Consider the following 115,343-nt stretch of genomic DNA (forward strand, 5'->3'; position numbering starts at 1 on the left):
GATTTTTATGCCACCGATGCGATTCCGAGCCTGTGGGTCGAGTTGCGCGACATCGTCGTGGGTTGGGTCGAGGAGGGCGTGAAGCTGTTCCGCGTCGATAACCCTCACACCAAACCGCTGCCGTTCTGGCAGTGGTTGATCGCCGATGTGCGGGCGCTGTACCCCGAGGTGATCTTCCTGGCCGAAGCCTTTACCACCCCGGCAATGATGGCGCGGTTGGGCAAGGTCGGTTACTCCCAGAGCTACACCTACTTCACCTGGCGCAACAACAAGTCCGAGCTGGCCACTTACTTCACCGAACTCAACGAATCACCGTGGCGCGAATGCTTCCGGCCAAACTTCTTCGTCAACACACCGGACATCAACCCGGCGTTTTTGCATGAGTCGGGGCGCGCCGGTTTTCTGATCCGCGCGGCGCTGGCCACCATGGGCTCCGGTCTGTGGGGCATGTATTCAGGCTTCGAACTGTGCGAAGCGGCACCGGTGCCGGGCAAGGAGGAGTACCTCAACTCCGAGAAATACGAAATTCGCCCACGGGACTTCAATGCACCGGGCAACATCATTGCCGAGATCGCCCAGCTCAACCGCATCCGCCGGCAGAACCCGGCGCTGCAGACGCATCTGGGCCTGAAGGTCTACAACGCCTGGAACGACAACATTTTTTACTTTGGCAAACGCAGCGCGGATGGCAGCAATTTCATTCTGGTGGCCGTCAGCCTTGATCCGCATAACGTCCAGGAAGCGAATTTCGAATTGCCACTGTGGGAAATGGGCTTGCCCGACGACGCCAGTACCCACGGCGAAGACTTGATGAACGGCCATCGCTGGACCTGGCACGGCAAGTACCAATTCATGCGGATCGACCCGGCGTATCAACCGTTCGGGATCTGGCGTATTACCGTTTAACTGATAAGCACTGATCGTTCCCACGCTCTGCGTGGGAATGCAGTCCGGGACGCTCTGCGTCCCATCCAGAGCCGAACGCGGAGCGTCCGTGGAGGCATTCCCACGCAGAGCGTGGGAACGATCTGGGACAAGGCGCTTTCCAGTTTTCAACAGGAGTTTCAAATGGCGAAGAAACCCAAGGCTGCCACCTTTATCAAGGACCCGCTCTGGTACAAGGATGCGGTGATCTACCAGGTTCACGTTAAGTCTTATTTCGACTCCAACAATGACGGGATCGGCGACTTTCCCGGTCTTATCGCCAAACTCGACTACATTGCCGATCTGGGCGTCAACACCATCTGGCTGTTGCCGTTCTATCCTTCGCCACGGCGTGATGACGGCTACGACATTGCCGAATACCGTGGCGTGCATTCCGACTACGGCACCATGGCCGACGCCAAGCGTTTCATTTCTGAAGCCCACAAACGTGGCTTGCGGGTGATTACCGAACTGGTCATCAACCACACCTCGGACCAGCACGCCTGGTTTCAGCGTGCGCGCAAGGCCAAGAAAGGCTCGGCGGCACGGGATTTCTACGTCTGGTCCGATGACGATCATAAGTACGACGGCACCCGCATCATCTTTCTCGACACCGAGAAGTCCAACTGGACCTGGGACCCGGTGGCCGGCCAGTACTTCTGGCATCGCTTCTATTCCCACCAGCCAGACCTGAACTTCGATAACCCGCAAGTCATGAAAGCCGTGCTGTCGGTGATGCGCTACTGGCTGGACATGGGCATCGATGGCTTGCGTCTGGATGCGATTCCGTACCTGATCGAACGCGACGGCACCAACAACGAAAACCTGCCCGAGACCCACGACGTCCTCAAGCAGATCCGTGCCGAAATTGACGCCAACTACCCGGACCGCATGCTGCTGGCCGAGGCCAACCAATGGCCGGAGGACACGCAACTGTACTTCGGCGACACCGACGCCAAAGGCCTGAACGGTGACGAATGCCACATGGCGTTCCACTTCCCGCTGATGCCGCGCATGTACATGGCGCTGGCCCAGGAAGACCGTTTTCCGATCACCGATATCCTTCGTCAGACTCCGGAGATCCCGGCCAACTGCCAGTGGGCGATTTTCTTGCGTAACCACGATGAGCTGACGCTGGAAATGGTCACCGACAAGGAACGCGATTACCTGTGGAATTACTACGCGGCCGACCGTCGGGCGCGGATCAACCTGGGGATTCGCCGCCGCTTGGCGCCGTTGATGGAGCGCGATCGTCGTCGCGTGGAACTGCTCAACAGTTTGCTGCTGTCGATGCCCGGCACGCCGACCCTGTATTACGGCGATGAAATCGGCATGGGCGACAACATCTACCTCGGCGACCGTGACGGCGTGCGCACGCCGATGCAGTGGTCGATTGACCGTAACGGCGGTTTCTCCCGCGCCGACCCGGCCAGCCTGGTGCTGCCGCCGATCATGGACCCGCAATATGGTTACTTGTCGGTCAACGTCGAAACCCAGGCCGGCGACCCGCATTCGTTGCTCAACTGGACCCGGCGCATGCTCGCCGTGCGCAAGCAGTCCAAGGCCTTCGGTCGCGGCACCCTGAAGATGCTTTCGCCGACTAACCGGCGAATCCTGGCCTACACCCGGGAATTCACCGGACCGGACGGCAAGCACGAAATCATCTTGTGCGTCGCCAACGTGTCCCGCAGCGCGCAAGCAGCGGAGCTGGACCTGTCGGCCTACGTCGGCATGGTGCCGGTGGAGATGCTCGGCGGTAACGCCTTCCCGCCTATTGGCCAGTTGAATTTCCTGCTGACCCTGGCGCCTTACGGCTTCTATTGGTTTGTATTGGCGGCGGAAAACCAGATGCCGAGCTGGCACGTGGAACCGGCGCAAAGCCTGCCGGACTTCACCACGCTGGTGCTGAAGAAACGCATGGAAGAACTGCTCGAAGCGCCGTCTCGCGACACGCTGGAGCAGGGCATCTTGCCGAGCTGGCTGCAGAACCGCCGCTGGTTTGCCGGCAAGGACGCGGCCATCGAACAGGTCAACATCGCTTACGGCGTGCGCTTCGGCGATCCGCTGCATCCCGTATTGCTGAGTGAAATCGATGTCACCAGCGGCGGCCAGACCAGCCGCTATCAGTTACCGTTCGGTTTTATCTCTGAAGATCAGGTGGGCGCCGCGTTGCCTCAGCAACTGGCCTTGTCGCGGGTCCGGCGCGTGCGTCAGGTCGGCTTGATCACCGATGCCTTCAGCCTCGATACCTTCGTGCATGCGGTGTTGCAGGGCATGCAAAGTAATACCGTAGTGCCATCCAGTGCGGGCGATATCTGCTTTGAGCCGACGTGGGAGCTGGCGAAACTCGGCCTGACCGGGGAATCCGAGGTGCGTTACCTGTCCGCCGAACAGTCCAACAGTTCGGTGGTGATCGGCAACAGCCTGGTGCTGAAGCTGATTCGCAAGATCGCGTCCGGCGTGCACCCGGAACTGGAAATGAGCGCGTACCTGACTCATGCCGGTTTCCGCAATATCTCGCCGCTGCTGGGTTCAGTGGTTCGCCGTGATCCGGCGGGCGAGGAAACGTTGCTGATGATTGCCCAAGGCTACTTGAGCAATCAGGGCGACGCCTGGGAATGGACCCAGAACAACCTCGAACGGGCACTGCGCGACGAGTTGGCCGACGCCATGTCCGAGCAGGAGCAACATTACAACGCCTTGGGCGAACTGAGAGACTTCGCCGGCATGCTCGGTCAGCGCCTGGGTGAAATGCATCAGGTGCTGGCGGCGCCCAGCGACAACCCGGACTTCACCCCACAGGTGACCACCCAGAAAGATGCCCTGGCCTCGGCCAAGGACGTGGCGGGGCAACTGGAGTACGCGCTGAAGTTGCTCAAGCAGCATCAAATCGAATTGAACCCGGCAGATAAAGCCTTGGTCACTCATTTACTGGACAACAAAAAAGCCATCCTCAGCCATGTTCAGGAGCTGGGCAAAAAAGCCGTTGGTGGTCTGCGCATTCGCGTCCACGGCGACTTGCACCTGGGCCAGGTGCTGGTGATCAAGGGTGACGCCTACCTGATCGACTTCGAAGGCGAGCCGGCGCGGCCGCTGCATGAACGACGGGGCAAACACAGCCCGTACAAAGACGTCAGTGGGGTGTTGCGCTCCTTTGACTACGCTGCGGCGATGGCGATCAATGTGCACAACGTCGATAACACGGCCGATGCCCATGCCGCACGTCAACGTGTCGCCGATCGCTATTTGAATGAAGCAAAACAAGCATTTGTCGACGCTTATCGGCTGGCGGCAGCTAGTCTTGCTCATGCATGGCAAGATCCGGAAGGCGAGGACGCCGCTTTGGCGTTGTTCGGCCTGGAGAAGGCAGCGTATGAAGTGGCCTATGAGGCGGAAAATCGCCCCACATGGTTGCCCGTGCCGTTGCACGGTTTGTATGGGTTATTGAGTGGGCTTAAACCCTTTTCCGATCTTGGTGGAGAGTAGTCATGAGTTTCTCGAACAAGGAACAGGGTCACGCTAAAGAAGCGTTGCTGCCCAGATCGCGGGACATCGACGCGCTGGTACGCGCCGAACATCACGACCCCTTTGCAATTCTTGGTCCCCACGGCGATGGTGCCGGCGGGCAATTCATTCGGGCCTATTTGCCGGACGCCTTGAGCGTGCAGGTCCTGGCCAAGGACTCCGGGGAAGAACTCGGCAACCTTGAGGCCACCCAGACGCCGGGCCTGTTCGTCGGGCACTTCGATCGGGCGCAGCCGTATCTGCTGCGAACCCGCTGGGCCGGCGGCGAACAGGTTTGCGAAGACCCTTACAGCTTTGGCCCGTTGCTCGGCGAGATGGACTTGTACCTGTTCGCCGAAGGCAATCACCGCGATCTGAGTGCTTGCCTGGGCGCGCAGCTGAAAACCGTCGACGGTGTCGATGGCGTGCGGTTTGCCGTGTGGGCACCGAATGCAAAACGGGTGTCGGTGGTCGGGGACTTCAACAACTGGGACGGTCGTCGGCACCCGATGCGCCTGCGCCATCCTACCGGCGTATGGGAAATTTTCGTCCCGCGCATGCAAGCGGGGGAAACGTACAAATACGAGATCCTTGGCACCCACGGTATTCTGCCGCTCAAGGCCGACCCGATGGCGCTGGCCACTTCGCTGCCGCCGGATACCGCGTCAAAAGTCGCATCGCCGCTGAACATCGATTGGCAGGATCACGAGTGGATGCAAGCGCGGGGCGACCGTCATCGTCCGAGTGCGCCGCTGTCGATCTACGAATTGCATGCAGGCTCGTGGCAATGTGAGCTGGATGATCTGGGTGAGGTCGCCCGGCAGTACACCTGGCATGAGTTGGCAGAACGGCTGATTCCCTACGTGAAGGAGTTGGGTTTTACCCACATCGAGCTGATGCCGATCATGGAGCACCCGTTCGGCGGTTCCTGGGGTTATCAACTGCTCTCGCAATTCGCCCCGAGCGCCCGCTACGGCTCGCCGGATGACTTCGCCGCGTTCGTCAATGCCTGCCACCAGGCCGACATCGGCGTAATCCTCGACTGGGTGCCGGCACATTTCCCGACCGATACCCACGGCCTGGCGCAATTCGACGGCACTGCGCTGTACGAATACGGCAACCCGCAGGAAGGCTTCCATCAGGATTGGGACACGCTGATCTACAACCTGGGTCGCACCGAAGTGCACGGCTACATGCTGGCTTCGGCGCTGCACTGGCTCAAGCATTTCCACGTCGACGGCCTGCGGGTCGATGCCGTGGCTTCGATGCTGTATCGCGATTATTCGCGCAAGGCCGGCGAATGGGTGCCGAACCGTCACGGCGGTCGGGAAAACCTCGAAGCCATCGACTTCCTGCGCCATCTCAATGACGTGGTCGACCTCGAAGCCCCCGGCGCGCTGGTGATCGCCGAAGAGTCCACCGCATGGCCGGGTGTCAGCCAGGGTACGCAACAGGGCGGACTGGGCTTCGACTACAAGTGGAACATGGGCTGGATGCACGATTCGCTGCACTACATCCAGCAAGACCCGGTGTACCGCGCCCATCACCACAACGAGCTGAGCTTCGGTCTGGTGTATGCCTGGTCCGAGCGCTTTATCCTGCCGATTTCCCACGACGAGGTGGTACACGGCAAGCACTCGCTGATCGACAAGATGCCCGGCGACCGCTGGCAGAAATTCGCCAACCTGCGCGCCTACCTCAGTTTCATGTGGGCACATCCGGGCAAGAAGCTGTTGTTCATGGGTTGCGAGTTTGGTCAGTGGCGTGAGTGGAACCACGATCAGCAACTGGATTGGTATTTGCTGCAGTATTCGGAACACAAAGGAGTGCAGAAACTCGTCGGCGATCTGAATCGGCTGTATCGCGAAGAGCCGGCGCTGCATGATCAGGACGACGCGCCGCAAGGCTTCCAGTGGTTGATTGGCGATGACGCCACCAACAGCGTCTACGCCTTCATGCGCTGGAGCAGGGATGGGCGGCCGGTGTTGGTGGTGGCTAACTTCACACCGGTGCCACGTGAGGGTTATCGCATCGGCGTACCGTTTGCCGGGCGTTGGACCGAGGTGATCAACAGCGATGCGGCCACTTACGCCGGTTCGAACTATGGCAACAGCGGCGGGGCGTTTACCGAGGACGAGGCGAGCCACGGCCAGGCACTCTCATTGGTATTGAACCTGCCACCGCTGGCGGTGTTGATGCTGCGTCCGGAGGGTTGATCTAGAACCGAGTCGCTCCCATCGCGAGCAGGCTCGCTCCCACATGATCGTTCCCACGCTCCGCGTGGGAATGCAGCCCGGGACGCTCCGCGTTCCTACGATGTGACGCAGAGCGTCACTGGAGGCATTCCCACGCAGAGCGTGGGAACGATCATTTCACCACCGCATCCGCACACCCAGACTCCCAATCAACCCGTTCAAATCATTGTCATCCACATCACTGCTGTAGTCGGCGCTGACGTAAAGACTCACGGCAGGTGTCACTCTGGCCACCAGGCCCAAACCCACTTCGACGGTCGATGAATAACGGCTGCTGCTGATCTTCTCGACCTGATCGAGGTTCACCGTATTGCCGGTGTACACCGTGTGCCACAGGTTGGTTCGCACATAGGGTTCGACCCCCAGCCCGTTGATGTCGTAACTACCTTTCAAGCGTGCACCGACCCGCCCGCTCCAGGACGTCAGTTCGCTGGACGAGGCATTGCCAGATCCACCATACGGGGTGTCCAGGGTAATGCGTTGATTGATCAACTGCGCCTGGGGTTCAACGACCCAGTTGTCGCTCAGGCCAATGGGGAAACCACCTTCTACCGACAGCGTCACCGCGCTGCCTTCGGTCGCCAGTCGGGCGCCCTGGTCATTGCGGGTATAGCCGTTGACCCGACCGCCGCTGGCCGTCAAATCCACGTGCCAGCCCTGGGGGCCGGTCAAACTCCAGTAAGCGCCGAGGCTTTGGCCCTCGAGGCTTAGAGTGTCGTGGCTGGGGTCAGCATGGGCGCGACCGGTCAGCAGCCCGTTGCTGTTGCCTTGTAACTGAGTGGTGCCGCCAACCAGTCCGACCCGCTGGGTATGACCGCTACCGCTTTTCAGAGTCAGGATCGCCGGACCTTTGAATTCGCTACTGCCAGGGCCGGCAAACCCCTGAGCCAGAACATCGGTTTGCGCTTGCCGCGAAGCTTGTCCATATACCTGATCCCAGGCCGAAGGCGCAGCGTCCTCGATGGTCAGGCGCGAACTTCGTGTATCGGAGGCGGCGCTGAAGCGGCCGGAGTAGGGAGCGGTGAAAGTGACAGCGGGTAAGGTCATGACCGGAACATCCTGACGGTACCAAGGCGTGGCTTCGTCCGCTGCCGGCCCTGCCTGCACTTCCATGGACGAGCACAGAAGGAGTGAGCTCGATACAGTGCAAAAAGTAACTTTGATCTCTTGTTGGGTGAATGAAGTTTTCATGGAGGTCTACCTTGCAATCGCATGCGGTATCTCGCTCTGGCGTCTCTCCTACCCCGAATGAGGGGCGACCGAATGTAATGGGGCAAGCCTCTGGCCGCCCGTTTTTGCGGGTGTCTGGAGGCTTGCCCCTGGTGTATTTCCGGGGGTAGTAACGTGTAGCTAAGAAGACCCTTGATACTGCGTCAAGAAAATGGCCGATAAGTGGTACGTGTATTTTAGGGTTTGCAAGTGACTGATTTTCGCCGCACATCTAAGCTCTTGTTTGTTCGAAAAATCGTCAAGAAACCTGCGTTCCAGAGCGTTTTTTGATAGTGGGCTACCGGTCTACCAACTCACCCTGACACCGATATTTGCAGACAATGCGCGCTGCTGATTACTGTCGATATTGGGGCGTTTCAAAGATGCACTTCAACCGCCAACGGCAAGTGATCCGACAAATGCGTCCAGGGCTTGTGCCCCAGTATTCGCGGCTCATGACTGCTGGCATTGCGCAGATAGATCCGATCCAGGCGCAGCAGCGGAAAGCGTGCCGGATAGGTTTTTGCCGGGCGGCCGTGGTGGCGCTCGAAGGCTTCATGCAGATAGTCACGCCGGGCGAGGGCGGTGTTGCCTTGCAACTGCCAGTCGTTGAAGTCGCCGGCGATAATCACCGGCGCATCGTCGGGTAACGATTCGAGCAGTTGGCAGAGTAGTTGGAGCTGCAGTTGGCGATGGCTTTCCAACAGACTCAAATGCACGCAGATCGCATGCACTTCTTTGTGACCCGGCACATCCAGTACGCAATGCAGCAAGCCGCGGCGTTCGGGGCCGGTGATCGAGACGTCTAGGTTGCGGTGTTCACGGATCGGGTATTTCGATAACAGGGCATTGCCGTGGTGACCGTTGGGGTAGACCGCGTTACGACCGTAGGCGAAGTCGCTCCACATGCTGTCGGCCAGGAACTCGTACTGTGAGGTCTGTGGCCAATCGTTGTAGCGAGTGGAATGGCGGTCGTGTTCACCGACGACTTCCTGCAGGAACACCAGGTCCGCCGAGGTACTGCGTACCGCTTCACGCAATTCCGGAAGAATGAAACGTCGGTTGAGTGCGGTAAAACCCTTGTGGGTGTTGACCGTCAGCACTCTCAGTCGATGAATCGCCGGGGGCGTATTCAATGGAGATGACTCGACGGCCTGCCACTTGGAATCACTGGTCACGTTCACTCCTCTGAATCAGGACGGGTTATGCATGCGACTGATACAGCGGCAGGCAGTTCAGAGTGATTCGTCGCAAGCAGCCTTCACACCAAAATGTAGCAGCTGCCGAGCTTGCGACTGTGGCGAGGGGATTTAGCGAAACGTCGCACCGCCCCGTTCGGCGGCGAAGCCGTCGTAAGCCATTCGACGCGGTGTGGCTGGAAAAAAAGGGGCCGCTTCGCAGCCCAACGGGGATAAATCCCCTCGCCACAGTCGCAGGCTCGACAGCTGTTACAGGCTGCTGCCAGCGCTGCGTCAGACGAAGACAATTTCGTAGGGCAACCGTATCCGTTCCAGAAGCACCGGGGGCAGCAGCGGGGCGAGGCCGATGGCCGGCTCGCCGTCGAGTTGGCTGGCATAGGCGTGGGTAGCGTGGCTTTTGCGCGCGACGGTCCAGGTGTCCAGGCGAACCTTGCGCGCACGATGCCAGGGAATAAGCCCTCGATCACGCGTTGGCCAGTGCCAGGCCCAGACCGGCACTTCGTTGAGCGTCGCCCCGACCATGGCCGCGGCCTTGACGCTGGCCCGGCCGACGGCGTCATGGTCGACAATGCCATCCTCGCACCAGGTGCTGAACACCACATCCCCGGGGCGTAAATAACGGGCAATGAACTGAGTCAACTGAAACTCCCGTTCAGCCAGGGCACTGTCGGTGAAACCACCACGAATCCATTTGAGGCTGTGCATCGGTAATCCGAGCCGGCGCAAGGCTTCGAGGCTTTCCTGGGGGCGAAACACGCTCAAGCGCTTCTCCGACCATTGTTGCGAGCCCGGATGGCTGGCGCTGCCGTCGGTAATCGAGATCAATTGCAGGGGATGACCCAAGGCGCTGAGCAGCTGCAGCAGGCCGCCGCAGGTCACGACTTCATCGCCAGGGTGTGGGGCAATCACTACAGCGCGTGCGCCGGCGGGGACCAGGGTCTGAGTGCTGATGACAGGAATGTTGTCCAGCTGCGGGGCGCTGTTCCAGATTTGTACGGGGAGCCTGCTTTCACTGATGGAGACCGGTTTCATGGCTACGTCCTTGTTCTCGTTGATAGCAATGTGCGGCGCTCCAAACCCTGGATTGCCGCGAACAGAGTATTGCTCATGTCACGCTATTCGTCGCCCCGATGTTCAATCCGGTGCGGTTTTATTAGCCCGGCTGCGCCCCGATCCCGGCCAATGGATCGCTGTGGGGGGGGGCGAATAGGGCCGGAAACCTTGAAGGTTTATTTCACTCTTCTTCCTCACGCTGCAATTCGAACAGCAGCAGCGAACGGCCAGTGACTGAATATTCGTGCCCGAACTCGAAGCGTTCCTGCCCCCTGATCGACGGTTGGTTGGTGTCGATCATGCAGGTCCAGAAAGCGCCGTCGGGCACTTCCGGAAGCAGGAAATTGACGATGTCGTGATGCGCGTTGACCACCAACAGCAAGGTGGCGTCGGCGCCTTTGCGGCGGATACCGGTCTCCTGGGCGCGGCCATCCATTAGCATGCCGAGGCAGCGGCCATGGGCTTCCTCCCATTGTTCGACAGACATTTCGCTGCCATCCGGGGCGAGCCAGGTGACGTCCTTGACGCCGATGTCCTCGTTGTAATTGCCCACCAGGAACCGACCGCGACGCAGGATCGGATAAGCCAGGCGCAACTTGATCAGCCGTTTGACAAACTTGAGCAGGGCCTTGCCGTCTTCGCTCAGGTCCCAGTTGACCCAACCGATCTCGCTGTCCTGGCAATAGGCGTTGTTGTTGCCTTCCTGGGTGCGGGCGAATTCGTCGCCGGCCACCAGCATCGGTGTGCCTTGGGACAGCAGCAGCGTGGCAAAGAAATTGCGCATCTGGCGCTGACGCAGCTCATTGATTTCGGGATCGTCGGTCGGACCTTCGACGCCGTGGTTCCAGGACAGGTTGTTGTTGCTGCCGTCCTGATTGTTCTCGTCGTTGGCTTCGTTGTGTTTGTCGTTGTACGACACCAGGTCGTTCAAGGTGAAACCGTCGTGGGCGGTGACGAAATTCACCGAGGCGTACGGCCGCCGGCCACGCTGATTGAACATCTCGCCGGAAGCGGTCATGCGATTGGCGAAGTCTGCCAGTTGGCCGTCGTCGCCTTTCCAGAACGCACGCACGGTGTCGCGGAATTTGTCATTCCACTCGACCCAGCCCGGTGGAAAGTTACCGACCTGATAGCCGCCGGGGCCGCAATCCCAGGCTTCTGCAATCATCTTCACCTGACGCAGCACCGGGTCCTGACGGCAGGCCACAAGGAAGCTGTGACGTTCGTCGAAGCCATCGTGGTAGCGCCCGAGAATGGTCGCCAGGTCGAAGCGGAAACCGTCGACGTGCATTTCCGAGGCCCAGTAGCGCAGGGAGTCGGTGACCATTTGCAGCACGCACGGGTGACTCAGGTCCAGGGTGTTGCCGGTACCGGAATCGTTGATGTAGAAGCGCTTGTCGTCGGGCATCAAGCGGTAGTAAGAGGCGTTGTCGATGCCACGCATGGACAGGGTCGGGCCTTGCTCATTGCCCTCGGCGGTGTGGTTGTAGACCACGTCGAGGATCACTTCGAGATTGGCCTCGTGCAGGTGCGCGACCATCTCCTTGAACTCGTCGATCTTCCCGCTGGCCAGGTAGCGCGGGTCGGGGGCAAAGAACGCGATGCTGTTGTAGCCCCAGTAATTGGTCATGCCTTTGTGCAACAGATGCTGGTCGTTGACGAAGGCGTGAATCGGCAGCAATTCAACAGTCGACACGCCGAGCTTGCGGATGTGTTCCAGCACGTCATCGACCATCAATCCGGCGAAGGTGCCACGCAGGTTCTCGGGGACGGAAGGGTGACGCATGCTGATGCCGCGCACGTGAGTTTCATAAATGATGGTCTTGTCCCACGGCACGCTGACCCGATGGTCGCGGCCCCAGGTGTGAGCCGGGTCGATCACCTTGCACTTGGGCACGAACGGGGCGCTGTCGCGCTCATCGAAACTGAGGTCGGCGTCGGGGTGGCCGATGGTGTAGCCGAACAGAGCCTCGGACCATTTCAACTGGCCGACCAATTGTTTGGCGTAGGGGTCGATCAGCAGTTTGTTGGGGTTGAAGCGATGACCGTTCGCCGGGTCGTACGGGCCATAGACACGGTAGCCGTAGATCATCCCCGGATGCGCGTCGGGCAGGTAGCCGTGATAGATCTCGTCGGTGTATTCCGGCAGTTCGATGCGTTCCAGTTCAACCTCGCCGGCATCATCGAAGATGCACAGCTCGACCTTGGTGGCATTGGCGGAAAACAAGGCGAAGTTAACCCCCAGGCCATCCCAGGTCGCGCCCAGCGGGAAGGGCAAGCCTTCACGGATTCGCGAGGCCTCGACTTGAGGTTCTGGCGCGGCTTTCTTCGGACTGGTCATAGGTGCTCCTGCAAAGGGGGGACGGTTCTTGGCTCTGGTTTTTTTTGAGGGCGAGCGAGCCCTCGGTGGCGAGAAGGCTCGCCACGAGGTCAATCAGGACAAAGGTGAGAGGCGTCAGACCGCGGGCGGTTTACGCGCTGCTCGTGGCTTTTTCTCGCTGGCTTTTTCGCCCGGCGGGATGACCTTGGAGGCAGCGGCGGGCTTGGCTTTGGTTTTTGGCTCCGCCGCCTTGCCATTGGCTTTGCTGGCAGGAGCCTTGGTGCCGGCGGTTTTGCTGGCAGCGGCTTTTGGTGATTTGCTCGGTGCCAGCGCTTCGGCTTCAGCCAGTTTGCGGGCCATCTCCCAGTGGCGAGCGTCCTGGCCCTCGGGTTTTCCTTCCGATTCCCAGATCTGATAGGCGAATTCGCGGATGCGTTTATCGTTGATGCTCATCGCAATGCTCCTGAACTGAACTCAAGTTTGGGTAGTTTGGATAAAAAGATTGACCGGGAAATCTCCCAGCGCGTCGCTGATGTTCAGCTCCTGTTGGTGTGTGACTGTTGTGCTTGAAAAAAGTCCCTTCAAATTTTCATCAGGGGTGGTGAACGGTAATTTGACCCGTGTATCGCCCCACAGCGGCGCGCCAATCCGGGGTTCGGCACTGTTTTTCAGCAGTTCGGCGCAGCGTATAGGCACGATCACGATGGCGCGTTTTCCTTCCAGCGAGCGAGCAAATGCGAGCACCCGGTGAGCCTGGCTGCCGACGACTTCAAGGGCTTGATACGTCCCTCGCCGAAACAGCTCGGTGTGCTCGAGCCGCAGGTTCAACACGTGAGCGATCAGCGCTTGCTTAATGCGCCCGTCCCGCCATTCAGCCAACAGCTCGGGCAGTGCCAATGGCTTCTGCATCGCCTGTTGACGGCTGGCGTAATCCACCGGCCGACGGTTGTCCGGATCGACCAGCGAGAAGTCCCAGTACTCGTTGCCCTGATAAAGATCCGGCACCCCCGGCACCGTCATGCGCAGCAAGGTTTGCGCCAATCCATTGAGTGCGCCGGGGACGGCGATGCTCATGGCGGCCTTGCCGAGGGCCGCGCGTAACGGTTCACCTTCGGGACTCAGCAGCAGACGTTGCAGGAATCGGTGAACCGCTTGTTCGTAAGCCTCGTTCGGCGCGCTCCAGCTGCTTTGCAACTTGGCTTCGCGTAAAGCTTTCTGTTGCCACTGCCACAACCGTTGAGTGTAGTTCTCCAGCGCTGCTTGATCGTCACTGCGCAAATCGAGCGGCCAGCTGCCAAGGATCGCTTGATAGAGGATTAACTCATCTCCCGCAGTCGGCATCTGGTCGTCGTCGCGCAGGGGGCGGGCGAGGGCCTGCCAGAGCGGGACTTGCTCGGCGTACCAGGCGCTGCGCTCGCTCAGCACCGCCAGGCGCGCGCGGGTGTCTTCGCCGCGTTTGTGGTCGTGGGTGGCGGTGGCCAGCAAATTATCGGGGAACTCGTCGAAACGGTTGACGCAAGCCGCATGGAAATCGGCCACCGGGGCGCTGAACTGTTCGGTGCTGAAGCCCACATCATTGCGTGACAACAATGTCGCCGAGCGATAGAACGCGGTGTCCTCCACAGCCTTCGCTGCCGCCGGCGACGTCAGTTGCTGAAAACGCACACAGGCATGCTTGAGCATCTTGCGCGGCCGGCCCAACGGGCGTTTGCGCCATGATTCCCCCCCCAGCCAACGGGCCAGGCAATCGAGCACCGGCCAGTCGGCTTCGCTGAGGGCATGCCTGGCACCGGTCATGGCTTGCTGGAAAAACACATCGTCTTCAGCCGAACGCCCGCGGGGGCTGATGTAGGTGCGGTACACCGGGAAATGCACGATCAGTTCCTGCAACGCCCGACGAATCGCGCCCAGGGTCAGGTCGCGGGTCATCAGGTCATCCCGGGCCACTTGCAATAGGGCCTGTGCGACGCTTTCGAAGTCTCCGGCGAGGGAGCCGTTGAGGATCTGCTGGCGGGCCAGTTGTGCTTCCTGACGGAAATCAGCGGGCCGTTCGCTGTAGCGATTCCACAGTTCGGCCAACGTGTCGGCGCCTTCCGGAGCATGTTGCAGCAGCGACAGCTGATTCATGAACTCGTAACCCGTGGTGCCATCCACCGACCAGTCACGGTGCAGGGTTTCACCTTCGCCGAGGATCTTCTCGACGTAGATCGGCAGGTGCCGATCTGGCGACAGGCTGTCGACTCGCCGCCGCAGTTTGCGGCAGTAGCCGCGTGGGTCGGCGAGCCCGTCGATGTGGTCGATGCGCAGACCGTCAACCAGGCCTTCGGCCACCAGCTCGAAGATTTTGGCGTGGGTGGCTTCGAACACGGCGGGACGTTCGACCCGCAGGCCGCCCAGTTCGTTGACATCGAAAAAACGCCGCCAGTTGATGTCATCGGCCGCCGTACGCCAACTGGCCAGGCGATAACTTTGGCGTTCCAGCAACTGGTGCAGGCGTTGGAAACCTTCGGCCGTGAGCGAGTCGTAAGCGCTGAGGTTTTGCTGGATGGCCTGCAGAATCGCCGGATCGCTGGCCAGTTCACGCAACTCTGTTTTCAGCGGCATCGCCAGACTGTGGGCGTCAGTCTGGTAGCTCAAGGCGCTGAAACGGTCTGCCAGCGACTTGAGCGATTCGGCGCTCAGCGGGTCATCGGTCCTGAGCAGTTCGCCGTAGTTCGTCGGGCAGATCGGGAAGTGATGCTCGTAGTGCTCGACATAAAACATGCCCTTTTGCGCATTGAAGCGCAGGGGTAGGGTGCCGTCCTGCAAGGCGATGCCGTAGTCGCTGCCGAGGAAGGGCAGCAGCAACTGGCCTTCCATCAATGGGTCGGGGGAATGCCACTGGATATCGAAGAACTCACCGTAAGGACTCAGGCGCCCCCATTCCAGCAAATCCTGCCACCAGGGGTTATCGCCACCGCCGACGGCCATGTGATTGGAGACGACGTCGAGGATCAGCCCCATGTTCTGCTCGCGCAATGCGCTGACTAAACGCCGCAGCGCCGCTTCGCCGCCCAGCTCGGGGTTGACCGTGGTCGGGTCGACGACGTCGTAGCCATGCATGGAACCGGCGCGAGCACTCAGCAGCGGTGACGCATAGACGTGGCTGATACCGAGGCTGGCAAAGTACGGCACCAGTGGCACCGCATCGTCCAGCGTGAAGTCTTTATGAAACTGCAGCCGCAGGGTTGCCCGCAGCGGTTGGATAAGCGTTTTCTTCATTGGTCACGCTCGGCCGCCTGAAGCCGCGCACAGGCGAGCAGTTCCAGGCGCCGGGCGGCGTCCGGGTTATCGAGCAAGGCTTCACTGTCGCCGGGCAAGCGTCGGGACCAGTTGGGATGCGTGTCGATGGTTCCGGGCAAGTTGGCCTGCTGCTCGATGCCCAGGGCATCTTCCAGCGGCAGCAACACCAGCGGCGCACGGGTATGACCGAGGAAACGTACGGCGGCGTCGAGTACTTGATCGGTTTCATGGGACTCTTCGCGAAAGTTCTGCGGATCCTCGCTCAACACCCGGCGCAGGCCTTCACGCTCGCGTTCGCGGTGGTGGCGCCATTCGATTTCACCCGAGGCGTCGACCAGGCCCAGTCGGGCGTTCCAGTCGATATCGCGGCCATGCCACCAGCCATTGAGCGTGGGCAGGTCATGAGTGCTGGTGGTCGCCAGTGCGTTGTCTGGCCAGTCGAGAATCGGCTTGAAGTGCGCGTTGTCCTGTTCGAACAGCAGCACGCGCATGCCGAGAATCGAGCGGGCGATAAGCTTTTCTCGCAAACCGTCAGCCACGGTGCCGAGGTCTTCGCCAAGGACGATGGCCTGATGGCGATGGGACTCGAGGGTGAGCAAACGCAGCAGGTCGTCCACCGGGTAATAGAGGTAGGCGCCGTCGGCGGGTGATGCGTCATTGGGGATCACCCACAGCCGTTGCAGGCCCATGACGTGATCGATGCGCAGGCCACCGGCGTGGGCAAAATTGGCGCGGAGCATTTCGATGAAGGCCCGAAAGCCATTGCGAACCAGACCTTCGGGCGAGAACGCGGAAATTCCCCAGCCCTGACCGGTACGGTTAAGGATGTCCGGTGGTGCACCCACGGTCAGCGAGGCGAGCAATTCGTCCTGACGACTCCAGGCCTGACTGCCACCGCCATCGGCACCCACCGCCAGATCGGCGATCAGGCCAATGCTCATGCCGGCGCTGCGGGCGGCGGTTTGTGCGCGCTCCAGGCAGCGGGTGATCAGCCATTGGCAGAAGGCAAAGAAGCCAATGCGCCCGGCGTTCTCTTCGGCGAATTCGGCCAGGGCCGCGCTGCGCGGGTTTTGCCATTGCTCGGGCCAATGCCGCCAGTCGAGGCTTTCACCTTTGGCGGCGCGGGCTTCTTGAATGGCTTCAAAGCGGCAGTGGTTTTCCAGGGCTTCGCCAGCGGCGTGGCGGAAGCTGCTGAAGTCGGCATGCAGCGGGTGTTCGCCCTGGACAAAGCCTTCGTACAACGCCTGCAACAGACGATGTTTGGCTTCGGCAGCCACCGGCCAATCAATCAACGGCGAGGCTTCAAGGTGCTTGAGTTCTGCCGCCAGGCCGGTTGCATCTATCGCGGCCCGCAATGCTCGATCACCCAGGATGGCGCCGGGTGCGGCGTACAGACTGTTGAGAAACAAACGGCTGGAAGGCGAGTACGGGCTGTAGCGCTGGGTATCGCTGCCGAACATCGCATGCAGCGGACTGATCGCCAGCGCTTCGGCACCGCGTTCGCCGGCCACCCGCGCCAGGTCTTCCAGCGCCTGGGTATCGCCAAAACCGCCATCGCCCGGACGACGCAGCGAGTACAGCTGCACGCTCAGGCCCCAGGCGCGAGGGATCGGGCTGTCGACGGCATCGCCGACGCTGTAGCAGCGCGCCGGTGCCACGGCCAGCGTAAATGCCTGTCCGTCGATGCTGACGTGTTGATAACCGACCGGGACCAGGCCGGGCAATACCGCCTCGGCATCCAGTTTCAAATGAAGTCGCGAGCCATCTTCAAGGTGGATCTCGCACGGTGTATCGGGCTCAAAGTAATGCGCCAGGCTGAGGCCGACACCGAAGTCGGCGGTCAGCAGCGGTGGCAGGTGCCGGGTCTGTTGCACCTGCTGCAGTTCCTGCAGGCTGGCGTCAATTTCCTGAGCGCTGCCGGCCGGGTGGCCGAGTCCGGTGAGGACGTTGCGTAACACTGATGGCGCGACTTTCTGTGGGCGGCCGTTGGCGTCGATCCAGTCGACTGCCAGGCCAGCTCGGCTGGCCAGTATTTCCAATTGCGCATCGCTCATTGGCGCTCTCCATCCGGGGGTAGCAAAGGGGCTGCGGCCGTGAGGCTGACTAGCGCGCAATACGGGGCAAGCGTGCCCTGATCCAACAGGCCGGCTGACTGTGGCGGGTATTCGAACAACAACAACGAAGCGTCGGCCTGTGGGGAGTGGACCACAGGCGTGTCGCTGAGGTTCAGGTCAATGCGCAGCTGACTGCCGTCGCCCAGTCGCCAGCGCGCCGTCACCGCGCCTGTGGCCAGCACCTCGGCGCCCAGTGCTTGCGCACCGGGAAGACGGGGAATGATCTGCTGATGGCGGATCTGCAACAGTTGGCGATACAGATCGTGCATGGCGGATTGTCGGGTTGACGTCAGCTCGGGGCGTGAAGCCTCGAAGGTCTGGCGCGCGTTGGGGTCGGGAATCTGCTCGCGTTTGTGCGGATCAGCAAACGCGCTGAAGGCGGCGAACTCGTTGCGTCGTCCTTCGCGGACCAACTCCGCCAGCTCACCGTGATGACTGGTGAAGAACAGGAACGGTTGCTCGGCGGCGAACTCGTCACCCATGAACATCAGCGGGATCATCGGTGACAACAGCAGTAATGCGGTGGCTGCCTTGAGCGCGTCGGGATTGGCCAGTTGATGCAGCCGTTCACCCAGGGCGCGGTTGCCGATCTGGTCGTGGTTTTGCAGAAACAGCACGAAAGCCGTCGGCGGCAAATGACCGCTGGGCTCGCCTCGGGTTGTGCCGTGACGGGTGACGTGGCCCTGAAACACAAAGCCCTGGCTTAGGCAGCGCACCAGTTGTTCAGTCGGGTTTTGCGCGTAGTCGGCGTAATAGGCGTCGGTTTCGCCGGTCAACAGCACGTGCAAGGCGTTGTGGCCGTCGTCGTTCCACTGCGCGTCGAAGCCTTCTTCGAGCAGGCTGGCCTGGTTGTGTTCGTTTTCAACGGTCAGCCACACATGCCTGGCCGGATCGACTTGCTGGCGAACCTTTTGTGCCAGTTCCCGAAGAAAGTCCGGGTCTTCGATGGCGTGCACCGCGTCCAGGCGCAAACCATCGAAGCGGTATTCCAGCAACCACATCAACGCATTGTCGATGAAGAAGTCCCGCACCTCCCGGCGCCGGAAGTCGATCGCCGCACCCCACGGGGTGTGCTTGTCTTCGCGGAAGAAACCCTTGGCGTAGCGATGCAGGTAATTGCCGTCCGGGCCGAAGTGGTTGTAGACCACGTCGAGAATCACCGCCAGGCCATGGCCGTGGGCGGTGTCGATCAGGTGTTTGAGTTGTTCGGGAGTGCCATAGGAGGCTTGGGGGGCGTAGGGCAGAACCCCGTCGTAACCCCAATTGCGATCACCGGGAAACTGCGCCAGCGGCATCAATTCGATTGCGCTGATGCCCAGCTCCACGAGGCGTGCCAGGTGCTGCTCGACTTCACTGAAGCCGCCGAGCGCACCGACGTGCAATTCGTAGATCACCGCCTCGTTCCACGGCCGTCCGAGCCAGGCGCTGTGTTGCCATTGATAGGCAAGTGGATCGACCACCACGCTGTGACGGTCGATATCACCGGCCTGCGCGCGGGAGGCCGGGTCGGGCACCTCCAGCTCGCCGTCGATGTTGTAGCGATAACGCGTGCCGGCGGGGCAGCGGGTATTGATCACGAACCAGCCATCTGCCTGGGGCAGGAGCGGCAAGGATTGTCCATCTTCCAGTTCGACACTGACGTAAAACGCATCTGGCGCCCACAAGGCAAAACGCGTGTGGTCTGCGTCCAGCATGATTGCGCCGTGGGGCCAGGTCTCAAGGGTCCGTAACGGCATCTTTGAAAACCTCTTAATGTTTGCCCGATTTGCCCAGCGCTTTGGTCACCAGTTTTTCGTAGAGTTCGGCGTACGGTTCGACCGCCTTGCACCAGTTGAAAGGCGCGGCCATGGCTCGGCAGCGCATGGCATTGAGCAGGTCGGGGAAGGCAAAAACCTTGAAGGCCCGGCTCAGCGCTTCCTCATAACTTTCAGGAGTGGATTCGTCGAACAGGAAACCGGTCACGCCGTTTTCAATGGTGTCGGCCAATCCCCCGGTGTTGCGTGCCACCGGCAACGAACCGAAGCGCTGGGCGTACATCTGGCTCAGCCCGCAAGGCTCGTAACGCGAAGGCATCAGCAGGAAATCACTGCCGGCGAACATGCGCCGGGCGTCGGTCTCGTTGAAACCGATGCGCACGCCGATCTGGCCCGGAAAACGCAGGGCCAGTTCACGCATGGCTTGTTCTTCTTCCGGCTCGCCACGACCGATGATCGCGATCTGCCCGCCAGATTTGACGATGTACTCGGAGACGGCTTCGGTCAGGTCCAGGCCTTTCTGATAGACCAGTCGCGAAACCACAGCGAACAGCGGACCTTTGGAATCTTCCAGGCCGAACAGCTCACGCACGTGGGCGGCGTTGACCGCTTTGCCTTCCCAGTCGCCAATTTTGAAGGGGCAGAACAAATGGGGGTCGGTGGCCGCGTCCCAGCTTTCATCGATGCCATTGGGAATGCCACTGAGCAGGCCTTGCTGGGTCTTGGCGGCAAGGAAACCGTCGAGACCGCAGCCGAAGGCCGGGGTGGTGATTTCCTGGGCATAGGTGGCGCTGACGGTGGTGATGTGGCTCGAATAAGCCATGCCGGCCTTGAGAAACGACATCTTGCCGTAGAACTCCATGCCTTCCTGTTGCAAGGCATGCATGGGAATACCCAGTTCCGGGCACGACCCAAGACTGGTCACGCCCTGGTAGGCGAGGTTATGAATGGTGAACAGCGTCGGGGTGCGCTGTCCACGCCAGTGCATGTAAGCGGGGGCCAGACCGGCGGGCCAGTCATGGGCGTGCACCAGGTCCGGGCACCAGTGAATTTGTGCAAGGTTGGCGGCGATATCGGCGGCAGCCAGGCCCAGGCGGGCGAAACGAATGTGGTTGTCCGGCCAGTCGCGGCCGTTGTTGGCACCGTAAGGCGAACCCTCGCGCTCATAGAGCTCGGGGCAGATCAACACGTAAATGACCAGACCGTCGGGCATGTCCATGCGCCCGATCTTGCAAGGAGGCAACGCGGCGTGACCACCGAGTTCGCCAATGATATGAATCGGGTTTTCGCTGTTCAGCACTTGCGGATAACCGGGGATCAACACTCGCACATCATGCAAATGAGCCATGGCTCGCGGCAGCGCTGCTGAAACGTCGCCCAGGCCCCCGGTTTTTACCAGATCGGCGATCTCCGATGTGACGAACAGCACTTTCTTCCTGTTGGGATTCCGACTGGCCACCGGTGCCAGCGTCTTGGTGCCGGGGACGCTGATCGATTGGTGACTGGGGGCGCTCACGGCGCTCGTTTCGCCGACCTGCTGATGAGCACGTTCTCCCTGAATATCTAAAGCCGCACTGATCATATGAATCTCCCGTGTTGTTGATCTAATTCTTAGGTCTGGCACAAACGGTGTTTCGTGGCCAATTCCTGTGGCCGGGCGCAAACGCGCTACGCATCGGTGAGCAAGCGCTGCCAATACGATGAAGCAGAATGGCTGTAGAGATCGTTGCAAGGATTGCACCAGTCGCAACGCACCTCCTTTTAAGCTGACCCGTCACGACCGGCAAAAGTTTCGACTTTTTTTCCGCTTTGTGACCGACCGGTTTTGCCTGGCGGAACTGAGTCTAGGCCAGAACTTAGAGCGGGGGACGCCGGATGGCAAAATTGTTCGACAATCGGTTTAAAGAGGTACGGACGTACCGCTTGGAGGCAGAAACGCACCGACGAAGGGCATGTTTTTTTGCGGGTTTGCCACAAAAAATAGTTGGAATGTCACATGAGTGTGCGAACGCGGCAATGTTCATGCACTGTTGTGGTGCGTAGCTGGCAAGTCCTGTCTTTGGCCGAACCGCTGCCTTACCGCCGGCCATGTTGCCTTGTTATAGTCCGGGCCTCATTTTCTGCCCGGTAAAAGGATCACTGCCATGTCTCAGTACACTGCGTTCACCGTCGAACTGGCCGATAAAATCGCCCATGTGCAGATCAACCGGCCAGAAAAGATCAATGCGATGAATGCTGCGTTCTGGAGCGAGATCATCGAGATTTTCCAATGGGTCGACGACACCGACGAAGTCCGCGTGGTGGTGCTCAGTGGTGCGGGCAAGCATTTTTCCTCCGGTATCGACCTGATGATGCTGGCCGGCGTGGTCAATGAACTGGGCAAGGATGTGGGGCGCAACGCACGCCTGCTGCGTCGCAAGATCCTCGCCCTGCAAGCGTCTTTCAATGCCGTCGACAATTGCCGCAAGCCGGTACTGGCCGCGGTTCAGGGTTACTGCCTGGGCGGCGCCATTGATTTGATTTCGGCGTGCGACATGCGTTACGCCGCTGAAGACGCACAATTCTCGATCAAGGAAATCGACATCGGCATGGCGGCCGATGTTGGCACTTTGCAACGCTTGCCGCGGATCATCGGTGACGGCATGCTGCGTGAACTGGCTTACACTGGTCGCACGTTCGGCGCCGAAGAAGCGCGTGGCATGGGCCTGGTCAATCGCGTTTACAATGACACCGCCAGCCTGCTCGACGGTGTCATGGGCATCGCCCGGGAGATCGCCAGCAAGTCGCCGATTGCGATCACCGGCACCAAAGAGATGATCAGCTACATGCGCGACCATCGCATCGACGACGGCCTCGAATACGTCGCCACCTGGAACGCCGCCATGCTGCAATCCAACGATCTGCGCGTGGCCATGGCCGCCCATATGAGCAAACAGAAACCCGAATTTCTGGATTGATTGAAAATGATTTCACGCTGGACCACTGCAGTACTGGACACCGATCAGCCCGGCGGCTGGGCGGTGGCGCGCAGCCCCGAAGGCTTTCTGTTCGATGACAATGGCGCGCTGTTCCCCCGTGAATGGCTCAAGCGCCAGGACCTGTCGATCCTCGCCGAACATGGCATCGGTCATCTGGACGGCGAACCGGTCTATTTACTGGAGCTGCGCAGTCACAGCGACGTACCGGGCTGCAATTGGAAAGGCCTGCGGGCGTTCATGCTTGAAGGCGACCATACGCTCTACAAAGTGCTCGGATATGCCGCGCAAATCGGCACCTGGGCCCGCGAACACCGCTTTTGCGGTAACTGCGGACAGGCGATGACCCAGGTGATCCGGGAACGGGCGATGTATTGCGAGCCGTGTGATTTACGCAGCTATCCGCGCATTTCGCCGAGCATGATCGTACTGGTGACCCGGGGCGATGAAGTCCTGCTGGCGCGTTCGCCGCGTTTTGTCGCCGGGGTCTACAGTACGTTGGCAGGCTTTGCCGAACCGGGCGAATCGGCCGAAGACTGCCTGATTCGCGAAGTCCGCGAAGAAGTGCAGATCGACGTCAAGAACATCCAGTACATGGGCAGCCAGTGCTGGCCGTTCCCGCATTCGATGATGCTGGGTTTCCATGCCGAATACGCCGGCGGCGAGATCGTGTGTCAGGAAGACGAGATCGAAGACGCCCAGTGGTTCAACGTGCACGAGCTGCCGCCGTTGCCGGCGTCACGCTCGATTGCCCGTTACCTGATCGACGTTTATGTAGCGCGGCGCTTAGGCCACGCTGAACCAGTGTTGCCAGGCTAACCGCACGGTCAGGCCCAGTACCACGGTGATGAATACCGGGCGGATGAACTTCGCACCGCCGCTGATGGCGGTGCGAGCCCCGAAGAACGCCCCGACCATCACCGACAGGCCCATGCTCAGGCCGATGATCCAGTCCACTTGCCCGGAAAACACGAACACCGACAGTGCCGCAATGTTGCTGACGAAGTTCATGCTGCGCGCCACGCCGCTGGCTTTCACCAAATCGATGGGGTACATCAGCATCGTGCTGACGGTCCAGAACGCACCCGTGCCGGGACCGGCCACACCGTCGTAGAAGCCCAGGCCGAAGCCTTGGGTCGATTGCCACTTTTTCTTGATCGGTGCGTCGCTGTCCAGCGGCGCTTTCGGCGTGCCGCCAAACAACAGATAGACGCCGCAGGCGAACACAATTACCGGGAGCATCTTGTTCAGCCATTCCGCCGGCAGGTAGTGAGCGACCACGGCACCGGTCAGCGCGCCCACCAGCGTGCCGACAATCGCGTGCATCCACTGCCTTGGATGGAACAGCTTGCGTCGGTAGAAGGTGAAGCTGGCGGTGGCCGAGCCGAACGTCGAACTGAGTTTGTTGGTGCCCAGCACCAGATGCGGGGGCAGGCCTGCGGTCAGCAGTGCTGGAGTGGTCAACAGACCGCCGCCGCCGGCAATGGCGTCGATGAAACCGGCAATGAAAGCGACGAGGGCCAGAATGGCCAGGGTGGTGAGGTCAACACTGAGTTCGAAAGGCATGGAATCGGCTTATTCGGCGGGGTGCAGGACTAGGCTGCGGGGAAGGGCCGATATCTTACGCATATCCACCCTTTGCGGCGACCCGTCCGGCCCCTTCGCGAGCAAGCCCGCTCCCACATTTGGTTTTGTGTACGGCATCAATCCAATGTGGGAGCGGGCTTGCTCGCGAAGGCGTCCTCCCAGGCGCTACATCAGTCGGCCTTTGGCCCATTGCCGATCTGCCACACAAACGGCGGTTCGGTCCCGTTGATCGCCCAGTCCCCGACAATCCGTGCCTTGTAGATCACCGGATTGTGCGACGACACCGTCCGCGCATTGCGCCAATGCCGGTCCAGCGATTTACCCACCCGAGTATCCGAAGCCCCCAGCGCATTGAACAGCGCAGTGGTCGCTCGCTGGATCAACTCCGACACCACCACCTGCGCCTTGGCCGATTCGATTTCCGCCGCGACATTAGCTTCTTTTTCCGCGGCCTCATCACCCGAGAAACGCGCCAGATAAGCCCGCTGCGCCGGTTGTGCAGCCTTCAAGGCGCTCGCTTCGGCCGCATACACCAATGCCGCGATTTCGCCGACCACTTGCTGCACCTGCGAATCCTGGCTGACATGCTGCGCATTGCCATGGCTGTAGATGCGTTTGCGTTCACGCACCTGATGAGCCACATCGCGCAACGCCGCACGACCGATCCCGGCCAGGGTTGCCAGCAGCACCAACTGATAAAACGCGGTCTGGTATTTGAAGCGAGTGGCGAAGTCGATGATGTTCTCGGCCTCTACATCGGCATCGATAAACCGTGAAGTACCACTGCCGGTGGTGCGCTGGCCGAAGCCGTCCCAGTCGTCGCTCAGCACGATGCCCGGCTGGCGGGTCCGGACTGCGGCAATCACATCGCCGCCGGTGTCGCTGCGTTGCGCGTACACGTCGATCCAGTCGGAAAACAGGCTTCCGGTGCTGTAGAACTTCTCGCCGTTGAGCCGCCATTGGTCACCGTGGGGCGAGACTTTGGTGATGACGTCGCCAATCGCCACGTTGCCGGTTTCGGTCCAGGCGTTGCCGGCGATGTCGCCGTCGACGAAGCGCTTGAACCACAGATTCCGCGCCGACCCGGGTGGCGAGTTCAAGCGATCCTCAGCGAATGCGAAATGTCCGCGCAAGGCCTGAGGGATGTTGGAGTCGGCTTCGGCCAGTTCGATCAGCAACTCAAACAGTTGTGGCAGGGAGGCACCGCCACCGCCGTATTCAATCGGCACCCGCACCGCGCCGAAACCGGCGTCCTTGAGCCACTGAATCGGTTCGTACGGAAGACTGCGGGACTGTTCGCGCTCAACGGCACCGGTGGCGATGCGCTGGAAGATCGGCCGGAATCTTTCGGCAAGCGCTTCATAGTCGGTGCCAATGGACAGCGGATTGATTACCTGGTGTTCGGTCATGGGACAGCTCCTTGGGGCGGCAGTAGAAAGTGTTGCGTTTGCCAGGGGCAATTGCAGGGTCCATGCCGAAACTCGCGAGCCAGGATTTGCTGGAGAAACTGAATGTCGGTACGCAGTGAATTGTTGCTGTAACAACAGTGCATCAGCAATTTGCCCCAGCCACACCACACTTTGTGGCGAGGGGGTTTACCCCCGTTGGACTGCGCAGCAGTCCTGTTTTTTGGGGCCGCTTCGCAGCCCAACGGGGGTAAACCCCCTCGCCACAGTTCTCGCTCACCCCGCGATTTGTGCGCTGGCACGGTTGCTGCTCTCACCCCAGGACATCCCTAACGTCCCGAGGACATGCCAATGAGTCAGCAAGCCGTCAAATTTGCCTACTGGGTGCCGAACGTCAGCGGCGGGCTGGTGGTCAGCAAGATCGAGCAACGCACCCACTGGGGCATCGACTACAACCGCAAACTGGCGCAACTGGCCGAAGAGGCAGGGTTTGAATACGCCCTGACGCAGATCCGCTTTACCGCCGGTTACGGCGCCGAGTACCAGCACGAATCCGTCGCCTTCAGCCACGCGTTGCTGGCCGCCACCACGCGACTTAAGGTGATCGCCGCGATCCTGCCCGGCCCTTGGCAACCGGCGCTGGCGGCCAAGCAGTTGGCAACCATCGACCAGCTGACTAACGGCCGGGTGGCGGTGAACATTGTCAGTGGCTGGTTCAAGGGTGAATTCCAGGCGATTGGCGAACACTGGCTGGAACACGACGAGCGTTATCGCCGCTCCGAAGAATTCATCCGCTCGCTGAAAGGCATCTGGAGCCAGGATAACTTTAGCTTTCGTGGCGACTTCTACCGCTTCGACAACTACAGCCTCAAACCCAAACCGCTGGGTCAGCCGGAAATCTTTCAGGGTGGCAGTTCCCGCGCGGCTCGGGACATGGCGGCGCGGGTTTCGGACTGGTACTTCACTAACGGCAACACCCCGCAAGGCATCAAGGCCCAGGTCGATGACATCCGCGCCAAGGCGGCGGCGAACAATCATTCGGTGAAAGTCGGCGTGAACGCGTTTGTCATTGCCCGCGACACCGAAGAAGAAGCGCGAGCGGTGCTGGCGCAAATCATCGATCAGGCGGACCCCGAGGCGGTGAATGCGTTCGGCGATGCGGCGAAGCAGGCGGGCAGGGCGTCACCTGAGGGTGAGGGCAACTGGGCCAAGTCGACGTTCGACGATCTGGTGCAGTACAACGACGGCTTCAAGACCAACCTGATCGGCACGCCGCAGCAGATTGCCGAGCGGATCGTCGCGTTGAAAGCGGTGGGCGTGGACCTGGTATTGGCGGGGTTTCTGCACTTCCAGGAAGAAGTGGAGTATTTCGGCAAGCGGGTGTTGCCGTTGGTGCGTGAGCTGGAAGCTAATGCAGCGGCCAGGCAGCAGGCCGCGGTCGCCTGAACACCCCAAAACCCTGTGGGAGCGGGCTTGCTCGCGAAAGCGGTGTATCAGGCAACAATGATGTCGACTGACACTCCGCCTTCGCGAGCAAGCCCGCTCCCACATTGGATCAGTGTTTACAGGCCCAGGTCGGACAAGCTTGGGTGATCGTCAGGCCGGCGGCCCAGCGGCCAGTGGAACTTGCGGTCGCTTTCCTTGATCGGCATGTCGTTGATGCAGGCAAACCGATTGGCCATCAAACCGTTTTCGTCGAACTCCCAGTTTTCGTTGCCATAGGAGCGGAACCAGTTGCCCGAGTCGTCGTGCCATTCGTAGGCATAACGCACGGCGATGCGGTTGCCGGTAAAGGCCCAAAGTTCTTTGATCAGGCGGTAATCCAGTTCCTTGGCCCATTTGCGCGTCAGGAAACCTTTGGCTTCTTCGCGGTTGTAGGCGAACTCGGCGCGGTTACGCCATTGGGTGTCGAGGGTGTAGGCCAGCGATACCCGTTCCGGGTCGCGGGAGTTCCAGCCATCTTCGGCCAGGCGTACTTTTTCGATGGCCGACTCACGGGTGAACGGCGGCAATGGCGGACGAACTTCGGCATTAGACATTAATAGTCTCCCTATCAAAGTAAAGTTCTAGCAAGTTGTCGGGCTTGGTTTGAGTGTTACAGGTCCAATAACTTTCGCGCCATGCATTGCGCATTATCGGCGGCACTGTGATCACCCATGACAAGCGCCACGGTAATGGCACCGTCGATCAGGATCAGCAGCTGTTTGGCCAGCGTCTCCGGGTCTGTGGCGCCATGTTCGGTGCAGAGCTCGCGCACGTAGTCGAGCAGCTTCTGTTTATGCTCTTTGGCAACCAGGCGAACCGGGTCTTGCGGGTCGCCGGTTTCGCCACTGGTATTAATGAATGCACAGCCACGGAAACCTTCGGAGGCGAACCAGGCCTTGAGTACGGTAAACAGGTTGAGCAGGCGGTCGGCCGGCGTTTCGGCTTGGCCGACTTCACTTCGGTACCAGTGCATCCAGCGCACATCACGGCGTTGCAGCGCCGCGACGGTGAGCTCCTCCTTGTTGGCGAAGTAGCGGTAAATACTCTTTCTGGAAACGCCGGCGGTTTTCACCAGAAGATCCATGCCGGTGGCAGCGATGCCACTTTTGTAGATCAACTTTTCGGTGACATCCAGAATGATGTCGCGTGTGTCGTTGCTGGTTATTTCGTTCATGTTGCGAACAGTAGAACGATCGTTCTCCTTGGTCAAGCAATTGTTTTTGACTGTTCGTTCCCATGCGCCGCAAAGGAATGCCGCCATGGACGCTCTGCGTCCGCCGTTGATGTGACGCAGAGCGTCACGGGATGCATTCCCACGCAGAGCGTGGGAACGATCAATGTGGTGGGAAGACCCGAGCCGATCCATGGTGTAAGCTCTCGGGTTCTTCGGATTCGACCTTTTTGCGAGCCCTATGCCGTCGCTTTTCAAACGCTCTCTGCTGCCTAAACTGCGCAGTTTTCCGCTGACCGCCGATGCCGTCACCTTCCTTTCCGGCGCTGCCGAGTTTCGTCGGTGCCTGCTGGAAAAGATCGCCAGCGCCACCCGGCGCATCTATATCGTCGCGCTCTATCTGCAACAGGATGAAGCCGGCCAGGAAATTCTCGATGCCTTGCACGCGGCCAAACTGGCGCGTCCGGAACTGGACGTGGTGGTGGTGGTTGACTGGCTGCGCGCCCAGCGCGGCTTGATCGGCGCCGGCAAGCAGCCGGGCAACTCGGCCTGGTATCAGGAAACCACCCGCACTCATGCCAGTGAAGTGCCGGTGTATGGCGTTCCGGTGCAGACCCGAGAGCTGTTCGGCGTCCTGCATTTGAAGGGCTTCGTGATTGACGATTGCGTGATCTACAGCGGCGCGAGCCTGAACAACGTTTATCTGCACAAATTCGACAAATACCGCTACGACCGTTATCACCTGCTGCAGAACAGCGCCCTGGCCGATTCGATGCAGCACCTGATCCAGCACGGTCTGATCGCCTCCAAAGCGGTGCATCGTCTGGATTTGCCAAACCTGCCGACCACCCGCAGCCTGCGCAACGACATCGGCGACCTGCGCAGCCGCCTCAAGCATGCGGCGTACGACACCACGACTGGCACCACGGAAAAGGGCGGTTTGTCGGTCAGCCCATTGCTCGGTGTCGGCAAGAACAACCCGTTGAGCCGAGTGATTTGCGAGTTGATCGCCAGCGCTCAGCATCAACTGACCATCTGCACGCCGTACTTCAACCTGCCGCTGGCCGTGACCCGGGAAATCAACCGGGCACTGGCGCGCGGCGTGAAGATCGACATCATTGTCGGCGACAAGACAGCCAACGACTTCTACATCCCGCCGAGCGAGCCGTTCAAGGTGATTTCGGCGCTGCCATACCTTTACGAAATCAGCCTGCGGCGCTTCGCCAAACGTCATCATCGCAGCGTCGACAGTGGCCAGTTGAACCTGCATCTGTGGCGTGACGGCGACAACACCTATCACCTCAAGGGCATGTGGATCGACCAGCGCTACACCTTGCTGACCGGCAACAACCTCAACCCGCGGGCGTTCCGGCTCGACCTGGAAAACGCCTTGCTGATCGATGATCCGAAAGGCGAGTTGCTGGAGCCGCGTCGTAAAGAGCTGGCGGAGATTTTCGAGAACACCCGTCGCATCGAGCGTTACCAGGAACTGGAAACGCTGTTGGAATACCCGCCAGGGGTGGCCAAGTTTCTCAAGCGCGTGAGTCGGGTGCGGATCGAGCGGTTGTTGTACCGGATTCTGTAGCACGGCGGGCAAATAGGCCCACCACTTCAAACAAGAACAGGGCTTAGCTCGGTCAATGTCGGAAAAAGACACCATCTCCATTCAACTGGTGCGTGAAGCACTGTTGCAAAGTTGCGCCCCCGGGGCGACCACCGATGAGGTGTTGACCAAGGTCGGTATCGATCCGGCACTGCTCGACAGCAGCGATGCACGCGTGCCGGCCACCGCTTATGCGCGTCTGTGGCGTTTACTGGCCCGACGTGGGGACGATGAGTTTTTTGGCATGGACCCGCGCAAACTCAAATCCGGCAGTCTGGAGTTTCTCTGTCGCTGCTCCATGGTCCAGCCGAGTCTGGCCGCCGGCCTGACCTCGGGTTTGAGCTTTTTGTCGTTGATGCTCGAGCACCTGCCCGCGCAACTGGTTCGTCAGCAAAGCCTGGCGGAAATCGTCCTGCTCGAAGACGACCAGGACCCGCGCCGCGCCTTCACGTATTTCACCTACTGGATGATCGTTCACGGCGTCGCCTGCTGGCTGGCGGGGCGGCGGATTCCGATCCTGGCCATCGAGTTGCGCTGCCCGCAGCCTGACTTCTGCGATGACTATCAGGTGATGTTCTCCGAGAACCTGCGTTTCGAACGGCCGCGCACGCGGATGATTTTTTCCGCCGAGTGCCTGGACTTGCCGATCAAGCGCAGCCCGGAAGAACTCAAGCGTTTCCTGGCCCATGCGCCGGCCAATATTCTGGTCAAGTACCGCGACCCGGAGAGCCTGGCCAGCCGGATCAAGCACGATTTGCGACAACTACCCGCCGAACACTGGCCGGAAACCGAACCCCTGGCACAACAGCTGTGCATGTCGGCTTCCACCTTGCGTCGACGCCTGGCCGAAGAGGGCCAGACTTACCAGGGGCTCAAGGACAGCGTGCGCAAGGAGTTGGCGATTGTCTGGCTGGCAGAACCGACCATCAGCTTTGCCGAGATCGCCACGCGGCTGGGCTTTGCCGATACCAGCTCGTTCTACAAGGCGTTTCGCAAGTGGTCGGGGTCAAATCCCGGACATTACCGCAGCCTGATCCTCAACGAATCGAGCTAGACACCGATCATTCCCACGCTCTGCGTGGGAATGCAGCCCGGGACGCTCTGCGTCCCATCCAAAGCCGAACGCGGAGCGTCCGTGGAGGCATTCCCACGCAGAGCGTGGGAACGATCATTGAAGCCTGTGGTGTCTGGTCTGACGCTATCGCGAGCAGGCTCGCTCCCACATTTGGAATGCGTTCCCCTGTAGGAGCAAGGCTTGCCCGCGATGGCGTCCGCCCAGGCGACGCACCTCTCGGATCTTGGCCAAACCAGTCACGCAACTTGATAGCTTTGACCATTGTCCCGCGCCCCGCACAGAGCGAGTATTTCCTTGTTAATCGAGGTTCCCCAGCCTAATAAAAAAACAAAGGGATTCTGGCAATGCGCGATTACTTGTCTGCTACATCACAGTTCAATTATCAGCACACCGTCGACGCTACACTCGCAGGCGATTTGACTGCCCTCAATGCCTGCGTCGAGTGTTGCGACCGGCATGCCTTGCCGGGGCGCATCGCGCTGTTCTGGGAAGGCCGCGATGGCGCCAGCGCGACCTACACTTTCAGCGACTTGCAGGACAAAGCCGCGCGTTTCGCCAATTTCCTGCTGGCCCAGGGCGTGAAAAAAGGCGACAAGGTGGCCGGTCTCCTGCCACGTAACATCGAACTGTTGATCACCGTATTCGCCACCTGGCGCATCGGCGCGGTCTACCAGCCGCTGTTCACGGCATTCGGCCCGAAAGCCATCGAACATCGCCTCAGCACCTCGGGCGCCAAAGTGGTGGTCACCGACGCGGGCAATCGCTCCAAACTCTCTGAAGTCGCCGACTGCCCGACCATCGTCACCGTGGCCGGTCCCAAAGGCCAAGGCATCGTCCGCGGCGATTACAGCTTCTGGGCCGAACTGGCCAATTATTCTGCAGAGTGCGAACCGGTCCTGCTAACGGGTGAAGACCCGTTCCTGCTGATGTTCACCTCGGGCACCACCGGTCCGTCGAAAGCGCTGTCCGTTCCGCTCAAGGCCATCGTCGCCTTCCAGAGCTACACCCGTGACGCTGTGGACCTGCGCCCTGAAGACGCCTTCTGGAACGTCGCCGATCCGGGTTGGGCCTACGGCATCTATTTCGGGGTCACCGGGCCGATGGCCATGGGGCATCCGATCACCTTTTACGATGGCCCGTTCTCCCTCGAAAGCACCTGCCGGGTGATCAACAAATACGGGATCACCAACCTCACCGGCTCGCCGACGGCCTATCGCCTGTTGATCGCCGGTGGCGACGAGTTCGCCCGCTCGATCAAGGGCAAGCTGCGCATCGTCAGCAGCGCCGGCGAGCCACTGAACCCGGAAGTGATTCGCTGGTTCGCCGACAACCTCGGCGTGGTCATCCACGACCACTATGGCCAGACCGAACTGGGTATGGTGCTGTGCAATCACCATGGCCTGGAGCACCCGATCCACATGGGCGCCGCCGGTTTCGCCTCGCCAGGCCACCGCATCGTGGTGCTGGATGACGAGTACAAGGAACTCGGCGTTGGTCAGCCAGGCATTCTGGCCATCGATCGCACCCAGTCGCCGATGTGCTGGTTCGCCGGTTACGAAGGCGCACCGACCAAGGCCTTCGTCGGCAACTATTACCTCAGCGGCGACACCGTCGAGTGGAACCCGGATGGCAGCATCAGCTTCGTCGGTCGCAGCGACGACGTGATCACCACCTCCGGGTATCGCGTCGGTCCGTTCGACGTGGAAAGCGCGTTGATCGAACACCCGGCCGTGGTTGAAGCGGCGGTGGTCGGCAAGCCCGATCCGGAACGCACCGAACTGGTCAAGGCGTTTGTCGTGCTCAGTCCGCAATACCGCGCGGCGCCGGAACTGGCCGAAGAATTGCGCCAACACGTGCGCAAACGACTGGCCGCGCACTCGTACCCGCGCGAAATCGAATTTGTCAGCGAATTGCCGAAAACCCCAAGCGGCAAATTGCAGCGCTTTATCTTGCGCAACCAGGAAATCGCCAAGGCTCAAGAGACCGCCGCGAAGAACGTTTCAGCTTGAATCCAAGGAAACAATGATGCAGATCGAAAACAAGGTTTTTCTCGTCACCGGCGGTGCATCCGGCCTCGGTGCGGCCACGGCTGAAATGCTGGTCGCGGCCGGTGCCAAAGTGATGCTGGTGGACATGAACGCCGAAGCCGTTGCGGCCCAGGCTGAACGTCTCGGCGCGCAAAGCGTGGTGGCGGACATCAGCAACGAAGCTGCGGCCGAAGCTGCTGTGCAGGCGACGGTCAAAGCCTTCGGTGGCCTCAATGGCCTGGTCAACTGCGCCGGCATCGTGCGCGGTGAAAAGATTCTCGGCAAGAACGGCCCGCACCTGCTGGCCAATTTCAGCCAGGTGATCAACGTCAACCTGATCGGCAGTTTCAACATGCTGCGCCTGGCCGCTGCGGCGATTGCCGAAACCGAGGCCGATGCTGACGGCGAGCGCGGCGTGATCATCAACACCGCCTCGGCTGCCGCCTATGACGGCCAGATCGGTCAGGCCGCGTATGCCGCCTCCAAGGGCGCGATCGTCAGCCTGACCTTGCCCGCCGCCCGTGAACTGGCGCGCTTCGGCATCCGCGTGATGACCATCGCCCCGGGCATTTTCGAAACCCCGATGATGGCTGGCATGGCCCCGGAAGTCCGCGCATCTTTGGCGGCTGGCGTGCCGTTTCCGCCACGCTTGGGCAAACCGAGCGAGTATGCCGGGCTGGTCAGGCATATCATTGAAAACAGCATGCTCAATGGCGAGGTGATCCGTCTCGACGGCGCCTTGCGCATGGCTGCCAAATAAGGAGGATTTGTCATGACTATTTCCAACGATCCCATTGTTATCGTCAGCGCCGTCCGCACCCCGATGGGCGGTTTCCAGGGCGAACTGAAAAGCCTGACCGCACCGCAACTCGGTGCTGCGGCGATTCGCGCCGCCGTCGAACGTGCCGGTGTGGCGCCAGACTCGGTTGAAGAAGTGCTGTTCGGTTGCGTCCTGTCCGCCGGCCTTGGCCAAGCGCCAGCGCGTCAGGCTGCATTGGGCGCCGGGCTGGATAAATCGACCCGCTGCACCACCCTCAACAAGATGTGCGGCTCGGGCATGGAAGCGGCCATTCTGGCCCACGACATGCTGGTGGCCGGCAGCGCCGACGTGGTTGTCGCTGGCGGCATGGAAAGCATGTCCAACGCGCCGTATCTGCTGGACCGCGCCCGCAGCGGTTACCGCATGGGCCACGGTCGCGTCCTTGACCACATGTTCCTCGACGGTCTGGAAGACGCTTACGACAAGGGTCGCCTGATGGGCACCTACGCCGAGGATTGCGCGGAAACCAACGGTTTCACCCGTGAAGCCCAGGACGCGTTTGCCATTGCCTCTACTACCCGCGCGCAGCAGGCGATCAAGGACGGCAGCTTCAAAGACGAGATCGTGCCGCTTACCGTGACCGTCGGCAAAGAGCAGGTGCTGATCAGCAACGACGAACAACCACCGAAAGCCAAACTGGACAAGATCGCTTCCTTGAAACCGGCGTTCCGCGATGGCGGCACGGTGACGGCGGCGAACTCCAGCTCCATTTCCGATGGTGCTGCGGCACTGGTGTTGATGCGCCGTTCCGAAGCGGAAAAACGCGGCCTGAAACCGCTGGCAGTGATTCACGGCCACGCGGCGTTTGCCGACACCCCGGGCCTGTTCCCGGTGGCACCGGTGGGCGCGATCGAGAAGCTGATGAAGAAAACCGGCTGGTCCCTGGACGAAGTCGATCTGGTCGAAGTCAACGAAGCCTTCGCCGTGGTCAGTCTGGTGACCATGACCAAACTGGAAATCCCCCACGAGAAGATCAACGTTCACGGCGGCGCTTGCGCCCTCGGCCACCCGATCGGCGCATCTGGCGCGCGGATCCTCGTGACCTTGCTCTCGGCCCTGCGCCAGAAAGGCCTGAAACGCGGCGTTGCAGCGATCTGCATCGGCGGCGGCGAAGCCACGGCCATGGCCGTTGAATGCCTTTACTAAGGGCTGACGCAAATCCCTGTGGGAACGGGCTTTGTGGCGAGGGGGCTTGCCCCCGTTCGAGTGCGCAGCGCTCGCAGATTTGTGGGGCCGCTGCGCGGCCCAACGGGGGCAAGCCCCCTCGCTACAAGGCTCCCACAGGACCTGCGTCTTAACCAAATTAAGGATTTGGCATGATTCCCAATGACGAACAACTTCAGATCAGCGACGCGGCCCGGCAGTTTGCCCAGGAACGGCTGAAACCGTTCGCCGCCGAGTGGGACCGCGAGCATCGCTTCCCCAAGGAAGCCATCGGCGAAATGGCCGAACTGGGTTTCTTCGGCATGCTGGTGCCGGAAGAGTGGGGCGGTTGCGACACCGGTTACCTGGCCTACGCCATGGCCCTGGAAGAAATCGCGGCCGGCGACGGCGCCTGCTCGACCATCATGAGCGTGCACAACTCGGTGGGTTGCGTGCCGATTCTCAAGTACGGCAACGACGACCAGAAAGAACGCTTCCTCAAACCGTTGGCCAGCGGCTCGATGCTCGGGGCTTTTGCCCTGACCGAACCGCAGGCCGGCTCCGACGCCAGCGGCCTGAAAACCCGTGCCCGTCTGGAAGGCGATCATTACGTGTTGAACGGCTGCAAGCAGTTCATCACCTCCGGGCAGAACGCCGGGGTGGTGATCGTGTTCGCCGTGACCGATCCGAGTGCTGGCAAGCGTGGCATCACCGCATTGATCGTACCGACCGATTCGCCAGGCTATAAAGTCGCACGGGTCGAAGACAAACTTGGCCAGCACGCCTCCGACACCTGCCAGATCCTGTTTGAGGACGTGAAGGTGCCGGTGGCCAACCGCTTGGGCGAGGAGGGCGAAGGTTATCGAATCGCCCTGGCCAACCTCGAAGGCGGCCGTGTCGGCATCGCTTCGCAATCGGTGGGCATGGCCCGCGCTGCGTTCGAAGCGGCCCGCGACTATGCCCGCGAGCGTGAAAGTTTCGGCAAGCCGATCATCGAACATCAAGCGGTCGCGTTCCGCCTGGCGGACATGGCGACCCAGATCGCCGTCGCCCGACAGATGGTGCATTACGCGGCGGCGCTGCGTGACAGCGGCAAGCCGGCCTTGGTCGAAGCGTCCATGGCCAAGCTGTTCGCCTCGGAAATGGCCGAGAAAGTCTGCTCCTCGGCATTGCAAACCCTCGGCGGTTACGGTTACTTGAACGATTTCCCGCTGGAACGGATCTACCGCGACGTACGCGTTTGCCAGATCTACGAAGGCACCAGCGACATTCAGCGCATGGTTATTTCGCGCAATCTTTGAGAAGGAAGCTACTTGTGAACTACGAAACGATTTTGTTGGAAACCCATGGTCGCGTTGGCCTGATCACCCTGAACCGTCCGCAAGCGCTGAATGCGTTGAACGCGCAGATCGTCAGCGAGCTGAACCACGCCCTCGATGGCCTGGAAGCTGATTCGAACATCGGCTGCATCGTGCTCACGGGCTCGAAAAAAGCCTTCGCGGCCGGCGCCGACATCAAGGAAATGGCCGAGCTGACCTACCCGCAGATCTACCTCGACGACCTGTTCAGCGACAGCGATCGCGTGGCTAACCGCCGCAAGCCGATCATTGCCGCCGTCAACGGTTTCGCTTTGGGCGGTGGGTGTGAACTGGCGCTGATGTGCGACTTCATCCTGGCTGGCGACAATGCCAAGTTCGGTCAGCCGGAAATCAACCTCGGCGTACTGCCGGGCATGGGCGGCACCCAGCGCCTGACCCGCGCGGTAGGCAAGGCCAAGGCCATGGAAATGTGCCTCAGCGGTCGCTTGATCGATGCGGTGGAAGCGGAGCGTTGCGGGATTGTCGCGCGGATTGTTCCGGCTGATGAGTTGCTGGAAGAAGCGTTGAAAGTCGCGGCGCTGATTGCCAAGAAGTCGTTGCCGATTGCAATGATGATCAAGGAAAGCGTCAACCGCGCGTTTGAAGTGAGCCTGTCGGAAGGTGTGCGTTTTGAACGACGGGTGTTCCATGCGGCGTTTGCCACACAGGATCAGAAAGAAGGGATGGCGGCGTTTATTGCCAAGCGTGAGGCGGAGTTTAAGGGTAAGTAACCCGAACCGATCGTTCCCACGCTCTGCGTGGGAATGCATCCTGTGACGCTCTGCGTCACGCTTGAGAAGGGACGCGGAGCGTCCCGGGCGGCGTTCCCACGCAGAGCGTAGGAACGATCAGTTCTGTGGCGTTGATTTAGACCAGGTAGTGCTTCAACTCCCGGGCAATCACCATCCGCTGTATCTCGCTCGACCCTTCATAAATCTGCGTAATCCGCGCATCCCGGTAGTAGCGCTCCACCGGGTAATCCTCCAGATACCCGTACCCGCCGTGAATCTGCATCGCCGACGAGCACACTTTCTCGGCCATCTCCGACGCAAACAATTTGGCCTGTGAAGCCTCCGACAGACACGGCTTGCCGGCACTGCGCAACCGCGCGGCATGCAGGATCAGCAGTCGTGCTGCGTTCAACCGGGTGTGCATATCAGCCAGCATGTTGGCAATGCTCTGGTGCTCGATGATCGGCTTGTCGAACTGTACCCGATCCCGCGAATAGGCCAGCGCCGCTTCAAACGCCGCGCGGGCAATGCCCAGCGCTTGTGCCGCGATGCCGATGCGGCCGCCTTCGAGGTTCGACAGGGCAATCGCCAGTCCTTTACCGCGCTCACCCAACAGGTTGGCTTCAGGAATCGTGCAGTTGCTCAGGGTCACCGCGCAGGTATCGGACGCGCGAATGCCCATTTTGTGTTCGGTGCGATCAACGATGAAACCCGCGGTATCGGTCGGCACCAGGAACGCGGAGATGCCGCGCTTGCCCAGGTCCGGATCGGTCACCGCAAACACGATAGCCAGTTTCGCCCGTTTGCCATTGCTGACGAATTGCTTGGCGCCGTTGATCACCCACTGGCCGTCGCGCAGTTCGGCGCGGGTGCGCAGGTTGTGGGCTTCGGACCCAGCTTGGGGTTCGGTCAGGCAGAAGCAGCCGATGGCCTGACCGCTGGCCAGATCCGGCAGCCAGGTTTGTTTCTGTTCTTCAGTGCCGTAGTTGAGGACCGGACCGCAGCCCACGGAGTTGTGAATGCTCATCAGTGCGCCAGTGGCGCCGTCACCGGCCGAAATCTCTTCCACGGCCAAGGCGTAGGCGACGTAGTCGACATAGGTGCCGCCCCATTCCTCGGGCACCACCATGCCCAACAGGCCCAGTTCACCCATCTTCGCCACCAGACCGTCATCGATCCAGCCGGCCTTTTCCCAGGCCTGGGCGTGGGGGGCGATTTCGCCGCGGGCAAAGTCCCGGGCCATGTCGCGGATCATGACTTGCTCTTCGTTCAATTCGATATCGTGCATGGCTCAGCTCCCGCTTTGGTCAAAACCGCTGAAGAAACTCGCGACATGCTCGGCGTCCAGCGCCTGCAAGGTCGGCGGGTTCCAGCGCGGCTTCTTGTCTTTGTCGATCAGCAAGGCGCGCACGCCTTCGATCAGGTCGCCGCGCTCGAACCACTGACGGTCCAGGTGCAGCTCAAGGGCGAAGCAGTCTTGCAGACTCAAGTGCCGACCACGACGGAGCATTTCCAGGGTCACGCCCATGGCCAGCGGTGAACGGCTTTCCAGCAGGTCGGCGGTGGTCTTGGCCCACTCGTGGCTGTCGGCAACCGTTACTTCACGCAGTTGCTCAACAATACTCGGCACATCGGGAAGGGCGAAGAAGTGATCGATGGCCGGACGCAACGCGCTCAATGGCGCGTCGGGTAGTTGTTGCACCGCAAGTTTCGCCAGCAGACCTTGAAGGTCCTTCAAGGGTGATTCGTGCCATTCGAGCTGGTCGAGTTGCTCGTCGAGGGTTCCCAGCTTGTCGCTTTCCAGGTACCAGTCGGCCAGGCCGCAATAGAGTGCATCGGCCGCGCGGATCTGCACGCCGCTGACGCCGAGGTAAATCCCCAGTTCACCGGGAACGCGCGGCAGGAAATGGCTGCCACCGACATCCGGGAAATAACCGATCGCCACTTCCGGCATGGCCAGACGGCTTTTCTCAGTCACCACCCGCAAGTCGGCGCCTTGCACCAGGCCCATGCCGCCACCCAGGACAAAACCGTCCATCAAGGCGAGCACAGGTTTGCGGTAATGGTGAATCGAGAGGTCGAGGGCGTATTCCTCGACGAAGAAATCTTCGTGCAGCGTGTCGCCGTTTTTAAAGCTGTCGTACAGCGAACGGATGTCGCCGCCAGCACAGAACGCCTTCTCGCCAGCGCCGCGCAACACCACCGCGTGTACGTGCGGATCCAGTGCCCAGGCGTCGAGCTGACGCTGCAGGTTGCGCACCATGTTCAGGGTAATGGCGTTGAGGCCGGCGGGGCGATTGAGGGTCAGGTGACCGATGTGGTTGCGAACCTCGGCCAGCACTTCGTTTTGCGTGGCTTCCATGGACGAAGTCCGCGGAGAAGAAACCTGAGCAGTCATCACTAACTCCCTGCTTTTATTGTTCTTTATAGAGAAGCTCGCGCGCGAGCGATGCTGGATCGTAACAGTGCAAATTTGTGATGTACAACCGGCATATGTGCAGGTCTTGCCTGCATTTTTGTAATGGCAGTGGAGAATTCCTTTCTGAATACGGCCGTGGGCCGGGCTCACGACAGATTCGGCTGTCAAAACAGCCTTATCAGCGCAATCCGGGTGTCTACACCGGCCCGTACGACACCTGTACCCGCTCATCTCTTGGCATTCTGGCCTCGGGTTTGAAGCCTTCTGCCGAGGGTTTCAGGCCGGGTGCCGCTGAGTGCGGCCCACCGTGCAAAACAATAAGAACGCTGTTGCGGTGTTAGCCGCATCGACTCTCTGTTCCTGCCCATAAAGGTGGCCGGGTTAGCCTGGCCGCGATAATTCCAAATAAATCGGGATTCAAGAAGATGAAGACTAGATGGCTGAGCTTGTCGGCAATCGCATTGCTGTGCTGCACCACCGGCGCCAGTGCCAAGGAATGGAAGGAGCTGCGATTCGGCGTCAACCCGAGCTACCCGCCTTTTGAATCCTCCACCGCCGATGGCGGCGTGCAGGGCTTTGGCGTGGATTTGGGCAATGCGATCTGCGCCGAATTGAAGGTTAAATGCGTGTGGGTCAGCAATGACTTCGACGGGCTGATTCCGGCCCTCAAGGCGGGCAAGTTCGATGCCATCGAATCATCGATGACCGTGACCGATGCGCGCAAAAAACAGATCGACTTCACCGACCGCCTGTATGCCGGGCCGACCGCCATCGTCACTCGCAAGGATTCCGGGCTGTTGCCCACCGCCGAGTCGCTGCAGGGCAAGACCATCGGTTACATGCAGGGCACGATCCAGGAAACCTACGCCAAGGCCAAGTTGGGGCCGGGCGGCGTGAAACTGCGGGCCTATCAGAATCAGGATCAGGTCTACGCCGACCTGGTATTTGGCCGTCTCGACGCCTCGATCCAGGACAAGATGCAGGCGCAAATGAGCTTTTTGACTTCCCCTCAAGGTGCTGACTTCAAGAACAGTGAAGGCATCAGCGACCCGTTGGTCCCCTCCGACATCGCCATCGGCGTGCGCAAGGGCAACGAAGAACTCAAAGGCATGCTCAATGCTGCCATCAAGGCCCTGCATGACAAGGGTATCTACGCGCAGATCCAGCAGAAACACTTCGGCGATCTGGACCTCTACAACTACTGATCCCCGCGCCCCAAAGGCTGCGTCCTGGTAACAGGCGCAGCGCTTGCGCGCGGGCGCCTCAAGACAGGTGACTGACGTGAACTCCTTCCTGAATCTGATCGGGGTCGATCTCTCTGCCCTGCAAGGCTATGGCCCATTGTTGCTGCATGGCACCTGGGTCACGCTGAAATTGTCAGCGCTCTCGCTGCTGGTGAGCATGGCACTGGGCCTGCTCGGCGCGGCGGCGAAACTGTCGCCGCTGAAGCTGTTGAACCTGCCGGCAACCTTCTACACGACGCTGATTCGCGGGGTGCCGGACCTGGTGCTGATGCTGCTGATTTTCTACAGCCTGCAAGGCTGGCTGAGCAGCCTGACCGAAGCCATGGACTGGCCCTACATGGAAATCGATCCGTTCGTGGCCGGGGTCATCACCCTCGGATTTATCTACGGCGCGTATTTCACCGAGACCTTTCGCGGGGCGATTCTGAGCGTACCGCGCGGCCAGCAGGAAGCCGCCGCGTGCTTTGGCCTGAACCGCTGGCAGCGATTCCGCTTCGTGGTGTTCCCGCAGATGATGCGTTTCGCTTTGCCGAGCCTGGGCAATAACTGGCTGGTGCTGCTCAAGGCCACGGCGCTGGTGTCGATCATCGGGTTGTCGGACCTGGTCAAGGTCGCGCAAGAAGCCGGAAAAAGTACCTTCAACATGCTCGATTTCCTGCTGCTGGCAGCGGCGCTGTATTTGCTGATCACCAGCGCTTCGAACTACGTTTTGCGCGTGCTGGAACGGCGCTATAACCAGGGTGTGCGGGGGATGGCACGATGATCGAGTTGATTGCCGAATACTGGAAACCCTTTCTGTTCAGCGACGGTTACAGCCTCACCGGGTTGGCCATGACGTTGTGGCTGCTGGTGGCGAGCATTGTGATGGGGTTCTTCCTGTCGTTGCCCTTGGCGATCATGCGCACCTCGCGCTGGGGCCTGCTGCGCTAGCCGGTTCAGCTGTTCACCTACGTGTTTCGCGGTACGCCGCTGTATATCCAGTTGCTGATTTGCTACAGCGGGATCTACGGCATCGCGGTGGTGCGCTCGCAACCGTTGCTCGAAGCATTTTTCCGCGATGCGATGAACTGCACCTTGCTCGCGTTCACGCTCAACACCTGCGCCTACACCGTGGAAATTTTCGCCGGGGCGATTCGCAGCATTCCCTACGGTGAAATCGAGGCCGCCCACGCGTATGGCTTGAGCGGTTGGCGCCTGTACCTGCGGCTGATTCTGCCTTCGGCGTTGCGCCGGGCACTGCCGTATTACAGCAACGAAGTGATCCTGATGTTGCACGCGACCTCAGTGGCGTTCACCGCCACCATTCCAGACATCCTCAAAGTCGCCAGGGACGCCAATGCCGCGACCTTCATGACCTTCCAGGCCTTCGGCATTGCCGGGCTGCTGTACCTCGCGCTGTCGTTCGGCCTGGTCGGCGCCTTCCGGTTCGCAGAGAAGCGTTGGCTGGGTTTTCTCGGCCCGACTCACTAAATCCCATTTTCTGTCCAGAGCGGTGCCGCCAGGCCTGCCGCTCCAGGAGTGCTGACATGTACAAACTCACGGTTGAAAATCTGTATAAACGTTTTGGTGACAACGAAGTGCTCAAGGGCGTCTCGTTGAATGCACGGGCAGGCGATGTGGTGAGCATGATCGGCGCCAGCGGTTCGGGTAAAAGCACGATGCTGCGCTGCATCAACTTTCTGGAGCGCGCGGACGAAGGCGCCATTGAACTGGACGGCGAGCGCGTGATCACGCGCCCGGGTGCCGGTGGCATGCGCGTCGCTCATCCGGCGCAATTGCAGCGTCTGCGCACGCGCCTGGCAATGGTGTTCCAGCATTTCAATCTGTGGAGCCATCTGACGGTCCTGGAGAACATCGTGCTGGCGCCGTGCCGGGTGTTGGGGATCAGCCGCAAGGCCGCCGAAGAAAGTGCGCGGGCTTACCTGGACAAGGTCGGTCTGGCGCAACGAGTGGCCGATCAATACCCGGCGTTTCTGTCCGGTGGCCAGCAACAACGGGTGGCGATCGCACGTGCCCTGGCGGTGGAACCGGAGATTCTGTTGTTCGACGAGCCGACCTCGGCACTCGATCCGGAATTGGTGGGTGAGGTGCTGAAGGTCATTCAGGCCCTGGCCGAGGAAGGCCGTACCATGTTGATGGTGACCCACGAAATGGGGTTTGCCCGGCAGGTTTCCAGCCAGGTGTTGTTTTTGCATCAGGGAAAGGTCGAGGAGCAGGGTGATGCTACGATCCTTGACCAGCCAAAAAGTGAACGTTTGCAGCAATTCCTATCGGGTCGTTTGAAGTGAGGCAAGACGTACATGGCGGATATCCGCGATCTGTCGATCGTGCTTGATCGTATCGATCAGGCAATCATCGAAGTGTTGCGCCACGAAGGGCGCATCACTTATCAAAAGCTTTCCGAGCGCGTCCATCTCACGCCCAGGCCGTGCCTGGAACGGGTGCGCAAACTCGAACAGCTCGGGGTCATTCGTGGGTATGGCGCGATTCTCGATGAAAAGAAACTGACGCCAGGCTTGTCGTTGCTGGTGTTGGTTGCGTTGTCGAACCAGAGCGGGCGCGCGGCGCAGAAGGCGTTCGAAGCCAAGGTCCGCGCCTGCCCTCAGGTGATGGAATGTCAGTTGATCAGCGGTGCGTTCGACTACAGCTTGCGCATGCGTTGCCGGGACATGGAGCACTATCGGGTGCTGACCGAAGTCTGGTTCGATGACCCGGAATTGCACATCGACAAACTGGTCAGCCATCCGGAACTGGCGATGGTCAAGACCACGATGGAATAGGTTTGGCAGAACAAAAAATCGCAGCTTCGGGCTGCGATTTTTTTTGTGTTCAGCTCCGCCGAATCGGCTGGGCCACACACGTTTTTCAGCCGTTTCCATCACGCCGCAGACACTTATCAACCGGGTTTTCCAGCCTGCGAAACAGACAATGAGTACCTCTCAGCCCTCATTGAATCTGTGCCCATGCAAACCACCAATACCGTTTTGATGATTCGCCCGACACGTTTCTCCTTCAATCAGGACACGGCGGCGAACAACCGTTTCCAGCAGCCGGCCGCCGTCAGCGAAGACGTGCAGCAAAAGGCCTTGCAAGAGTTCGATGGCTACGTTGCTGCGCTGCGCAACCACGGTGTCGAGGTCAGGGTGCACAACGACCGCGAAGCGCCGCATACCCCGGATTCGATCTTCCCTAACAATTGGTGGAGCAGCCATCCCGACGGCACCTTGGTGCTGTACCCGATGCAGGGCCACAACCGGCGTCTGGAACGGGACAAAGGCGTGCTTGACTGGCTGCGGGACGAGTACCGGGTCGAGCAGTTGCTCGACCTTTCCAGCCTCGAACAGCAGGAAGTGTTCCTCGAAGGCACCGGCAGCATGGTGCTGGATCGTCAGCAGCGGATTTGCTACGCCGGTTACTCCACCCGCACCCATGCCCGCGCCCTGGACCAGGTGGTCAGTCATTTGGGTTACGAGCTGTGCGCCTTCAACGCGGTGGACCGCCAAGGCGTCGCGATTTACCACACCAACGTGATGATGAGTGTCGGCACGCGCCTGGCCGTGGCCTGCCTGACGTCAGTTACGCACCCGACCGAACGCCTGGCCCTGCGTAAACGCCTGGAAGACAGCGGCAAACAGGTGATTGCCCTGAGCTGGGAGCAACTGGAAGCTTTCGCCGGCAACATGCTGGAAGTCCACAACGCTGCGGGCGAACCCTTGCTGGTGATGTCGCGCACGGCCTGGCAATCGCTGGATGCCGCCCAGCGTCGTTTGATCGAAACCCACGCCACGCCGCTCCCCGTGAACATCGACACCATCGAACGCATCGGCGGCGGCAGCGCGCGCTGCATGTTGGCCGAAGTCTTTCTGTCCAAACATCGGGCTACCCAGGAGCAAATGCAATGATCGTTCGTCCAGCCACACCGGCAGACCTGCCGGCACTGTTAGCCCTGGCCCATAGCGCCGGAACCGGCTTGACCACCTTGCCGGCCGACGCGGGGCGTCTGCGCCAGCGTCTGGAATGGGCAGCGAAGACCTTCGCCGGCGAAGCCGAACGCGCCGATGCCGATTACCTGTTTGTGCTTGAGAATGACCAGCATGAAGCCATCGGCATCTGCGCACTGGCCGGGGCCGTCGGCCTGCGCGAGCCCTGGTACAACTACCGACTGGGCCTGTTTGTCGCGGCCTCGAAAAACCTCGGGATCAATCAGCAACTGCCGACGTTGTTCCTCGGTAACGACATGACCGGTCACTCAGAACTGTGTTCACTGTTTCTGCATGCCGATCACCGCAGCGGTCTGAACGGGCGGTTGCTGTCCAAGGCGCGGTTCCTGTTTCTGGCGGAATTTCGTCAGCACTTCGGTGAGAAAGTCATCGCCGAGATGCGCGGCTACTCGGACGAAGAGGGCGTTTCACCGTTCTGGGAGGGCCTGGGTCGGCACTTCTTCAAGATGGACTTTGCCGATGCCGACTATCTCACAGGGCTGGGCAACAAAACCTTCATCGCCGAGCTGATGCCCAAGTTTCCACTGCCCACCTGCCTGTTGGCTGAAGCGGCGCGAACCGTCATCGGGCGTGTTCACCCCAATACCGAACCGGCGCTGGGCATGCTCAAGGCTGAAGGATTCGAGCACCGCGACTACATCGACATCTTCGACGGCGGCCCGCTGATCGAATGCGCCACCGGGGAAATCCGTGCGGTGCGCGACAGCCAGGTGCTGCAACTGAGCATTGGCACACCGGGGGAGCAGGCGGCGACTTACCTGATTCATAACCGTCAATTTGCCGAGTGCCGGATTATCGCGGCACCGGCGCGGGTGGCCGCCGGGACGTTGATTGTCGATGCAGCAACTGCGAAGAGATTGGGATTGAGTGCCGGGTCATCGGTGCGCGCGGTGAGTCTGGCGGTGCCGGTGCGGCAACAGTCAGCAGCCTGAACAGATTTTTGGGTTGGCGCTGAACCTGTGGGAGCGAGCCTGCTCGCGATGGGGCGCTGTCAGTCAATATTGATTTGTATGACACACCGCCTTCGCGAGCAGGCTCGCTCCCACAGGGGATCTTTGTTTCTTCAGGTTCTACCGCTGAGGACTTCACCAATGCTGCGCCGTTTGGCATGCAACTCACTGGCATGGATCAATTGTTCAAGGTCTTCGGGTGTGACGTCGTAGAAGGCCTCCATGTCGGCAAGGGCCAGTTTCAGATCCGCGGCAGTGATCGCCTGGCTGTCGGTGGGCGGGCGGTCGGCCGGAACGATGGACGCCGGTTCGCTGGCGCGTTTTGGGTAACGAATACGGGTCAGGTTGTTGTAGGCCAGGGCGCTGAGCAGCATGGTCGATCCACTGAGCATCACCGGGCCGAGGGCTTTCCAGTCCAGGGCAATGGTCGCCGGGTCTGCCAATACCAACAGCAACGCCAAGGCCCCGGCCGGTGGGTGCAGGCAACGCAGCCAGCACATCAGAATCAGCGCCATGCCGGCTGCCAGGCAAGCGCTGCCGAGGGTCCGCCCGAGCACGTGAGCGACCAGCAATGAAACCACCCCGGCGCTGAGGTAGCCGCCAAGAATCGACCAGGGCTGGGCAAGTGCGCCGGAGGACACTGCGAACAGCAGCACGGCCGATGCACCCAGCGGACCGATCAGGTGTTGCGCCACTTGCATTCCAAATACCTGGCTGCAGAGCCAGACGCTGAACATCGTGCCCAAGGACATGCCAATCGCGGCGCGGCTCCATTCGGAGGGGCGGGTGTTGATGGCAGCGGGAAACCAGCGAGCAAACATGAGTCAGACGATCCGTTGAAAAAAACCGAGGCAAAAAAAAGGCTTAGCTGGGATACCCAGAAAGCCCTTGAAGTTGTTCCAACTATTGGGGGAGGAACGGGGCACAGTGTGCCGCTCATTCCCGATGCTGACAAATTCATATTAATGCAGTTTTAGTGCATTAATTTTGCTGTAAAGCCACCCGGCGACCGCTCATGAAACACAGCAAACCGCCCATCGCGGTCAATGCGCTCAGGGCATAAAACATCGTTGGCGCCGGGGTGTGCATCAGCAGGAAACCGCAAATCACCGGGCTCAGGGCACCACCGAGGGCCGCGAGGTTTTGCGCGCCGTAATAACTGCCGCGCAGCTCTTCCGGCGCCAGGGTGTCAACGAAGAGGAATTCGGCGGGGTAAATGATCATTTCACCGAGGGTGAAGATGAACATGGCCACGCACCAGCTCACAAGGCTGTCGGCCAGGCTGAAGCCGATCAAACCGACGATGAACAGGCTGGTACCGCCCGCGATCCAGTAACGCAATTGTTCGCGCTTGAGGAAACGACCGATCTGGTATTGCAGCAGGATCACGCTGATCGCATTGCAGGCGAGCAGGGCGGCCATGGTTTCCAGTGCCCGTTTGGTGTCTTGAGTCACCAACAGGTATTGCGACAGGTACAGGGTGAAACGGCCATGGACCACGGTGCTGAGCAGGCAGCCGCAGGTGAACATGATCAGCGTGCGGTCGTTTTTCAGAGTGATCAGGGTCTTGAGAAAACTCGTTGGCTGGCCAATCGCGGGAGCCTGGGCCGAATCCTTCGGTATCCCGATCATCAGGAAAATACTGAAGAACGCGATGCCGCCGGCGATCAGGAACGGTGCTATCGGATACACGCCGGCAATCACCACGCCCAGCATCGGGCCGGTGGCGTAGCCGATGTTGGTCAAGGTGTAGCGCAGGGAAAACGCCTTGGCGCGCTGGCCCACGGGCAGGTTTTCGCTGAGGATCGCCTTTGAACCGATCAGGAACAGTGCCGAGGCGGTTTCGGTGATCACCAGGGTGGCGGTGGTCAGGTAGAGGTTGTCGGCGAAAGTCAGCAGCACAAAGCCGATGGCGCTGGAGAGCATCGCCAGGATCAACAGCCGGCGCTTCTCGAGGCGGTCGATGATGTAACCGCCGTAGAGCGCGAGCAGGGTGGCGATGAAGACCGCGATGCCCAGCAGCAAGCCGACATCCTGTTGGTTGAGGCCGAGTTTGTTGCTCAGGAACAGCGTCAGCAGCGGGCTGGTAATGGCGCGGCTGACGACGATGGTCAGCGAAACGATCATCAACCGGCGGATAACGAGTGAGTAAGTGGCCACGGTGGTGCAAATATCCTTATTTAATGTTCTCTGAGTGATCGTACCCACGTCGAGGCGTCGAACCGTCTGCGTGGGAATGCCTCACCGGACGCTCTGCGTCCGCTTCGGCAGGGACGCGGAGCGTCCCGGGCTGCATTCCCACGCGGAGCGTGGGAACGATCGACAACTCAATGGATTCCAATTCTTCAATCCGCCACAACTGCTCAAGCAGTTCTGCCGCTTGCCCCCGCGGCATCACCCGCAACGCCAGGCTGAAAAACTTCTCCTCCAGCGCCGCATCACTCAACGGATTGCCCGGCGCACCCAATGGCGGGTCGACACACAGGCTCGCCTGCCGACCGTCCACGGTCCGCACGCTGACGATGGGCTCGCCATCCTCTGACAGTTGCGGATCCACTTCAAGACGGATGCGCGACATCCAGTGAGCAATCCGTGGATCGCCCCGTTGTTCATCGTCATACGCCTCCAGCCGGCAATGCCCCTGCACCAGCCGGGCTGCGAGGGCATACGGCAGGCTCATCTGCGCCGCCGCCAGCGTACCGACGTCGCGCCCGCCGCACATGTCCTGAAGAAACCCGCACAACGACACCCGGACATCCTCGACCTGATCTGTGCTGACCTGCAGTTGATCCAGCAACAGCCCCAGCGCATCGATGGCGGAATGCGTTCCGCGACATGCGGCGTAGGGTTTGATCGAACAGCGAGCGAGTTTCCATACGACGCCCAGATCGGCATCCAGCGCGTCAGGTTGTGAGCTCTCACCGGCCAGGGTTTTCAGAAACCCGCCCCAGACATCATCGAACAACTTCGTCGGCCCGGTGATGCCTCTTTGCGCAAATCGCGCCGCCAGCAATCCACCCTCGGCGGCACGGCCACTGTGAAGTTTTTTACTTTGCGAACCGTCGTGAATAAACGCCCATAACCCCCCACTGAAACTGCCGGCAATGCCCAGCGCCGAGACGGTTTGCGCGGTATCCAGTCCGAGAATTCGCGCACTGGCCGCCGCCGCACCGAACACGCCGCAGGTGGCGGTGGAGTGCCAGCCGGCGCCGTTGTGGGCTGAATAGCTGCCACAGGCTTCGAGCACCCGGCGGCCGATTTCGTAGCCGATTACCACAGCGGTGATCAGCTCCCGGCCATTCACCGATTGTCCAGACATCGACACCGCCGCCATGACTGCCGGCAGCACCACCGCGCCGGAGTGGTCGCAACCACCGGTGTCGTCCAGTTCCAGGGCATGGGCGGCGACACCATTGAGCAGGGCGGCCTGGGCCGCGCCAGTGCGTTGATCGGTGCCCCAGATCAGCGTGTTCCCGACCTCACCGTCGAAGACCTGCCGTGCCTGCTTCGCGACATCACTGCCAGCCCCGGCCAGGGTCGCGCCGAAGGTGTCGAGTATGTGTCGCTTGGCTTGTGCCACTAGTGCAGGCGGCAAGTCTTCGAATCGGCTGTCGACGCAGAACTGCGCCAAACGCTGCATCCGCTCACTCATGAAAGGTAATCCCGATAATGCCGCTCATACACGGCCGCCGGATGGTCCTCGGTCACAGGCCGCGCCGATTCGGCCCACCATTGAGCAACGTCGGCGCCTGTGGCAATCCACACGTCGTCGTGCTGTTGAATCCCCTCCAGCAACTCGCGCAACACGCCAATCCGCCCGGGTGTCGCAATGATTTCCGGGTGCAGTCGCAGCACATAACACAGGCCGAATCGGTGAAACCCGGCGAAGTCCAGTTGCAGGTTGCCCAGGGTATGGCTGTAAGAGGCGATCCGCGATTGCGCCGGCGGCACGGCCGGGCTCAGGTTGAAGGCGAAGTAGGGTTCGTCTTCCAGTTCGTAGTGCAACGGCAACTCGATGACGTCGGGCGCCGTCGGATGTGCGAATGGCAAATCATCGCCACGCCACGACGATGACCAGCGAAAGCCGTGATTCTTCAACGCTTCGATGAAGCCCGGTGCACCGTTGCCGGCCGGGATGCGAAAGCCTGTTGGACGCTGGCCAGTCAGCGAGGTCAACGCCTCGCAGCCTTTGGCAATCTCGGCGCTTTGCTCGTTGAGGCTCAGTGTGTCGTAATTCTGGTGGCGATACCCGGCGCAGGCGATCTCATGTCCACCGGCCTGGATTGCCCGAATGTGCCCGGGGTTTTCCTCGGCGACGATACCGGGCACAAACCAGCTGCTGGAAACCCCCAGTTCTTCGAATAAACCGAGCAAACGGTCGACGCCGCGTTGGGTGCCATAGCGCCAGACCGACAGCGTCTTGTCGCGCCCGGCGACCTCCGGGGCCTGGGTGAGGATGCCGTGGATGTCGTTGTAATCGACGGTCAGTACCACGGCGCAACGGTAGCCTTTTGGCCAGACAGTGGAATCAGCCATGGTGATGCTCCTTCAGCCACCAGTGGGCGACATCGCGGCAGGTGGCGAACCACACGTCATCACGCTGGCGCATGTGTTCGAAGAGTTTCTCCAGCAGTAGGATGCGACCCGGTTTGCCGGTGATCTTGGGGTGGAACAGGGTGGTCAGGCACAGTCCTTCGTTCATGGCGCCGTCGTATTCGCGGCACCAGTTATCGAGGGTCAGTGCGTAGCTGGCGGTGCGGTCCAGCCCGGAAGGAAAGTCCGGCGCGCGGGTGTAGGCGAGGGAGGCGTAGTCGTCCATTTCCCAGCGGCCGGGGATTTCCACCAGCGGCGTGTCGTGCCCCGGTACTTTCACCAGGTATGGCCGGTCATCGCCGCGCATGCTGCTGGAGTAGGTCACGCCAGCCTCCACCAGCATCGCCGGGGTTTCGGCCCGCCAGTCACCGGACGGGGTGCGAAACCCTTCGGCGCGGATGTTCAGGTGTTTCCAGAACACCTCGCGGGATTTCTTCATCACGTCCTTTTGCTGTTCCAGCGTCAGGGCGTAAAAGGATTCGTGTTTGTAGCCGTGGTAGGCCACTTCATGCCCGCGCTCGACAATCGCCTGGCATTGTTTTGGCCAGTTCTCCACGACCCAGGCCGGGACGAAAAACGTCGTTGGGATTTGGTAGGCGTCGAGCACATCGAGGATGCGGGGCAAGGCGCGGTAAGGGCCGTAACCGCCGAAACCGAAGTACTCGGGCTTGCGCCAGATCGAACCGTTGAGCATGGCATCGCCGGTCGGGCCGTCGAGGTCGAAGGCCAGGGCGAGGCAGGCTTTGTGTTGGTCGGGCCAGGTGGGTTGTGGCAAGGAGGACATGTGGTGCTCCATTTATTCATCGGTAAAACGCAACCCTGTGGGAGCGGGCTTGCTCGCGAATGCGGTGTGTCAGTCAGCAGTGATGTGAATGACACACCGCATTCGCGAGCAAGCCCGCTCCCACATTTGGTCCGGGTCACCTGCTTGATTATTTTCCGGCGTTAATGGTCACAGTCTTGATCGCACCCAGTTCCAGGTCCCACTTCTTCAGGATCGCCTGGTAGCTGCCGTCATCCACCATGCTCTGCAACGCGACCTTCACCGCCTCGCTCAGCTCAGGCTTTTTCTTGCTCACGCCCAGCCCGGTGAACTGCTTGGAGATCGGCAGGCCCACGGTTTTGTACATGTCCTTTTCCTGAGTCTTCAGGTAGGACAGGGTCTCGCTGCCCTGCATGGCCGCATCGATACGGCTCTGACGCAATTGCGCGCGGGCATCGGCCGAGCCTTCGGTGCCGATCACGTTGATCGCAGGCTTGCCGGCGGCTTCGCAATTGGCCTTGCTCCACTCGGCGATTTCCGCCGGGAAGGTGGTGCGGCGGCTGGTGCCGACTTTCTTGCCACACAGGTCGATGATCTCGTTGAAATCCTTGTTCTTCTGCAAGGTGTAGAACTGCGGACCGCTGGTGAAGTAGTCAACGAAGGTCACGCTGGCCTGACGTTCGGCGGTGTCGGTCATGCCCGACATCACCATGTCCACACGGTCGGTGGTCAGCGCATTGATCATTTGCTCGAAGCCGGTTTCCTGCCATTTGATCTTCACGCCCAGACGTTCGGCCAAGGCATTGCCCAGGTCATAGTCGAGACCGGTGAGGGTGTTGGTGGCCGGGTCCTTGAAGTCCATCGGCGGGTAGTTCGGCATGATCGCTACGACGACCTCGCCCTTGGCCTTGATGCTGGCCGGCAATTCGGCGGCGAAGGTGAAGCCGGAAGCCATAACGCCTGCGAGTACTGCTGGAATAACGAAGTTCTTCATGGTCGTTCTCTTATGAGTGTTGTGAGCGCCAAAGGACGCTTAGGTTCGAACGGCAGAAATGAAGCTTTGGGTGCGCGGGTTTTGCGGACTTATTAGTATTTCTTCGGGGCTTCCAGCCTCCACGATCTGCCCGCCGTCCATGAACACCATGCGGTTGGAAACTTCGCGAGCGAAGCCCAGTTCATGGGTGACGACGATCATGGTCATGCCGGTCTGCGCCAGATCGCGCATCACCGACAGCACCTCACCGACCAGTTCCGGGTCGAGTGCCGAAGTGGGTTCATCGAACAGCATCAGCTTGGGCCGCATGGCCAGTGCACGGGCTATGGCGACGCGTTGTTGCTGGCCACCCGAGAGTTCGATCGGGTAGCTGTTGCGCTTGTCGGCCAGGCCGACGCGAGCGAGCAATTCCACGGCTTCTTCGTGCGCCTCCTTGGGCGAACGCTTGAGCACCTGGCATGGCCCTTCGATGATGTTTTGCAGCACGGTCATGTGCGGAAACAGGTTGAAACGCTGGAACACCATGCCGGTGGCCAGGCGTTGACGGGCGATCTGCGACTCGTTGAGTTCGTGCAGCTTATTGCCGACGATGCGGTAACCCACCAGTTCGCCATCGACCCAGAGGCCGCCCTTGTCGATTTTTTCCAGCTGGTTGATGCAGCGCAGCAAGGTGCTTTTGCCGGAGCCGGACGGGCCGATGATGCACAGCACTTCGCCTTGCTCGACTTCGATGTTGACGTCCTTGAGCGCGTGGAAATGGTCGTAGTATTTGTTCAGGCTCACGGCCTTGACGATGCTTCTCATGTGGGGCTCCTCAAGAACGCTTGCCGGCGCCGCGAGCGAAACGACGCTCCAGACGACTTTGACCAAAGGACAGGACGGTGACGGTGGCCAGGTACCAGATACCGGCGACGATCAGCAGCTCCATCACGCGGGCGTTGGCGTAGTAGATGTTCTGGGCGTTGTAGAGCAGTTCCGAGTACTGGATGACGCTCGCCAGCGAGGTCATCTTCACCATGCCGATGAACTCGTTACCGACCGGCGGAATGATCACCCGCATGGCTTGCGGCAGGATGATCCGGCGCAGCGCTTGCAGGCGCGGCATGCCGATCGACTTGGCGGCTTCGTACTGGCCGGTGTCCACCGACAGCAGGCCGGCACGTACCACTTCGGCGGTGTAGGCGCCCTGGTTGATGCTCAAGCCGAGGAGGGCTGCCACGAACGGGGTCATCAGGCTCACGGTGTCCATTTCGAACAGGCCGGGGATGCCGATGGTGGGGAAGATCAGCGCCAGGTTGAACCACAACAGCAGTTGCAGGATCAGCGGCGTGCCGCGAAACAGCCAGGTGTAGGTCACCGCCACGTAGCGCAGGATCGGGTTGGCCGACATGCGCATGATCGCGGTGATCACCCCGAAAACGATGCCCAGCGCCATGGCCAGCACCGCCATGACGATGGTGTTGAGCAAGCCCCACATGATCGCCTGGGAAGTGAGGAACTGGCCGATGTAAGACCACTCGATCTTGCCTTCGGCGAAAGCTCGTACCAGGCCGATAATCGCAATGACGATCACGGTGGCGAAGAAAATCCGCCCGTAATAACGCCGTGGCACATGATGGTACTGGGTGATATCGAACTGGTTTTCCGCCAGTTTGCGCTCCGACTGGAGTCGTTCTGCCTGAGTCTGGCTCATGTTGTTTCTCCGTACGCTTGGTAATTCAGGCCAACCACAATCCCTGTGGGAGCGGGCTTGCTCGCGAATGCGGTGTGTCATTCAACATAAATGGCGACTGACACGACCCCTTCGCGAGCAAGCCCGCTCCCACAGGTTTTGTGTTCTGCTTCAGAGGCGGAAACCTTGATAGTTTTCGGTCCACGCTTGCTGCGCAGCCAAGGCCGTTTTCAGTCGACCGATCTGCTCGCGCACCTGTTGCGGCGCGGTGCCGCCCCAGCCACTGCGGGCGGCGATGGCGGCTTCGAGGGTCAGGCTCTCGCGCACTTCCGCAGTCAGGCGCGGGTCAATCTCGGCCAACAGCGCCGGGGAGGCTTCCCACAATTCGATGTCGTGTTTCTCACAGGCCTGAACCAGCGCACCGGTGATTTCGTGGGCTTCCTTGAACGGCACGCCGCGCATGGCCAGCCAGTCGGCGACTTCGGTGGCGAGGGTGAAACCCAGTGGCGCCTGACGCCGCAGTTCTTCGACGTTGACCTCCATGGTTGCGACCATCCCGGCCATGGCGGGCAGCACCAGCAACAGGGTGTCGACGCTGTCGAGCACGCCGTTTTTGTCTTCGCTCAAGTCGCGGTTGTACGACAGCGGCAGGGATTTGAGGGTGGAGAGCAGGCCGGTCAGGTTGCCGATCAGGCGACCCGCCTTGCCCCGGGCCAGTTCAGCGATGTCCGGGTTCTTCTTCTGCGGCATGATCGAGCTGCCGGTGGCGTAGGCATCGTCCAGCACGACCCAGCGAAATTGCCGCGACGACCACAGGCAGAACTCTTCGGCGAGGCGCGAGATGTTGATCCCGAGCATGCTGGCAATGAACAGGAACTCGGCAACGTGATCGCGGCTGGCTACGGCATCGATGGAGTTTTCACACACGCCGCTGTAGCCCATTTCCTTGGCCGACTGCTGCGGCAGACGGGCGATGGCGGAACCGGCCATGGCCGCCGCGCCGAGTGGCGACAGCGAAGTGCGTACGTCCCAGTCCACCAGGCGTTGCACGTCACGCAACATCGATTGGGCGTGGGCCAGCAAGTGGTGAGCGAACACGATCGGCTGGGCTTGCTGCAGGTGAGTGAACCCTGGGCAGATGCTTTCGATGTGCTGCTCGGCCTGATCCACCAGGGCTTGTTGCAGGGCCAGGACTTCAACGGCCAGGGTGCGGACGTGATCACGCAGGAACAGGCGCAGGTCGTTGGCGGTCTGGTCGTTGCGTGAACGGCCGGCGCGCAGCTTGCCGCCCAGCGCGCCGAGGCGTTCGGTCAGCAGGCGTTCGATGAAGGTGTGGACGTCTTCGTCATCCAGGGTCGGCGCGATGCTGCCGGCGCGGAAGTCATCACCGATGCGCTCCAGAGCGTCGAGCATGGTCTGGGTTTCTTGTTCGCTCAGCAGCCCGGCGCGCTGCAATTCACGGGCATGCGCCTTGGAACCGGCGAGGTCGTACGGGGTGAGGCGAAAGTAGCGCTCGGGGCAACGGGACAAGGCCGCCAGGGCTTCGGACGGACCGCTTTTGAAGCGGGCACCCCAGAGACGGTCGGTGGTTTGAGACATTGTTGTTTTCCTCGTCGGTAAAGCGAACTGAAATCGGGGTGCCGGGCCTGAAACACTCGCCGCAAATCAATTGGGCGTGGTTTGGCCTAAACATTATTCAAGGGCAGGGGGAAAGCGCAGTTGCATCGTTACGAGAGCTGATCGTAGTGTCAGCTTTTAATAGTTCGAAATCAGTGAGTTGGCACTGATGTGCGGGATTTATTAGCGGTTGCCAAGCCTGGTTTTCTGTGGTCATTATTATTTACCAGCACTATTTTTGTTGTTGGACACAGGTTGTTGAATAGGGCGCCAGAGGTAAATAGGCATTATGGAAACCCCACTTTCCAATTCCGGAAACCCGCCGCTGAAAACGGGTCATCGGGCACCGCTGACCCTCAGCGGTCTGGACTTCAAACTGCTCAAAGTATTCAAGGCAGTGGTCGAAGCCGGCGGCTTCAGTGCCGCCCAGAACGAGCTGAATGTGGGTCTGGCAGCCATCAGCAAACAGATCTCCGACCTGGAGATCCGCATCGGCATGCGCCTGTGTACCCGTGGCCGCGAAGGTTTTCACCTGACCGAAGAGGGTCGCCTGGTGTATCAGGCGTCCATTGATTTATTTGCCTCGGTCGATAACTTTCGTGATCGCCTTAGTTCAGCGCAAAATGAACTGATCGGTGACCTTGGTGTGGGGGTTATTGACAATACGATTTCCGATGTTAATTCGCCGTTAGTTGCTGCGCTTAGAACAATTAATGAAACATCGCCGAAAGTAAGATTTCAACTTCAAGCCTCGCAGCTGGATGAAGTGGAAAGAGGTGTTGTAGAGGGACGGTTAGTGGCGGGGATCGTGCCGGTTTATCAGAAGCGTGAAGAGTTTGATTACTACCCGCTTTATGAAGAACGCTCCGAAGTTTATTGCGCTGTCGGTCATCCGTTATTCACGGTGCCGGACGCAGAAATCGGCAGTCATGTGCTCAAGGATTACGAGTGCATCAACCACCGCTATGCGATTCATCGCGACAAACTGAATTTTGCCCACTACGACAGCTTTTCCGCCTCGGCCAGCCAGGTCGAAGCGGTGGCATTGCTGATCAAGACCGGGCGTTTCGTGGGTTTTCTGCCACAGCATTACGCCGCGTCGATGGTGGCGCAGGGACAGTTCCGGGCTGTGCGCCCGGACCTGATCAACATCAGCACCCCGTTCAATCTGATCCTTCGTCACAACACGGTGCGCAGTCCGCTGGTCAAGGCGTTTGCCCTGGCGTTGGGGGTCGATTTGAAGGCGCCGCTCTGATAGCGGCTGACATCGTATTCAAGCGACGACCGAAGCAGCGGGCCACTGCTGATGCGGAATCGGCAAGTTACGCGACTCGCCACGGCCCATCGGGAAGTACATGAAACCGGCGCGGGCCAGGCGATCGGCGTCGTACAGGTTGCGTCCGTCGAAGATCACCGGTGCGTTGAGTCGCTGCTGGATCAGGCTGAAATCCGGGGCCTTGAACTGCTGCCATTCGGTGCAGATGATCAGCGCGTCAGCGCCGGACAATACCGATTCCGGCGTGCCCATCAGCATCAACCGGGATTCATCGGGATACAGCTGCTGGGTTTCCTGCATGGCTTCCGGGTCGAACGCGCGGACATTGGCCCCGGCGGCCCACAGCGATTCCAGCAGCACCCGGCTCGGTGCATCGCGCATGTCGTCGGTGTTCGGTTTGAACGCCAGCCCCCACACGGCGAAGGTCCTGCCACGCAAATCACCCCGGTAGAACGCGTTGATACGCTCGAACAACTTGTGCTTCTGACGCTGGTTGATTGCTTCCACCGCTTGCAGCAAATCGCTGGAGCAATGCGCCTGTTCGGCGCTGTGGATCAGCGCGCGCATGTCCTTTGGAAAGCACGAGCCGCCATAGCCGCAGCCGGGGTAGATGAAGTGGTAACCAATGCGCGAGTCGGCGCCGATGCCCAGGCGCACCGATTCGATGTCGGCGCCCAGGTGTTCGGCCAGTTCGGCGATCTGGTTGATGAAGCTGATCTTGGTCGCCAGCATGCAGTTGGCGGCGTACTTGGTCAGCTCGGCGCTGCGCAGGTCCATGAACATGATCCGGTCATGATTGCGGTTGAAGGGCGCGTAGAGGTCGCGCATCACGTCACGCACTTCATCGCGTTCGCAGCCGATGACGATCCGGTCCGGGCGCCGGCAATCGGCCACGGCAGAGCCTTCTTTCAGAAACTCCGGGTTGGAGACAATATCGAACTGCAGCAGCCGACCGACCTTGATCAGGCACTTGTCGATGTGTGCGCGCAAGGTGTCACCCGTGCCCACCGGCACCGTGGATTTTTCCACCAGAATCACCGGCTGTTCACGATGACGCGCCACGGCTTCGCCCACCGCCAGCACATAACGCAGATCCGCCGAGCCATCGTCCCGGGACGGTGTACCAACGGCGATAAACAATACCTGCCCATGCTGCACCGCAAACTGCTCGTCAGTGGTGAACTGTAGACGATGGGCTTCCAGGCCTTCGCGCACCAGGCTGGCCAGCCCCGGTTCGAAAATGCTCACGTGGCCTTGTTGCAGCCGTTCGACTTTGCGCTCATCAATGTCCATGCAGACCACGTCGTGGCCGACTTCAGCCAGGACAGCCGCTTGCACCAGGCCAACATAACCGCTACCAAATACACTGATTTTCATGGGGCACTCCTGAGTCCGGATGCGAGAGCAGGGCGAGCGTTGAGGGCGATGACGGTCGACTCGCTGCTGTGCAGCGTCAGGATAGGCGGGGTCATATTTCAATTCGTCTATCGTGCTGGACAACGCCACGTCCGGAGGTTTCAGACTCCAAGCCACGGCCTCGCGGCGGTATTGAGCGAAACGCAATACTTGCTTTACGACGGCAGTTTCTTCATTGCCGGTACTGGAACGGGACAACGGGAAAAGCCTGGTTCCTGGACAACTTTCTGGCGTAAGCCATCCTTCAGCGTCAATGCCGAAAGAAACGTGATTTCAATGATTTAGCTAACGGCCAGACGCACACTGTATTTGACATTTACAGCCGTGGCCGGCAGGTTGGGAGCCCACCGAGGCTCACTGGATTGATTGAAGGTTATGTCTGGTTTTGTGAAAGGGGCATGAGAAAACCGGTGGGTGAACTGCTTACCTGAACGTCATACAGTCACTGTTCAGACTTCTGCCGTTCATCGAGTTTTTTAGTGGAAATTCCTACAGAAGTGTTCCGCGTTATATGAAGGATGTTTCAATCCTTAGTTGTTTAATGAACTGTTTTCCACTTAAGGCCGTTTCGTTTGATTGACTTACCCGCTACCGACTCCATTCCCTCAAAGACCAACCCGCTGACCCTGTACCTGGCACGTCTGGCGCCCTCCAGCCAGTTGACCATGCGTTATGTGTTGCAGGACGCCGCTGACCGGTTGGGCTTCGAAGACATGAACGTCGAGGAGATTCCCTGGCACAACCTGCAACCGGAAGATGTCATCGCGCTGGTCGCCACTTTGCGCACCGACGGCTATGCACCGAACACTTCTTCGCTGTACGTCAATGCAGTGCGCGGGGTGATGAACGAGGCGTGGCGCATGAGCCTGATCAGTCAGGAGCACTTGCTGAAAATGCGCTCGGTCAAGGGAATTGCCGGCACGCGATTGTCCCAGGGGCGCAACCTCAGGCGCACGCTGATCCAGGAACTGATGGCGGTCTGTGCTGCCGATCCACGGCCACAAGGGTTGCGGGATGCGGCGATCATCGGGATTTTGTATGGCTCGGGCATGCGCAAATCGGAATCGGTGAACCTGGACCTGAACCAGGTCGATTTCGCCGAGCGCAGCCTTCGTGTAACCGCCAAGGGCAACAAGCAACTGATCAAGTACGCACCGGCCTGGGCGTTCGCCAAACTCAATGACTGGCTGGAACTGCGGCGCTCGCTACTGAAGGAGGGCGAAACGGACGATTCGTTCCTGTTCAATCGCATCCGCCGCGGCAGCCACATCACCCGCGAGCGCATCACCAAACATGCGATCTATTACATCGCCCGCCAGCGGGGCGCGCAGGTTGGGGTGAAAATCATGCCGCATGATTTTCGACGTTCGTTCATTACCCGAGTGATTGAGGAGTACGACTTGTCGATCGCCCAGAAACTCGCCCATCACAGCAACATCCAGACCACGGCCAACTACGATGTGCGCGATGACAACGAGCGACGTCGTGCGGTGGACCGGTTCGATCTTTGATGGAAGAGGTTCACGTTTCGCTCAGTACGTGGGCATGGCCTATTGTCGAAACGTGAACCGCACTGCCGGCGGGTGGTGCATACAGGCCAGAACTTCGCACCATCAATGATCGCCCAGGCTGTTGCCCGGACGCCAAAGCCTCCAGCTCCACTGTCAATGTGCAGGTATTGCCGCTGAAATCCCGCTCGGTCACGACGGCGCGACACCCGCCGGCCTTGGACGGGTTGGGCTGGATGCTGACGAGTTGCAATTGTTCGGGACGCAGCATGATCTGCGCCGATTTATTGGCCCGGTGATTGTTCACCGGTATCCGGCCGAGATCGCAATGGGCCCAGCCGGCTTCGATTCTGGCGGGCATGACGATGGCATCCCCGAGAAACAGCGCGGTTTGTTCATCCTCGGGGTAGCGGTAAAGGTCCAGCGGATGGCCCGACTGCACCAGCCGACCGTCACGCATCACCGCCAGCTGATCGGCGAACGACAAGGCTTCACTCTGGTCATGGGTGACCAGAATGGTGGTCACGCCGGCGTCGGTCAGCAGCCGGGCGACCATTTTGCGCATGGCGCCACGAAGCCCGGTGTCGAGGGCCGAAAACGGCTCGTCCAGCAGCATCAAGCGCGGCTGTTGGGCCAACGCCCGCGCCAGTGCGACGCGCTGTTGCTGGCCGCCGGAGAGCTCGTGGGGCCAACGGTTGGCCATGCTCGCATCCAGCGCCACGCTGTCCATCAACTCGGCGACGCGCTCCTGTTTTGCACCGCCCCTGATCGAAAGCCCGAAACCGATGTTCGCGGCCACGGTCATGTGCGGGAACAAGGCGCCGTCCTGCGGAACATAACCGATCAGACGCTCATGCGCCGGGACTTCGTGGGTGCTGTCGACGAGCGTTTGGCCATTGAGTAAAAGACGCCCCGTGTCCGGGAATTCGAAGCCGGCGATCATCCGCAGCAAAGTGGTTTTACCTGAGCCGGACGGGCCGACGATGACCGTTCGACTGCCCGTTGGTACCGACAGATTGACGCTCTCCAGCGCTTGATGGGCGCCGTAGGACTTGGAAATGGAATGGAGTTCGAGAGCGTTCATCGGCCAGCCGTTCGTTTGGATTGGTGATAAAGAAGTCCGGTCAGGGGAAGCGACAGCAGGATCATCAACAGGGCATAGGGCGCAGCGGCGGCGTAGTCGATTTCGCTGGTCATGGCCCAGAACCCGGTGGCCAGGGTGCGCGTGCCGTTGGGGGCGAGCAGCAGGGTGGCGGTCAACTCATTGGTGATCGCCAGAAACACCAGCGCGGCGCCAGCGGCAGCGCCGGGCGCTGCTAGACGCAGGGTGATCAGCCACAATGCCCGGGCAGGCGAGCGGCCGAGGCTGCGGGCCATATTTTCCAGCTCAACCGGCGCCTGGGCGATGCCGGCGCGCAAACTCACCAGGGCCCGGGGCAAAAACATCAGCAGGTACGCCAGCAGCACCGTGACCGTCGTCTGGTAAATCGGCCGGGCAAAATGGATGGTGACGGTCACCAAGGCCAGGGCCACGACGATCCCGGGCAACGAACTGGTGATGTAGTTGCAGCTTTCCAATACGCGTTGCAACCGGCCCGGAGCGCGAATCGACAGCCAGGCAATCGGGATGGCGGCGCAGGTGGTGACGGCGGCGCCCGCAACGCCGAGCAGCAGCGTTTGTTCCAGCGCCGGCATAAGTTCGTCCATCTGCCACACCTGCGTGCCGCCGGCGATCAGCCAGTTACCTAAAGTCACCAGTGGCACGCCGAGTGTCAGCGCGCAGGTCGCAATCTGTACGGTCAGGGCGAGGAGGGTGGTTGCGGGTTTCAGGCGTACTACCCGCTGCTCGCGAGCGCTTCCCGACCCGACCCGAGCGTAACGCGCGTTACCGCGAGCGGCCGATTCTGCGGTCAGCATCACCAGGCAACACAGGGCGAGCACGCTGGCCAGCATGTGGGCAGCGGGGCCGTTGAAGGTGGACTTGAACTGATCGAAGATGGCCGTGGTGAAGGTGTCGAAACGGATCATCGCGTACAGGCCATATTCGGCCAGCAGATGCAGGCCCACCAGCAACGCGCCGCCGCAAATGGCCAGGCGCAGTTGCGGCAACACCACGCGGAAAAATATCGCCCAAGGCTTGAGCCCCAGCGATTCGGCAACGTCTTCGATGGCTGGATCGAGCCTGCGCAGGGTGGCGGCTATCGGCAAATACAAGAACGGGAAGTAAGCGATGACCGAGACCAGCACCCCGGCAAACAGCCCGTGAATCGGCGGCACCAGACTGACCCACGCATAGCTGTGCACGAACGCTGGCACTGCCAGCGGCGCGGTCGCCAGCAACGACCACCAGCGCCGCCCCGGCAGGTTGGTGCGCTCTGTCAACCAGGCCAGCGACAGGCCTAACGTGACGCACAACGGAATCGTGATAACCACCAGCAAAACGGTGTTGATCAATAATTCAGCGACCCGCGGCCGGAATACCAGCGGCACAAGGGTCGCCCAGCCTGTCTGAAACGATACGCCGATGACGAAGGCAATCGGCAGCAGTGACAGCAGCGAAACCAGCACCGACAAGCCGATCACCCACGCGCCACCACGCCCCGCGAAGAGGCCGCGGGTTCGTCGTCGCAAGTTTGCGGGTATCGCCTCAGCGACACCCGCCGGCAAGGTTTCAGGCAGCAATTAGAGCAGTCCAGCCTGTGTCATCAGCTCCACGGCTTTTTTACTGTCGAGTTTTGAGGCATCGACCGTTGGCGCGTCGAGTTGCTGCAAAGGCACCAGTTTTGGATTGGATTCAGCGTTCTTGCCCACGGCGTATTCGAACGATTTACCGGTCTTGAGGATGGCCTGGCCATCTTTGCCGGTAATCCATTTGAGGAACGCCTGGGCTTGTTCCTTGTGTTTGCTGGACGCCAGCACGCCGCCACCGGAGACACTGACAAACGCACCCGGATCCTTGTGCTTGAAGTAGTGCAGGGCGGTGTTCTTGCTGTTCTCGCCGGTCTTGGCCTGGTCGCCGAAGCTGTAATAGTGGTAGATCACGCCGCTGTCGATCTGCCCGGCGTTGACGGCTTTAAGCACGGAGCTGTTGCCTCGGTAGGCTGTAAAGTTGGTTTTCATCCCTTTCAACCATTCCAGGGTGGCGGCTTCACCCTTGAGTTCCAGCACGGCGGCGACGATGGCCTGGAAGTCGGCACCGGCCGGTGAAGCACCCCAACGACCTTTCCAGTTCGGACCGGAGAGGTCCATCAACGACTTGGGCAGCTCGGCTTCGGGCAGTTTGCTCGGGTTATAGACAAACACCGTGGAGCGCGCGGCGATCCCTACCCATTTGCCATGGGCCGGACGGTAGGCATCGCCGACCTGTTCCAGGGTGGCCGGCGCAACCGGCGCAAACAGCCCCGCGTTGTCGACCAGCACCATGGCCGGGGAGTTTTCGGTCAGGAACACATCAGCCGGGGAGGCCGTGCCTTCCTGCACGATCTGATTGCCCATCTCGGTGTCGTCACCATTGCGCAGGGTGACCTTGATTCCGGTTTCCTTGGTAAAACCTTCTATCCAGGATTTGGTCAGGCTTTCGTGCTGGGCGTTGTAGACCACAATGCCATCGGCATCCGCTGCATACACATGACCGGCACTCACCAACGCGGTGGCCAGCAGTGCTGTTTTCAGGAAAGAAGGTATAGGGGGACTCATGCGTTGGCAGCTCCTGTTTTTTTTAAAATCCTGCGCGCAAACTCGGCAGAATCGACGGGAAAGGGTCGTCGATCAGTGTAGTTCAATACGAATCATTTGCATGTTTAAGGCGCGGTGCGCCAAATGAGAGAAAAGCGTCAATATTTCAGTAGCAACGCATCACTTGTAGCAGCAGGTCTCGCCAGCTGCTACGGATCGCGTTATGGCTTGATTAAGCCGATGGACACCCTTTTTGCATTCCGCCCGCGGCCTGGCTGATCAGCGCGGCCAGGCGTTTGACGTTGCTCTGCTGAGCCGCCACCAGCTCATCGATGGAAGCGCCTGAAGGTGTCTGCAATGTGCTGCGGCAGGTGACCAGCGCGGCATCACTTTCACTCAGATTGCGCAAGCGCCACTTGACGTCGATCAACGCATATTGGCCGGGAATCGAATCGAATCGCTGCACCTCTATCCGCACCGATACGTTGCGTCGAGGATTGCTGTTGACCATTTGATCGATCAGCGCGCTGCGCAATTCATCCACCAGGCTCGCCGCCCACCACTCGGTTTCGAGGATCGCCATGCCACTGTTGCCCTGGCGAATGACGATCTGCGGACGATCGACCTGGGGCGGCACGCTGATGCCCTCGATCTGGATTTCCGCACCGCTGTTGCGCGCAGCAAGTCCCGGTTGAGCCGGAATCAGGGTGTGAAATTGAATCGGATCACTGCGGCATGCAGCCAGTAGCAACAATGCAGTGACCAAGCTGATCTTCAGCGGATAAACCATGAGTGATGCTCCTGTGGTCATTTGCGCGGTGGCCCCTGCATATCCATCGGCGCAGCATTGTCGGGACGGCCGCGAATCAGCGATTCCGGATGGCGTCCCAGGTAATCCGAGAGTTCACGCAAGGAGCGCGACATGCGCCCGAGCTCTTCGAGGGTCTGACCTAATTGTTCGCGTTGCGGCGAGTCTTCGGCCAAGGTCGAACTGGCCGATTGCAGGGTCTTGCTGACATCCGCCAGGGTGGTCTGCACGCCGGGCAGGGTCTTGGCGTTGAATTGCGCCAGACCTTTACGCAGCTCGACGAGGTTGCTGTCCAGATTGCCGGCAATCCGCTCAATAGGTAGTTGGTTGATCTTGTTGACCATGCCCTCGAGTTTTTCCTGCAACTGTTCGAGGCTGCCAGGAATAGTGGGGATAGTGACTGGACGGGCGGTCGGGTCGAAGACGACTTTCTCCGCCTTGGGGTAGAAGTCGAGCGCAATGTAGAGCTGGCCGGTCAACAGATTGCCGCTTCGGGCCTGGGCCCGCAGACCATTTTCGATGAAGGAACCCATCAAACGTACGCCAGCGGCTTCATCGTTAGGGTCATGCTTCAACACCTCGAGCATTTTGGTGTGGGCCTGGCCGAGTCGTTGCGGGTAGATCATGATCCCGACATTGACCGGGAAACTGCGCTTTTTCGCGTCGAAGTCCAGATTGATCGCCACGACTCTGCCGAACTCCATGCCCAGGAATTCCACCGGTGCACCGACCCTGAGCCCGCGCAAGGCTTGATCGAAACGCAAGCTCAGGAATTGCCCCTTGCCGCTGGGCGGGGCGAGAGCGGTTAGCTGGTCTTCGAACAGATCGAATACTTTGTCCTCTTTAGCCGGTTGGTCATTCGGGCTGTAATCCGGAGCGCGGAAGGCGATGCCGCCCACCAGGATGGATGACAGCGACTCGGTTTTCAGCGAAAAGCCGTTGGCGCCGACATTCACGTCGATCCCGCTGGCGTTCCAGAACCGGGTATTTTCAGTGACGTAGGCATCGTTGGGCGAGTGGATGAACACTTCGATGTTGACCCCTTTGCCGTCGGCGTTCAGGGCATAGGCCACCACTTGACCCACCGGAATCTTGCGGTAGTAAACCGGAGAGCCGATGTCCAGCGAACCGAGGTCCTGGGTGTTCAGGGTGAAGCGCTTGCCCGGCTCGCCATAGGTAATCGGTGGCGGGTTTTCCAGGCCAACAAAGTTTTTTGCACGAGCGTTGGCCTGGCCGATGTCGGCGCCAATGTAATCCCCGGACAGCAGGGTATCGATACCCGACACCCCGCCGGCGCCAATACGTGGCCGCACTACCCAGAACTGCGAGTCTTCGCGAGTGAAACTTTCCGCCTGCTTGGACAGTTTGATGGTGGCGTTGACGCTCTTCTGGTCGTTGCTCAGCTCCACGTCCGAGACATGCCCGATCACCACGTTGCGGTATTTGACTTCGGTCTTGTTGGCGGTCAGGCCGCTACCGGTTTTGAACGTAACGGTAATGGTCGGACCTTCCTGCATCATGGTGTGCACGACCAGGGAAATCCCCACCAGCACCGCGACGATCGGCACGATCCACACCAATGAAACGCTGAAACGGCGGGTCTTGACAGGGGCCTGACCGGGGGCTTGCGGCCCGTCAGTGATTTGCGACTTCATCCATGACCTCCTCGTTTGGGTTATCCCGTTCTTCTTTATCCCAGATCAGGCGTGGGTCGAAACTCATTGCCGACAGCATGGTGAAGACCACCACCAGGCCAAAAAACAAGATCCCCGGGCGCGGTTCGATATCGGCCAGGGCTTGAAACTTGACCAGTGAGGCCACCAGGGCGACGACGATCACATCGAGCATCGACCAGTAACCGATGAGCTCGACGAAACGGTACAGCGTTGAACGTTGCTTACTGGCCCATTGGCTGTCGCGCTGAACAGTCACCAGTAACAGCGTCAGGGCGACGAACTTGATGCCCGGCACCGCGATGCTGGCGATGAAAATAATCAGGGCAATGTCCCAGGCGCCGTGCTGCCAGAACTCAATGACACCGCTCATGATCGTGCTATCGGCGCCGCTGCCAACCATCTTGGTGTTCATCACTGGCAGCAGATTAGCCGGGACGTAAAACGCCAGGGCAGTGAACATGTACGCCCAGGTCCGGGCCAGTGAGTTGGTTTTGCGCCGATGCAGTGGCGCGCCGCACCGTGGGCATTCGTGAGGTTCATCGGTGATGTCACAGGCCAGGCCGCAGCTATGGCACAGGCACAGGTTGAGTTCACTCGCCACCGGGGGTCTGTTCATAAGATGTCCCATAGGTCACGAATGTCGCGCCCGGCGATGCGGATCATCATCAGACTGAGAATGGCCAGGGCAAACAGGCCGATGCCGGGCAGCACATCGAGCAATCCGGCGAGTTTGATGACCGCGACCATTGCCCCCAGCAGACAGACCTCCAGCATGCTCCAGGGCCTGAGGGTTTCCAGCCAGCGCATGCAAAACTTGAAGCCAGGCGAGCGCTGGTGGGCGAGGGCGAAGCTCAGCACCCAGATCAGCAGCAACAACTGGAAAATCGGCGCGATGATCATCGAGATCGCCGCCACCATGGCGATGAACGTGATCGGCCCCAGACTCAGGGCCAGCACCGAATCCCAAAGCGTTGCGCTGTTTTTCAGGCCTTTGAGGCTGATGCTCATGACGGGGTAGAAGTTGGCGAAAATCCACAGCATCAACGCGGTGAAGGTCAACGCCAGACGTTGTTCCACCGTCAGGCCGTTATAGCGCTGAAGCACGCCGCCGCAGCGTGTACACAGGGTTTTCTGATGTTTGGCGAGCGTGACTTTTTCATACACGCAGTCGCAGTGCTCGCAGATGATCAGTCGGTCAGTCGTAGCCATAGGCCGCACTCGCCAGGACGCAGGGAAGTCAGAGCACTCCCTCAATATAGAAGCGCATCGCGATTGAGCAAATTAAAAGGCGGGTACTGATCGTTCCCACGCTCCGCGTGGGAATGCCTCAATGGACGCTCTGCGTCCGCTGTTGGGACGCGGAGCGTCCCGGGCTGCATTCCCACGCGGAGCGTGGGAACGATCATAAGAGGAGGGGGAGAGTTATCGTCACCCAAGTAGTGCGCGCAGCCGATACCAGAACATGCCGAGGGCCAGCAGTGGCGAACGCAGCATGGGCCCACCGGGAAAGGTCATGTGCGGCACGGCACTGAACACGTCAAAGCCCTGACTGTGTCCGACGTGGATCGCTTCACCCAACAGTTTTGCGCACCAGTGAGTCACGTTCAGGCCATGACCGGAGTAGCCCTGGGCGTAGAAAACGTTCGGATGCTGGTTCAAGCGTCCGACCTGAGGGAAGCGATTGGCGGTGATGCCAATCTTGCCGCCCCATTGAAAATCGATGCGCACATTGGACAATTGCGGGAAGACCTTGAGCAATTGCGGGCGCATGTAAGCTTCGATGTCTGCCGGATCACGCCCGGAATAATGGCAGGCACCGCCGAACAGCAAACGTCGGTCCGCCGAGAGTCGGTAGTAATCCAGGCCGACTTTCTGGTCGCAGAGCGCCAGGTTCTGCGGGATCAATTGCGCTGCAACGTCGGGCGCCAGCGGCTCGGTGGCGATGATGTAGCTGCCCGCAGGAAGCACTTTGCCGCTCAGTTTCGGTTCGAGCTCATCCAGATGAGCGTTGCACGCCAGCACCAGATTGCCGGCGCGCACCGTGCCGCCGGCACAGCGAACCTGCACCGTGCTGCCATGGATCAATTCCAGCACCGGGCTCTGCTCGAAGATCTGCACCCCCAGGGATTGCGCCAGTAGCGCTTCGCCAAGGACCAGGTTGAGTGGGTGCAAGTGACCCGAGCCCATGTCGACGAGCCCACCGGCATACACGCCTGAGTTCACCACCTGCTGGCGAATCTGCTCCGGCCCGACGAGTCGGGTTTCGTGGGCGTACCCCGATTCGGCAAGGCCTTGCTGCTCAGCCTTGAACGCCGCGAACTGCGCTTTGGTATTGGCCAGTTCGCAGAACCCCCAGCGCAGGTCGCAATCAATCCCGTGTTCGCGAATGCGGTTGCCCACGAGCGCTACCGACTCGACGCCCGCACGCTCAAGGTAGCGCACGCCTTCTTCACCGACATGACGGGCGAAACCGCTGACGTCATGGCCGATACCGCGAATCAACTGCCCACCGTTGCGCCCACTGGCACCCCAGCCGATTCTCCGGCCCTCCAGCAGAATCACCGAGAGCCCGCGCTGCGCCAGTTCGATCGCCGTGTTCACGCCGGTAAAGCCGCCGCCGATCACACAGACATCGGCTTCAAGGTCCTCGGCGAGTGTAGGGTAGGGCACCATTCCATTGGCTGACGCCGCGTAATAGGAATGAGCGTGTTCGTTGCTGTGCTGGTTCATTGGTTGGACTTCACTTTGCTCCAGGAACGGGTCATCAAGCGCATGATCGGCTGCGGCGGCGTGGTGGAAATGTAAAGTTTGTCGAGGACAGCCTGAGGCGGATAAACCTCAGGGTTGTTGACCAGTTCAGGGTCCATGTCTTGCTTGGACGCCGGGTTCGGGTTGGCGTAGCCGACTGACGCGCTGACCTTGGCAATCACTTGCGGATCGAGCAGGTAATTGATGAAAGCATGCGCCTCTTTCTGGTTGCTGGCGTCTGCTGGAACCGCCAACAGGTCGAACCACAAGTTGCTGCCTTCCTTGGGGATCGCGTAGGCGATGTTCACACCATTCTTGGCTTCCTTCGCCCGGTTCGCGGCCTGGAACACATCACCCGAGTAACCGAACGCCACGCAGATGTCGCCGTTGGCCAGGTCCGAAACGTACTTGGATGAATGGAAATAGGTGATGTAAGGGCGGATGGTCAGCAGCTTGGCTTCAGCTTTTTTGAAGTCTTCAGGGTTTTCGCTGCGCGGGTCCATGCCCATGTAATTGAGAACGGCGGGGAATACTTCATCGGCCGAATCCATCATCGACACGCCGCACTGACTGAGTTTCTTCAGGTTTTCCGGTTCGAAAAACACCGCCCAGGAATCGATGCGGTCAATGCCCAGCACTTGCTTGACCTTGTCGACGTTGTAGCCGATGCCGTTGGTGCCCCACAGGTACGGAACCGAGTGTTCGTTGCCCGGATCGTTTTTCTCCAGCAACGCCAGCAGTTTCGGGTCGAGGTTCTTGAAGTTGGGCAGCTGCGAACGATCGAGCTTCAGGAACGCGCCGGCTTTGACCTGGCGAGCGAGGAAGTGGTTGGACGGCACCACCACGTCATACCCGGTGCGACCGGCGAGCAGCTTACCCTCCAGGGTTTCGTTGGAATCGAATACGTCGTAGATCACCTTGATCCCGCTTTTTGCCTGGAAGTCGGCGAGGGTGGTCTCGCCGATGTAATCGGTCCAGTTGTAGACGCTGACCGTTGGCTGAGCCTGCGCAACGGCGCTGAACAACACGGCCAGCGCGACCGGAACCACGGATTTCAATAGACGCATACGACACCTCTTGTAGTTGTTGGATTTTTCAGGCGTTGGCATTTTCCTTGTGGGAGCGGGCTTGCTCGCGAAAGCGGTCTATCAGTAAACGGTGATGTTGAATTTGCTGGCCTCTTCGCGAGCAAGCCCGCTCCCACAGGGGGAATGCGGTCTTATGTGAGAGCTTGTTTGCTAGACGCTAAGCAGCAGGAACTCTCGCTCCCACGAGCTGATCACCCGCTTGAAGTTCTCGTGTTCCGCTCGCTTGACCGCCACATAACCGCGAACGAATTTACTGCCCAGATAACGCGAAACGGTGTCGCATTCTTCCATCTGCGTCAGGGCATCCTCGATGGTGATCGGCAGGCGCAGATTGCGGCGCTCATAGGCCCGACCCTGAACCGCAGCGCTCGGCTCGATGCGCTCGACCATCCCCAGATACCCGCACAACAGGCTTGCTGCGATCGCCAGATAAGGGTTGGCGTCGGCGCCCGGCAAACGGTTTTCCACGCGCATCGCGTCCGGCGTGGAGGTCGGCACACGCAGGCCCACGGTGCGGTTTTCTTCGCCCCATTCGACGTTCACTGGTGCCGACGTGTCCGGCAGGAAGCGGCGGAACGAATTGACGTTCGGTGCGAACATCGGCAGCACTTTGGGGATGTACTTTTGCAGGCCGCCGATGTGGTGCAGGAACAGCTCGCTCATCTGCCCGTCGGCATCGGCAAAGATCGGCTGGCCGGTGGCGATGTCCACCACGCTCTGGTGGATATGCATGGCGCTGCCGGGCTCATCGCCAATCGGTTTGGCCATGAAGGTCGCGGTGACGTTGTGCTTGAGCGCCGCTTCGCGCAGGGTGCGCTTGAACACGGTGATCTGGTCGGCCAGATCCAGTGCGTCGCCATGCCGGAAGTTGATTTCCATCTGCGCCGGGCCGTCTTCGTGGATCAAGGTATCGAGGTCCAGGCCTTGAAGTTCACACCAGTCGTACACGTCTTCAAACAGCGGGTCGAACTCGTTGGCAGCGTCGATGGAAAACGACTGGCGACCACTTTCCGCACGGCCCGAACGCCCCAGCGGTGCCTTGAGCGGCAAGTCCGGGTCTTCGCAGCGCTGGGTCAGGTAGAACTCCATTTCCGGCGCGACAATCGGCCGCCAGCCTTTGTCGGTGTACAGCTGCAGGACTTTTTTCAGCACGTTGCGCGGCGACAGCTCGATCGGGTTGCCGAACTTGTCGAAGGTGTCGTGAATCACGATGGCGGTGGGCTCGATGGCCCATGGGATCACGTACACCGCATCGGAAACGGGCTTGCACACCATGTCGATGTCGGCCGGGTCGAGCAGGTCGTAGTAGATGTCGTCGTCGACAAAGTCCCCGGTTACCGTTTGCAAAAGCACACTTTCCGGCAGGCGCATGCCTCGCTCATGCAGGAACTTGTTGGTGGGTGCGATTTTGCCGCGTGCGATGCCGGTCAAGTCGCTGACCACACACTCGACTTCGGTAATCTTGTGATCTTTCAGCCACGTGAGCAGCTGATCGAAAGGGACATTCATAAAGACCTCGTTATTGGTTTTATTGACGCCGGGGAGGCTGGTTTCATCCACCACACACTTCCCCTGTGGCGCGTTGACGACTATCTTGGGCGAGCCTTGACGTTCCATCTATCCACTTTCAGCAGCACCAAAACGCACCAAACGAGTGCGTAAGGTCACCCATGACAACGTGCAATCCCCTGCAAGTCCAAGCGTTCGACACCGCCGATGTCGCCGAGCAAATCCGCGCCACACCGGGCTGGGTCCAGCATTACCAGCAAATGTCACCGGGGCATTTCGCTGGGCGCGTGCGCTATCTGGACCTGCAAGGCGTGGAGATTTACGAGGAACAGATGAACACCCGGGTCGAGCAGAATTTCAGCGCGCCCGAAGGCTCGCTGGCGTTCTGTTTCGATCGCAGCGACAACGCTCTGTACGTGTTGAATGGCGAAAGCCGCAACATCTGGATCACCCCGGAGAACTACCAGGAAATCGCCGTGGTGTTCGGTCCGGCGTTCGTGCAGCGTCACGGTTTGAACGTGGCCAGGCTCGAAGGCCTGTTCATGGCGCCACTGAACTCGGGACAGAACGCATTGTTCAGTCGCTGGCTCAGCGGGACGTTGACCCGACTGGCACAGACCATCGATCCACCGAGCAAGGAGGCGTTGACCCAGCAGTTGCTCGAAGATTGCCTGTACATCCTCGACAACGCCTGTGTTTGCCTTGATCGCGGCGGTTTACAGCGCCGCGCCGAAGAGCGTGCCGTGATGAAACGCATCGGTGAATGGGCGGCTGATGCGCCGGAGGACACCCTGAATCTGCTGGAGCTTTCGCAGATTGCCGGGGTGTCACTGCGGCAATTGCAGCATGCATTCAAGGCTTATACCGGGATGACCCCGACCCATTGGCTGCGCTTGCGCCGACTCAACAGCGCACGCCGCGAATTGCTCGGTCGCACGGCGACGCAAACCACCGTTGCCGAAGTGGCGATGCACTGGTCGTTCTGGCATTTAGGGCGATTTTCCAGCAGTTATCGTGCGTTGTTCAACGAACTTCCCAGTCAGACGCTCGCCCGCAAACCCTGTGGTGCAACAGGTCGCGGGTAAGCCGGGGATAGTCAGCGCGGCTTTGTGGCTTACGCAGCAGGGGCCGGTTTGGCCAATTTGATGCCGGCCGCACTCAATCGCTTCAGGATCTCAAAGAGCAGATCGCTCTTGGTCGTACTGACAATCCTTGGGCTGCTGACATAGCCGGTGATGGTCAGGGTGATGCCATCAGGGCTCAGATGGCTGAAGCGGACAACGGGAGGGGGTTTGTCGAGGATGGTTTCATGCTCCTGATAAGCGGTGTACAGCAGGTTTTTGACTTCTTCGGGGTCGATGTCCAGAGGGAACACCAATTCGAGCGTGGCCACCCCTTGGGCGCTACCGCCCATGGTCACATTGCGCAGGTTCTGGGAAATAAGCTGCGAGTTGGGCACGATCACGATCGAACGGTCGCTGAGCTGTATCTCGGTGGCCCTGACATTGATTCGCCGGATATCGCCTTCGACCCCGCTGATGCTGATCAGGTCGCCGACCTTGACCGGACGTTCGGTGAGCAGGATTAACCCGGATACGAAGTTTTTGACGATCTCCTGCAAGCCGAAGCCGATACCCACCGACAACGCGCTGACGATCCAGGCCAGATTCGTCCATTTGACGCCCAACGAAGACAACGCCAGCAGAATGACCAGGACGTACCCGATATTACTGAACAGGGTGCTTAGCGACGCTCCCATGCCAGGGTCCATATCGGTTTTCGGCAGGAATTCGTTATCCAGCCATCTGCGCAGCGATCGAATCAGGTAAATACCGATCAACAGCGCGAGGACCGCATTCAACAGGTTGCCTGGAATGATGTTTAGCTTGCGCAATCCATCGCCGCCGAGGATCGCTGAAACCCTGTCAGTCAGTTGGCCAAAGGTCGCTCCAATTCCCCCCACAAACGTTGTAATGACGGCAATCAGCAGCAACGCCGCTCTGCCAATACCCGCCACGACAACCTCGATTTGTTCAAGTCGTACGTCACCGATACCCAGCAGCTGTTTGATCGCCTTGCCGCTTGGCTGTTTTGGCGAAAACAGGTAATCGCACAAGTCCCTGAATAACTGCGTCAGCAAATAGAAACTGGCGATAACGATATAAAGCCAGACAATTTCGTAAGTGATGAATCGGGCCAGGGAGATGTATCCGATCAGCAGGCCGAAAATGGAGATCAGCACGGCGATACTGACGCCGGTATAAATCACCCCCGCCAGCGTAGTTCCTGACTCGGGATGTTCGCCGGCAACAACCATCGCCCGGCGGGTTCTACTGACGCGTATCAATAGCGCACCGATAATCATAATGACCACTAATGACACGACGCCCCGGCTAAAGAGCACCACTTGCGTACTCATACCCGTTGCGTTGGTGACTTGTACCAGCGAGATGAGTATCAGCATTGACCCGGCCAGCAACGCCGGAAAAGGGTTTATTGCAAGTGCTACTTCATCGGCGATGCCTGGCAACCGCCATGAGGGATTGCGTTTGGACAGCAGGGCCCGACTCAAACCGACAATCAGCGCGCAGGCGTAAGCGACTTTCTCGACATCGTCGAAGTAACCTTGAAGTGGCTGCGGTAATGGTTGAAAGCGGGTAGCCGCCGCGGAGATGAGCTCTATGGCACAAACCGCGCTCAACATCGTGGCAACTACCGTCGCAATCGCCAATGAACTTCTGCGCAAGCGACCTTCGGGTACCCGATGGATACAGATCCATGTCAAACCCCGTTCAGCCAGTCTTCGTCCCGGCGTCCAGAAGGCCAGGGCCAGCAATAACAATGTGACGGTCGCGGTACGCCGGCCGGGTTGCCAGACCGACTGGATGACATTGTTGGACTGGTCAATCAGAAACCTCAGACGGTTTTCATCCTCCTTCAGTGGAGAAAACAGCGGTAACCAAAAGCGGGGATTGAGGAAGCTGGCGGTGCGCTGGGCCAGCTCGGTTTCCAGTTGGGTGCGCCGAATAGCGGCAATCTGGGTGATGAGATTAGTTGCGCCTTCCTTGATGGCCAGCAGTATGTTGAGATCGTTATCGACCTTGTCTTTTTGTGCGGTGAGATAGGCCCTCTGTTTCACCAGATCGGACTTTTCCATGGCAACGCTGGTGGCGGATGTCGTTCCGAGCACACTGAGTTGTGCTTGCAATTGAGCTTGCTCGGGCAGCAGCGCGGTGACCAACTTGTCCACATCACTGAAGAGCAACTGAACGTTGTCCTGAAAGCCTATCAACTGGGTGTAGTTACTGGTCAGTGACACCTGCTGCTTAAGGTTGTCCAGCCTTAATTGCAGTGCTTCCAGATCGCTTTTCGACACATTAACGGTTGCGCTGGTCTCACTGTTATTAGAAGTGTCGGGGAGTTCATCCGCCGACAGCCCGCCGATGTTCGCCCCCATCAGCGCAAACACAACGAATATGAGTAACTTCAATACAGGACGCATAGGCATGCCACCAGCGGCTTTAGCCATTGAGGTTAGGTCATGACGTGTGCAGGCGCGAAAAAATTCCGCACGCTGATCACGAATAGGGAAGGGTGCGCGCGGGTGAGAAGGGGTGATCTACAATCTTTTATGCTGAACCACGCTCAGGATCACAAGGTGTGACGGATTGAGCGGTCTGTTTACCGACCCAGTGTGCTTGCAGAGTGCCGGGCCCTGTCGGAGGTCATCATGAAAAGCTTGTCATCGATTAGCCTGTGCATCGCACTGTCGGTTTCCTGGACCCAGGGTTGGGCGGAAACAGTCGTGCCGATGAAAGGGCAGAGTTCGCAACAAACCCAAATGGACATTACCGAATGCCAGAATATCGCGGCCGGCCAGAGCGCTTCGGCTACATCGCCTTCCGGCGGAAGAGTGAAGGGGGCTGCGGCGGGCGCTGCTGCCGGTGCGGCGGGGGCCCAGGTGCGTGGACGTCAGCATGACGAGTTTTATGATCGTGTCGACGATGACGTGAAGCAGGACTATCGCCAGAATCGCGCCAAGGAGACCGCCGTGGCAGGAGCGGTCGTCGGTGGCTCGCGTCAGCGTCAGGAACGTCGGGCACAAGAGAAAACCAGCGCTTCAGCCAGTTCAACCGCCTATACCAGTTGCCTGCAAGGGAAGGGGTATCAGGTTAATCCTTGAACGGCATTTTGCCGCCGTTGATCGAGCAGATGAACCATCAGGCAGGCATACAACGTCACGAGGATGAACAAGCCCATGCGGATGGCAAACGCGGTGTAAACGTCCTTGCCTGCTGCGCTGTCCTGTACCGACTGACCCAACAGAATGATCAGGGTAATCAAGGTGTTGAGCCAAAATCCCGGGGTGAATCGCGTCGGACTCAGGGCATACAGCTTGCGCGCCAGCACCAGGCCGAACAGCAACATCCATAGAAAGAACATCCACAAATGCACAAACAGGCTGAGGGCGCTCCAGAACAGGATCGCCAGCAGGCCTGCGAGCAAGGTTGAGCCGAGCAGCTCGCGACCAGCGTTGCGGGCATTCGTCGTAGAGCTTTGCTGACCCAGGCTGACGGCCTTCAGGATGATCGGCAGGTAACCGGCCGGGTCGATCAACGCCAGCAGGAATGCCGGTAACACGATCAGGGTTGCACGTAGCGCAATCCGACTGACTTCTGCTGGCGGCAGGGGCGGGGCAGGCGGCGGAGAAGGGGTGTTGGGTGGGTCGGGGAATAATCCATGACTGAGCGCCACGACGACAACGGCGAGCAGCAAGCCCTTGACCAGTGCGCCGATGACCATCGCCGCCAGTTCGAATTCGGCGATACCGGCCGAGGAAATCATGGTCAGGCCAATCACCAGGAAGGTCATGATCAGGGTGTTGCCGCCGCGCAGGCCAAAACGGAAGGCCAGGAACAGACCGACGCTGATCAATAGCACGCCGCTAACAGGGTAATAACGCAGGAGCGGGATCAAAAGCAGGCCGATGCCGGTGGTCAACAGCGCGGCCAGTGCGAGAACCAGCCCGGCCTTGAACGGCAGCGGGCGATTGATCGAGGCCAGTAACAACAGGCAAAGCACCGGCGCCAAAAAAGGAATCGGCAAGCCCAGGCCGAAACTGGCAGTGAGGCACAACGCCGTACCGGTAGCCAGGCGCAGTGCGCGTTGATCTCGCGGCGTGCGCCGGGTAGACATACCTTTAATAGGCATAGCTCAGCCAGCTCATGAACCTCACAAATACGTGTCCTAGAGGGTTCAACGGATTGCCCTCGGTGGGGAAGGCCATGACTTCAGCCTGCCCACCGGCACGGATCCCCCGACTGTCACGCAACGTGTTCAATGAGTCTGGCGAGAACTCGATAATGACTGGAAAACGTTGGGCCGGACGTAACCAGTCGCGGCTGTTCTGCACGCTGGGCAAGGTGCCCGGTGCGGGTGTCTGTCCCACGCTGACGCCGTAACCGACGCTGCGCACGCGCCCCTTGAATATCTCGCCCGGCAGAGCATCCAGAACAATCGAAACCGGCGTATCGAGCTTCACCAGACCGAGGTTGTTCTCGGTCATGTCCGCACTGACCCACACATCATGAATAGCGATCAGGGTCATGACCGGACTACCGGCCGCAGCGAATTGCCCGGCATCTGTGCGCAGGTCCGTAATCAATCCGGCCGAGCGAGCGCGAATCTGCGTGTTGGACAGATCCAGTTCGGCTTTGGACAACGCCGTGGCGGCACTGCGCAGCAAGGCGTTGTCCTCCTCGCTGCCACCTTCCTGCTCCCGCGCACGCTGCACTTCGGCGCGGGCCGCAGCGACCTGACTCACAGCCTGTTCGCGGTTGGCGCGAGACACCTCGAGCAGTCGTACGGAAATGGTGCCGGGGTCTTCACGATACAAACCCTCAAGACGCTGATTGTCCTGACGCGCCTTGAGTTCATTGGCCTGGGCTGCCCGCAGGTTGGCTTGCGCCGAGGCAATGCCGGCGGTGCTTGCACCGATCTGTCGACGGGTCGATTCAAGGTCGGCACGTGCACGGTCGACGGCAATCTGGTACGGCTGAGGGTCCACCTCGAATAGAACTTCACCGGCCTTGACGTCCTGGTTGTTGCGCACGTTCACCCGGATCACGCGACCTGCCACTTCCGAGGCGACCGGAATCACAAAGGCGCCCACCCGGGCTTGTTGTGTATAGGGTGTGAAACGATCTGCCAACAGGTACCAGGTCAGACTCAGGAGGATCAGTACCAGCACCCACTTGATGCCTTTTTTTGCAGGATCGGCAGCCGGCGCAGGCGCCTGGGTGACAGGTGTCTCGGGCGTGGGCTTGGCGGCTTCACTCATTGGTCTTTTACCTTGTAAGACATTGGAATGGCAGGCTGTGCAGCGGCGGGCTCTTTCAGCAGATCGCCCCAGTCGGTGCGTTTTTCCATTTGCTGGCGGGTGGCTGGATCAACTTTCGGCTGGGCGCTGTACCAGCCACCGCCCACGGCTTTGTACAAGGCAATGACATTACTCACGGCATTGCTGCGGGCGACCAGATAATTGTCCTGTTGTTCGAGCAAGGCACGCTGCGCGTCCAGCACCCGCTGGAAGTCCGAATAACCTTCGCGATACTGCGCGCTGGCCAGCACCAGCGAGCGTTTGGCCGCCACTTCGGCCTCACGCAGGATGCTTTCGCGCTCCAGGGATTTGATCAGTCCATAGGCCGCATCGTCCGCCTCGCGTGCTGCCTGGCGAACCTTGTCGCGGTAGGCTTCGATCAGCTGCTGCAACCGCGCATCCTGCACGCGAACGTTGTTGCTGATCTGGCCGTGATCGAACAGATTCCAACGCAGGCTTGGACCGCCGATCAGATCCAGATTCCGGGGCGTGCCACTGAGCGTGTCGGTTGACCAGACGATGCTGCCCAGCAAGGTCAGCGACGGATAGAAATCACTTTCGGCCACACCGATCAGCGCAGACTGGGCGGCGACATTAAGCTCGGCAGCGCGTACGTCAGGCCGACGTAAAAGCAAGTTGGCCGGCACATCTTGCAACACGGCACGATCGACCAGCGGGATCAGTCCTACGCTCTCGACCAGTTGCGGCAGTGCGCCGGGCGGCTGACCAACCAGCACCGCCAACGCGTTGCGGGTTCGTTGCAACTGGTCTTCGAAATTGGGGATTGTGCTCAACGTACCCAGGTACTGGGTTCTGGCTTGCTGCAGGTCGAGTTCGGCAGTTTGGCCACTGTTGAAGAGCTTCTCGGTAATCTCGAAGTTGCGTTTTTGCTGCTTGGCGTTTTCCTGGGCGACACGCAAACGGGCTTCGGTGGTGCGCAGCGAAAAATAGGTATCGGCCACTTGCGCGCGCAGCAGTACGAGTACGTCTTCATAGTTGGCCTGGGCGGCGAAGTAGCTGGCATCGGATGATTCGATGGCGCGACTGAAGCGACCCCAGAAATCCAGCTCCCAACCCACATCGAACCCCGCGCTGTGTTGCCAGAAATGACTGTCTTGCGGATTAATCCCGCCGGACTGCTTGCGGTTGAAGTAAAGACTGTCGACACTGGCTTGCTGCAGTTGCGGGTAAAGACCGCTTTGAGCAATGCCGAGTTGGGCGCGGGCTTCCATGACGCGCAGGCCGGCGATTTTGAGGCTGGAGTTGCGTGCATCCGACTCGGTAATCAAGTGATCGAGGACAGGATCGGCAAAGACATGCCACCACTGACGGAAGTCCGGGTTCAGGCTCCGCTGGCTGGATTGCTGGAGGGCAGGGGTGCTCCAGTGTTTGACCCATTCTTCGCCGGGCGGCTGGAAGTCCGGCCCGAGTCGTACGCAGCCACTGAGGCCGAGTACGCCAAGCAGCGCGAGCCGGCCTGGCCAATTCAGCAGGGTTGTACCTGGATGCATTCCGCGTTTCCCGCCCAACAAAGTTCACTGGAGCATAGCCGTCCAAATGGGCACTTGGCTGCTACGCTTTTTAAGCGCCATCAAATCTACTGTGATCAGTCAAAAAAGGTACGGAAATTATGAGTAACACCGAAGGTGTCGCTGAATCGCATTCAGCCAGCTGGCGCTTTAAGTTGGGGATAGCAATTATCTGCTTGATGCTGGGCTCCTGGTTATTGGTGCCTCTCGCCGCGGCTGCCGACGTGCCTGGATCAAAGATCGCGGCACTGACCGGCGTGCTGTTCATCAGCAACAAAGTCCTGTTGATCATCGTTATTGCGGTGATGGGCAAAGCCGGATTCCAACAGCTCAAACGAAGCCTGTTCGGATATGTGTCCTCACTTGCACCTAGCGCGGATGTCGAAGTGGGCCCATGGCGTCACAGAATTGGCATCGTTATGTTCTTCGTGCCGCTTATTTCTTCTTTTCTTGAACCCTACATCGACAGCATTTGGCCAGGCCTCAGACCCAACCTTTGGCAAGCTCAAGCGCTGGGTGATCTCATGCTGATCGCCAGCTTTTTCGTATTAGGGGGTAATTTCTGGGAGAAAGTGCGCGCCTTGTTTATCCGCACGGCTCGTGTCGCAAACACCAGTGCGGCGTGAATAACAATAGGGGGGCGAGGGTAATGAGTGCTCGTGTGCTCAAGCTCTGATGGCTAGCTCGACTAAAGAGCTATTTAGCATAGTTATTATTAATCGCACCAATAGACATGATAGATGTTGCGCATGGATTGCTCGTTATTTCACATGATTTACCAACACCTTTGATGAACACATTCCCAGCGCTGCAGGCTGTAATCACAGCCTCGAGCCTGGGTATCCCACATGAAAGCGGTTTCTATCGCAGAACCTTTCAAGCTCAACGCCGCGCAATGGTTGAGACTGTTGGAGGTCGGCACGGCCTGATGACATCTGTTTACTACTTGCTGATGAAGGGTTCGCCGATGGTTATTTTCCTCTGAACCAATCAGACATGTGCGTTGAATACCACGTGGGAGATGTAATTCACTACAGCCTGATTTTCCGGACGGCACAATAAAAACGGTTGTGATGGGCAGTGATGAATCGCGCCGAACAATATCTGCTGTTTACATGTACCGGGTGGCGTCTGGAAAAGCTTCGCAGCTTACAAATAGATTGGCGGGATACGGCCTGATTGGTGAAGCGGTTACCCAGGGTTTGATTTTGCAGATATGGAGTTGGGCAGTCAGCAGCAGCTTACCGAGTGATTTCCCGAACACAGGCAGCTGTTTGAGACGTTGAGTGGCAGAGGTGATTTGAGCGCTGAAAAATCTGCGCGCAACCGGGCCAATCTCGAAACACCTTGTTACGTGTAATGTATATTATGTTAAATAGTGTGTCGGGGCGGAACTTCTACCAACGGTTCTTTCTTACGACTCTGGTGTTCATGGCGAGTAATCCGACGGCTGCTGCAAGCTGGTGTCGTTTTTAATAGTTTTTGAGGGTTATTGATTCGGATTATCCGGCCCTTACCGGGCAGTATCCGCCCCGCCTCGACCGACGTGCAGGCGCCAGCCTTGCTTCGCTCAGGTCGGTACGGGAGGCAGGAACCTGAACGGCAACTTTCATTACTTGAGAACAGAACACATGAGCATGTCGAATAAATGGATTGTGGGGATTGCCTTGAGCTGCGTGTTTCAAGTCGGGTGTGTCGCGAAGGTGGCGCAGCAAGAACAATATTCGGGCTTTCTGCCCAATTATCAGGGACTGGAAGAACAAACTACGCAGAGTGAACAAAAGGTGATGCGCTGGGTCGCGCCGGGGTTTGACCCCCATGCATATTCCACTGTCGTGTTCACGGAGGTTGAGTTGTATCCAGCGCCCATACCAACCGCACGTGTCAATCTGAAAACCCTGGAAGACGTAAAGATCATGGCCAGCGACAGCGTCCGAAACGCCTTGGTCCCCGCCTATACGGTCGTCTCGAATGTGCAGCAAACACCGACCGATTCACGGACATTGATTCTGCAGGCGGCGATCACCCACGTCAGCGCCAACAACGAGGGCATGCATTGGTATGAGGTCGTACCGATCGCAGCAGTCGTCGGGGCCACACAAGCAGCCACCGGCCATCGTGATCAGACAGCCGAGTTGTATCTCGAAATGGACCTGATCGATGCCAAAACCGGTTTGCCGGTCGTCAAGGTGGTTCGCAAGGTGTTCGGCGAGACATTGAAAAATGCCAATCAGCCAATAGCCCCCAATGACTTCAAAGTCGCACTCAAAACCGTGACGACCGACATGCAGGCCCTGCTTTCCAAGCAGTAGCTGCCACGGGATACCCCATGGCACGTTGATTTGCCTGCCATCCATTGTCATGGCTTCGCATTGCAAGCAAACGGGCATGGGGTTTCGGAACGGCGGCCACGCTGAATATCTCTGAATAATCCGTCAGGCTCCATGCTGCCTGGCGAGAGCCCGACTTAATGAAAATATCGACCCTTACTTTATCGGCCTGTCTATTGCTAGCCAGCTCTGGAGCCTTGGCGGTAACGCTGGTTCCACTCAAAAACCAGACTTCCCAGGCCATTCAGCAAGATACCAGTGCCTGCGAGGCACAAGCGAATGCTCAATTTCCGACACAGAACACAGTGCCTTCCGGAGGTCGGATAAAAGGCGCCACCACAGCCGCTATCGCCGGCGCGACTGCTGCGCAGGTTCGCGGCCGGCAATATGACAACGTTTATGACCAGATCGACGACGATACCAAGCAGGATTATCGCCAGAATCGTGCGCGCAGTGCCGCTGCGGCCGGCGTGGTGGTCGGCGCCTCAAGACAACGTCAGGAGCGCAGACAGAATCTTGCCGCCACCGAACAAAACATCACCGCCAACAACTCCGTGTACTGCGGCTGCCTACAACAGCGTGGCTATAACGTTTTGCCTTGATCCATTTGAGAACTCTACCGATGCATCTCTTTTTTGTACCCATGGTTACCTTTGCGTTTTTGCTATTGGTGGGTTGTTCTTTCTCCCCGAACAACCCGACTTCAATCCTGCAAACAGACAAGTCGCCGGAACAATACGTCGATTGCGTTGAACCGAAATTGAAAGACAACAAACTCAATCCGACCGTGTCTCGCAGTAATCACAGTTACACGATCGTGATGTCGAACAAAGTAGCCGTAGACAACGTGCTGGCGGCTTACAAGGCAAAGAATGGTGCCAAGGTTTATCTATACGAGCGCCAACTGACAGCCTCGACTTTTCTAGCATCCAGCCTTGAGCGTGCAGCACTGGAATGCCTGTAGACTCGCCCTCCCCTGAAGTCATCTCACTCCCCTTCCTTTCCATCCTGCCCTGACCTCGTCGTGAGAAACGTGTTCAGAGACGGCCTGCCTCTTGGTCGAAAGAATCCGGCATGACTAAACCGATTCATATTTACGCAAGGCATGCATGGCTCTGCCTTGCAGTTTTCGGATAGCGCGAAATACTCATATCGAGCATCATGACCGCCCCCGAATTGAAACCCCGTGGATTACCCTTGCTTGACGCCAGTCACTTTTCCGAGAGCTATTCCAGCATTGTCTGCAAGACCTGATTGCACCTTCCGCGCTTGGCCGCAAATAGCCGCTCATCTCCCCCGACAAGCACGTATTGCGTCAAATCCAGCCTCTCAAACCATCTCTATACTCAGCCAGAACCAACTGAACGGAGGACTCCCATGCGCTACGCCTTCAAGTTGAAAAATGGTGCCATGGCCCTTTTCGACCCAGATACCGCCTTGCTTTCCATCACGACACCCTATGGCGATGTTCAAACCTCCACGATAGGTAGAGCTGAATCGCGTCTACTGGATCTACTGCTTATGGAGCCCGGTCAGACCAAAAGCCGTGAAGAGATTACCGACTACGTCTGGAATGACCGCGTCGTCGCCTCTGGCAGTTTGAACCAGGCCGTTTTCTCACTTAGAAACACTCTTAACGACAGTCGAGATCACGAAATCTTGATGACGGTTCCTCGAAGAGGATATTGCTTCAATCGTCAATATATAGTTGATGCCCAGGCAGAGTTGCCGATGCCAGCAGGTGAAGCCGAGCAACCCTGCGAGCCCGTCATTGAAGAACTACCGCCAAGTGGGCGTGATGATGTTCCGCGACTTTCAGAAAAAACCATAAAATCAAATTACATAACAAAAGCTCATTTGATCGGTTATGTCCTGACCGTGGGAGTATGCCTCTACACAGGGTTCCGCTCCGGCTTCGACACCCCAAAAATAGAGATTTCCAGCGTAAAACAGAACGAACTGTTCATCCATGCTGTAGGTCACACTGTCGCCGAGGCTCAATCACTGAGAGATCTTTCGGCCAAACAGATTCATCAGTCCTCGCCCAATTTAAAAGGTCAGGTCTGGCTGAATCTCTATAAAACAAATTATTCCGTTTCGTGCCTCCGTCCGGATTCAAGCACAGCAAACTTACAATTAAATAGCGATCAGAAAGACCTCGCACTAATGATCCGGCAATGTCTGGAGGCAACCCTATGAAGCTGTCTACACCTTCAATTACTCACTGGATAGTGCTTGGAATCATCAACGCCGCTTGCATTTTTTCCTTGCTTTATTCGCCATCTTATTACATGGAAAACATCAGTTATCAGACCCTCACCCGACAATGGCTCGAAGACTTGAATCAGCTCAATACTGAGGAGTATCTGACCATCGGGCACGGCCGACTAACACAAACCTCTTTGGAAAACTTGAACGGAAAAACTCGTAACGCCACCATCACTGCAAATGTTATCCGGGAAAGCGATCATCACCTCCAGCTAAAGATCAATAACGTTAAGCTGAGCCAGGATAACGAGCTATTCGCCATTGAAAAGACACCCGATCTATTTTTCAGGCGCCAGTATGTTCTGCAGGAAGGCGCCGTTCTAAACTATGAGCTCATACCTGTCACCGATGACAACGCCGTATGTTTTTATGTGCACGAAGTCGGCCGTTTGCGTTGCATGAATCACTAAACCATCAACCGTCAATCCCTTAAGCAAGCTTAACCAGCCATCAAGGATTGATATGGTTTTTTTCTGAAGCTCATTCCGACAGTAAAAATAATAATTATTGACTTGAATCAAATCCCCCTCCCCCTTAAAAACCGTTCCGCTTTGATGATTTTTCCTGGCTGCTTTGCCTTTACGAACAGTAAAGGCGCCTTCTTGTGTATCAGCAAATCGGCTGGCCTATTGATGATTGAAAATATGAGTTTTTGACTTTTACAAGCACCGTGGGGGGACGATTATTCAAAGGCCACGCCGCGACAGTAATGCGGTGGACACTTTGCTCTGACTGAAAAATCATCAACATGGAAGCTTGTCAATGCGGCTAAAAAATTTTGCAACCGTATCATTTGGTGTATTGCTTTCACTCAAGGCCATGGCTGGATACAAGGAGCTTTATAGCGTCGACCTGGCGCAAATTGAAAGCAACAAGAAGAAGCTTGACGATGAAAGTTCCATTTATAGGATTTGCACAAGCTATCGTATCAATGACTATTTTGCCTTTGATGCGACGGCCATCGGAGTTCAACAAACGGCAATCTTTGGTTCGAAAATAGCGCCCTGTAAACTTCAGAGCCTGTTGGAGCTGCCATTGAGCGATACGTACGTTTTTTCAGCGGCATTGGAACTCACGCCAAGTCATTGACATAAAGTCTGAACAATGGCTTTGCACTACTCATTAGCTGAAGAGCGTTAAACTCTATGAGCACAACAGTTCCTGACCAAGTCTTTCATGTAACGCCCATTCCCGCTAACAAACCCGATAGAATCATCGGCCAGTGGATAGTCAGCCTCATTCCGGCAGAGCATGAGGCAAGTATTCAACAGTTTAAGCTCATTGATAGTCCAACTCTCCAATGCAGCCGGCTGGATTTCGATTCTGTTGTCACCCTGAACAGCTCTGTTCCTCAAGGTTTTGTAACCATTGCCATTTCACAGGCGCCCATTGGCCGCCCCTCTGTAAATAATCATGAACTTCGGCCTAATGAAGTCATCGTGCTGTATAGCGGTGAGGCCGTACAGTACACCTGCGAACCTAATGAAACTCTGTATACGCTGACCACGACACTGGAGCACTATGCACAATGCGCCGATAATCACTCAATTATCGATGTGCTCGCCCATCGAAAAAACCAAAGCTTCCAGGTTGCAAATTTCAAATTAATGCAGTCTGCCATTCAAGTCGTCAACGCTTGTTTTACAGATATCAATGGCATCACCGAAAAACAGCGCAGGCGCTCAGAAGTGTCAGGCTTTGAAAGCGTGTTATTGATTTCACTCCTGCACGCTTTGACTCCTGTTGGTCGCTCCGCACTTAAAATCCCGTCAAGAAGAATAGTCGCAACAGAAGCAATAGATTACATCCATGAAAACATTAAAAAAGCACTGAGCATGAAGTCATTGGTAAAACAGCTTGAAACCACAACTCGCAGCTTACATCTCGGTTTTGTCGAAACGTTCGGCACCTCACCAATTGCTTATATTAGAAATCTCAGACTCGCCAAGGCCCGCCGAGATTTGATCCGTAACACCTGGCCTACGGTTACCGAAACTGCCATGTATTGGAATTTTCATCATTTAGGCCGGTTTTCCAAGGCCTATCAGAATGCCTATGGGGAAATTCCCTCGGAAACCGCAAGGCGCAACTCAGAAAAACCCGTTTAAAAATTAACCATCGAAACAATTAATATTTCTATATTTACCAAATAAAATGGCCTGCATTGCTTGCTAAAGATCCAGGAGAACAAACATGCGCTATCGATTAAAGCCATTGTCACTCAAGCACAAAATCCTCTTTTGCATTGCTGCCTATTTGTGCGGTGTCGTGTTGGCCTGGTTGATTAACAGTTAAAATGCCCCTCTGGCCTAACCCCCAGTCAAATCAAGTTCCTCGGAGTTTTTATGATTGCTGCGTTTAAAGCCCTATTTAAAACTCGCCCATCAGCTTTATGCGCAACGGCTGTTGTGGCATTAATTGCATGGTTTCTTGCCGATAGTTATGCAGACAGCCTTGTTGAGCAGGGTTTTAATAAAATTCATGAGCTGAGTGACTTGACGACTCTAAAATGGAAGCTATTCATTGCCCTCGCGTTCATGTTGGAAGCACTGCTTTACCTTTCATGGAAGATGCTTAGGTTTTACACCTCGACCGTCGTTCAGCTTCGCAAGGCAATCCGGGCGGACAAGCTGGACGTACACTACCAACCTATTGTTGATTCGAGGAAGGGATATCTGCTCGGCGCCGATTCACATTCTCGCTGGAGCCCTAAAGGCGCCGCCATTGCAGCAGATTCATTCATCACAGCGGCAGAGAAGTCCGAGCTGATCCGCGAACTCACGCGCTCGGTCATGCGCCGTGTTGCGGAGGATTACAGCACCTATCTCTGGGCATGCAAGGATTTCTACATCACCATCAAACTTACCGCCCACGACCTGCTAGACCAGACCTTTCCCGACTTTGTGGCCGGCATTATGGCGACGTACAACATACCGCCGTCCGCCATCGTTTTTGAAATCAACGAAATTGCCTTGTTTAATCACAAAGGAGCAGCGACTCAATTGCACAGACTTCGAGTGTGTGGACATCGTATTGCTATGGGTGACGTTGGCACTGGCTATTTCAGACACGCTTTCACCGAACCGGCACTCCCTGTACATGCTTTGGCCAGGCGGTATTTTCAATGTCCGGCGAACATTAAAACCTTACAGTGACAGAAAATGACTCATAAATATCAATCAAAGATTTCTATTAATCTTCGCGACTACTCAAATTCGGCAAACACCTCACAATCGACAACCTGTAGAAGGACAACACTTCATATGCTGCTTCGAAACCTTGGCTTCGTTTCTCTACTTTCATTGCTATCTTTTCAGGCGCTTGCGGATGACAAAGGTTTGTATCTTGGCGCTGGTGTCAGCAATATTGAAACCGACAAATCCCATCTGAGCGATGAAGACTCCAGTTATAAGGTTTTCGCAGGCTATCGCCTCAACGGCTATTTGGCCTTTGAGGGCGCCTTCGTTGATCTCGGCCAATTCAAGGACAAGGATCTTGATTTCGATGGGAGATCGGTTCAAGCCAGTGCGCATGTCGGCTTCCCACTGGGAGAGCGGGTGCGAATGTTCGGTAGTGTCGGTGCTCATGCCTGGGATGCTGACGGCAACGCCAGCGATGATGACACCGGAGTGGACTTGACCTACGGGGCGGGTATTGAAGTGGATGTGTTTCGCAATATCGGCGTCCGCGCTGAGTATGAAATATTGGAGGTCGGCAACATCAACCTGAATCAAACAACGGCATCTGCATTCATTCTTTGGTAACGCCTGCTTCAATTGAGCGGCCTTAAAGGTCGCTCAACGCGTCCTCTGAAACCATGCGAGCGGGACAATCGATCTATATCTACGGCTATCTCAACCGCATCAAGTCCGGTGCAGCGAGCTGCGCCTGGACTCTATAGATCTCGGAAACCACCTGCATCGTTGCGTCCTCGATTGTTCCTTCATTACGGCATAGAACCCAGCCGTGATCCGCAATCGCTCGCTCGAACGCCTTGGTACAAGCGACATGTTCTTCCAGCTTATGGATCACAGTACTGCTCAGCCCACGCCGTCGTGCCGCTGCCCTCGCCCATGAAATTTCAGGGGCGGTGACAACTCCAACGTGCAGGTCTGGCACACGCACATTTCGATCAATGTTCAACTGTAGAATCTCTGCAAACGGGACTATCCGGCGAAACGCGGCATCTGACGGGTACCAGCGATCGATCAAGATGATGCTGCCGGGTGGCTGCTTAGCCAGCACGTGTTGTGAAATCCAGGTACGGCTATCAGCAAAACGCGCACAAACCTCCAACTCCAAATCCCGGGTGGGATCTCTGACGAGTTTGTTAACGAGGGCCATTGTTTCACCCCTGTCGGGATCACTTTTTTTCTCGCAAAGCCGGATCACCTTTTTGTTATCGGCCCTCAGGGCTTTCGTAACGGCCTCCAGCAGTGTGGTTTTGCCGGCGCCCTTGGGTCCATCTAGAGAAACAAACAGCGGACGATTCATTCTTCACATGACGATTGATATACGGTTTTTTTGCCCCTGTTCGTTCGCTGGCGTCGCTTGGCGCAACTATGCGAATCGAGTGGAGGGTCCTGATGAACAGACACTGACGAACACTCTAACCTGCTTTCTGGCTAACGGGTCTCAAATCCAGGGTTACAGCCGCTTGTGAACATCGGTCATCCCTATTTGAACCGGGCCGCAGGTCATGGGCTGATCCTGGGCCTTACTCATTTCATTCCCTTTTGCAGGACTTGAATGCCTTAGCGCCAATCCAGATAACGAAACAGTTCCTCCTCCTGATCAAAGTGCAGTCGCACGAGGGTATCCAGACGAATCAGCTGATGCTGAATCTCATCAGCAGGTGCCGTTGCGGGGTCGGAACTGAAGTCGCTACTCATGCGCGTCAGTAAATGGATAAGGCGAAAAATCTCCCGGTGAGCGTGGCTCATAGCCGACATCGGGTCCTCGCCGGGCATGCTTCGCGTCAGCAGCGGATACAGTGTGTTTTCATCTTCGTGTTCATGCCGCGCCAGTGATGTTTGCAGCTGGTTGACCAGTTCCACCAAGTCGGTCTGTGCTTGCGCAAGTGGGCGCTGGGCAAAGTCATTGGCCAGTTGATGCAGATCGCTCAGTACGGTGGACAGTTGCTGGTGTTCGTCTTGCAGGCGATCGATATGTTCTGCGGCAAGCTTTCGTTTCCTCAGCCCCCACAACGGCCCCAGTGCCCGCAAGGCATTAAGGATAATCACCACGTCGATACCCTCCTGCACTACGGCGCCAATCAGCGGCGGCAAGTAACCGAGGGCTGCCACAGCCATGGCCAGCAACGACATTCCCATGCCGATCAGCACACCCTGACGGGCGATGTAGCGGGTGCGTCGGGCAATGTCCAGCGCTTCAACCAGACGATCCAGACGATCCACCAACAGCACAACACCCGCGGCTTGTGCAGAGGCAGTGGCACCGCTGGCTCCCATGGCCACGCCGACATTGGCCGCCGCTAGCGCGGGGGCGTCGTTGATGCCATCACCGACCATCAATGTGCTAGTGCGCAGGCAACCTTGCTGTACAGCACGCACTTTATCCTCAGGGTTCAACCCGGCACGCAGTTCGTCAATCCCGGCAGATAGGGCAATCATTTCGGCGGTTTCCAGGCGATCTCCGGTGAGCATGACGATCTTTTCGATGCCCCTATTGCGCAGTCGACGCAGAGTTTGTGGAGTCTCGCGCCGAACCTTGTCCGAGAAAACCAGCAGGCCCGCGAGTTTCCCATCCACGTCGATGAAGCTTCCACTGCACGCCAGGTAGTCCATGTGCCGCAGCATGGCGGCGACCCAGTCAGTTTCAGGGGCGTCTTTGTGAGCAAAAGGCAACGTGCCGAAACGCACCTGCACGCCGTCGACGAGCCCACAAAGCCCAGAACCTGGGCTTTCTTCTACTCCCTGGGGGGCGCTGAGAGGCAATTGGCGCTGATGCGCAGCTTCAACAATTGCCTGGGATCGACTGCAGACGGGCATGGCCGCTGGTTAGCGTGCCGGTCTTGTCGAGGAACACCTGCTTGACCCCAGCCAACGCTTCCAGGGTCACGCCGTCCTTGATCAGGATCCCGCGCCGCGCGGCCCTGGAAATCCCCGACATGATGGCAATCGGTACTGCCAGAATCAAAGGACAAGGTGTGGCCACCACCAGCACCGCCAGCGCTCGCAAAGGATCACCACTCAATTGCCAGGCCAATCCGGCAATCAGCAACGTCAGTGGGATGAAGAACAATGCATAACGGTCGGCCAGACGCACGAAAGGTGCGCGCGAACGGCGTGCTTCCTCGGCCAGCCGCACTATGCCGGCATAGGTACTCTGCGCGGCCGTTCGCGTGGCAATTAGCAGGATCGGCGCACCGACATTCGAAACGCCGCTGTGCACTTGCTCACCTTCTCGACGGGTGACGGGCAACGACTCACCACTGAGCGCTGATTCGTCCAGAATCGCCGCAGGACTCAGCAGGCGACCATCGACCGGTATTACCTCCCCCAACCGCACCAGCAATGTTTGATTTAACTGGACCTGCTCAACCGGAATCTTGCGTAAACCGCCCTCCTCCTGTAACCAGGCAAAACGTGGCGCACGGTCGATGAGCGCACGTAGTTCACGCTCGGCATGCTGCTTGGTGAAAAACTCCAGAGTCCGGCCGGACGCCAGCATCAAGGCAATCACCGCCGCCACGAGCGTCTGCTCAAAGACCAGAGCTGCGGTGATCGACATCAGCGCAATCAGGTCCACGCCAGCCTCGCGTCGAGCCAGACGCCTGGCAATCTCGATGAGCAATACCGCGGACATCACCAGACTGCCTGCTGCCCAGTACATCGATGCCCAATCAGGTTTCTGCGCAACATACGCGATGCCGCCGGCCAGCAGCGTCAATGCGGTGAGCAGCAATAGAACGGGGTCCAGCCACTTGCTGAGCATCGAAGTGAGCTCCTCAAAAAGCGATTTGCATGCATCGCTGTAAAAACAACTGCCGCTCATCGAGGTAGAGCTTAGGACTCGAATGTCTTTCGTGTCCGCCGGGCGTAGCAATTGACGCGTTGGAGACAATAGAGGGGCATGGCTGTGCCCGGATAAATCGGCTGATTTCCCACTTTCTGATCTATATCAAACAGACGTTGGACGTTCACGCAGAAATTAGAGTCAGCATTCACACCATCGCATTCGATGAGTGCAGACACTCTCGTTTCGTGGAGACTCCCATGGCTACCCACCTGCAAGGCACCCAGCCGGTCGTCCCGCCGACTGCCAGCCACCCCCTTGCGGCCAGTTTGCGAAAGGTGGAACCCAAGCGCCTGTCCCTGAGCCTGCTGATTGCCCTGGTGGTCGGCTCGATGATTGGCAGCGGTATTTTCAGCCTGCCACAGAACATGGCGGCCAGTGCGGGGGCCGGGGCGATCCTGATTGGTTGGCTGATCACCGGCGTCGGCATGTTGTCGCTGGCGCTGGTTTATCAGACCTTGTCCAACCGCCAACCGGCGCTGGATAACGGCGTGTTCGCCTACGCCCGCGCCTTGGGTGGCGAATACCTCAGCTTCAATTCAGCGTGGGGCTATTGGATCAGCGCCTGGATCGGCAACGTCAGCTATCTGGTGATTTTGTTCGCCGCCCTGAGTTATTTCTTCCCGCTGTTCGGTGAAGGCAACAACAAAGCGGCGATTGCCGGGGCGTCCGTGGTGCTATGGTCATTGCACTGGATGATTCTCCGGGGCATGCACACGGCGGCGCGCGCCAACGCGTTGACGACGGTGGCCAAGATCGTGCCGTTGTTGCTGTTTATCGGTCTGGTGATCGCAGCTTTTCAGCGTGAAACCTTCAGCGTCGACTTCTGGGGCTCGCCCGCGCTGGGCAGCACCCTCGATCAAGTCAAAAGCACCATGTTGGTGACTGTCTGGGTGTTCATCGGGATCGAGGGCGCCAATGTGTTCTCTGCCCGCGCAGCGGAGCGGGCCAATGTCGGCCGCGCCACGGTCATCGGCTTTGTCATCACCCTGTTGCTGTTGATTGCAGTGTCGTTGCTCTCGTTGGGCATTCTCAGACAACCTGAACTGGCCGCCCTGAAAAACCCTTCGATGGCCGGCGTGCTTCAGGCTGCAGCCTGGCCGTGGGGCGCGGTGCTGATCAGCATTGGCTTGATCATTTCGGTGGGTGGCGCCCTGCTCGCCTGGACGCTGCTGGCGGCGGAATCGGTGTTCACACCTGCCAAGGAAAAGGTCATGCCAGGCGCGCTTGCCGTGGAAAACACCCAGGGTGTGCCGGCCAATGCGCTGTGGATCACCAACGGCTGCATTCAACTGTTCCTGTTACTGACGTTGTATTCGAGCGCCAGTTACCTCGCGCTGATTTCCCTGGCCACCTCAATGATTCTGCTGCCGTACCTGTTCAGTGGTCTGTATGCGCTGAAACTGACCTGGCAGGGCCAGACCTATGCCGGCCACCGCGCTCTGCAACTACGCGACATGGCCATCGCCTCGGTCGCCACACTGTATTGCCTGTGGCTGCTGTATGCCGCCGGGCCTAAATACATGTTGCTCAGCGCTTTGCTGTACGCCCCCGGTTCGTTGATCTATCTGGCCACCATGAAGGCTCGTCAGGGGCAACCGCTCAGCGGCCCCGAGACGGGACTGCTGATCATTATCTGGACGGCGGCAGCCTATGCCGGCTGGATGCTGTGGTCCGGGACGCTGGCCATATAAAGCCAGTCTTCGAGTTCTGTTCTTTCCAGGGTGGACTGACTTAAGGGATGTTTGCAGCCTGCCCTTTACCCAAGAGGAGTAGTGAAATGAGCAATTCTGTAAAAAAAATGCCGGTGGCTACCGACGACAAAACCAGTTAACACCCGATGGCAAACGATCTTTGGCGGCCGCTGGAAAAACTCCGGCAGCAGGTCGATCACCTGTTCGATGACTTCAATCGTGGTTCGGGTCTTTCCCCCTTTGGTCGCGGGCTGTTCGATGTTGAACCGTTCTGGCGTCGTGAATCGATTGGTCGTGGCATGCCAGCCGTAGACATCACTGAGAAGGATAAAAGCTTCGAAATCACTGCCGAGTTACCCGGTATGGATCAGAAGAACATCGAGATCAAGCTGTCCAACGGCAGCCTGATCATCAAAGGGGAAAAGAAAGAGGACAAGGAAGAAAAACGGAAGGGCTATTATCTTAGCGAACGTCACTACGGTTCCTTCGAGCGGGTGTTCAGCCTACCCAAGGGGGTCGATACCGACAAAATCGATGCGAGTTTCAGCAAAGGCGTGCTGAGCATCTCGCTGCCGAAAAAGCCCGAAGCCATGAAAGCGGATCAAGTCGTTTCAATTAAAGGCGATTGAGTCTGGCGCCGCCCTGCCCAGCCGGGAAACCGGTTGGGCAGAAGTGCTGTCAATGAGCGGTAATAAACATTCCTCCTGCCAAAGGGGGCAGGCTTCAAACCGGCGAGGACATCTTTAGTCAGCGCGATGAGGTTACAGGCGCACTGATGGCGTCGAGCTCAACACTGTCGCGGTACTCCGGCACCGACACCGACCAGCCCAATTCCAGGCTAATGCGTCGACGCAGTACATCCGAAGCATTCGGCTCTCCATGTACCACGTAAGTGTGTTTCGGCGGCCGCTTGAATCCGCGCAGCCATTGCATGATTTCATCGGCGTCGGCGTGCGCGGACAGTGTTTCCATCGGCACCACTTCAGCCCTGATCGGCACATCCTTGCCGTGAATGCGCACCGAAGGCGCGCCTGCGACAATTTGCGCGCCACGAGTACCGCCGGCCTGGAATCCAGGTACGAGTAACGTATTGATGGGGTTGGGGGCCAGCGCCTTGAGATGGTGGATCACACGCCCCCCCGTGGCCATGCCGCTGGCAGCGATAATCACCGCCGGGGTGCGTTGCTGATCCAGTTTGATCGAGTCAGCGGTGGTGCGCACGAACTGCGCGACGTGACACATGCCTTCGCATTCTTCGGGGGACAAACGGTGCTCGCTGCGAAAACGCTGGTACAAACTCGTGACGTCGGTGGCCATCGGGCTGTTGAGATAGATCGGCACATCGGGAATCGCGTGTCGTTGTTTCAGCCGATACAGGTGGTACATCAACAGTTGGGCGCGCCCTACTGCGAACGACGGAACCAAGGTGATGCCATGACGCAGCGTGGTGCGGGTGATGACTTCAGCCAATTGCGCCTCCGGCGACTCGACCGGATGTTTGCGATCACCATAAGTCGATTCCACGAGCAGGTAGTCAGCCTGCTCGACGGTTTCTGGAGCGAACATCAATGGATCATCTGGCCGCCCCAGATCCCCTGAACAGACCAGCGTGATGCCATCGGCGATCACCTCCACCGTAGCCGCGCCCAATATATGCCCCGCACAACGAAGCTGGATGGTCATGCCCGGGACAATTTCGACCCTGTGATGCAACTCCACTGGTCGTAACAGTTTCAGTGCCCGCTCGGCATCTTGCTCGGTATAAAGTGGCAACGCCGGTTTGTGCCGAGAGAAACCATGCCGATTGGCGAACTCGGCGGCCTCTTCCTGTAAGCGGCCGCTGTCCAGTAGCAGGATCCGCACCAGCTCACAGGTGGCGGGTGTGGCATAAACCGGACCGCGATAACCGCTACGCACCAATACGGGCAGGTAGCCGCTGTGATCCAGATGGGCATGGGTAAGGACGATGGCGCCAAGGTTGCCAACCGGGAGCTGGAACGGGTCCCAGTTATGCAATCGCAGCTGTTTATAGCCCTGGAACAGGCCGCAATCGATCAGTACATGTTGGTCGCGATGTTCCAACAGGTATTTGCTGCCGGTGACCGTGCCTGCTGCACCAAGAAATGTCATTCGCATGGCCGTTTCCTTGAACATTCATGGGAGCTCTATTGATTGCTCCTTTTGGCGCAAGAACAGTTGATTTTTATCAACCTGGGGTGCGACCGGATCGTCGTTTTAGTCAAGCCAAGGCAATGGCTTTACGATCGTCAAGCTGCACGGGGCGCTGTTCAGCACGCTCTCGGCAGTACTGCCGATCAACCTGTCGATTCCGTGGTGATAGACCGTGCCCAGCACCACCATGTCGAATGCATTCTGTTGGGCGAAAAATCCGATCACTTTGTGGGGAATGCCGGTCAACAGATGCTGGCATTTTTTTTCGATGCCATAGCGTTCGACAAGTACCTCAAAAGCTTCCTCCTGCGCATCGTTGACCGCGTCTCTCAAACTGTCATCCAGACTCGAAGTCGGCACACTTCTCGTAGCGTCGCCCATCACTGACCAGTTGTTGACGTTCAACACGTGCAAGGCGGCGTCACAGGAGGCCGCCAACGTTGAAGCCAGGTCGAGAATCCGGTCATTGAGCCCTTGGGTCAGTTCCTCCAGATGGGACAGATCGATGGTCGCGAGAATTTTCAACGGTTTGGGATTTTCAGCTTCCGTAACCAGATGCAAGGGTGCGGGACAGTCGCGCAGCAACAGCCAGTCCAGAGGACGATGGAATGCGCGATCGAGTGCAGGGACGTGCTGGGTGTCCTTGATCACCAGATCCGCATGGAAGTCATTGACATACTCAAGGATATTCGCCGGGGTGGACCTGGCCCAGACGACCTCGGTGGTTACCGGCAACCCGATGCATCGTTGGAACCGGGCTTGCTGCTCCAGCCAGTGTCGATGCACCTGTAAGTAGCCCTCCCGTGCCTGGGCCATCGCATCGTGATCAAACAGCCCGGCCACCGCCAGCGTCTGCACATAGTCGAACGCGACGATGTGCAATATGGCTCCGGTGGCACAGGCCAGCGCGTGCGCCCGGTCAAACGCTGGAGTGCGGGTCATTTCGGTGGGGGCAATCAATAGGATACGTTTAAGTTTAAACATCACAGACCTCTTCCTTGGCTTATCTGCCCGAGTGCAAACCCGACTTCCTGTCGGGAGTTCGTGCAATCGCTCATTACTTGCGAGTCGCCTTGTCGGTCATCCGACTGGCACGCACCTTGTCTTCATCGGCCGTGCGTAGCGCCTGGCTAGCCGTTGCCTGCGCCTGCTCCGCCTTCATGTAGGCCTCATCGGCCCGGAGTCTGGCCGTTGCGGCATTGTTTTCCGCAGACTCCAATCGGGCGTCGAATTCCTGAGTGCGCTTATTACTGCAACCGGCAGTCACTGCTAACAGAACGCTCAGCAATACAAAGGGCAAGCGCTTATTCATGACTTTTTCCTCTTGGTTTATCGCAACTGGAAAAGCTTCGGATCGTTGCCCCAAGTATCTGACTCCATCAGTTGCACACTCTGATTTTTGTCAACTAATGGCCTGCTGGCGATTAGTGAGGAACTCACTGAAGCCTTGTTGATTTAACTCAATGTCCTGGCGTCGTTCAGGCGTAAAAAAAAACTACCGGGCATTTGCGCCCCATCAATACCGCATCAAACAGAGGACACCGCCATGACTGATTTGAGTCTGCGTAAAACTATTTTGGAGGAGCTTGAGTTCACGCCTGAAATCGACGCTGCCAGCATTGGCGTTGCCGTGGACAATGGCGTTGTCACCCTCTCCGGTCACGTCAACAGCTATGCCCAGAAAGTCAGTGCAGAGCGCGCGGTAAAAGGCATCAAAGGGGTACGCGCTGTTGCCGAAGAAATCCAGGTCAGGCTGGAGAAAGGCGCCGGCACAGCGGACGACACCATCGCGACCCGCGCCTTGAATATCCTCAAGTGGAGCGTCGACGTACCCGACGGTGACATTAAGGTCATCGTGCAGAACGGGAGGGTCACCCTTGAAGGCGAAGTGGACTGGCAGTACCAGAAAGAAGCCGCCGAGCGCGCCGTGCACAAATTGTCCGGCGTGGTCGGTGTGGACAATCGACTCACCCTCGTCCCTCGGGTAGACGTGGTCGATATCCAGCATCGCATTGAAGAAGCCCTCAAGCGCAACGCAGAAGTCGACGCCCAGGACATTCACGTCAAGGTCGATGGGGATGTTGTGCGACTGGAAGGCAACGTTCATTTGTGGCGCGAGCGCCGCATCGCGGAACGGGCCGCCTGGTCGGTGCCGGGGGTAAGGGAGGTGGACGATCATTTGCGCCTTGTTTGAGCCAATCCCCCTGGCACCTGCGATCTGCCTGTTGGACCCAGGCCTCCTTTCTGAGTGAATTTCATGAAAAAAAATCAGCAATGGAACCTGTCCTACTTCGCGATCGCGTTTATCGTGCTCACCCTCGGTCAATTTCTGTTTATTGATAGTCGTGTCGTACAAAGCATTCCATACAGTCAGTTTCTGCAACTGCTGAACGAGCAAAAGGTCAGCGATTTACGAGTCGAGAAGGACCAGATCAGCGGCAAACTGCAGGAACCCATTGACGGGCACGACTTGTTCTCCACTGTGCGGGTCGACCCGGTGCTGGCGACGGATCTCGCTCAATCGGGTGTCGGCTTTACCGGGGTCAACGAAAACACCTTTTTGAATGGACTGCTGGGCTGGCTGCTGCCGTTTTTGCTGATCATGGTGATCTGGCATTTTCTGTTTCGCGGCATGGCGGAAAAACAAGGCATAGGCGGATTGATGAACATCGGTAAGTCCCGAGCCAAGGTGTTCGTGCAGCGCGATACCGGGGTGACCTTCGCCGATGTCGCGGGTATCGATGAAGCCAAGGCCGAGTTGGTAGAAATCGTCTCTTTTCTTAAGGACAAAGCCAAATATGCACGCTTGGGGGCGCACATTCCCAAGGGCACGTTGTTGGTCGGTCCGCCGGGAACCGGCAAAACCCTGGTGGCGAAAGCCATCGCGGGTGAAGCCGGTGTGCCGTTTTTCTCGATCTCGGGGTCGGAATTTGTCGAGATGTTCGTTGGCGTGGGTGCCGCCCGTGTACACGACTTGTTCGAGCAAGCACGGCAGGCGGCGCCCTGCATCATCTTCATCGACGAACTTGATGCGCTGGGCAAAATGCGAGGTGTTGGCGCATTTGGCGGCAATGACGAAAAGGAGCAAACCCTCAACCAGTTACTGGCAGAGCTGGACGGGTTCGATCCCCGTGAAGGCGTTGTACTACTGGCCGCGACCAATCGACCAGAGATCCTTGACCCGGCACTGTTGCGAGCCGGCCGGATCGACCGCCAGGTGCTGATTGATCGCCCGGACCGTAAAGGCCGGCAAGCGATCCTCAAGGTCCATCTGCAAAAAATCACTGTGGAGCCGGGTCTGGATGGCGAGCGTATTGCCGACATCACCACGGGCTTCACGGACGCTGATCTGGCAAACCTGGTCAACGAAGCGGCCATCGTGGCCACTCGTCGTGGCGCCGAAGCGGTCAGCCTTAATGACTTCACGGCGGCGGTGGAACGTATCGTCGCGGGGGTTGAACGCAAGAGCAGCGTGCTACACCCCGACGAGCGCCAAGTGGTGGCGTATCACGAAATGGGGCATGCCTTGGCCGCCAGTAGTCTGCCCGCCATGGACCCCGTCCACAAAGTCTCAATTGTGCCCCGCGCCATTGGCTCTTTGGGCTATACGCTGCAACGCCCGACCGAAGATCACTTCCTCATCAGTTGCCAAATGCTCAAGGACCGGATCGTCATCCTGATGGCCGGACGCGCCGCCGAATACCTTGCTTATGGCCAGATTTCTACCGGGGCTGCCGATGATCTGGCTCGTGCCACTGATATCGCCAGACAATTGATCACCCGGTTTGGCATGAGTACCGAACTCGGACAGTCGGTTCTGGAACGGCAAAACACCACCTATCTGGGCGAACGTATGCAGAGCGTTGGTGAGAAAGACTATTCGGAACAAACGGCCAGGGAAGTTGACCTGGGTATTCGTGCCCTGCTCGATGAAGCCTATGGGCGGGCAAAAGCCCTGCTTGACAGTCGTCGGGGTGATCTGGACGCCGGTGCACACTTGTTGCTGGAAAAAGAAACCCTGACGCCCGAAGAGTTTCCACCGCTCATGCCGATCAAACCCGTCCCCGCCATCCACCCAGCTGACCGTGACGCCCCCCTGAGAACCTGTCTTGATGACACCCCTTAGTGCGGACCGCTACGCATCCGCTACCGCCGGAGGTTCGCCATGCTGGCAGTCACCTTGATCAATACACTGGTGGTCATCATTGTTGTGGTGATCCACTACGAATGCCTGTTGCGCCTGAACGATTGGCTGCCGCGGCTCAAGCTTTGGAGCCGTTTCAGGATTGTCGTCGGGGTATTCGGCGCCCTGCTGGCCCACGCGATAGAGGTCTGGTGCTTCGCGCTGGTCTATTACCTGATGGTGCGCTCCGGCGAATGGGGCGGCCTGACCGGCAACTTCGACGGCACGCTGCTGGACTGCGTGTACTTTTCCTTCACGACCTACACGACAATCGGTTTCGGCGATATTTCACCCGTGGGTAATCTCAAGTACCTGACCGGCCTGCAGGCATTGACCGGTCTGGTACTCATTACCTGGACAGCATCATTTCTATTTCTCGAAATGCAGAAGTACTGGAAGAGAAAATAGCAAACCTCCTCTTTCCCTTGTACGCACATCCATCAGGTGGGTATTCGATGCCGCGCGGCCCTATCGGACTTCAGCGACCCGCCGCTGGCGTCCATTGCCAGTTCAGGACTTCGGGCATGTCCTGCCCGTGCTCAATGAGGTAAAGCTTGTGTTTCTCCATGGTCGACCAGTAGCGCGACCGCGCGGTTTGCAATTGATCGTGCAGCCGGGGCACGCGCTCGATGACGTCCAGCGACAATTGATAGCGATCCAGGTTGTTGATCACCGCCATATCGAACGGTGTCGTGGTCGCGCCCTCCTCCTTGAAGCCACGAACGTGGAAATTTTCGTGATTGTTGCGTTTGTACAACAGTCGGTGGATCAGCGCAGGGTAGCCATGGAAGGCGAAGATCACCGGTTTGTCGACGGTAAACAATTCATCGAACGCGCTGTCCGACAAGCCATGAGGATGCTGGTACGACGGCTGCAGCACCATCAAGTCCACGACATTGACCACCCTCACCCGCAGATCCGGCACGTACTCGCGCAACAGGGTGACGGCGGCCAGGGTTTCCAGGGTCGGGACGTCACCGGCACAGGCCATGACCACGTCCGGGTCTTGATCATCCCGGCACGCCCAGTCCCATCGACCGATGCCCGTCTGGCAATGACCGATGGCGGCATCGATATCCAGCCACTGCCATTCCGGTTGTTTGCCGGCGACGATGACATTGATGTAGTTGCGGCTGCGTAAGCAGTGATCGGCGACTGATAGCAAGCAATTGGCATCGGGCGGCAGGTAGATCCGCACGACATCCGACTTTTTATTCGCCAGCAGATCGATGAACCCCGGGTCCTGGTGGGAGAAACCGTTATGGTCCTGGCGCCAGACATGGGACGTCAGCAAATAATTGAGCGAAGCAACGGGTTTTCGCCACGGCACCTCGGCGGCGGTTTTCAGCCACTTGGCATGCTGATTGACCATCGAATCGACGATATGGATGAACGCTTCGTAACAGGACAACACACCATGGCGACCCGTCAGCAAATAGCCTTCGAGCCAACCCTCGCACACCTGTTCGCTGAGGATTTCCATCACCCGGCCATCGGCTGCCAGGTTGAGATCATCGGGCTCCAGCGGTTCCATCCAAGCCTTGGCGCTGACCTCATAGACCGCATCCAGTCGGTTTGAAGCGGTTTCATCCGGGCCGAACAGACGGAAGTTGCTCGCACCCAGACTGTTTTTCATCACGTCGCGCAAAAACGTGCCCATCACCCGTGTGGCCTCGGCGCGCAGGCTGCCGGGAATGTCGAGTTTGACGGCATAGTCGGCAAATCGCGGCAGGCTCAGCGGCTGCAATAACAAGCCCCCGTTAGCGTGGGGGTTGGCGCTCATGCGCCGATGCCCGGTGGGGGCCAACGCGGCGATCTCGGGGAGCAAGGCGCCATTGGCATCGAACAATTCGTCGGGACGATAGCTTTCGAGCCATTCCTCCAATTGCCGCAGATGAATCGGCTGCTGGAAATCGGCCAGCGGCACTTGATGCGCGCGCCAGGTGCCCTCGACCCGATGGCCATCGACGAATGTCGGGCCGGTCCAGCCTTTGGGCGTGCGCAATACCAGCATTGGCCAAAGCGGTCGCTCCGGTGGTCCGGATGGCCCGGGCCGACGCGCCTCAAGCTGGATTTCACGAATTTTCAGTACCATCGTGTCCAGCGTTTGTGCCATCGCCTGATGCACCTGTACCGGGTCATCGCCCTCGACAAAATACGGGTCGTAGCCATAGCCATACATCAGGGCTGACAGTTCTTCCTCACTGATTCTGGAAAGCACCGTGGGGTTGGCGATTTTGTAGCCGTTGAGGTGCAGGATCGGCAATACCGCCCCGTCACGCGCAGGGTTGAGGAATTTGTTGGAATGCCAACTGGCGGCCAGCGTCCCCGTTTCGGCCTCGCCGTCACCGATCACGCAGGCGACGATCAGGTCGGGATTATCAAACGCGGCACCATAGGCATGGGCCAGGCTATAGCCCAGTTCGCCGCCTTCATGGATCGATCCCGGAATCTGCGCCGAGACATGGCTGGAGATTCCGTAAGGCCATGAAAACTGCCGAAACAGGCGAACCAGACCGTTGGTGTTGCGCTCCACCGAGGGATAAAACTCGGTATACGTCCCTTCCAGATAAGTCTGTGCCACAACCGCTGGCCCACCATGACCGGGACCGGCCACAAAGAGCATGTTCAGGTCGTACTGGTTGATCAGCCGATTGAGGTGGGTGTAGATCAGGTTCAGCCCAGGGGTAGTGCCCCAATGGCCCAGCAAGCGCGGTTTGATGTGCGCCAGGGTCAGCGGTTGCTTCAGCAGCGGGTTGTCCTTGAGGTAAATCTGCCCGACGGCGAGATAATTGGAGGCCCGCCAATAGGCATCCAGCCGTTGCAGTTGCTCAGGACTCAGATAATCGCTCATGGGAGTTCTCCGCCAAAGGGTCGGTGCACCATAGGGTATTCATCGATTCTGAAAGCCTGGAACGCTTGAGACTTGATTTACATCAATTCACCAGGCCAGCGCTCAAGCTGAATGGCACGGGATTTTCCCATTCGTCGATTATCCCGGCAAACACCCCAATGAGATGCATGTCGCAAGGCCCACCACCTATGCTTACTGCATTCCGAGTAGGTGTTTTCTCCCATGCCTGAAGCCCATCCTCTTCAAGTTCACTACCTCAAGGCGGCGTGTTCCAACTGCAGCGTATTGGAATTGTGCCTGCCGATAGGCTTGAGTGGCCCGGAGGTCGAGCGTCTGGATACGCTGATCGTGCAACGCTTCAAGGTCAAAAAAGGTGCAGCGTTGTACCGGACTGGAGATCCCCTGCGCTCGCTTTACGCGGTCCGTATCGGCTCATTCAAGACCTGCATGGTGTCCGTCGACGGTCGTGAACAAGTCACCGGATTTCAAATACCTGGCGAGATACTCGGGCTGGACGCCATCAGTAGCGATGAACATGCCTGCAACGCGTTTGCCCTTGAGGATAGTGAAGTCTGCCCCATCCACTTTGCGCAACTGGAAAAACTCGCCCAGAGCCTGCCGTCACTGCAGCACAACCTTAACAGGCTCCTGAGTCGGGAAATCGTCCGCGATCACGACATGCTGATGATGTTGGGCAACATGAACTCGGATGAGCGCCTGGCCGCCTTTCTGCTGAACCTGTCACAACGTTTGAATATGCGTGGTTATTCATCCAGGGACTTCGTGCTGAAAATGCGCCGCGAAGAAATCGGCTCCTACCTGGGGCTGCGATTGGAAACCATCTGCCGGGGCATTGCGCATCTGCGGGATCAGGGGCTGGTGGAAATAACGGGGCGAGACGTCAAGATCCTCAACATGGAAGGGCTCAAGCAGCTAGTCGTGGGCTGTCATCGCCCCCTCCGCTAACATCCGCACGTCTGGAGCATCGACATGCGCGCCATGGTTTTGCATGCACCCGGCCAACCGCTGCAACGGGAAGAGCGCCCGATCCCGACAGCGGGTCCAAACCAACTGCTCATTAAAGTCTTGGCCTGCGGCGTGTGCCGCACCGATCTGCACCTGGTGGACGGTGAATTGCCACAAGCGGTACTGCCGCGAGTGCCGGGCCATGAAATCGTCGGTGGTTCCGGCCAACGGTTCATCGCGGGGCTACCCAAGTTTTCAGGATTGCAGAGTCTTGCCTGGTTTTATCGCCAGTACACTGCACGGCGCCCGATGCAGGAGTTGTTCGGCCGTGGTCCCCAGCAGCTTGTTCAACCCCTTGTGCTGCACCGTTCCCATCACGATGACATCGGTGTGGTGGTCTGCCGAAAATTGACAAATACTCGACACCGGTGCGCCTTCGATGAAGTGCCGACATTCCGGTGGCACACCGTGACGCTCTGCCAAGGCCGAAAATGCCTCGGCCTGAGCCACGCCCAACGTTTCATAAATCCCGACGGCCAACGGTAGCGCACCAAATCCCATGTCCTGGGCATACACGGCCGTCCAGTCAAAAGCATGTAGCAGCTCCAGCCGGGCGTCACACTGTTCAGCCAGCTTGATCGCAGCGTCGATAATCTGGTCGTTGAAGACAAGGTCCTGGTCTTCGCCGCGCAACACATCGACGATGGCCAGTACGTTGTGGGGTCGCGGGTTGAGGGCATTGGTCACCAGATGCACCGGCACCGGACAATCGCGCAACAACTGCCAGTCCAGCGGCGTAAAAAACACCCGTTTCAATGCCGATTCTTCCTGGGCATCCTTGATGATCAGCGCCAGCGGCATCTCGTTGACGAAGTGCAGAATCTCCTCATAAGGATGCTGTACCCACACCACCTCGCTGGTGACCTCGACCCCGTGTTTGCTCATCAGCCCGGCTTGCTCCGCGAGCCACTGCCGATGGGTTTGCAAATAGCCGTCCCGGGCGAGGTTGATTTGTTCAGGGGCGAACAGGCCAGCCACCGCCAGGGCCTGCAAATAATCGAACGCCACGATGTGCAACGGCAATTGCATCGCGAGTGCCAACGCGGCGGCGCGGTCGAACGCGGGCGTGCGGGTCATGGCTGGGGGGGCTATTAGCAGTAAACGTTGAGTCTGCGACATGGGGCACCTTGGCACGCGGCCATCTGGATGAAGTGAACAGGTATCCAGATTGAACGCTCCTGCCGGAGGCGACTTGATCTTTATCAGAAACGGCGTCCCGTTCGACGCTGATTACGGCAGATAAAGTTGATCTTGATCAACGGATTTCCTCCTCCGTGGCCCTAGCCTGAATCAAGGCTTAATGTGTCAATAGCGATGTCGGAGGGGCAATGATCGAATATGACCAGCAGTTGTTGGTAAGAGCATTGGATGCTGCGACAAACCCGGTAATGATCACAGAGCGGACGGGGTGCATCGTCTGGATCAATAAAGCGTTCTGCCTCTTGAGTGGCTATACCAAACTGGAACTGGTGGGGAAAACCCCGCACCTGCTCTCCTCGGGAAGACAAAGTACTACCTTCTATCGGGACCTATGGCTGACGCTCCTGGCGGGCCTGACCTGGCAGGGAGAAATGGTCGAGCGACGCAAGGATGGCGGTAATTGTACGGTCAATCAGGTCATCACCCCCGTGCTCGATCATCAAGGTGTGGTGACGCACTTCATCGCCATCTTGCACAACTTCAAGTTGATGGATGACGAACGCGCCAGCATGCGGCAGCTGGCGTTCCATGACACCCTGACCGGGTTGCCTAACCGCAGGTTGTTTCTGAATCTGCTCGATCAGGCGATGGACCACGCCACGAGACATCAACAGTCGTTGGCGTTGATGTTTATCGATCTGGATCGCTTCAAGTCGGTCAACGACACGCTGGGGCACGCCTGTGGAGACAAGCTGCTGGTAGCGGTAGCCGAACGCTTGGGCCAGACCGTGCGCAGATCCGACGTTGTCTCTCGTTTAAGCGGGGACGAGTTCGCGATTCTGATCACGGGCACGGATCAAGTCGACCAGCTTGAGGCCTTGGCCAATAAACTTATCGCCGCGATCAATCAGCCCTTCATGATCGAGGCTCAGAGTATCGAAATGCGCATGAGCGTCGGTATCAGCCTGTTTCCCTCTGAAGGTGTCAGTGCCGAAGACTTGCTCGGGCAGGCTGACAGCGCGATGTACCAGGCAAAACAAGCCGGTGGCAATACCTGCCGTTTCAGCCTCCTGCCGCCACACGCTAGAGCAGTCCCGTCTTCTCTGAACGACCGCGACGAATGCGCCGTCTTTCAAGACGGCCAGAGAAAAACGGTCTAATCCCTCTGGGCGCTTGAGGAATACACTTAATGAGGGGCTCTTGGCCAAATGTGTTTAGGGAGCCCATCAAGCATCTACTTTCCAGGAGCTTCCCCATCCACGTCTGACAAAAGTCATTTGGCTGACTCCCGTCAAGGTATGTCGCCATGTTATCGACTCTGGAACTGCGCCACCTCGTAGAGCAAAGCTTTCTGCCGACACGCTGCGACTGTACGGTAGATCCCCCGGCAACGCTGACCGTTCGTTTTTATCAAGGCACCTCGAATCAGGAAATCCTGACGGTCACCGGAATCCCGATTGCCCCGCTCAACAACGGTTTTGCCATCGAGACCCTTATCTCGGATCTGCGCAACGACCTCGTTCGTGTCAGCCCTGTTGCTCCTCGCTACTCGGCCAATCATTTTGAGAAAAGGTAGCAGCGAATACGAAAGTAATAGCAAGCCCGGCATCAAGCTCGGGCCGAGAGCTATCAGCTTGCTGCTAATCCCCTATCTTCCGCTGCTCACGATTTCCACTGCCTGGGCATAACGTTTGGTCGCCTCAGTCACCAGACGCTTTCGCTCCTCTCGGTCGATGAAACCTTGTCTCAGGAACACCTCTGCCAGTCGGAGCAATTCTTCATATTGCTCCTGCGCAGTCATGCGGATATCAGAGCAATCCAGTAAGTCATGCCACGTGGCTAGCGCTTGTGATCTCCGGTCTTCGTACATGGCACCGATTTCCAAGGGCTGTATGCGGTAGAAACTGCCACCTGGCGAGACGTTCACCGGGGACGACATACGGCATCTCGCGCTACCTGAGTCAGCGTCAATAGAACGTTGTTTTTTCGAAGGACCGCACAACCGCTGATCAGTTGGTTCGGTTTTTTGACACTTCCCCGATATGTGGTCACAACTTTTGCGCTCCGCTGGGTCATAACACGGTAGCCGCCGATGGAATATTGGCATTGATCGTAGTTTCGGCCTGATATGGAGATAAGCATATGATTTTTAACGTACAAAATTTTGGCGCCAAAGGAGATGGCATCACTGACGATACAGCGGCTATACAAAGTGCAATTGATGCAGCGGCCGCCGCAGGGGGTGGGCAAGTGTATATGCCGACCGGAACTTATATCGTTTCGGGAGGCGAAGAACCCTCCGACGGCTGCCTGATGCTCAAGAGCAACGTCTACCTGTACGGCGACGGCATGGGCGCAACTACGGTCAAAGTGGCTGACGGCTCCGACACCAAGATCACGGGGGTCATCCGCTCTGCCTATGGCGAGGAAACCCACGACTTCGGCGTCAGCAATCTCACCATTGATGGCAACCGTGACAGCACCACGGGCAAGATCGACGGCTGGTTCAACGGCTACATTCCCGGCGAAGAAGGCTACGACTCCAACGTCACCCTCGACAGCGTCGAGATCAAGGATTGCTCCGGGTACGGTTTCGACCCGCACGAGCAGACCGTCAACATGGTCATCAAGAACAGCGTGTCCCACGGCAATGGCCTGGACGGCTTCGTGGCTGACTTCCTCAGCGACAGCACCTTCGAAAACAACGTCGCCTACGACAACGACCGCCACGGTTTCAACGTTGTCACCAGTACCCACGACTTCACCCTCACCAACAACATTGCCTACAACAATGGCGGTAATGGCATCGTGGTGCAGCGCGGCAGCGAGGACATCCCCTCCCCCAGCAACATCACCATCACCGGTGGCGAGGTGTACGGCAACGGCGCCGAAGGGGTGCTGATCAAAATGTCCAGCGAGGTGACCGTCAGCGGCGTCGATATTCACGACAACGCCAGCGCCGGGATTCGCATTTACGGCAGTAACCACGTCGAGGTCATCGACAACACGCTCAGCAACAACTCCCTGGGCAACCCCGTTCCGGAAATCATCATCCAGTCCTACAACGACACCCTGGGCGTGTCCGGCAAGTACTTCAACGGCAGCGATAACACGATCCAGGGCAACATCATCACCGGCAGCAACCTGTCGACCTACGGCGTTGCGGAGCGCAATGAAGACGGCACGGATCGCAACGCCATTATCGGCAACACCATCAGCCACACCAGCAACGGTGCCACGCTGGTCTATGGTGACGGCAGCTACGTCAGCGCCACGGTGCCGATGACCACCGTGCAAGGCACGGCTGGCAACGACACCCTGCTGGGCAGCGCCGCCAGCGAGATTTTCTACGGCGTTGGGGGCAATGACACCATCAATGGCGGTGCCGGTGGCGACATTCTGGTGGGCGGTGCAGGCATCGACAAACTCACCGGCGGTACCGGCGCCGATACGTTCCGTTACGTCGCTCAGTCCGACAGTTATCGCAACGCAACCACAAGCTTCGATGACACCATCACCGACTTCGACGTCACCCAGGACAAGATCGACCTCGCCGGCCTCGGCTTCACCGGCCTGGGCAATGGCCGTGGCGGCACCTTGCAGGTCAGCTACAGCGCCAGCAACGACCGCACTTACATCAAGGACTACGATGCCGACGCCAGCGGCAATCGCTTCGAGTTGATTCTCTCGGGCAACCTGACCAGCACCCTGACCGCCAGCAATTTCATCTTCAATCGAGTGATCACCGGCACCAGCGGCAGCGACTCCCTGTTGGGTACCGACTCGGCCGACACCCTGCTCGGCCTGGCGGGCAACGACAGCCTCAGTGGCGGCGCGGGCGACGACAAGCTCGACGGCGGTGCCGGTATGGACTCCCTCACCGGCGGCACTGGCGCGGACATCTTTGCGTTCTCCAATCGCCTGGACAGTTACCGCAACTACAACACCGGCGGTGCCAATCTTAGCGACGTGATCACCGATTTCGATATCGCCGCCGACAAGATTGACCTCTCGGCCATTGGATTCACCGGACTGGGGGATGGCAAGAACAACACCGTGTACGCGGTGCTCAACAGTGCCGGCACCAAGACTTACATCAAGTCCTTGACCGCCGATGCCAATGGCAACCGCTTCGAAGTGACACTGGACGGCAACTACCTCAACACGCTGACCAGCGCCAATTTCGTCTTCGCCACGTCGCCAACGGTCAACCATGCGCCGGTGGTGGCAACGGCGTTGCTGGATCAGAGCGCGACCGAAAACACCCCGTTCAACTACGCGGTGCCGGCCACCAGTTTTACCGATCCGGATAACGACAGCCTCAGCTACACCGCGACCCTGGCCGATGGTAGCGCCCTGCCCGCCTGGCTGAGCTTCAATGCCACCAACCTGACCTTCACCGGCACGCCGACCAGCACCGCCTCCGGCAATTACAACGTGCTGGTCAAAGCCACGGACCCGGCCGGTGCATCGGTCAGCGATAGCTTCGCCCTGGCGGTGGCCGATGCCCCCGCCCCCGTTAACACCATCACCGGCACCAACAACGCTGAAAGCCTCAACGGCACGGTGGGCGAAGACCTGATCCTCGGCCTCAGTGGCAACGACACAATCAAGGCCGGCACTGGCGCGGACATTGTCGACGGTGGCGCCGGACGCGATTCGCTGTACGGCGGCGACGGTGCGGACACCTTCCGCTACACCAACTTACTCGACAGCTACCGCAATTACGGCACTGGCGGTGTCACGGCCACCGACACCCTTTATGACTTCACCGTGGGCGTCGACAAGATCGATGTGTCAGCCCTGGGCATTCTCGGCCTCGGCGATGGCAGCAATGGCACGTTGTACATGACCCTCAACGCGGCCGGCGACAAGACCTACGTCAAATCCGCCGAGGTCGACGCCAATGGCAATCGCTTCGAAATCGCCCTCAACGGCAACTACCTCAACACCCTGACCGCCAGTGATTTCGTGTTCGGCGAACGAGCTCAACAGGACATCCTCTACCTGCCTGTCCTCGGCCAATCCAATGCACGCCTGCTGCGCATGACGGAAGACGACAATCAGTCCGGCACCTCGATGCTGGTCAACGACCTGGACCGCTACACCACCTATGACGTGCGCAGCCAGTTCAACGACGCCGATGGCAACGGCATCGACCTCGCGGTGGGCGGCAGCACGGTCACCGGCCTGTCGACTCTCAGCGCCGAGGAACTCAAGTTGTGCTGGTGGCTGACCGACACCAACCAACCCGGGCCTGCGCTGTTGCGCGCCGAGACACTGCTGCGCGAGCAGCTCACCGAACTGCAATCCATCGATAACGTCACCATGGGCATCATTTGGGGCCAGGGCGAGGAAGCCGCCCAGGAGATCGGCCGCGCCACGGACAAAACAGCGGCAGCAGCGGCCTACAAGGCCGCGACCCTGAAGGTGTTTGATTACCTGCATGCCCAGCTCGGCAACTTCAGCGTGTACATGATGGAAACCGGTCACTACGATCAGGGCGCGGCACGTACCCGCGGTTACTCGGAGGAGAAGATTGCCTCCATCGTCGAAGGGGTTGGCTATGTTCGCGCCGCCCAGGAAGCCATCGCCGCCGAGCGCAGCGATGTCAAGCTGGCGGTGGACTACACCGACCTCCCCTTGCGCCACGAAGTCGACCCGCAGGCGTATCCCGACGACGTCTGGCACCTGCACGAAGAATCGGCGGAAATCGTCGGCCAGCGTCTGGCTGACTACATCGCCAGCGACCTTGGCTTCCAGGGCAACCCTAATGACAACAACAGTGTGCAGGACATTTTCGACAACGCTCAGAACATGATTTCCGGCACCGACCAGACAGATACCCTGGTGGGCACTCCAGGCAACGACACACTCGATGGACGCTTGGGCGCCGACACCATGACCGGTGGCGATGGCAACGACATCTATGTGGTCGATAGCGCGTCCGACCGCGTGGTGGAAAGCAACAACTCGACCTCGCAGATCGATACGGTACAGGCCTCGGTCAGCTGGACCCTGGGCGCCAATCTCGAGAACCTGGTGCTCACCGGTGTGTCGAATATCAACGGCACCGGCAATGAGCGGGAAAACTTCATCACCGGCAATGCCGCCAATAACGTGCTCAATGGTGCTACAGGGGCCGATACCATGAGCGGCGGCGATGGCAACGACACCTACTATGTCGACAACGCCGGCGACAGCGTGGTCGAGATCAGCAGCAATGCCGTGTCTGGGGGGATCGACCGTGTACACAGCAGCCTGGCGGCTTATACCCTCAGCAACAACGTCGAGCATCTGTATGTCGATAGAACTGGTGCCGCCAATGGCACGGGCAACGCGCTGGACAACACATTGTTCGCCGGTGCCGGCAACAACGTGCTGGACGGGCGCGATGGCATTGACACGGTGTCTTATGAAAGCGCCCTGTCTGGTGTTACCGTAAACCTCTCGACGTCGGCGCAACAAAACACTGTGAGTTCGGGGCTCGACACCTTGAAATACTTCGAAAACCTGACGGGAAGCGCCTACGCCGACAGTTTGTCCGGCAACAGCGCCGCGAACGTTCTGAACGGGGGCGCGGGTAACGACACGCTGGTGGGCGGTTCGGGCGATGACCGGCTGATCGGCGGTGCCGGCACCGACAACCTCACCGGTGGCACAGGCGCGGATACCTACGCGTTTGGTGCGCTGTCGGACATGGGCGTCGGGGCGTTGCGCGATGTGATCAACGGTTTCAAGACCACCGAGGGTGATCATCTGGACTTCACCGGCCTGGACGCCAACCCGCTGACCGCCACTGTCGACGCCTTCACCTTCATCGGCAGCAACGCCTTCGACCCTGCCAACGCCACCGGCCAACTGCGCTTTGCCGATGGCATTCTATACGGCAGTGTCAACGCCGATGCCACCCCCGAGTTCGAGTTCGAACTGGTCGGCGTCAAGGAGCTGCACGCCAGCGACTTTACAGCCTGAGTCAAGCCCCAAACCTGTGGGAGCGGGCTTGCTCGCGAAGGCGGCGGTACATTCAGCACTGATGCAAGCTGACCCGCCGCTATCGCGAGCAGGCTCACTCCTACAGGGGATTGTCAGTGCCCCAAAAATCCAAGGCAACCGCAAATCAAAATGTGGGAGTGAGCCTGCTCGCGAAGGCGGCGGTACATTCAGCACTGATGCAAGCTGACTCACCGCTATCGCGAGCAGGCTCACTCCTACAGGGGATTGGCTGCGCTACAAATATCGAGGACAGCCGCAGATCAAAATGTGGGAGTGAGCCTGCTCGCGATGGCGGCGGTACATTCAGCACTGCTGCCAGCTGACCCACCGCTATCGCGAGCAGGCTCACTCCTACAGGAGATTGGCTGCGCTACAAATATCGAGGACAGCCGCAGATCAAAATGTGGGAGTGAGCCTGCTCGCGATGGCGGCGGTACATTCAGCACTGATGCAAGCTGACCCGCCGCTATCGCGAGCAGGCTCACTCCTACAGGGGATTGGCTGCGCTACAAATATCGAGGACAGCCGCAGATCAAAATGTGGGAGTGAGCCTGCTCGCGATGGCGGCGGTACATTCAGCACTGCTGCCAGCTGACTCACCGCTATCGCGAGCAGGCTCACTCCTACAGGGGGGTTAGGCTGAGATCTTGAGCTTTGGTTAGAACCGAGGCTTTTTCAGAACAGGCTTTGCACCTGTTCCAGAACTCCGCGGTTCATCTGGCCGGTGTGGGTGTGCAGGCTCACATAGCTTTGCAGCATGTCGAGTTTGGTGTTGAGCAGGTCTCGGCGGGCCTGGAATACCCGCTGCTGTGCATCAAGAATATCCACCGTGGAACGCACGCCACCCTGAAAGCCTTTTTCCGTGGAAGTCAGGGCTCGCTGATTGGACTCCACCGCCCGCTGCATCGCCTTGCTCTTGCTGAACCCGGCCACCACGCCCAGGTAATCGGCTTCGATGTCCTCGGCCAACTGTTGGCGCTGCACATCGTAGTCAGACTGGGCACCGGCCAGTTGTGCTTCGGCCTTCGCCACCGAAGCGCGTACCGCCCCGCCGCGATACAACGGAATATCCAGCTGCACCCCCACGTAATAGGTGTCCTGGCGCGGATCGAGATCCTCGTACTGACGGGTTTCCCGGCGGGTTAGCTGGGTGGTCAGCGACAAGGTCGGATGATGCCCGGCGCGCTGGCTGTCGGCCTGCGCCTCGGCGACTTTCACCGCTGCCAGGCGGGCTGCCAGCTCGGGGCTCGCTTCACGGGCAATCGCTGTCCAGTAAGGCAAATCCTGCTCCGGCGGGATCGGGCTACCGGCGGCGAGTTCTTCGCGCATCGGCTGGATGTCATCGATCGGCAGGCTGGCGCGACCGGACAATGCCCGCAACGCAGCCACGCGACGGGCCTGGGCTTCAGCCTCCTGGGCTTCGACGAGATCGAGCCGCGCCTGGGCCTCATCAATGTCGGTGATCGCGCCCTGCCCGCCCTGATAAAGCTTTTTGCTCTGTGTCACCAAGCCACTGATGGCAGCCTTTTGCTGGGCGATCAACTTGATCTCGTTTTCAGCCCGGGCGACGTCGAAGTAGCCTTTGGCGACCCGGTCGTACAGGGTCTGGCCGGCAACGTCGAATAACTGGTTACCCAACTGCCCTCGCGCCTTGCCTTCCTGATACGCCGCCCAGCGCCCCTTGTCATAGAGAGGTTGTTGCGCCGCCAGAGTGACGTTGTTTGCCTGGTAATCATTACTGTTGACGTAGGTGCTGTCGTCGCCGCCATCGATACGCCCGCCGTAGCCGTAGCGCGACGTCAACGACACTTGCGGATAGAGGCCCCCGCGGCCAATCGCCTCCTCCTGCTTCGAAGCATCAAAGGCATGCGCCGCCGATTGCACGGTCGGGTCATTAGCGCGTGAGGCGTCATAGGCAGCGGTCAGGCTCAGGCCTCCTTCGGCTGCCCAAACCGGATTGACCACGGCCCAGCTGATATACAAACCCAGCAGCACACGGGAGCGATAGCGACAACGGTCGGTCATGCTCATTCCTCTTTGAAGGCCGCAAGCAAGCGCTCACGCAAAGGTTTCATCAGGTAGTTCATCAACGTGCGTTCCCCCGTCACCACCGTGACATCGGCGAGCATGCCGGGACGCACCAGCAGACCGGCGGCCTGGAGCGAAGCGACGGTGCCGGCGGGAATTTCCACCTTGGCGGAAAAGTACGGCTGGTGCGTTTGCTCATCGATCAACTGGTCCGCCGACACCGTAGTCACCGTACCGGTGACCGTTGGTGTATCCACCCGTTGCAGCGCGGTGAAATGCACATGCACCGGCAGACCCGGACGCAACTTGTTGGCCATCAGCGGCTCGAAACGCGCGGTGATCGCCATCGGCGCATCCAGCGGCACCACCTGCATCAGGGTTTGCCCAGCCTGCGCAACGCCCCCGACCGTATGAATACTCACGTCCATGACCTGTCCGGACACCGGCGCACGGATCGCACCGTTGTCGACTTCAAACTGCAAGGCACGAATCTGATCGGCATACCCTGCCGCCTCGGCAGAGACTTCGCTGAGCTGGGTTTCGGCATCGCGGCGAAATTCCTGCTGCGCCTGCAAAGCCTTGAGCCGGCTTTCGTTGATCGCCTGGCGGGTCCTGCCGACATCGCCCACCCCGGAGGCTATCTGCCCGGCCAATTGAGCGGCGTTGCGCTCGGACTCGAAGAGTTTGTTGCGCGGAACGTAGCCTTCACGGGCCAAATCACGCAGGCCTTCCAGCTCCTGCTGCTGGAAGCGCATCTGCGCGTCGTAGTTGCGCTTGACGCCTTCGTAGCCGTGCAATTGCTGCTGCAACGCCGCGGCTTCGTGTTCGATGATCTGCAAGCGGCTGCCCAGTTCTGCGCGGCGAGTCAGAAACAACTGGCTCTGCAAAGCCATGGCGGCCTTGACCCGCGGTTCGTCGGCGCGCTCCAGCAGCTCAGCGGGCCATTGGATCTCGGCTGAGCCCAGGCGCTCGGCAATCAATCGCGCTTCAATGCTGCGATCGTTGAGCAACTTGCCCAGGGTCACGTCCAGTTGGGACTGCGCCTGCACTGTATTGAACTGCACCAGCAACTGCCCTTGGGTGACGCGGTCGCCATCGCTGACCAGCAGCTTTTCCACCACGCCACCGACCAACGACTGCACAGCCTTGCGTTCGCCCGCCACCACCACGGTGCCGCTGCCCACGACACCCTGGTCGAGCGGCGCCAGGCAAGCCCAGAGCAGGAAGCCGCCCAGCGTCAGGATCAGGAAACCCACGCCATAGCGTGCCGCTCCGCCGGCGTCGGTACTGGCGCTGGGCAACGTGTTGGCGCTGCGCACGCTCAGCCCCTGCTCACGGGTCAAATCATGCATCTTCGCCAGTCTCCTTTACCGCGGCCGGTCTTGGCCCCGGCATCAATGCCTTGAGCACCTGGTCCCTTGGACCGAATGCTTGTTGAGTGCCGTCCTTGAGCACCAGGATGTAATCGACTACCGCCAGCACATTAGGCCGGTGGGTGATCAACACCACGGTGCTGCCAGCAGCCTTGAGCACACTGATGGCTTGCACCAGTGCCAGATCTCCCGCTTCATCCAGGTTGGAATTGGGCTCGTCGAGCACAATCAACGACGGGTGCCCATAGAGCGCGCGAGCCAGGCCGAGGCGTTGCTTTTGTCCACCGGACAAGCCAAGCCCGCCGGGGCCCAGCGGTGTGTCGTAACCCTTGGGGAACCTGAGGATCATTTCGTGAATGCCAGCGTGACGCCCGGCGGCGATGATCTTGTCGGCGTCCTGCTCGCCGAAGCGGGCAATGTTGTCGGCCACACTGCCATCGAACAGTTCGATGTCCTGCGGCAGGTATCCAAGGTGCGGGCCCAGGGCATCGTGGGACCATTGACTGATCTCGGCGTCGTCCAGGCGCACCGACCCGCCCATGGCCGGCCATACCCCGACCATCGCCCTGGCCAGCGTTGATTTACCACTGGCGCTGGGACCGACGACGGCGAGCACATCACCTTTGGCCAGGCTGAAATTGATGCCCCGCAAGATCGGCTGCGAGGCGCCGGGCGGTCCGACATACAGCTGTTCCAGGCGTACCGCGCCAGTGGGTGGTGGCAAAGGCATGCGCAGGCGCTCGCGCGGATGCTGGGCCAGCAGCTGGCTCAGGCGCTGGTAGCTCTGGCGGCCGGAGTTGAACTGCTTCCACGAGCCAATGGCAATTTCCACCGGCGCCAGGGCACGCCCCAGCAGCAGCGACATCGCAATCATCATGCCCGCCGACAATTCGCCTTCAAGCACCAGCAACGCCCCCAGGCCCAGGGCCAGAGACTGTCCGGAGATGCGCACGAAACGCGTCATCGAAGTGATTCGCGCGCCGCGGTCGCTGGCATGGGCCTGGGCGGCAACAATGCGTTGCTGCAACAGACTCCAGCGCTGACGCAACGGCCCGAGCATGCCCAGGGCCTGGATGACTTCGGCATTGTGTAACGTGCTGTTTACATAGATCGACGACTGCACGCCCAGGCGATTGGCTTCGCCCAAACGCGTGCGAGTCGCCAACTCGCCCCACAGCGCCAGACCGATCAGCACCAGGGCCAGCACCAGCGTCAGCACGCCGAACCAGGGGTGAAAGATGAACGCCACCAGCAGGAAGATTGGCAACCACGGCGCATCGAGCAAGGCGATCAGGCCCTGGCCGGTGATCAACTGCCGCAGCGTCGCCAGATCGGTGAGTACCTGCGCCGGGTTGGCGTTGTGCTCGCGCAGGCTGCGGGC

90 protein-coding genes and 4 pseudogenes (2 of these 94 cut by a window edge) are annotated in these 115,343 nt (G+C 59.0%); 45 read left to right on the top strand and 49 right to left on the bottom strand.

From position 1 onward, the window contains the following. The 3 genes from PFAS1_RS25735 to glgB all read left to right on the top strand — a co-directional run. Positions 1–906 carry the end of an alpha-1,4-glucan--maltose-1-phosphate maltosyltransferase gene (locus PFAS1_RS25735; protein ID WP_076031038.1) on the top strand. 1,089 nt of this gene lie to the left of the window's left edge, so only the last 906 of its 1,995 coding nucleotides appear in the window; its start codon lies beyond the left edge, outside the window; the stop codon is at positions 904–906. 162 nt (positions 907–1,068) lie between these two features. Further along, positions 1,069–4,410: a maltose alpha-D-glucosyltransferase gene (treS, locus tag PFAS1_RS25740; RefSeq protein WP_076031039.1), complete on the top strand. Its 3,342-nt coding sequence runs from the start codon at positions 1,069–1,071 to the stop codon at positions 4,408–4,410. Between the two features lie 2 nt (positions 4,411–4,412). Continuing rightward, a complete protein-coding gene (gene glgB / locus PFAS1_RS25745) occupies positions 4,413–6,644 on the top strand; it encodes a 1,4-alpha-glucan branching protein GlgB (protein WP_076031040.1) in 2,232 nt (743 codons plus the stop codon). Between the two features lie 156 nt (positions 6,645–6,800). On the opposite strand, the gene PFAS1_RS25750 is transcribed toward glgB, so the two are convergent. The 9 genes from PFAS1_RS25750 to glgA all read right to left on the bottom strand — a co-directional run bounded on the left by PFAS1_RS25750 (position 6,801) and on the right by glgA (position 21,196). After that, a complete protein-coding gene (locus tag PFAS1_RS25750; protein ID WP_076031041.1) occupies positions 6,801–7,874 on the bottom strand; it encodes an autotransporter domain-containing protein in 1,074 nt (357 codons plus the stop codon). 395 nt (positions 7,875–8,269) lie between these two features. Beyond that, positions 8,270–9,070 (bottom strand): endonuclease/exonuclease/phosphatase family protein, encoded by an 801-nt coding sequence (locus tag PFAS1_RS25755; protein WP_074876771.1) that lies wholly within the window; start codon positions 9,068–9,070, stop codon positions 8,270–8,272. Between the two features lie 294 nt (positions 9,071–9,364). Beyond that, positions 9,365–10,123, bottom strand: a complete 759-nt coding sequence (locus tag PFAS1_RS25760) for a PIG-L deacetylase family protein (RefSeq protein WP_076031042.1) — start codon at positions 10,121–10,123, stop codon at positions 9,365–9,367. Positions 10,124–10,325: 202 nt separating this feature from the next. Then, positions 10,326–12,485 (bottom strand): glycogen debranching protein GlgX, encoded by a 2,160-nt coding sequence (gene glgX, locus PFAS1_RS25765; RefSeq protein WP_076031043.1) that lies wholly within the window; start codon positions 12,483–12,485, stop codon positions 10,326–10,328. A 114-nt stretch (positions 12,486–12,599) separates the two neighbouring features. Continuing rightward, positions 12,600–12,917, bottom strand: a complete 318-nt coding sequence (locus PFAS1_RS25770) for a DUF2934 domain-containing protein (protein ID WP_076031044.1) — start codon at positions 12,915–12,917, stop codon at positions 12,600–12,602. Positions 12,918–12,938: 21 nt separating this feature from the next. Continuing rightward, complete coding sequence (locus tag PFAS1_RS25775) at positions 12,939–15,725, bottom strand: malto-oligosyltrehalose synthase (RefSeq protein ID WP_076031045.1); 2,787 nt, start codon at positions 15,723–15,725, stop codon at positions 12,939–12,941. Then, positions 15,722–17,800, bottom strand: a complete 2,079-nt coding sequence (malQ, locus tag PFAS1_RS25780; RefSeq protein WP_076031046.1) for a 4-alpha-glucanotransferase — start codon at positions 17,798–17,800, stop codon at positions 15,722–15,724. Before malQ ends, PFAS1_RS25775 begins: the two co-directional genes overlap by 4 nt. Continuing rightward, positions 17,797–19,596 carry a malto-oligosyltrehalose trehalohydrolase gene (treZ, locus tag PFAS1_RS25785; protein WP_076031047.1) on the bottom strand — a complete coding sequence of 600 codons (1,800 nt, stop codon included), beginning with the start codon at positions 19,594–19,596 and terminating at the stop codon, positions 17,797–17,799. Before treZ ends, malQ begins: the two co-directional genes overlap by 4 nt. 13 nt (positions 19,597–19,609) lie before the next feature. Continuing rightward, positions 19,610–21,196 (bottom strand): glycogen synthase GlgA, encoded by a 1,587-nt coding sequence (glgA, locus tag PFAS1_RS25790; protein WP_076031048.1) that lies wholly within the window; start codon positions 21,194–21,196, stop codon positions 19,610–19,612. Positions 21,197–21,758: 562 nt separating this feature from the next. On the opposite strand from glgA, the gene PFAS1_RS25795 reads away from it, so the two are divergent. Then, entirely contained in the window at positions 21,759–22,571 is an 813-nt protein-coding gene (locus tag PFAS1_RS25795) for a crotonase/enoyl-CoA hydratase family protein (protein WP_076031049.1), read from the top strand. A gap of 6 nt (positions 22,572–22,577) precedes the next feature. Then, positions 22,578–23,408, top strand: a complete 831-nt coding sequence (gene nudC / locus PFAS1_RS25800; RefSeq protein WP_076031050.1) for an NAD(+) diphosphatase — start codon at positions 22,578–22,580, stop codon at positions 23,406–23,408. On the opposite strand, the gene PFAS1_RS25805 is transcribed toward nudC, so the two are convergent. Both PFAS1_RS25805 and PFAS1_RS25810 read right to left on the bottom strand, forming a co-directional pair. Next, positions 23,376–24,155 carry a TSUP family transporter gene (locus tag PFAS1_RS25805; RefSeq protein ID WP_008152714.1) on the bottom strand — a complete coding sequence of 260 codons (780 nt, stop codon included), beginning with the start codon at positions 24,153–24,155 and terminating at the stop codon, positions 23,376–23,378. The genes nudC and PFAS1_RS25805 overlap by 33 nt on opposite strands. 191 nt (positions 24,156–24,346) lie before the next feature. Continuing rightward, a complete protein-coding gene (locus tag PFAS1_RS25810; RefSeq protein WP_076031051.1) occupies positions 24,347–25,585 on the bottom strand; it encodes an acyl-CoA dehydrogenase family protein in 1,239 nt (412 codons plus the stop codon). A 348-nt stretch (positions 25,586–25,933) separates the two neighbouring features. Here PFAS1_RS25810 and sfnG point away from each other — a divergent pair, with 348 nt between their 5' ends. Next, complete coding sequence (sfnG, locus tag PFAS1_RS25815) at positions 25,934–27,028, top strand: dimethylsulfone monooxygenase SfnG (RefSeq protein ID WP_076031052.1); 1,095 nt, start codon at positions 25,934–25,936, stop codon at positions 27,026–27,028. Between the two features lie 116 nt (positions 27,029–27,144). On the opposite strand, the gene PFAS1_RS25820 is transcribed toward sfnG, so the two are convergent. Together PFAS1_RS25820 and PFAS1_RS25825 are read right to left on the bottom strand one after the other, a co-directional pair. Next, positions 27,145–27,621, bottom strand: coding sequence for a nuclear transport factor 2 family protein (locus tag PFAS1_RS25820; RefSeq protein ID WP_076031053.1), 477 nt, complete (start codon positions 27,619–27,621; stop codon positions 27,145–27,147). 56 nt (positions 27,622–27,677) lie between these two features. Next, entirely contained in the window at positions 27,678–28,241 is a 564-nt protein-coding gene (locus PFAS1_RS25825; RefSeq protein ID WP_076031054.1) for a TetR/AcrR family transcriptional regulator, read from the bottom strand. A 238-nt stretch (positions 28,242–28,479) separates the two neighbouring features. On the opposite strand from PFAS1_RS25825, the gene pssA reads away from it, so the two are divergent. The 7 genes from pssA to PFAS1_RS25860 all read left to right on the top strand — a co-directional run bounded on the left by pssA (position 28,480) and on the right by PFAS1_RS25860 (position 36,995). Next, on the top strand, positions 28,480–29,823 hold the full coding sequence (gene pssA / locus PFAS1_RS25830) for a CDP-diacylglycerol--serine O-phosphatidyltransferase (protein WP_076031055.1): 1,344 nt from the start codon (positions 28,480–28,482) through the stop codon (positions 29,821–29,823). A gap of 55 nt (positions 29,824–29,878) precedes the next feature. Then, the gene (locus PFAS1_RS25835) at positions 29,879–30,895 is read left to right on the top strand and encodes an AraC family transcriptional regulator (RefSeq protein ID WP_076031056.1); all 1,017 of its coding nucleotides are present in this window, start codon (positions 29,879–29,881) and stop codon (positions 30,893–30,895) included. A gap of 365 nt (positions 30,896–31,260) precedes the next feature. Continuing rightward, on the top strand, positions 31,261–32,925 hold the full coding sequence (locus tag PFAS1_RS25840) for an AMP-binding protein (protein WP_076031057.1): 1,665 nt from the start codon (positions 31,261–31,263) through the stop codon (positions 32,923–32,925). A gap of 16 nt (positions 32,926–32,941) precedes the next feature. Next, the gene (locus tag PFAS1_RS25845) at positions 32,942–33,703 is read left to right on the top strand and encodes an SDR family NAD(P)-dependent oxidoreductase (protein ID WP_076031058.1); all 762 of its coding nucleotides are present in this window, start codon (positions 32,942–32,944) and stop codon (positions 33,701–33,703) included. Positions 33,704–33,715: 12 nt separating this feature from the next. Continuing rightward, the gene (locus tag PFAS1_RS25850; RefSeq protein ID WP_076031059.1) at positions 33,716–34,909 is read left to right on the top strand and encodes an acetyl-CoA C-acyltransferase; all 1,194 of its coding nucleotides are present in this window, start codon (positions 33,716–33,718) and stop codon (positions 34,907–34,909) included. A 170-nt stretch (positions 34,910–35,079) separates the two neighbouring features. After that, positions 35,080–36,207, top strand: coding sequence for an acyl-CoA dehydrogenase (locus PFAS1_RS25855; RefSeq protein ID WP_074876733.1), 1,128 nt, complete (start codon positions 35,080–35,082; stop codon positions 36,205–36,207). Positions 36,208–36,221: 14 nt separating this feature from the next. Next, positions 36,222–36,995, top strand: a complete 774-nt coding sequence (locus PFAS1_RS25860; protein WP_076031060.1) for an enoyl-CoA hydratase — start codon at positions 36,222–36,224, stop codon at positions 36,993–36,995. A gap of 136 nt (positions 36,996–37,131) precedes the next feature. Here PFAS1_RS25860 and PFAS1_RS25865 read toward each other — a convergent pair whose 3' ends face one another. Continuing rightward, entirely contained in the window at positions 37,132–38,283 is a 1,152-nt protein-coding gene (locus PFAS1_RS25865) for an acyl-CoA dehydrogenase family protein (RefSeq protein ID WP_076031061.1), read from the bottom strand. 3 nt (positions 38,284–38,286) lie between these two features. Further along, positions 38,287–39,393: an enoyl-CoA hydratase/isomerase family protein gene (locus PFAS1_RS25870; RefSeq protein ID WP_076031062.1), complete on the bottom strand. Its 1,107-nt coding sequence runs from the start codon at positions 39,391–39,393 to the stop codon at positions 38,287–38,289. A 446-nt stretch (positions 39,394–39,839) separates the two neighbouring features. Between PFAS1_RS25870 and PFAS1_RS25875 the strand changes: the two genes are divergently transcribed. The 7 genes and pseudogenes from PFAS1_RS25875 to astA all read left to right on the top strand — a co-directional run bounded on the left by PFAS1_RS25875 (position 39,840) and on the right by astA (position 45,591). Further along, positions 39,840–40,619: a transporter substrate-binding domain-containing protein gene (locus tag PFAS1_RS25875; protein ID WP_074876729.1), complete on the top strand. Its 780-nt coding sequence runs from the start codon at positions 39,840–39,842 to the stop codon at positions 40,617–40,619. Positions 40,620–40,695: 76 nt separating this feature from the next. Further along, positions 40,696–41,421: an ABC transporter permease gene (locus tag PFAS1_RS25880; RefSeq protein WP_033054762.1), complete on the top strand. Its 726-nt coding sequence runs from the start codon at positions 40,696–40,698 to the stop codon at positions 41,419–41,421. Continuing rightward, positions 41,418–42,128, top strand: a pseudogene (locus tag PFAS1_RS25885) (ABC transporter permease). Before PFAS1_RS25880 ends, PFAS1_RS25885 begins: the two are co-directional and overlap by 4 nt. Before the next feature lie 56 nt (positions 42,129–42,184). Then, complete coding sequence (locus PFAS1_RS25890) at positions 42,185–42,946, top strand: ABC transporter ATP-binding protein (RefSeq protein WP_074876725.1); 762 nt, start codon at positions 42,185–42,187, stop codon at positions 42,944–42,946. Positions 42,947–42,958: 12 nt separating this feature from the next. Further along, the gene (locus tag PFAS1_RS25895; RefSeq protein ID WP_074876723.1) at positions 42,959–43,438 is read left to right on the top strand and encodes an Lrp/AsnC family transcriptional regulator; all 480 of its coding nucleotides are present in this window, start codon (positions 42,959–42,961) and stop codon (positions 43,436–43,438) included. Between the two features lie 183 nt (positions 43,439–43,621). Further along, positions 43,622–44,560, top strand: coding sequence for a citrulline utilization hydrolase CtlX (ctlX, locus tag PFAS1_RS25900; RefSeq protein ID WP_076031063.1), 939 nt, complete (start codon positions 43,622–43,624; stop codon positions 44,558–44,560). Beyond that, on the top strand, positions 44,557–45,591 hold the full coding sequence (astA, locus tag PFAS1_RS25905; RefSeq protein WP_076031064.1) for an arginine N-succinyltransferase: 1,035 nt from the start codon (positions 44,557–44,559) through the stop codon (positions 45,589–45,591). The genes ctlX and astA overlap by 4 nt, the downstream gene beginning before the upstream one ends. 131 nt (positions 45,592–45,722) lie before the next feature. Here the strand turns inward: astA and PFAS1_RS25910 are convergent, their stop codons facing one another. The 9 genes from PFAS1_RS25910 to argH form a co-directional block, all read right to left on the bottom strand. After that, a complete protein-coding gene (locus PFAS1_RS25910; protein WP_074876717.1) occupies positions 45,723–46,430 on the bottom strand; it encodes an HPP family protein in 708 nt (235 codons plus the stop codon). A 160-nt stretch (positions 46,431–46,590) separates the two neighbouring features. Then, positions 46,591–47,769 carry an MFS transporter gene (locus PFAS1_RS25915; RefSeq protein WP_076031065.1) on the bottom strand — a complete coding sequence of 393 codons (1,179 nt, stop codon included), beginning with the start codon at positions 47,767–47,769 and terminating at the stop codon, positions 46,591–46,593. Between the two features lie 16 nt (positions 47,770–47,785). Beyond that, a complete protein-coding gene (locus tag PFAS1_RS25920; protein ID WP_232252174.1) occupies positions 47,786–49,261 on the bottom strand; it encodes an MmgE/PrpD family protein in 1,476 nt (491 codons plus the stop codon). Further along, the gene (locus tag PFAS1_RS25925) at positions 49,258–50,145 is read right to left on the bottom strand and encodes a polysaccharide deacetylase family protein (protein ID WP_076031066.1); all 888 of its coding nucleotides are present in this window, start codon (positions 50,143–50,145) and stop codon (positions 49,258–49,260) included. The genes PFAS1_RS25920 and PFAS1_RS25925 overlap by 4 nt, the downstream gene beginning before the upstream one ends. Next, complete coding sequence (locus tag PFAS1_RS25930) at positions 50,138–50,986, bottom strand: polysaccharide deacetylase family protein (RefSeq protein WP_076031067.1); 849 nt, start codon at positions 50,984–50,986, stop codon at positions 50,138–50,140. The genes PFAS1_RS25925 and PFAS1_RS25930 overlap by 8 nt, the downstream gene beginning before the upstream one ends. A 148-nt stretch (positions 50,987–51,134) precedes the next feature. Next, on the bottom strand, positions 51,135–51,959 hold the full coding sequence (locus tag PFAS1_RS25935) for an ABC transporter substrate-binding protein (protein WP_076031068.1): 825 nt from the start codon (positions 51,957–51,959) through the stop codon (positions 51,135–51,137). Between the two features lie 39 nt (positions 51,960–51,998). After that, positions 51,999–52,763, bottom strand: coding sequence for an amino acid ABC transporter ATP-binding protein (locus PFAS1_RS25940; protein WP_076031069.1), 765 nt, complete (start codon positions 52,761–52,763; stop codon positions 51,999–52,001). Positions 52,764–52,773: 10 nt separating this feature from the next. Next, positions 52,774–53,652 carry an amino acid ABC transporter permease gene (locus PFAS1_RS25945; RefSeq protein WP_076031070.1) on the bottom strand — a complete coding sequence of 293 codons (879 nt, stop codon included), beginning with the start codon at positions 53,650–53,652 and terminating at the stop codon, positions 52,774–52,776. A gap of 150 nt (positions 53,653–53,802) precedes the next feature. Beyond that, positions 53,803–55,230 carry an argininosuccinate lyase gene (gene argH / locus PFAS1_RS25950; protein WP_076031071.1) on the bottom strand — a complete coding sequence of 476 codons (1,428 nt, stop codon included), beginning with the start codon at positions 55,228–55,230 and terminating at the stop codon, positions 53,803–53,805. A 307-nt stretch (positions 55,231–55,537) separates the two neighbouring features. On the opposite strand from argH, the gene PFAS1_RS25955 reads away from it, so the two are divergent. Next, a complete protein-coding gene (locus PFAS1_RS25955) occupies positions 55,538–56,503 on the top strand; it encodes a LysR family transcriptional regulator (RefSeq protein ID WP_076031072.1) in 966 nt (321 codons plus the stop codon). A gap of 18 nt (positions 56,504–56,521) precedes the next feature. Here the strand turns inward: PFAS1_RS25955 and PFAS1_RS25960 are convergent, their stop codons facing one another. Continuing rightward, a complete protein-coding gene (locus PFAS1_RS25960) occupies positions 56,522–57,901 on the bottom strand; it encodes a UDP-glucose dehydrogenase family protein (RefSeq protein ID WP_076031073.1) in 1,380 nt (459 codons plus the stop codon). A gap of 611 nt (positions 57,902–58,512) precedes the next feature. On the opposite strand from PFAS1_RS25960, the gene PFAS1_RS25965 reads away from it, so the two are divergent. Beyond that, complete coding sequence (locus tag PFAS1_RS25965; RefSeq protein WP_076031074.1) at positions 58,513–59,451, top strand: site-specific integrase; 939 nt, start codon at positions 58,513–58,515, stop codon at positions 59,449–59,451. 10 nt (positions 59,452–59,461) lie between these two features. On the opposite strand, the gene PFAS1_RS25970 is transcribed toward PFAS1_RS25965, so the two are convergent. From PFAS1_RS25970 to PFAS1_RS26015, 10 genes are all read right to left on the bottom strand, one after another. Beyond that, on the bottom strand, positions 59,462–60,532 hold the full coding sequence (locus PFAS1_RS25970; protein WP_076031075.1) for an ABC transporter ATP-binding protein: 1,071 nt from the start codon (positions 60,530–60,532) through the stop codon (positions 59,462–59,464). Beyond that, on the bottom strand, positions 60,529–62,127 hold the full coding sequence (locus PFAS1_RS25975; protein ID WP_076031604.1) for an ABC transporter permease: 1,599 nt from the start codon (positions 62,125–62,127) through the stop codon (positions 60,529–60,531). Before PFAS1_RS25975 ends, PFAS1_RS25970 begins: the two co-directional genes overlap by 4 nt. Before the next feature lie 3 nt (positions 62,128–62,130). Then, on the bottom strand, positions 62,131–63,144 hold the full coding sequence (locus tag PFAS1_RS25980) for an iron ABC transporter substrate-binding protein (RefSeq protein WP_076031076.1): 1,014 nt from the start codon (positions 63,142–63,144) through the stop codon (positions 62,131–62,133). Positions 63,145–63,355: 211 nt separating this feature from the next. Continuing rightward, positions 63,356–63,913 (bottom strand): PqiC family protein, encoded by a 558-nt coding sequence (locus tag PFAS1_RS25985; RefSeq protein ID WP_076031077.1) that lies wholly within the window; start codon positions 63,911–63,913, stop codon positions 63,356–63,358. 17 nt (positions 63,914–63,930) lie between these two features. Next, positions 63,931–65,586, bottom strand: a complete 1,656-nt coding sequence (locus PFAS1_RS25990) for a PqiB family protein (protein ID WP_076031078.1) — start codon at positions 65,584–65,586, stop codon at positions 63,931–63,933. Then, the gene (locus PFAS1_RS25995; protein ID WP_074876688.1) at positions 65,567–66,223 is read right to left on the bottom strand and encodes a paraquat-inducible protein A; all 657 of its coding nucleotides are present in this window, start codon (positions 66,221–66,223) and stop codon (positions 65,567–65,569) included. Before PFAS1_RS25995 ends, PFAS1_RS25990 begins: the two co-directional genes overlap by 20 nt. Beyond that, positions 66,220–66,816, bottom strand: a complete 597-nt coding sequence (locus PFAS1_RS26000) for a paraquat-inducible protein A (protein ID WP_076031079.1) — start codon at positions 66,814–66,816, stop codon at positions 66,220–66,222. Before PFAS1_RS26000 ends, PFAS1_RS25995 begins: the two co-directional genes overlap by 4 nt. 219 nt (positions 66,817–67,035) lie before the next feature. After that, positions 67,036–68,337 (bottom strand): NAD(P)/FAD-dependent oxidoreductase, encoded by a 1,302-nt coding sequence (locus PFAS1_RS26005; RefSeq protein WP_076031080.1) that lies wholly within the window; start codon positions 68,335–68,337, stop codon positions 67,036–67,038. After that, complete coding sequence (locus PFAS1_RS26010) at positions 68,334–69,422, bottom strand: polyamine ABC transporter substrate-binding protein (RefSeq protein ID WP_076031081.1); 1,089 nt, start codon at positions 69,420–69,422, stop codon at positions 68,334–68,336. Before PFAS1_RS26010 ends, PFAS1_RS26005 begins: the two co-directional genes overlap by 4 nt. A 171-nt stretch (positions 69,423–69,593) precedes the next feature. Continuing rightward, positions 69,594–70,952, bottom strand: a complete 1,359-nt coding sequence (locus tag PFAS1_RS26015; protein ID WP_074876680.1) for a glutamine synthetase family protein — start codon at positions 70,950–70,952, stop codon at positions 69,594–69,596. Positions 70,953–71,113: 161 nt separating this feature from the next. Between PFAS1_RS26015 and PFAS1_RS26020 the strand changes: the two genes are divergently transcribed. Further along, on the top strand, positions 71,114–72,037 hold the full coding sequence (locus PFAS1_RS26020; RefSeq protein WP_076031082.1) for a helix-turn-helix domain-containing protein: 924 nt from the start codon (positions 71,114–71,116) through the stop codon (positions 72,035–72,037). 29 nt (positions 72,038–72,066) lie between these two features. Here the strand turns inward: PFAS1_RS26020 and PFAS1_RS26025 are convergent, their stop codons facing one another. Then, positions 72,067–74,454: a DUF3772 domain-containing protein gene (locus PFAS1_RS26025; RefSeq protein ID WP_076031605.1), complete on the bottom strand. Its 2,388-nt coding sequence runs from the start codon at positions 74,452–74,454 to the stop codon at positions 72,067–72,069. 228 nt (positions 74,455–74,682) lie between these two features. Here PFAS1_RS26025 and PFAS1_RS26030 point away from each other — a divergent pair, with 228 nt between their 5' ends. Next, complete coding sequence (locus PFAS1_RS26030) at positions 74,683–75,135, top strand: YMGG-like glycine zipper-containing protein (protein WP_076031083.1); 453 nt, start codon at positions 74,683–74,685, stop codon at positions 75,133–75,135. Here PFAS1_RS26030 and PFAS1_RS26035 read toward each other — a convergent pair. The 3 genes from PFAS1_RS26035 to PFAS1_RS26045 are packed head-to-tail and all read right to left on the bottom strand — an operon-like array spanning position 75,120 to position 78,842. Further along, positions 75,120–76,148, bottom strand: coding sequence for a DUF2955 domain-containing protein (locus PFAS1_RS26035; RefSeq protein WP_076031084.1), 1,029 nt, complete (start codon positions 76,146–76,148; stop codon positions 75,120–75,122). The two genes, PFAS1_RS26030 and PFAS1_RS26035, sit on opposite strands and share 16 nt — an antisense overlap. A 4-nt stretch (positions 76,149–76,152) precedes the next feature. Beyond that, positions 76,153–77,292 carry an HlyD family secretion protein gene (locus tag PFAS1_RS26040; protein WP_076031085.1) on the bottom strand — a complete coding sequence of 380 codons (1,140 nt, stop codon included), beginning with the start codon at positions 77,290–77,292 and terminating at the stop codon, positions 76,153–76,155. After that, entirely contained in the window at positions 77,289–78,842 is a 1,554-nt protein-coding gene (locus PFAS1_RS26045; RefSeq protein WP_076031086.1) for a TolC family protein, read from the bottom strand. The genes PFAS1_RS26040 and PFAS1_RS26045 overlap by 4 nt, the downstream gene beginning before the upstream one ends. A gap of 119 nt (positions 78,843–78,961) precedes the next feature. On the opposite strand from PFAS1_RS26045, the gene PFAS1_RS26050 reads away from it, so the two are divergent. The 11 genes and pseudogenes from PFAS1_RS26050 to PFAS1_RS26100 all read left to right on the top strand — a co-directional run bounded on the left by PFAS1_RS26050 (position 78,962) and on the right by PFAS1_RS26100 (position 87,222). After that, positions 78,962–79,486, top strand: coding sequence for a transporter suffix domain-containing protein (locus PFAS1_RS26050; RefSeq protein ID WP_076031087.1), 525 nt, complete (start codon positions 78,962–78,964; stop codon positions 79,484–79,486). Positions 79,487–79,650: 164 nt separating this feature from the next. Then, a pseudogene (locus tag PFAS1_RS30110) lies at positions 79,651–80,112 on the top strand (cupin domain-containing protein). 379 nt (positions 80,113–80,491) lie between these two features. Further along, entirely contained in the window at positions 80,492–81,172 is a 681-nt protein-coding gene (locus PFAS1_RS26060; RefSeq protein WP_076031088.1) for a DUF3313 domain-containing protein, read from the top strand. Positions 81,173–81,330: 158 nt separating this feature from the next. Next, a complete protein-coding gene (locus PFAS1_RS26065; protein WP_076031089.1) occupies positions 81,331–81,792 on the top strand; it encodes a hypothetical protein in 462 nt (153 codons plus the stop codon). Between the two features lie 20 nt (positions 81,793–81,812). Beyond that, positions 81,813–82,154 (top strand): hypothetical protein, encoded by a 342-nt coding sequence (locus tag PFAS1_RS26070; RefSeq protein WP_076031090.1) that lies wholly within the window; start codon positions 81,813–81,815, stop codon positions 82,152–82,154. Positions 82,155–82,567: 413 nt separating this feature from the next. Further along, complete coding sequence (locus PFAS1_RS26075) at positions 82,568–83,389, top strand: winged helix-turn-helix domain-containing protein (RefSeq protein ID WP_076031091.1); 822 nt, start codon at positions 82,568–82,570, stop codon at positions 83,387–83,389. Next, positions 83,386–83,868, top strand: coding sequence for a hypothetical protein (locus PFAS1_RS26080; RefSeq protein ID WP_076031092.1), 483 nt, complete (start codon positions 83,386–83,388; stop codon positions 83,866–83,868). Before PFAS1_RS26075 ends, PFAS1_RS26080 begins: the two co-directional genes overlap by 4 nt. Before the next feature lie 352 nt (positions 83,869–84,220). Next, positions 84,221–84,547 (top strand): hypothetical protein, encoded by a 327-nt coding sequence (locus PFAS1_RS26085; RefSeq protein ID WP_076031093.1) that lies wholly within the window; start codon positions 84,221–84,223, stop codon positions 84,545–84,547. A 56-nt stretch (positions 84,548–84,603) separates the two neighbouring features. Next, complete coding sequence (locus PFAS1_RS26090) at positions 84,604–85,566, top strand: helix-turn-helix domain-containing protein (protein ID WP_076031094.1); 963 nt, start codon at positions 84,604–84,606, stop codon at positions 85,564–85,566. Positions 85,567–85,803: 237 nt separating this feature from the next. Beyond that, positions 85,804–86,613 (top strand): EAL domain-containing protein, encoded by an 810-nt coding sequence (locus tag PFAS1_RS26095; RefSeq protein WP_076031095.1) that lies wholly within the window; start codon positions 85,804–85,806, stop codon positions 86,611–86,613. 108 nt (positions 86,614–86,721) lie between these two features. Further along, positions 86,722–87,222: an outer membrane beta-barrel protein gene (locus PFAS1_RS26100; RefSeq protein ID WP_076031096.1), complete on the top strand. Its 501-nt coding sequence runs from the start codon at positions 86,722–86,724 to the stop codon at positions 87,220–87,222. A gap of 85 nt (positions 87,223–87,307) precedes the next feature. On the opposite strand, the gene PFAS1_RS26105 is transcribed toward PFAS1_RS26100, so the two are convergent. Both PFAS1_RS26105 and PFAS1_RS26110 read right to left on the bottom strand, forming a co-directional pair. Further along, on the bottom strand, positions 87,308–87,952 hold the full coding sequence (locus PFAS1_RS26105) for a dTMP kinase (protein ID WP_076031097.1): 645 nt from the start codon (positions 87,950–87,952) through the stop codon (positions 87,308–87,310). A 260-nt stretch (positions 87,953–88,212) separates the two neighbouring features. Next, a pseudogene (locus PFAS1_RS26110) lies at positions 88,213–90,415 on the bottom strand (heavy metal translocating P-type ATPase). A 281-nt stretch (positions 90,416–90,696) separates the two neighbouring features. Here PFAS1_RS26110 and PFAS1_RS26115 point away from each other — a divergent pair. Together PFAS1_RS26115 and PFAS1_RS26120 are read left to right on the top strand one after the other, a co-directional pair. Continuing rightward, positions 90,697–92,190, top strand: a complete 1,494-nt coding sequence (locus PFAS1_RS26115) for a basic amino acid/polyamine antiporter (protein ID WP_076031098.1) — start codon at positions 90,697–90,699, stop codon at positions 92,188–92,190. A 146-nt stretch (positions 92,191–92,336) separates the two neighbouring features. Beyond that, on the top strand, positions 92,337–92,819 hold the full coding sequence (locus PFAS1_RS26120; RefSeq protein ID WP_232252178.1) for an Hsp20/alpha crystallin family protein: 483 nt from the start codon (positions 92,337–92,339) through the stop codon (positions 92,817–92,819). A gap of 118 nt (positions 92,820–92,937) precedes the next feature. Here the strand turns inward: PFAS1_RS26120 and PFAS1_RS26125 are convergent, their stop codons facing one another. The 3 genes from PFAS1_RS26125 to PFAS1_RS26135 all read right to left on the bottom strand — a co-directional run bounded on the left by PFAS1_RS26125 (position 92,938) and on the right by PFAS1_RS26135 (position 95,674). Continuing rightward, on the bottom strand, positions 92,938–94,326 hold the full coding sequence (locus tag PFAS1_RS26125) for an MBL fold metallo-hydrolase RNA specificity domain-containing protein (protein WP_232252180.1): 1,389 nt from the start codon (positions 94,324–94,326) through the stop codon (positions 92,938–92,940). 99 nt (positions 94,327–94,425) lie between these two features. Then, positions 94,426–95,346: a universal stress protein gene (locus tag PFAS1_RS26130; RefSeq protein ID WP_076031100.1), complete on the bottom strand. Its 921-nt coding sequence runs from the start codon at positions 95,344–95,346 to the stop codon at positions 94,426–94,428. Positions 95,347–95,419: 73 nt separating this feature from the next. Then, entirely contained in the window at positions 95,420–95,674 is a 255-nt protein-coding gene (locus tag PFAS1_RS26135; protein WP_076031101.1) for an Lpp/OprI family alanine-zipper lipoprotein, read from the bottom strand. A gap of 234 nt (positions 95,675–95,908) precedes the next feature. Between PFAS1_RS26135 and PFAS1_RS26140 the strand changes: the two genes are divergently transcribed. From PFAS1_RS26140 to PFAS1_RS26150, 3 genes are all read left to right on the top strand, one after another. Then, positions 95,909–96,556 (top strand): BON domain-containing protein, encoded by a 648-nt coding sequence (locus PFAS1_RS26140; RefSeq protein ID WP_076031102.1) that lies wholly within the window; start codon positions 95,909–95,911, stop codon positions 96,554–96,556. Between the two features lie 63 nt (positions 96,557–96,619). After that, on the top strand, positions 96,620–98,488 hold the full coding sequence (ftsH, locus tag PFAS1_RS26145) for an ATP-dependent zinc metalloprotease FtsH (protein ID WP_076031103.1): 1,869 nt from the start codon (positions 96,620–96,622) through the stop codon (positions 98,486–98,488). 39 nt (positions 98,489–98,527) lie between these two features. Beyond that, entirely contained in the window at positions 98,528–98,953 is a 426-nt protein-coding gene (locus PFAS1_RS26150; protein ID WP_076031104.1) for a potassium channel family protein, read from the top strand. A 70-nt stretch (positions 98,954–99,023) separates the two neighbouring features. On the opposite strand, the gene PFAS1_RS26155 is transcribed toward PFAS1_RS26150, so the two are convergent. Continuing rightward, on the bottom strand, positions 99,024–101,399 hold the full coding sequence (locus tag PFAS1_RS26155; RefSeq protein WP_076031105.1) for a phosphoketolase family protein: 2,376 nt from the start codon (positions 101,397–101,399) through the stop codon (positions 99,024–99,026). A 222-nt stretch (positions 101,400–101,621) separates the two neighbouring features. On the opposite strand from PFAS1_RS26155, the gene fnr reads away from it, so the two are divergent. Both fnr and PFAS1_RS26165 read left to right on the top strand, forming a co-directional pair. After that, on the top strand, positions 101,622–102,365 hold the full coding sequence (gene fnr, locus PFAS1_RS26160) for a fumarate/nitrate reduction transcriptional regulator Fnr (protein WP_076031106.1): 744 nt from the start codon (positions 101,622–101,624) through the stop codon (positions 102,363–102,365). A 24-nt stretch (positions 102,366–102,389) separates the two neighbouring features. Continuing rightward, positions 102,390–102,581: pseudogene (locus PFAS1_RS26165) on the top strand (alcohol dehydrogenase catalytic domain-containing protein); the annotation flags it as partial. Between the two features lie 39 nt (positions 102,582–102,620). On the opposite strand, the gene PFAS1_RS26170 reads toward PFAS1_RS26165, so the two are convergent. Then, positions 102,621–103,544, bottom strand: coding sequence for a universal stress protein (locus PFAS1_RS26170; RefSeq protein WP_076031107.1), 924 nt, complete (start codon positions 103,542–103,544; stop codon positions 102,621–102,623). Positions 103,545–103,753: 209 nt separating this feature from the next. On the opposite strand from PFAS1_RS26170, the gene PFAS1_RS26175 reads away from it, so the two are divergent. The 3 genes from PFAS1_RS26175 (at position 103,754) to PFAS1_RS26190 (ending at position 110,540) form a co-directional block, all read left to right on the top strand. Then, the gene (locus PFAS1_RS26175; RefSeq protein ID WP_083671767.1) at positions 103,754–104,725 is read left to right on the top strand and encodes a GGDEF domain-containing protein; all 972 of its coding nucleotides are present in this window, start codon (positions 103,754–103,756) and stop codon (positions 104,723–104,725) included. Positions 104,726–104,871: 146 nt separating this feature from the next. Next, positions 104,872–105,141, top strand: a complete 270-nt coding sequence (locus tag PFAS1_RS26180; protein ID WP_076031108.1) for a DUF1652 domain-containing protein — start codon at positions 104,872–104,874, stop codon at positions 105,139–105,141. A gap of 566 nt (positions 105,142–105,707) precedes the next feature. Continuing rightward, positions 105,708–110,540: a M10 family metallopeptidase C-terminal domain-containing protein gene (locus PFAS1_RS26190; RefSeq protein ID WP_076031109.1), complete on the top strand. Its 4,833-nt coding sequence runs from the start codon at positions 105,708–105,710 to the stop codon at positions 110,538–110,540. Positions 110,541–111,236: 696 nt separating this feature from the next. Here PFAS1_RS26190 and PFAS1_RS26195 read toward each other — a convergent pair. The 3 genes in view from PFAS1_RS26195 to PFAS1_RS26205 are tightly spaced (at most 2 nt apart) and all read right to left on the bottom strand, a layout consistent with a single transcriptional unit that may run on beyond the window. After that, positions 111,237–112,586 (bottom strand): TolC family outer membrane protein, encoded by a 1,350-nt coding sequence (locus PFAS1_RS26195; RefSeq protein WP_076031110.1) that lies wholly within the window; start codon positions 112,584–112,586, stop codon positions 111,237–111,239. A gap of 2 nt (positions 112,587–112,588) precedes the next feature. Next, positions 112,589–113,941 (bottom strand): HlyD family type I secretion periplasmic adaptor subunit, encoded by a 1,353-nt coding sequence (locus tag PFAS1_RS26200; protein WP_074876640.1) that lies wholly within the window; start codon positions 113,939–113,941, stop codon positions 112,589–112,591. Continuing rightward, positions 113,934–115,343, bottom strand: the 3' portion of a protein-coding gene (locus tag PFAS1_RS26205) for a type I secretion system permease/ATPase (RefSeq protein ID WP_076031111.1). 312 nt of this gene lie beyond the right edge of the window; 1,410 of the gene's 1,722 nt are visible here — the last part of the coding sequence; its start codon lies beyond the right edge, outside the window; the stop codon is at positions 113,934–113,936. The genes PFAS1_RS26200 and PFAS1_RS26205 overlap by 8 nt, the downstream gene beginning before the upstream one ends.

It is taken from the genome of Pseudomonas frederiksbergensis (assembly GCF_001952935.1).
GTDB classification, from domain to species: Bacteria; Pseudomonadota; Gammaproteobacteria; order Pseudomonadales; family Pseudomonadaceae; genus Aquipseudomonas; species Aquipseudomonas frederiksbergensis.

Coding starts and splice junctions, on each gene's coding strand:
- treS (WP_076031039.1), top strand. CDS start 1,069: ATGGCGAAGAAACCCAAGGCTGCCACCTTTATCAAGGACCCGCTCTGG.
- glgB (WP_076031040.1), top strand. CDS start 4,413: ATGAGTTTCTCGAACAAGGAACAGGGTCACGCTAAAGAAGCGTTGCTG.
- PFAS1_RS25750 (WP_076031041.1), bottom strand. CDS start 7,874: ATGAAAACTTCATTCACCCAACAAGAGATCAAAGTTACTTTTTGCACT.
- PFAS1_RS25760 (WP_076031042.1), bottom strand. CDS start 10,123: ATGAAACCGGTCTCCATCAGTGAAAGCAGGCTCCCCGTACAAATCTGG.
- glgX (WP_076031043.1), bottom strand. CDS start 12,485: ATGACCAGTCCGAAGAAAGCCGCGCCAGAACCTCAAGTCGAGGCCTCG.
- PFAS1_RS25770 (WP_076031044.1), bottom strand. CDS start 12,917: ATGAGCATCAACGATAAACGCATCCGCGAATTCGCCTATCAGATCTGG.
- PFAS1_RS25775 (WP_076031045.1), bottom strand. CDS start 15,725: ATGAAGAAAACGCTTATCCAACCGCTGCGGGCAACCCTGCGGCTGCAG.
- malQ (WP_076031046.1), bottom strand. CDS start 17,800: ATGAGCGATGCGCAATTGGAAATACTGGCCAGCCGAGCTGGCCTGGCA.
- treZ (WP_076031047.1), bottom strand. CDS start 19,596: ATGCCGTTACGGACCCTTGAGACCTGGCCCCACGGCGCAATCATGCTG.
- glgA (WP_076031048.1), bottom strand. CDS start 21,196: ATGATCAGTGCGGCTTTAGATATTCAGGGAGAACGTGCTCATCAGCAG.
- PFAS1_RS25795 (WP_076031049.1), top strand. CDS start 21,759: ATGTCTCAGTACACTGCGTTCACCGTCGAACTGGCCGATAAAATCGCC.
- nudC (WP_076031050.1), top strand. CDS start 22,578: ATGATTTCACGCTGGACCACTGCAGTACTGGACACCGATCAGCCCGGC.
- PFAS1_RS25805 (WP_008152714.1), bottom strand. CDS start 24,155: ATGCCTTTCGAACTCAGTGTTGACCTCACCACCCTGGCCATTCTGGCC.
- PFAS1_RS25810 (WP_076031051.1), bottom strand. CDS start 25,585: ATGACCGAACACCAGGTAATCAATCCGCTGTCCATTGGCACCGACTAT.
- sfnG (WP_076031052.1), top strand. CDS start 25,934: ATGAGTCAGCAAGCCGTCAAATTTGCCTACTGGGTGCCGAACGTCAGC.
- PFAS1_RS25820 (WP_076031053.1), bottom strand. CDS start 27,621: ATGTCTAATGCCGAAGTTCGTCCGCCATTGCCGCCGTTCACCCGTGAG.
- PFAS1_RS25825 (WP_076031054.1), bottom strand. CDS start 28,241: ATGAACGAAATAACCAGCAACGACACACGCGACATCATTCTGGATGTC.
- pssA (WP_076031055.1), top strand. CDS start 28,480: ATGCCGTCGCTTTTCAAACGCTCTCTGCTGCCTAAACTGCGCAGTTTT.
- PFAS1_RS25835 (WP_076031056.1), top strand. CDS start 29,879: ATGTCGGAAAAAGACACCATCTCCATTCAACTGGTGCGTGAAGCACTG.
- PFAS1_RS25840 (WP_076031057.1), top strand. CDS start 31,261: ATGCGCGATTACTTGTCTGCTACATCACAGTTCAATTATCAGCACACC.
- PFAS1_RS25845 (WP_076031058.1), top strand. CDS start 32,942: ATGCAGATCGAAAACAAGGTTTTTCTCGTCACCGGCGGTGCATCCGGC.
- PFAS1_RS25850 (WP_076031059.1), top strand. CDS start 33,716: ATGACTATTTCCAACGATCCCATTGTTATCGTCAGCGCCGTCCGCACC.
- PFAS1_RS25855 (WP_074876733.1), top strand. CDS start 35,080: ATGATTCCCAATGACGAACAACTTCAGATCAGCGACGCGGCCCGGCAG.
- PFAS1_RS25865 (WP_076031061.1), bottom strand. CDS start 38,283: ATGCACGATATCGAATTGAACGAAGAGCAAGTCATGATCCGCGACATG.
- PFAS1_RS25870 (WP_076031062.1), bottom strand. CDS start 39,393: ATGACTGCTCAGGTTTCTTCTCCGCGGACTTCGTCCATGGAAGCCACG.
- PFAS1_RS25875 (WP_074876729.1), top strand. CDS start 39,840: ATGAAGACTAGATGGCTGAGCTTGTCGGCAATCGCATTGCTGTGCTGC.
- PFAS1_RS25890 (WP_074876725.1), top strand. CDS start 42,185: ATGTACAAACTCACGGTTGAAAATCTGTATAAACGTTTTGGTGACAAC.
- PFAS1_RS25895 (WP_074876723.1), top strand. CDS start 42,959: ATGGCGGATATCCGCGATCTGTCGATCGTGCTTGATCGTATCGATCAG.
- ctlX (WP_076031063.1), top strand. CDS start 43,622: ATGCAAACCACCAATACCGTTTTGATGATTCGCCCGACACGTTTCTCC.
- astA (WP_076031064.1), top strand. CDS start 44,557: ATGATCGTTCGTCCAGCCACACCGGCAGACCTGCCGGCACTGTTAGCC.
- PFAS1_RS25910 (WP_074876717.1), bottom strand. CDS start 46,430: ATGTTTGCTCGCTGGTTTCCCGCTGCCATCAACACCCGCCCCTCCGAA.
- PFAS1_RS25920 (WP_232252174.1), bottom strand. CDS start 49,261: ATGAGTGAGCGGATGCAGCGTTTGGCGCAGTTCTGCGTCGACAGCCGA.
- PFAS1_RS25925 (WP_076031066.1), bottom strand. CDS start 50,145: ATGGCTGATTCCACTGTCTGGCCAAAAGGCTACCGTTGCGCCGTGGTA.
- PFAS1_RS25930 (WP_076031067.1), bottom strand. CDS start 50,986: ATGTCCTCCTTGCCACAACCCACCTGGCCCGACCAACACAAAGCCTGC.
- PFAS1_RS25935 (WP_076031068.1), bottom strand. CDS start 51,959: ATGAAGAACTTCGTTATTCCAGCAGTACTCGCAGGCGTTATGGCTTCC.
- PFAS1_RS25940 (WP_076031069.1), bottom strand. CDS start 52,763: ATGAGAAGCATCGTCAAGGCCGTGAGCCTGAACAAATACTACGACCAT.
- PFAS1_RS25945 (WP_076031070.1), bottom strand. CDS start 53,652: ATGAGCCAGACTCAGGCAGAACGACTCCAGTCGGAGCGCAAACTGGCG.
- argH (WP_076031071.1), bottom strand. CDS start 55,230: ATGTCTCAAACCACCGACCGTCTCTGGGGTGCCCGCTTCAAAAGCGGT.
- PFAS1_RS25955 (WP_076031072.1), top strand. CDS start 55,538: ATGGAAACCCCACTTTCCAATTCCGGAAACCCGCCGCTGAAAACGGGT.
- PFAS1_RS25960 (WP_076031073.1), bottom strand. CDS start 57,901: ATGAAAATCAGTGTATTTGGTAGCGGTTATGTTGGCCTGGTGCAAGCG.
- PFAS1_RS25970 (WP_076031075.1), bottom strand. CDS start 60,532: ATGAACGCTCTCGAACTCCATTCCATTTCCAAGTCCTACGGCGCCCAT.
- PFAS1_RS25980 (WP_076031076.1), bottom strand. CDS start 63,144: ATGAGTCCCCCTATACCTTCTTTCCTGAAAACAGCACTGCTGGCCACC.
- PFAS1_RS25985 (WP_076031077.1), bottom strand. CDS start 63,913: ATGGTTTATCCGCTGAAGATCAGCTTGGTCACTGCATTGTTGCTACTG.
- PFAS1_RS25990 (WP_076031078.1), bottom strand. CDS start 65,586: ATGAAGTCGCAAATCACTGACGGGCCGCAAGCCCCCGGTCAGGCCCCT.
- PFAS1_RS25995 (WP_074876688.1), bottom strand. CDS start 66,223: ATGAACAGACCCCCGGTGGCGAGTGAACTCAACCTGTGCCTGTGCCAT.
- PFAS1_RS26000 (WP_076031079.1), bottom strand. CDS start 66,816: ATGGCTACGACTGACCGACTGATCATCTGCGAGCACTGCGACTGCGTG.
- PFAS1_RS26005 (WP_076031080.1), bottom strand. CDS start 68,337: ATGAACCAGCACAGCAACGAACACGCTCATTCCTATTACGCGGCGTCA.
- PFAS1_RS26010 (WP_076031081.1), bottom strand. CDS start 69,422: ATGCGTCTATTGAAATCCGTGGTTCCGGTCGCGCTGGCCGTGTTGTTC.
- PFAS1_RS26015 (WP_074876680.1), bottom strand. CDS start 70,952: ATGAATGTCCCTTTCGATCAGCTGCTCACGTGGCTGAAAGATCACAAG.
- PFAS1_RS26020 (WP_076031082.1), top strand. CDS start 71,114: ATGACAACGTGCAATCCCCTGCAAGTCCAAGCGTTCGACACCGCCGAT.
- PFAS1_RS26025 (WP_076031605.1), bottom strand. CDS start 74,454: ATGCGTCCTGTATTGAAGTTACTCATATTCGTTGTGTTTGCGCTGATG.
- PFAS1_RS26030 (WP_076031083.1), top strand. CDS start 74,683: ATGAAAAGCTTGTCATCGATTAGCCTGTGCATCGCACTGTCGGTTTCC.
- PFAS1_RS26035 (WP_076031084.1), bottom strand. CDS start 76,148: ATGTCTACCCGGCGCACGCCGCGAGATCAACGCGCACTGCGCCTGGCT.
- PFAS1_RS26040 (WP_076031085.1), bottom strand. CDS start 77,292: ATGAGTGAAGCCGCCAAGCCCACGCCCGAGACACCTGTCACCCAGGCG.
- PFAS1_RS26045 (WP_076031086.1), bottom strand. CDS start 78,842: ATGCATCCAGGTACAACCCTGCTGAATTGGCCAGGCCGGCTCGCGCTG.
- PFAS1_RS26050 (WP_076031087.1), top strand. CDS start 78,962: ATGAGTAACACCGAAGGTGTCGCTGAATCGCATTCAGCCAGCTGGCGC.
- PFAS1_RS26060 (WP_076031088.1), top strand. CDS start 80,492: ATGAGCATGTCGAATAAATGGATTGTGGGGATTGCCTTGAGCTGCGTG.
- PFAS1_RS26065 (WP_076031089.1), top strand. CDS start 81,331: ATGAAAATATCGACCCTTACTTTATCGGCCTGTCTATTGCTAGCCAGC.
- PFAS1_RS26070 (WP_076031090.1), top strand. CDS start 81,813: ATGCATCTCTTTTTTGTACCCATGGTTACCTTTGCGTTTTTGCTATTG.
- PFAS1_RS26075 (WP_076031091.1), top strand. CDS start 82,568: ATGCGCTACGCCTTCAAGTTGAAAAATGGTGCCATGGCCCTTTTCGAC.
- PFAS1_RS26080 (WP_076031092.1), top strand. CDS start 83,386: ATGAAGCTGTCTACACCTTCAATTACTCACTGGATAGTGCTTGGAATC.
- PFAS1_RS26085 (WP_076031093.1), top strand. CDS start 84,221: ATGCGGCTAAAAAATTTTGCAACCGTATCATTTGGTGTATTGCTTTCA.
- PFAS1_RS26090 (WP_076031094.1), top strand. CDS start 84,604: ATGAGCACAACAGTTCCTGACCAAGTCTTTCATGTAACGCCCATTCCC.
- PFAS1_RS26095 (WP_076031095.1), top strand. CDS start 85,804: ATGATTGCTGCGTTTAAAGCCCTATTTAAAACTCGCCCATCAGCTTTA.
- PFAS1_RS26100 (WP_076031096.1), top strand. CDS start 86,722: ATGCTGCTTCGAAACCTTGGCTTCGTTTCTCTACTTTCATTGCTATCT.
- PFAS1_RS26105 (WP_076031097.1), bottom strand. CDS start 87,952: ATGAATCGTCCGCTGTTTGTTTCTCTAGATGGACCCAAGGGCGCCGGC.
- PFAS1_RS26115 (WP_076031098.1), top strand. CDS start 90,697: ATGGCTACCCACCTGCAAGGCACCCAGCCGGTCGTCCCGCCGACTGCC.
- PFAS1_RS26120 (WP_232252178.1), top strand. CDS start 92,337: ATGGCAAACGATCTTTGGCGGCCGCTGGAAAAACTCCGGCAGCAGGTC.
- PFAS1_RS26125 (WP_232252180.1), bottom strand. CDS start 94,326: ATGCGAATGACATTTCTTGGTGCAGCAGGCACGGTCACCGGCAGCAAA.
- PFAS1_RS26130 (WP_076031100.1), bottom strand. CDS start 95,346: ATGTTTAAACTTAAACGTATCCTATTGATTGCCCCCACCGAAATGACC.
- PFAS1_RS26135 (WP_076031101.1), bottom strand. CDS start 95,674: ATGAATAAGCGCTTGCCCTTTGTATTGCTGAGCGTTCTGTTAGCAGTG.
- PFAS1_RS26140 (WP_076031102.1), top strand. CDS start 95,909: ATGACTGATTTGAGTCTGCGTAAAACTATTTTGGAGGAGCTTGAGTTC.
- ftsH (WP_076031103.1), top strand. CDS start 96,620: ATGAAAAAAAATCAGCAATGGAACCTGTCCTACTTCGCGATCGCGTTT.
- PFAS1_RS26150 (WP_076031104.1), top strand. CDS start 98,528: ATGCTGGCAGTCACCTTGATCAATACACTGGTGGTCATCATTGTTGTG.
- PFAS1_RS26155 (WP_076031105.1), bottom strand. CDS start 101,399: ATGAGCGATTATCTGAGTCCTGAGCAACTGCAACGGCTGGATGCCTAT.
- fnr (WP_076031106.1), top strand. CDS start 101,622: ATGCCTGAAGCCCATCCTCTTCAAGTTCACTACCTCAAGGCGGCGTGT.
- PFAS1_RS26170 (WP_076031107.1), bottom strand. CDS start 103,544: ATGTCGCAGACTCAACGTTTACTGCTAATAGCCCCCCCAGCCATGACC.
- PFAS1_RS26175 (WP_083671767.1), top strand. CDS start 103,754: ATGATCGAATATGACCAGCAGTTGTTGGTAAGAGCATTGGATGCTGCG.
- PFAS1_RS26180 (WP_076031108.1), top strand. CDS start 104,872: ATGTTATCGACTCTGGAACTGCGCCACCTCGTAGAGCAAAGCTTTCTG.
- PFAS1_RS26190 (WP_076031109.1), top strand. CDS start 105,708: ATGATTTTTAACGTACAAAATTTTGGCGCCAAAGGAGATGGCATCACT.
- PFAS1_RS26195 (WP_076031110.1), bottom strand. CDS start 112,586: ATGACCGACCGTTGTCGCTATCGCTCCCGTGTGCTGCTGGGTTTGTAT.
- PFAS1_RS26200 (WP_074876640.1), bottom strand. CDS start 113,941: ATGCATGATTTGACCCGTGAGCAGGGGCTGAGCGTGCGCAGCGCCAAC.